Source organism: Cellvibrio sp. (assembly GCF_039207905.1).
Classification (GTDB): domain Bacteria; phylum Pseudomonadota; class Gammaproteobacteria; order Pseudomonadales; family Cellvibrionaceae; genus Cellvibrio.
The window spans coordinates 1-115,343 of sequence record NZ_JBCECX010000012.1; the positions used below are offsets into that span (position 1 = coordinate 1).

The window sequence follows — 115,343 nt, forward strand, 5'->3', positions numbered from 1 at the left end:
AAGACGCACGCATAACAATCAGATTCATCGATCAAATCGGATTAGCCAATGAAACATATCGTAAGAAATGCACTTTTATCACTGGGTTTAGTTGCTGTTGCCCAGGGCGCCATCGCTGCAGGAGATGCTGCTGCTGGTGCTACTAAAGCAGCCGTATGCGGCGCTTGTCATGGTGCTGACGGCAATAGCTTGATGGGAACCTTCCCTAAATTGGCCGGTTTGGGCGAGCGTTACCTGCTGAAGCAGATGACTGATATCCAGGAATGGGACCTCGAAAAAGACCCGGTGAAGAAAGCCGTTACCGGTCGTGAAGTTCCGGAAATGACTGGTCAGCTTGCAGCGCTGACCAAACAAGACCTGGCTGACATAGCGGCGCACTTTGCGGCGCAGACTACCCAGTTGTCTGGCTCCAAGAAAATTGAAGTGCAAGTGAACTCAGGTATCAAAGTTGATGGTCTGGAACTCGGTGAGCGTATTTTCCGCGCCGGTAATCCGACTACTGGTGTACCTGCTTGTACCGGTTGCCACGCACCGGATGGTAAAGGCAACATCCCGGCAGGCTTCCCGCGTTTGAGCGGCCAGCATCCTGAATACATCGAGAAGCAATTGCGTGCATTCCGTTCAGGCGACCGTACCAACGACGGCGACCAAATGATCATGCGTGCGGTAGCTGACAAGTTGAACGATGCGGAAATCGTTGCATTGGCTAACTTCATTGCCGGTTTGCACTGATAACATCATTAAACTTGATGTTAAACGAATAAGAAAAGGCGACCTCGGTCGCCTTTTTTGTATCCCTACTTTACAGAATCTGCTGCGCGCTGGAGAATCCGGCTCCAGATTGGGAACTTGGATGACATTTGCAGGACTAATCCCGCTGTAATCCAACACAATTCATGATTCACACACATTATCTTTTGACAATAAAAGCACTGAGGAGCGATTTATGCGTATTTTGGTAGCCCTGCTGGGTCTGGTTTTTTCCCTGAGCGCCTGTGCTCAGGAGGCGTCAAGCCAATATCTGGAAGGCCAGCACTACGTCCTGCTGGAGCAACCGGTTCGCACTGCCGATCCAAGTAAGATCGAAGTAGCGGAAGTATTCGCCTATTCTTGCCCACACTGCTTCGATTTCGAGCCACTGCTGCAAGCTTGGGAAAAGAAACAAGGTAAAGATGTATATCTCGCGCAAACCCATGCAATGTGGAATCCGCAAATGGAGCCACTGGTTCGCGGTTACTACACCTCGGTTGCATTGGGCATCAAAGAAAAAACCCACATGGCAGTTTTCAATGCCATGCATTTGGAGCACAAGCAAATCAATACTCCAGACCAATGGGCCGATTTCTTCGCCACTTATGGTGTTGATAAAGCGAAAGCTTTGAGCACTTATAACTCATTCGGCGTAACCAGCCAGATCAAACAAGCGGAAGCGCGCGCGCGCGGCTACAAAGTTACCGGCACTCCAGAAATGGTGGTAGAAGGTAAATACCGCGTGAGTTCACGTCTGGCCGGTGGTCATGCAGAAATGCTCAAAGTGGTAGATTTCCTGGTCGCCAAGTCACGCGCTGAGCGTGGCACCAAAGCGCCAGCTCAGTAAGTTTTATTGCTGATTGAAAGAGACCTGCCTCAGGAAACTGGCGCAGGTCTTTTTGTTCCTACAGATGTTTTGGTGTTGCTTAACCTGCAGTTATTTGGTGCAGATCATCTTATTTACAATAATGAACCAAGGAGTGTTTTATGCGTATTTTGATTGCCCTGCTGGGTTTGGCTTTCTCTTTATCTGTTGCCGCTCAGGGAGCGCCGGCTGCATTTGTGGAAGGTAAGCATTACGCGGTTCTGGAACAGCCAGTGCGCACCGCTGACACGGGCAAAATCGAAGTGGCCGAAGTCTTTGCCTATTCTTGTGGCTACTGCTTCAAGTTTGAGCCGCTGTTACAAGCATGGGAAAAGAAGCAGGGTAAAGATGTATACCTTGTACAAACTCATGCTGCCTGGAGTTCGCAGGTCGAGCCACTGGTTCGCGGTTACTACACCTCTGTTGCCTTGGGAATCAAAGACAAAACACATATGGCAATCTTCAACGCTATGCATTTGGAGCATAAGCAAATCAATACTCCAGACCAATGGGCCACTTTTTTCACCGTTTACGGTGTCGATAAAGCCAAAGCGCTGAGCACTTACAACTCGTTTGGTGTAACCAGTCAGATCAAACAAGCCGAAGCGCGCATCCGTGGCTATAAGGTTACCAGTACGCCCGAGATGGTCGTGCAAGGTAAATACCGCGTGAGTACAACCATGGCCGGTGGCCATGCAGAAATGCTCAAAGTGGTGGATTTCCTGGTGGCGAAAGCACGTGCCGAGCGCGGTACTAAAGCGCCAGCCCAGTAATCTACGGATATAGATCCAAACAAAACCCGCCGTGGGAAACCGCTGCGGGTTTTGTCGTTTTAGCGGTCGGGGTTTTATCGGTCTGGCCGTTAAGGATTTTTGCGCGACGGAACGGTGAATTGGCGATCACTGGCTATACTCTGGAATACCTCCCCCCTCAGGCACAATCCAGCAGGTTCCAACGTTGTTATGACAGTCAATTCCAGCGATAAAAATAACTGGCGAGAAAAGTATCTCAATGCTCTGGATGAGCAAGAGCAGTTAGAAAAGAAGTTTGCCAGCCAGCAGGAGTTGCTGCGTAGCGCGTTAGTCAGGGTCAGTATTGCCGCCGATGGGCAGGACGAATCACTCGACCAGATCATGTCCAAACTGCGTGAAAAACTGCGCGGTGATATCAGCTCAGTTGATATGAGTGGATTGTTATCGCAGTTGGAAAGCGCGGCTCTGGCTTTTGAACAGCATCGCGAAGAGGGCGCAAAAGAAGTCCATCAGGCATTGATGGATACCACCAAACCGCTGCATAACTTCCGCTTGTCACGCGGTGTTAAAAAAGAGCTGAGCGATTATTTGATGCAGCTGCCACAGCGCAGCAAAAAAGTGCGCCTGTATCCAGCGCTCTTGCAGCAGCTGGCGAGTATCCAGCAGCAAGCGCTGAGCGAAATCGAACAACCCAAGGCGGGCTTATTCGACAAAATTCTGGGTGGAAAAACGGCGGCAAAAGTAGAGCTGGAACAGGATGAAGTTGCGAGTACAGAAGATGAACACATCATCGCCGATTTGCCGCCAATCGCTGAAGCGAGCGCAGCTACACCGGGCAATCCGCCAACAACATTTTTAACAAGTGAGTACGCCACGCAATTACTGGCGGTGCTTAATCAATTTTTTAATAGCCTTGAAAGCGATGAAACCATTAAACCCAAAGCTGATGCTATGCGCCGCAAACTGGAGCAAGGCATCACTGCGGATACTCTCATCCCGTCGCTAAATGGTGTGCGCGATTTGGTGGTGGAAGCTTATCTCGCGGCGAATCAGGCGTTCGCGACTTATTTAAAAAATGTTAATCAGGAACTCGCCGAGATTTATATGTTGCTCGGCGGTGCAGTAAAAAATACGCAAGATGAACGTGCAGCATCACGCAAATTACAAGCGGATGTCATGCGTGAAATGAGCGATTTGGAAAATACCGCCGACAGCGCGACCGATATCAATCAGCTCAAAGATACGGTGAAATCCCAGCTGGGCAATATTCGCCAGGTTATCGATCACTATCAGCAAACGGATCATGCGCAACAGCATTTGGCCGAGCAGTTGGTAGCGCTGGGTGCAAAAATTAAAACCATGGAAGTGGAGGCGGAAAAAAATCGCACCAGCCTTGAGCGTCATCGCCAAAAAGCGCTGCATGATCCGCTCACGGAATTGCCGAATCGCGAAGCTTATAACGAGCGTGCCAGTGCTGAAGTGCAGCGCTGGCAACGCTACGGGAGGCCGTTAACCATTGCCATTTTTGATATCGACCACTTCAAACGTATTAACGATAGCTACGGCCATCAAGCGGGCGACCGTGTGATTAAAGTGATTGGTCGCTCGATTGCAAAACGTTTGCGCGAGGTGGATTTTTTCTGCCGTTACGGCGGCGAAGAATTTGTTGCGTTAATGCCGGAAACCGATAGCGATACCGCGCTGGGTGTGTTGGAAAAAGTGCGCGAGGCAATTGCAAACGCGGCATTCAATTACAAAGACCAGCCTATGTCGATCACCTTGTCGGTTGGCGTTACAGAATTTAAAGCTAACGATGTATTGGAGACAGCGTTTGAACGCGCCGATCAGGCGCTCTACAACGCAAAATCAAGCGGGAGAAATCGCTGTCATTTAGCCCGTTAGTCGTTTTTCAGATAGGTGTTTCGAAGGCATTCCGAATGGAGAGGTAGATGATGACCACCAGTAACAGGACTTCAATACTTACAACACTATCCAAAATTACCTGGCGACTTTTATTAACGTATTTTCTCTGTGTTGCACTGCCCGGTTATGCCGCGCAATTTGAATTGACGGTTGTTGATTCCCAAGGCAAGCCCATCAAGGATGCGGTGGCGGCATTGGTGCCTGCGCAAAAAATAAATTATGCAGCGCAGCCAACGGCGATTATGGATCAGCGCCAAAAAATGTTTGTTCCGAGCGTGTTGGCAATTCGCGTCAATACCCAGGTGCGTTTTCCCAATGGTGATGATATCCGCCATCATGTCTACTCCTTTTCACCCGCCAAAAAATTTGAATTGCGTTTGTATCACGGCCTGACGGCTGAACCCGTGTTATTTGATAAGCCGGGCATGGTGGTACTCGGTTGTAATATTCACGATTCGATGGTGGCTTACATTTTTGTAGTGGAAACAGATTATTTTGCTATTTCTAATGAACAAGGTGCGCTTGCTATTAGCGCGCCCGCAGGTGAGTATCAACTGCAAATTTTTCATCCGCAACTGAGCGGTAACTATCCCGAAGCCAGCCTCACTCTAGTAGAGACGGCTGCACAGAAAAAAACCGTCACGCTCAATAATTTATCGCCACCATCCTCCGCTAAACCAGACGACGAATTTTCTAATTTATTCTAATCAGGTAAAAGCATGCCGAAATTCAGCTACCTGCTCAAACTGCTCGCCTTTTTGATTGGTTTGGTGATTGTGCTTGAAACCATTTCCTATTTGGCGACACGTTTGGTCATCAGCAAAGCCGTTACCCAAAACGCGCGCGAGGAGCTGTTGGCGGGCGGCGAATTATTTACCCGCATCATGCAAAAAAATGTAGAACAGTTGGCGCTATCGGTAAAAATTCTGACTGAAGATTTTGGTTTTAAAGATGCTGTCGCAACGGGCGATGAAAAAACCATTGCTTCAGCGCTAATTAATCATTCCGCCCGGGTTAAAGCTGACATAGGTATATTGATTACTGCCGATGGAAAATTAATTGCGAGTGACCAGTCGTTTGGATTGCAAATTGCTGAGGAATTCAATTCTTTGAAAGAACAAGCACAAACCCGCGGCCAAGCCTACGACATCATCCTGATCGATGGACGCGCCTACCAATTTGTAATGTTTGCAGTTAAAGCGCCAGTGGTCATTGGCTTGGCTGGCATGGGCTTTGAGATCAAACAGGAGTTCAGTGCGGACCTACAACGTTTAACAGGCTTGGAAGTTTCTTTTGTCAGTCATGATGGCAACCAGTTTCATTATTTAAGCGGAACCCTGGATGAGCAGTTTATTAAACGTTTAACCCTGGAGCTGGAAGAAGAAAAAAAACAGGGTGAAGTTTTTGTTTACGATGATCTTATTTCACTCGCTGTTCCCGCTGCGCGACAAAACAATCACTTGCTTGCCGTTTTGCAAGTTCCACTGAGTAAAGTGCTAGCCCCTTTTTCACACTTAAATGTTCAGCTCTTTATTTTGGCATTGGTATTTTCTGCACTGGCGGGTGTGGCTGCGTTATTTCTCGCGCGCAGCGTTACGCGCCCGGTTAGTTTGCTGGCGGATATTGCACGCCGAATTGCTGGCGGTTTTTATACGACTCCGATTGCGGTCACCTCCAAAGATGAACTGGGTGATTTGGCGCGTGCATTTATCAGTATGCAAAAAGCCATTAGTGAGCGTGAACAACAAGTCATCCATCAGTCGGAACATGATCCGCTTACGGGGCTACCCAATCGTCTGCGTATTTTCCCGGAACTTGAAGGCGCGATATCGCGTTCGCGCCCCTTAAACCAACAGGTGTATTTGTTGGTAATCGATATAAAAAACTTCACGCAAATTAATGACGAGCTAAGTCAGGAGATTGGTGATGCAGTTCTGCGTGAAGTGGGGCAAAAAATCGGTCGGATTCTCACGCACGGTGATGTGCTGCGTTTAGGCAGCGATGAGTTTCTGGTTATTTTAATGGCAGAAAGTAATGAGACTATTGCAGAGCTTACGGATTTAATTCATACCTCATTTAAAACACCGCTAATGGTTAGCGGGTTGCAAGTCAGCATTGAAGTCAATATTGGTATCGCGACCTATCCAACGGATGCTGACTCCGCAGAGTCACTTTTCCGCCGCGCTAATCTTGCGTTGAATCAGGGACGAGCTACAGAAAAAAACAGCTGTTGGTATGAACAGGGGTGGGATGAGCAGCATCTACGCCGCCTACTGTTATTCCGTGAATTTGAAAGTTCGCTCAGTGCCGGTCATATCAGTTTGTATTACCAGCCGAAAATTAATCTTGAGCAACCAGACACCTTAGGTGCAGAGGCCCTGGTGCGTTGGCGTCATCCCGAACTCGGTTTTGTCAGCCCCGATGAATTTATTAGCGTAATCGAAAGCTCGGGCCAGATTACGATCCTAACGCGCTGGGTTTTAAAAACGGCTATAGCCCAATTGCGGAAGTTGTTGGATGAAAATATAAAAATTACCTGTTCGGTAAATTTATCGGCTTTGGATTTGTTGATCGATGATCTTCCGGCTTATGTGGCTGAATTGCTGCAATCACATAAAGTGCCAGCAGAAAATTTGTATTTGGAAATCACTGAAAGCGCGATTATGCGCGAGGCTGATAAGTGCTTGAATAATCTGCGCCGCTTGCGCGATTTGGGGTTGACCTTATCGATTGATGATTTTGGTACCGGTTATTCATCGTTATCGCAATTGAAAAAATTGCCAGTATCGGAATTAAAAATTGATAAGTCCTTTATTTTAAATTTAGCAACCAATGCAGATGATCAATTAATTGTGCGTTCAACTATCGATCTTGGTCACACTCTAGGGTTAAGTGTTACAGCTGAAGGTGTTGAGTCTGAGGCAATTAAGGATTTGTTAAAAAGCTATGGCTGCGATACGGCGCAAGGTTATCTGTATAGCAAACCTTTACCGGCAAAAGATTTTATCCAGTGGATTCACCAGTACTTAATGGAATTATGATCATGAAAATTAGCCGCTATTGTTTCGCAATTGTAAGCTTGTTCTCATCTGGTTTTGTTTTTGCTGCGACTCTGGATTTGGACAGCGATAGCACAATTTCACGCAGTCGATTATTGGCAACAGGCGGTGCCAGCACTATTGAAGGTGCAGCGGGAGGCGGCATAGTGCCTATGGCAGTGCTTTCCGGATATGGTGCGCAGGAGGAGCAGGGTGCTGTTGCTTTTGGCAGCTACGTGGATACGGGTGATTACCAATTGGAAGTGGTTGGGGCAAGTGTGAGTTGGCGCAATCGTGTGGAATTATCGTTTGCACAGCAGAAGTTAACGCACGATTCATTAACTGCCGCGTTAAGTTTGCCGACAGATTCCATTAGCCAGCGCATTATCTCTGCCAAAGTGCGCGTGCTTGGCGATTTAATTTATACACCTGTACCGCAAATCAGTATTGGCGTGCAGCATAAAAAGAATCTGGATTTTTTGGTACCGGGTGCGGTGGGCGCAAAAAAAGATTCAGGTACGGATATTAATCTAACTGCGACTAAATTAATTTTGGGTGGCTTTTTTAATCGCAACTTATTGCTCAACGCCAATCTGCGTTACACCAATGCCAATCAAACCGGTCTTGTCGGTTTTGGAGGCGATAAAAATGATGATAAAGAGGTGCTGCCGGAAGTATCTGCCGGTGTGTTATTAAATCGCCAGTGGCTGGTGGGAGCAGAGTATCGCCAGAAGCCAAATAATTTATCCTTTATTAAAGAGGATGATTGGCAAACCGTTTTTGTCGGCTGGTTTCCAACCAAACGAATTGCAGTAGTTGCAGCTTATGTTGACTTGGGTGAGGTCGCTACCTTTAAAGACCAGACGGGTTGGTACTTGTCATTACAGGGGAGTTTTTAATAATGATGAATGCAATTGTAAAATTAATGATTGGCATTTTTGTATGCGGATTTTTAATCTCTTGTGCAAACAAACAAAATCAACCATCCCTTTATGACGAGTTGGGCCAGTATGAGGGTATCGACAATATAGTGCGCGAGCTTATTTTTATCATCGCTAAAGATGAACGGATAAAGGTGCGATATAAAGGTGTGAATATGCAGCACTTTAAAAAAGGATTGAGCGATTATATTTGCCAGGTAGCTGATGGCCCTTGCCAGTACGCCAATGAAAATATGAAGCAGGTACATGCTGGGCACAATTACACAAATACGGAGTTCAATGCGATTGTGGACAATTTAATTCTGGCGATGGAGCAGCGTGGAATTCCGGTTGCCACTCAAAACAAGCTGCTCGCCAAATTGGCGCCCGCTTATAAAGATGTGGTTTATCAGTAATGCAGAGCAAATGCTTAACATTATTTAACCTATATCGACAAATTTAGTGTGACTCCTTCCTGCCACATAGGTTTATGCTTTTATCCGACCTGACTATAAGTGCTGCAATAACCTTGCAGCGGTTGGATAACAGCACATACCAATAACACTTTATTCCTATAACAATAGTGGCATTTACCTATGAATAAATCCGTCTATGCGGCGAGCTTGCTCGCGGCCTCAATTATGTTGGCAACCTCTGCTGTTGCCGATGAACTGGCATTAAACAATCAAGATTATTTCGAAATGCAGGGGCTTAACGTTACTGTGTTTAGCGATATTTATCCCGATGGACATCAAACTGGCGTGACGGTAATCCAGCACGGTAGCCGTGTCGCGGCCAACGGCGATTTGCGCCTGGAAATTTCTCCTGGGCAATGGTCGCCAATGCCGGTGGGTGGAAAGCAAATCGTCGATAAAAAAACGCAGACAATTAGTCAAACACTTTCTTATCCCGATCCCAGTAAGGATCGCAAAGGTTTTAATCCGATTATTTACCCCGACCTGAAATTTACCTATCAGGTCAACGTAACTGCACTGAAAGATAATCAATTCAAAATCAGTGTTGATTTGGAAAGTCCATTGCCTGCAGATTGGGTGGGAAAGATTGGTTTTAATTTTGAAATTTTCCCCGGTGAATTTTTTGGAAAATCCTGGTTGCTGGATGACAAGACCGGAATTTTCCCGCGTCAGCCAAATGGCCCACTGGTAAATCCGCACGGCGAGTTTTTAACTGCGGCGCTGGCAACCGGGAAAAAGTTAATCGTAGCACCCGATGCTGATAAGCAGCGCATGACGATTGAAAGCAAAACCGGTGAGTTGGAATTATGGGATGGCCGCGCTAATCACAACAACGGTTGGTACATTGTGCGCGGTGTTATTCCGGCCAATAAAACCAAAGCAGCGTTGGAATGGGTGGTAACGCCCCATGTGATTAAAAATTGGATTTACGAACCGGTGATTCAAGTATCACAAGTCGGTTACGGTACCGCACAACCCAAGCAAGTGGTGATTGAGCAAGACAAGCGTGATACCAAAGCATCGGAAATCAAAATTTATAAGTTATCGGAAAATGGAAAAACTGAAGTTAAAAAGGCCAAGGTAAAACCCTGGGGCAATTTCTTGCGCTATCAATACATGACTTACGATTTCTCGGATATTAAACAACCGGGTATGTATCAAATCAGCTACCGCGATAAAACCTCCCATGCGTTCAAGATCGGCGATGATGTGTTATCGCGCCATGCATGGCAGCCCACGCTCGAATATTTTTTGCCGGTGCAAATGTGCCACATGCGCGTGAATGAAAAATACCGCGTTTGGCATGGGCTGGATCACCAGGACGATGCCTTGATGATGCCGCTGAATTTCAATCACATCGACGGTTATATTTCCGATGGAAGCACGCGCACCAAATTCAAACCCGGTGAACGCGTTCCCGGTTTGGATGCCGGTGGCTGGCACGATGCGGGCGATTACGATTTGCGCGTTGAATCGCAGATGGGCACTGTGTGGTTGCTTGCGACTATGGTGGAAGAATTTAATTTGAATCACGACGCTACCTTGATTGATCAAGAGAAGAAACTGGTCGAGATTCATGTCGCCGATGGCAAAAATGATGCACTGCAACAAATCGAGCACGGTCTATTAAGTGTGCTCGGCGGCTACAAAGCCATGGGTCGTTTGTATCGCGGCATTATCGAGCCGACGATTCGCCAATATGTTTTATTGGGCGATGTCATGGTGCAAACCGATAATTTGCCCTATGACCCTTCCTTGAAAGACGGTGAAGTGAAGAACGGCAAATCCGGCACACCGGATGATCGCTGGGTATTTACTGAAGATAATCCCGAGCGCGAATTGGATGCCGCTGCCGGTTTGGCTGCTGCTGCACGGGTACTGAAAACCTACAACCCGCAAATGTCCAAAGAAGCGCTGGATGCGGCGCAGGCCTTGTACAAAATTGCTGCTCCTAAAACCAAAAAGCAGGATGTGCGTATTTTTGCCTTGGCAGAATTAATTCTCGCTACTGGCGATAGCACCTATCGCGATGAATTAATTAGTCTGCAACAGCACATTGTCGGTGATATCGAAAAAACCGGCTGGGCGATTGGACGTGTTATGCCATCCATCAAGGATGAGCAGTTTGTCAGTGCCGTTAACAGCGCGGTGGATGCCTATCAAAAAACTGTACGCGAGCGCGCTAAAACGGAATCACCTTATGGTGTTCCTTATAAGCCGAATATTTGGGGCGCAGGTTGGAGCGTGCAGGAGTTTGGCGTTAAGCAGTATTTCTTCCATAAATCCTGGCCGCAATTTACCGATACCGATTCTTATGTAAATGCACTCAACTTTGTGCTGGGTGTTCATCCGGGTGAAAACACGCAGAGCTTTGCGTCGGGCGTCGGTGCCAACTCGGCATTGGTTGCTTACGGTGTAAATCGCGCAGATTGGTCGTACATTCCCGGCGGCGTAATTTCCGGTACAGCACTTATTCGACCGGATTTACCCGAGCTAAAAATCTGGCCGTTCTTCTGGCAACAAACTGAATATGTGATGGGTGGTGGTGAAGCCAATTACATGTTTTTGGCCTTGGCTGTTGATAAGTTAAATACATCCCAACCCCAGTAACACTTATAACTAATTGAGCGCCAAAATACATTTTTATGACATTTTGGCACTTAAGCCTTTCTCATTTGATTGCGCTTTTCATTTCCTCATCCATATTTATTCCCGTGTCTCCAGTAGACAACTGTTTTTTTTTGTAACACGCGCCTGTTTTTTTACTAATAAATTCTTTATCTCATTGATAAGTAAAAGTTTTTATACGTTTGTTTCGAATCTACACACTGTTGACAACGTTGTCCAGTTGGCTCTATGTTAACAGCCGACAACGTTGTCCTTTTTTGGTTCCGCAGCGTTGTACGGGGCTTATCACATTAAAAATAGCAAGGGGATAGTCATGACGAATACACTAAGAGATGCAATTAGACGAGTGAATCGCAAGGTTGTGCTGTGCGGGTCAGCGGCAACTTTGGCGATGCTCGCATCCGGCGTGCAGGCGCAGGATGATATTGAAGAAGTAGTGGTGCAGGGTGTACGTGCTGCGCAAGAAAGTGCGATTAACACCAAACGTAATGCGGTATCAGTAGTGGACGGAATCTCGTCAGAAGATATCGGTAAGTTGCCAGACGTGACAATTGCAGACTCTTTGCAGCGTATCCCTGGTATTCAGGTTACCCGTACTGCAGGTGAAGGTGGTCCGGTTCAAATCCGTGGTTTGGGCAATGTAGGTTCATCGTTAAATGGTGAGACTTTCTTGAGCGCGACCACTATTGACCAGTCAGCAGCTGACTTCGGTGACTTGCCATCAACATTATTCTCTGGCGCTGATGTTTATAAATCGCCGTTGGCAACTAATACCGCTATTGGCATTTCAGGTACTGTTAATTTGAAAACCCGTCGTCCATTCGATATGGATGATGGTTGGACGTTTGTTGGTACTGGTGAGCTTGACCAAGGTTCAATCAGCAAAGAAGACGATCCAACTTTTACCGGTTTGGTTAACTGGAAAAATGATCGTATTGGCTTCTTGCTTGCTGGTGCTACCACTGAGAAGAATCTGGCTTCTGACTTTAATGGTTACTTCGATACCTCTGAGAATGGTGGTATCGGTGCTACCAACAACAGCCATACATGGGGTGAAACTCCTCTTGGTGATCCTAATATTCGCCACTTGGTTCCACAGGGCTTCGCTGCTTTCCATAAGGCAGAAGAGCGTCAACGTGATGGTTTGAATGCGTCATTCCAAGCTGATTTGGGCGATGGTTTTGAATTGGTTGCAGATTATTTTTACAGCGATCAAGAGCGTTGGAACCGCCGTGCAGGTTTCTCGCACAATAACCGTTGGCAAACATTTGCTAACTACGCTACTGCTACTGAATACGGTAAAGACAGCTTTACTTATGAAGGAAACGAGTGGCGTTCGGTAACTGCATTTAGTGCAGAACCTTATCGTCTACAATCATTCGCGCAAACAAACTATAACCACGAAAAATCGCAAAATTATAATTTTGAATTGAATTATGACAACGATGGTGCCTTGACTGGTCAAGTTCGTTTGACCCGTGCCGATGCTAACGCTGCGATGCGCCATGGTTACGGTGAAGGCGACATGCTCAGTATCGATACCGGTGAAAACGGTCCTGCTGGTAGCGGTAGAAACTGGGTAGATGGCCCTGGTGGTTTGGTTCCTGCGAGTCAGTGTGATACTTCGCGTGGTGATTTGGTTGTTGGTGCAAATGGCGGATGCTTTGCTGCTTATTCTCCAGGCGCCATTGAAAGCCGTTTCCGCATTGGTTATGACACTTCAGGTTCACACCCAACCTTTAGTGGTTTTGATCAAGTTGTTAATGGTGGCAAAGGTGCACGTACTGTTGCTGAGTACATGGCTGATATTGATACTTATCATATCGGCGCATTTTCTTCAGAAAACAACACTGATCGTGATGCAACTTTGGAAACGTTCAGCACTCGCTGGAATTATGAATTTGAAGATCAGCCTTTCTTAACTAGCGTTGACTTCGGTGCACGTAATAGCAGTCGTTCAGTAGACAGTAGCCAATTTTCTTACTTCGGTAAATTGAATGGCGGATGTTCTGCTCAGTGGAAAGCGGTAGATCAGTTTGCTGGTTCTGCTTCAGCTTGTGATCCTACTCTGGCTCAAGGTGAGTTGGTTACTGGCGTTGATCAAGATGGCAAGGCCTATAACAACGAATTCGTAAACTACACTTTGTTCAAACCAACTCGTTTGGATGAGCACAATAAGGTTATCTGGGTTGACGACTTTGGTGGTGTTAAAGGTATTCCTGGTGTATGGGTAATCGATCCGCATACATTCGACGACACTTTGGCATTCCAGGAAAAAGTATTTGGTCCACAATCCAAAATCATCAACCCTGGTCAATCGTTCAGTGTTGAATTGGAAGAGTTCAGTTACTTCCTGCAAGCTAACTTGGCTTACGGCATTGTCAGCGGTAACGTTGGTGTGAAAGTAATCGAAACTGACCTGACTATCGTGGCGAATGAGGTTGGTGCTCAGTTGCCTCACTCAGGCACTAACGTTGATACCGGTGATGTAGTGACCAAGCGTTCTTACACCGATTACTTACCTTCTCTGAACTTGGTTGCAGATGTCGCTGAAGATGTGAAGATCCGTTTTGCCTACGGTGAAAGCATGATGCCACTGAACTTGCTGCAATGGGGTGGTGGTAAATCAGTAGGTCGTGTGTTTAACAACGACTGTAACTGTATGCGTGTTGCTAACGGTAGCCTTTCTGGTAACCCTGATTTGGATCCAATCCGTTCCACCAACTATGATTTATCTGCCGAATGGTATGTTGGCAATGCATCTATGTTGAGTGCTGGTCTGTTTAAGATTGAAATTGATAGTTTCATCGAAGACGGTACTGTAATGGTTGATGAGCCTGATTCCGATGGTGTACGTCGTGGTCCATGGCAATTCACTTCCTTGGTACAAGGTAAAGGCGGTGAAGTTCAAGGTGTTGAACTGGCTGCAAAAGTTGCTCTTAGTGACGTAACTGATGCTCCAGTACTTAGCAACATGGGCTTCGACGTAAACTACACCTTGTCTGACAGTTCCCAGGAGCGTAAAGGTTTTGGTGGTAAAGAGTTGCCGTTTACTAACAACTCAAAAGACACTTACAACGTAGTAGCTTGGTATGAAAACGAATTGATTTCGGCGCGTGTTGCTTATAACTTCCGCTCTTCACGTTTGATTACTCCAGGTAACCCTGCGACTGCACAACAATCCTTGTACCAGGATGACTATGGCCAAATGGACGTTAACTTGACTTACAACGTTAATGATCAATGGGCTGTGTACTTGAATGGTTCTAACGTTCTGGAAGAGATCCAACAAACTTATGTAGAGTTTGAAGATCAAAAAGCCTTCCAAAACATTTATGAGGCTCGTTGGGCATTGGGTGCACGTTTCAAATTCTAAATCCTGATGTAAATCGGATTAGATGAACTTGTGTTAATCCAGATAAAGCCACGGTAAGCAATTACCGTGGCTTTATTGTTTTAGTCATAATAAAGTTAATAATCAGTGCATCATCCTGTGGAGCAATCCGTGAGCGAAAATCATCTCGTCAAATCAATCGTTATTGCTGGCGGTGGCACAGCTGGTTGGATGGCGGCTGCAAAATTAAGCCAGCATTTTTCTAAAACCGATATCAGCATCACCGTAGTTGAATCCAGTGTGATAGGGACCGTTGGTGTAGGTGAGGCGACAATTCCTACATTGCGTCGCTTTTATCAGTCGTTGGGTATGGACGACATGGATGTAATACGTAAAACCAGTGCCACTATAAAATTAGGTATTGAATTTCAAGACTGGCATAAACCGAATACCTCATTTATTCACCCCTTTGGTGTGTTTGGGCATGATGCTAATGGCATTCGTTTTCATCACTATTGGCTCAAGCTGCAACAGCTGGGTGATACCACCGAGTTGGAAAAATATTCACTCGGTATTGCGATGGCACGTGCCAACAAATTTACCTTCCCTGCAGAACAGCCATCGTCACCGCTGTCCATTTTTGATTGGGCATTGCACTTTGATGCAGCACTCTTTGCCAAGCTGATGCGCGAGCATTCTTTGCAAAAAGGTGTGGTCCATATAGATGCAAAAATTAGCGCCGTTAACCTGAACTCCGACAATGGTTTTATTGAAAGTCTGACGCTGGATGGTGAACGAAAAATTGCCGCCGATTTATTTATCGACTGCACAGGTTTTAATGGACTATTAATTTCCGACACTTTAAAAACACCCTATGTCGATTGGAGCAAGTGGCTGCTGTGTGATCGTGCTATGGCAGTGCAATCAGAGCTGGTGGGTGAGCCGGCAATAAGGACGGTTTCAAAAGCACATTCGGCTGGCTGGCAATGGCGAATTCCGTTGCAGCATCGCCAGGGAAATGGTCATGTCTATGCGAGCCAATTTATCGATGACGATAAAGCGGAAGAAACGCTACTGCAAAATATCGATGGAAAAACACTGCATTCACCGCGCAAGTTTAAATTTACCGCTGGCAGGCGTGCACAGGCCTGGAATAAAAACTGTATCGCTATTGGACTTTCATCCGGATTTTTAGAACCGCTGGAAAGTACCAGTATTGCCTTGATCGAAACGGGGATAGAAAAAATTTGCGGCTCTTTCCCTGCACCTTATTTTAGTCAGGTTGCGATTGATCACTTTAATCAAGTGACAGCAACTGAGTGGGAGCGAATACGGGATTTTATTATTTTGCATTACAAGGCCAGTCAGCGTGATGACAGTGAATTCTGGCGTTATTGCAGTGCTATGTCGGTACCTGAATCTTTGCAGCAAAAAATCGACGCCTATCGTGAGCGCGGTGATTTATTGCATTATCCTTGGGAGATATTCCACCCGGATTCCTGGTTGGCGATCTATAACGGATTCGAATTTTATCCCAAACAATATAATGAAAATGTGGATCGATTAAATGTCGATTATTTGAAAAAAAGTTTGGAGCAAATGCGAACATCAATTAGTAATGCGGTTGTTGATTTGCCAACCCATCAGGAATTTATCAACCAGCATTGCAAAATGTCTATGCAGTAGGGCATCCAAATTATGAAAAATACAGAAAAGCCGCTCGAATCAATTTGTATTGTTGGTGGTGGTTCTGCCGGGTGGATGGCTGCCAGTTTGCTCAGTAACGTTTTAAAAGGTAGCAATACTAAAATTACATTGATTGAATCGCCCGATATAGCCACTATCGGTGTTGGTGAAGCAACAGTGCCATCGTTTATGGCCTTTTTAAAAGATGCGCGCCTGCCTGTTAAAGAGTTTATGCAAGCGACTGCAGGCAGTATCAAATTGGGAATCCGGTTTGAAAATTGGTATCAGCAACAGCACCATTTTCTTCATCCGTTTGGAAAAATTGGCCGCAATATCGATGGCCATGATTTCTATCAAGTCTGGTTAAAAACCCTGGCTGATGGAAATGAGACACGTTGGATGGATCATTCACCGTCCGGTATTATGTCGGAAGAGCATCGCTTTACTGCTGACCCACAGCTGATTAATACCCCGTTGGCAACTTATGGTTATGCATTGCATCTTGATGCAGCCTATGCCGCCCGCCATATGCGGGAAATCACGCTTGCGCGCGGCGTGCAGCGAATTGAAGCTACTGTCGCTAGTGTGCAAACCGATGAGCGACAATTTATTAAATCGCTACAACTTACTAATGGTGAAACAGTAACGAGCGATTTTTTTATCGACTGCACCGGCTTTAGAGGCTTATTAATTTCCGAAACATTGAAGGTTGGTTACGAAGACTGGTCCAACTATTTACCTTGCAATCGCGCGGTGGCTGGGCAAACAGAAAATACTGGCGATCCATTACCCTACACTGTGGCGTCTGCGCGCGCTGCAGGTTGGACCTGGAAAATTCCTTTGCAGCATCGCGATGGTAATGGCTATGTATTTGCCAGCGATTTTTGTTCCGATGATGAAGCCATCCAAACATTAATAAATGTTGTCGACGGTAAGTTTATCCAGGAGCCGCGCATCATTCCGTTTGTGAGCGGTATGCGGAAAAAAATCTGGCATAACAATTGTTTGGCACTAGGTTTGGCGTCCGGTTTTATTGAGCCGCTCGAATCCACTGCAATTCATTTGGTGTATCGGAACTTGGTTCATTTTATCCGTAATTTCCCTGACCAGCAGTTTGATGAAAATTTGCAGCAGCAATTTAATAGTGAAATTGCACGGGATTATGTCGAGATTCGTGATTTTGTAATTTTGCATTATTGCACTACAAAACGGGATGACACAGAGTTTTGGCGTTGGTGCCAAAACATGGATATCCCTGATAGTTTGCGCGAAAAAATTGAACTCTTCGGCCATCGTGGCCAACTAAAGCACCATCCGGAAGATTTGTTCGGTGCAGATAGTTGGTATTCTATTTTGGAGGGGATGAATGTTCGCCCGAAAAAATACCATCCGCTGGTGGATGCATTGGATAGCCAAAAGCTTGCGCATTCTTTGAATCAGGGTGCAAAAGCGATTCGTGATACGGTGATGAAACTGCCATCTCACGGAGACTTTCTTCGTCAGCATTGTCCGGTCAAAAAGACGTAATATGCTAACTAATTTTTAGTGCTGATTCCGAATGCTCGCAGATGCATTCATGTATCTGTGATCATTCGGAATATATTTCGCAATATCCGCGAATTGTTTTTTCTGTTCTAGCTTTCAAAATCCGGCGCAACGCAATGTCTGCGAATAAACTCCGCATGACTGGTTGCGTTTTTCCCGGCTTGATCCAGCACTTGTTTGATCTTTGCTAATTGGTTGGCGATATCGGCATCTTTAAAGTGATCGATACGATTATCGGTGCGCTGCGGAATAATTCCAAAACCATTATAAATACTCAGCCAGCTGGATTTTTCAAAGGCTTCCGGTTCATGTTGCAAAATATGACCGCAACTTTTAAATAATTCCAGTTTATGCTCGAGGCTGGGTGGAATTTCCATTGCCTGGCAGTAGCGCCAGAATTCGGTATCGGTGCGCTCTGTGAGTTTGTAATGCAACACAATAAAATCGCGGATACGTTCCATTTCATGTTGATGGCGGCGATTTACTTCAGCAATCATCCCTGCATCAAAAGACATATCCGGGAAGAAGGTTAGTAGATGGGTGATGCCGGTTTGAATCAACGAAATGCTAGTACTTTCCAGCGGTTCAATAAAACCGGAAGCAAGCCCTAGTGCGTAACAATTTTTATTCCAGACTTTTTTGCGGCGACCGGCTTTGAATGCAAAAGGTTTTGGGGTGTTGATGGTTTTGCCGCTAATGCGTTGCAATAAGGTTTCTTCTGCTTTTGCTTTATCCAAAAACCGGCTGCAAAAAACATAACCATTACCGGTGCGATGTTGCAGTGGAATTTGCCACATCCAACCTGCATCCAGTGCAGTAACGCGAGTGAAAGGCGTTGGTTCGGTGGTGTTCAGTGATTGCACGGCAACTGCTGCGTCACACAACAACCATTGTTGCCAATCTTCATAACCGGTATGCAGGTTTTCTTCAATTAATAAACCTTTAAATCCGGTGCAGTCAATAAACAGGTCGCTTTCTATAACCTGCCCATTATCGAGTAGCACCGATTCAATAAATCCGTCCGGGTCGCGCAGGTTTACTTTTTCAATTTTTTGATCGATGTGTGCTACGCCGCGTGAGATGGAAAGTTCACGCAATACTTTCGCGTAGAGTGCAGCATCAAAATGGTAGGCGTAAGAATAGTCTGCCAGTGGATTTTCAGGATTTTCGCGTGGCTGTGCAAAATTATTGTGTTTGGCCAGCTGGCTGCCAATTGAATAATCGTGCAAATCTTCAGTCGGGTTATTTTTTTTCAGACGATAAAAATAATGTTGGAATTCAACACCACTGAAATTAATACCGTAATCAGCAAATGGATGGAAAAAACGGTCGCCCTGGGTGCGCCAGTTTTCAAATTGAATGCCGAGTTTAAAGCTGGCACGCGTAGCGCGGATAAATTCCAGCTCATCCAAACCAATAGAATTGTTGAAATCGACAATACTGGGAATAGTTGCTTCGCCTACGCCCACTGTACCTATGGCGGTGGATTCAATCAGGGTAATACTGATGGGCCTGTTGGCAACAAAACGTGACAAGCTGGCGGCGGCCATCCAGCCGGCAGTACCACCACCGACAATGACAATTTTTGAAATAGGTGGGTGTGACATGTGTGAAATCACCTGCTGTGTTTTTCGCTATCGTTATGCTGTGGCAGTTATCTTCAGATGCAGTTTTGATTGTTTTAATACAACTGCGTGATTGCCATCATAGCCGATTTTGTCACCAGCAGGTGGTGAGGCAGGGCGGTGCCTGATTGATTATGACTATCCAATAATATTACGCTGGATGAACTCCAAATGCGTCGGTGCTCCTTTAACCGTATTAGTAATACTTGCTGCAATATCGTTCAATTCTTTCTCAACCAGTTGCGCATCAAAATCGTCTACCACCGGGTGGTAGTAGTTAGGTTGGATATTGAAACCGGAAAACATGGCAAGCCAACTGTTGGTGCCGAAAAAATCCAGCTCATCAACTTGCGGTTGGCAGGTCTGTTTAAAATGTTCGATGCGCGCAGCGAGAGTATCCGGAATGCTCATGGTGCGGCATTCATCCCAAAATGTCTGACCCTGGCGCTGGTTGGCGTAGTAATGCAGGATCAGGAAATCGCGCAATTTTTCCTGGCGGATACGCAGATTGTTATTAACGGTATCAACCAATGTTTGGTTGTACTGATTGTTGGGAAAGTGGTTCAGCAATAGTGTCAGGCTCGACTGGATTAAATAAATGCTAGTGGATTCCAGTGGCTCCATAAAGCCGCTCGCCAACCCCAGACAAAATACATTTTTATTCCAGGCCTTTTTACGCATGCCCGTGGTGAAGCGGATAAATTTCGGATCGGCCAGCGCTTCACCCTCAAGGTTCTCGCGCAATTTTTCGGCAGCAGCCTCATCGGAAATAAAATCGCTGCAATAAACATAACCATTGCCGACACGGTGTTGCAACGGGATACGCCATTGCCAGCCAGCATCCATTGCCAATGAGCGGGTCGCTGAGGCAGGAGCGAGAGTACTCGCACAGGGCATGGCGACAGCGCGATCGCAGCGCAGCCATTGGTTCCAGGTTTCATAACCGGTATGCAGTGTTTTTTCGATTAACAGACCGTTAAAACCGGAGCAATCAAGAAAGAATTCACCTTCAATTTTTTCGCCAGTATCCAAGCCTAACGATTGGATAAAACCGCTATCGGGACATTGGTTGACCTGTTGGACATTTGCCTGGATGCGTTTTACGCCCAGCTTTTGCGCAATACCGCTTAAGTAATTGGCGAATAAACCAGCATCAAAATGAAATGCGTAATTAAAACTCGATAATTCAATATCATTATTCGCTTTTGGCAGCGCAAATTTATTGTGTCGCGCCATTTGCACTGCAAGACAGTAAGCATCCAATCCCTGCGCTTTATGTTGCGCGCGCATTTTTGCCCAATAATGATGGAAAGGGATGCGCGCAATACGTGCGCCGTAACCAGCAAATGGATGGATGAATTTTTCAGTGGGTTTAGACCAGCCATCAAAATCAATGCCGAGTTTATAGGTCGCTTTGGTCGCGCGCATAAAATCAACTTCATTGATATTCAAGTCTTGCAGAAATTCTTTGATGTAGGGAACCGTTGCTTCACCTACACCGATGATGCCTATATCGGCAGATTCGACCAGAGTAATTTTGGTAGTGCCCTGCTTGAACCGATTGGCCAATGCCGCTGCTGCCATCCAACCGGCGGTACCGCCGCCGAGAATTACAATTGAGCGAATGCGCGAATCAGTCATAAGTGCACCAGTTATTTCAAAGCAATTATTAGTCGGTAAAAACCAGTAAGTGTAGAGCAAAAAAAGGAGCAGATTTACATCTGCTCCTTTTCTCATACGCCAAGTGTAGATCTAGTTAAAACCAGATTAGAACTTGTAGTTAACACCGGCGGTAATACGACGTTCGAAGATGTTGTAGGAATCGATAAAATCTTCCCACTGGGTATAAGTGATGTTGTCTTCTTCAGTCAGGTTGTTAACTGCCAGAGTAATCTGCAAGTCTTCAGTAACATTGTAAGACGTGGTCACATCAACAAATAAGGTTTCTTTCAAGTAACGTGGCATACCTTTGTCAGTGTTAGATGGGTTCCACATCCAGCCAGAGGTTTTGCCTTGGTATTGGTCGCCAAGATAGTTGGCTGCAACACGCGCTTCGAATTTATCGTCTTGATACCACAATACCAGGTTCGCTTGGTCTTCAGCAGTGTTGTTGAATGGCGCTACGCTGCCATCCGGTAACAATTCGCTTGAAGGGCTCTCGGTTGGAGAGTAGGTATAGTTGAATGTAATACCGGTGTTGCCGAACAAACCAGGCAAGAAATCGAAACTTTGTTGGTAAGAGAATTCCCAACCTTTAACAGTTCCGCCTGAACCGTTGGTAACGGTTTGCTCTTCGCCACCGCGACGCACTACACCATCACTGTCAGCAAGGGTCGGGTTCTTTTCAATTTTGGTGTAGGTGAAACTGTCTACATCAATGTTGAAATAACCGAGCGATATAATCGCGCTGTCAGTTGGATACCATTCACCAGCAATGTTAAATACATTGGCAGACCATGGCTTGAGGTAAGGGTTACCATTATTTTGACGTGAGCTTACACGTTGGAATGGTTCTTTTACCGATTCGCCAGTCACTGGATCAGTAACCGTTTCTTCACCGCTCAGGTAAGTAATAGTACCTTGGCCCAAACGATCAAGATCTTGCAACGTCATGCGCTTATCAAATGCCAAGCGCACTTTGAAATCTTCTGCAATGCCGATGTTCAAGTTCAAACTTGGCAAGAAGTGATTGTAAGTAACGTTGGTAACTTTATCGCCCAGATCCATGTAAGTAGTGTGGTTTGGATCGGTACCCGCCAAAATCAGCGGATTCAATTTTTGCGGATCAGTAATATTTTGCGTTACGGTCAAATCAGTTTTTACGTAGCGCACACCGGTATTACCGCTGATGGTAAAAGTATCGTTCAGCGCTTTATCAAAGTTTGCCTGGAAGTGGAAACTTTGTTTGCTATCGCTAATAGCGTAAGAACGATCCGGATTGATAATGCTTTGGCCTTTGCCGTAGAGCATATCGTTGAACGCGATTGGGTTATTGATTTTGCCGGTGTCGATCATCGGGATGCTAACGTTCAGACCTTTCAGCGCATCACCAAAATTGCTCACATTGTTGATGTAACCGTTCAGGCGTGAATCGGTAATTTCAATAACCGGCAGCGGATCATAAGTTAAACCTGCAGCGGTACCGTTGCTACCAGCCTGGCCAGTTGCGTAACCTACTTCGTGATATTTGTTCAGCAGTTCTACGCCATCTTTAATTACACCGGATGGTGAGAAGAAAGATGAGTTGTTAAACTTGGTGGCGCGATCAGAGAAGCGATAACCGAAATCAACCGAGGTCAAACCTTCATCGGCAAATTTGAAATTACCATCAAAGCGCAATACATCTGAATCAGCTTCAGCGTAAGTACTGTCGATCCAACCTGAGTGCAAATACCAAGCTTCAGGGTTCGCCATTTTGGCGATCATGGTTGGATCCAATTCCGCCAACACGCTATTGCTGTTTAACTTAACGTGCATTGGATAAATCAAACCGTCGTTGATTGCACCAGGGTTAATGTTAATCGCATCAGTTGTTGGAGAGCGCTTTACCATCAATGCATTACTTACTTGCGCAAGGGTGAGAGTGTCATTGCCATTGTCGGCGCGACCAGATACCCAACGCACGCTACCAGTGAATGCATCACCGTTGTCGTATTTCAATTCAATGTTGGAATTGAGTGCAGAACTTTCGCGGTAATCACCCATCACACCAGCGCGGAAACCAGACACCATCATATTCATGTCGGTCGCGTAGAAAGGTTGGCCACCGAGGGTGCCATCACCTGGATTGATAATCGCAGGTTTGCCGGTTTCCAAGGTGTATTCATGGAAGCCAGCGCGGCCGCCAATTTGGTTGCCCAAATAAATAAATTGGCCAGCAGCTTTCTCATCCATTTCGGTGTAGAAAATATCTGTGTTTAAGGTAAGCGCATCGCTTACTGCCAAATTGAAGTTGTAGGCCAGACCCAAACGCTCACGCTCGATTTCACGCGCAGAAAATTCCGGGCTGTTCCAGCTCATCGGGTTGATGAAATCGCCATTGGTGTTGCCATTGCCATCGAGGTCAGCACAGCTGGTGCTGCAATCCCAGCTTTCCGCAACGCGGTCAGCACGCAGACGGCCCTGGTTTTCCGCGAGAGTAGAATCGCCGTAAGAGAATGCGAGCGACATAGCCGCTTTATCATCAAAATTGAAACCGACCAGACCACTCAATTCCGGATCGGTAGTTTCGGTGATGCTGCCGGTGCTGCCTTGTAAGCGCACTGAACCGCTAAAGCCTTCATCCAAATCCAACGAGCGACGGGTCAGGATATCGATGCTACCACCGATACCGCCTTCCAATTGTGCTGCTGATTGGGATTTGGAAACGTTCAAACCGGAAACCAGGCTTGCTGGTACATCGGTAAAGTTAACGCCGTTGGTGGTCATGCTCGCCGGCGTCAGGAAATATTCGCCGTTCATGGTGCTCAATACTTGGCCCATACCGCGAACACTTACTTGACTACCTTGGCCGCCGCTACGGGCGATCTGGATACCGGTAATACGTTGCAAGGAGTCGGAAATGGTGGTGTCAGGCAGTTTGCCGATGTCTTCGGCTGCAACCGAATCAACAATCTGGGCCGAGTTACGTTTGATATCGATCGCTCTCTCCTGAGCGCCGCGAACACCGCTAACAACGATTTCTTCAACCGCATTCTCTTCCTGCGCGTAAGCGCCGGTAGCGATGCAAGTTGCGATCATCGTCGACAGCAACGTCTTACTAAAACTTGCAGAACTTCTCATGTGTGCGTCCTCTAGTTTTGACTTTTTATGTGGGTAAAAACCCTGCGTAGTTCGGTTGGCAGGTTCTCAGTCAGAACAGCGGCGCTATATAAGCTATGCCTGACCATCCCGTGAGATGGGCGGAATCCTATGTGTAATCGTTTACATTTTCAAACTTTTTGTGAGACGAAAAAGTGCAAAGAAGGGTTTTTATCAGTTAAAAAATGAACATTTGTGCGCCAAATTGGTGCGCATTAAATTTAGATAAATGCACTATATTGATGATTAATATAGATTTTTTTGCATTCACTCAAAAATGGTCAATTTTTTCATGGGCGAGAGATGCTCATTTATTGTCCACTGGGGAAAGTGTAAAAAAATTGTAAACGGTTACAGTATGTTACTTAAGGTGACGAAAATATTTCAAAATTTTGATGTTTTTGCCCTGCGGATAGATGGGTAGGGCTGCCAATTAGCGATAGGTTTTTCTGATCTTGCTTTTATTTTGTTATGTTATAACATGTTTTGAGTGGCGAAAAATGAGCGAGGTTAACAATGAACTTATTGCCGGTAACTGTGCTGTCGGGTTTTTTAGGGGCGGGGAAAACGACTCTGCTCAATCACATTTTGAATAACCGCGAACATCGCCGGGTGGCGGTAATCGTGAATGATATGAGTGAGGTCAATATCGATGCGGCGCTGGTGCAAAACCAGGTCGAACTAAATCGCGCTGAGGAAAAACTGGTGGAGATGAGCAATGGCTGTATCTGCTGCACCTTGCGTGAAGATTTACTGATCGAAGTCACTCGTCTGGCGAAAGAAGGGCGATTTGATTATCTGGTTATCGAATCAACCGGTATTTCCGAGCCGCTACCGATTGCCGAGACATTCACCTTTGCTGATGAAGAAGGCCAGAGCCTGTCCCAAATTGCGCGTCTGGATACCATGGTGACAGTGGTCGATGCGGTCAATTTTTTAAATGATTATTACGATGCGTTATCGCTGCAGGAAACGGGTGAAAGCCTGGGCGAAGATGACGAGCGCAATGTGGCCGATTTGTTGGTTGACCAAATCGAATTCTGCAATGTGTTACTCATCAGCAAAACCGATTTAATCACGGCGCAACAGCTGGTCGAACTCAAGGCGATTTTGCATAGCTTGAATCCCAACGCGGAAATTATTCCGATGATGAACGGGCAAGTGCCGCTGGAAAAACTATTGGATACCAACCAGTTTGATTTTGAGCAAGCACAACAAGCGCCGGGTTGGCTCAAAGAAATGCGCGGCGAACATATTCCCGAAACAGAAGAATATGGCATCAGCAGTTTTGCGTATCACGCGCGCAAGCCGTTTCATCCGGAAAAAATTTATAACTTTTTTTCCAATCCGAATCTCAAAGGAAAATTGCTGCGTTCAAAAGGTTTTTTTTGGTTGGCGTCGCGCCCGCAGTGGGCGGGGCAGTGGAATCAAGCAGGTGGTATTGCGCAGCACGGTGCGGCGGGAATGTTTTGGAAGGCAATCCCGAAAGAGCGCTGGCCGGTTGAACAAGAATATCTCGATTCTATTATGGATAAGTGGCAAGAGCCCTTTGGTGATATGCGCCAGGAATTAGTCTTTATTGGCCAACATCTGGATAAAGAACTGGTTACTAATGCATTGGATAATTGTTTGCTGAGCGATGAAGAATTGTTGCGCGGGCAGGATTATTGGCAACAGTTGCCCGATCCATTTCCGTCGTGGACGGTGACTGACACTCATTAAAAACCGTGCGGAGGAAATAAAAAAACCGGCAATTTATTGTTAGTAAATTGCCGGTTTTTGTTTGGTTCAGATTCCAGAATTTATTTGTAAAGCTGAATCGCCTGTTTTGCTTGGGTGGTCAATTCAGTTTGCAGCTCTGGCTCCAATCGCAACTGTTTTGCCAGCTCTTGCAAATAAGCGCGCTCCATAAAGTTTTCATCATCAACAACTAAAATGCTTGCCAAATACATTTCGGCTGCCATTTCTTTTGTCGTGGCAACAGCGGCAATTGCGCTTGGATCAAGGGGCTTTTTCAATTCGAGATCAATCCAGGTCAGCAAGCTTGCATCCTGGGTTAATTTGCCAATTTCGCCATCAATTAATTGGCGCTCGCGATCATCAACATGGCCATCGGCTTTAGCGGCGGCGATCAATGCGATCAGGATCGCGCGGCTGTGTTGTTCAGCTTGCGCCGGTGGAATGCGATCAATTGTCTGGGGTTGTGGCGCGGAAGCTCCCGCTTGTTGCTGCGCTTGCCAGTTGCCGTAGGCTTTGTAGGCGATTGCGCCGAGTGCAGCCAAGCCGCCATAAGTCAGCACTTTTCCGCCCAATTTACGGCCTTGTTTGCTGCCGAGCAGTAAGCCAATCGCACCGCCACCCAAGGCCGCGCCGCCTTTGCCCGATAAAAATCCCGTCAGCGCACCGAGCGGAGAATTATCCGCTGCCTGCTGGTTGTTGGACGGTTGTTGCCAATTGCCGGACTGCTGCGTATTGCCGCCCTTATTTTGCAGTAAGTCGCCGCCTGCTTTGAGCAGCTGGTTAAGTAAATTGGTGGTGTTCATTCCTGCTTCCTCTGGGATTTTTCAATGTGTCTGTTCAGATTTTATTCATGGGGCTAACAGTGTGTGAAAACAAGCGGGTAGGAGTGTTAAGTTTTATCCTCGGATAGGTGTGCCTGCCGCTGTGGCGAGCGGTAGAATGCTGCTATTAATTGCCACAGTATCGAGTGCTTATGACATCTGCTTCATCTGAACCCACCAGCGAAATGAAACTAATTCCCACTAATATCATCACCGGTTTTTTGGGCGTTGGTAAAACGACAGCGATTACCCATTTGCTCAATAGCAAGCCGGCCGACGAGGTTTGGTCGGTACTGGTGAATGAGTTTGGTGAGATAGGAATTGATGGTGCACTGTTAAAAAATACTAACGCCCATATCCGCGAAGTGCCTGGTGGATGCATTTGCTGTGTGGCCGGATTGCCGATGAAAATCGCGTTGAATATGTTGATCGCAAAGACCAAACCGGATCGCATTATTATCGAACCAACCGGCCTCGGGCATCCGGAAGAAATCATCAATACCTTGACCGGCGAGTATTACGATACGGTGCTGGATTTGCGCGCGACTATTACTCTTATCGACCCGCGCAAATTAAGCGATGCACGCTATACCGACAATGCCAATTTCAAAGATCAGATTGCGGTTGCCGATGTGTTGGTCGCGAATAAATCGGATTTGAGCGCAGCGGAGGATCAAGCGAAGTTTGCTGATCTTGTCGCCACTTTTACTCCACCTAAACAAGCTGCATTTGCGGTGCAACAAGGGCAGCTTGAATTGAGCTGGCTGGATTATCCGCGCACAACTCATCAACTTGCGCATCCGCAACATCACACGGCGCAGCGCAACAATCGCTTGAATCCCCAGCGCGAACTTTACAACGCGGCGATCCAATTGCCTGAGGGCCAGGATTTTTTACGCCGTGAAAATCAGGGGCAGGGGTTTTATTCCTGCGGGTGGATGTTCCAGCCTTCTATCCAGTTTGACTTTAATCAACTCTTCGGTTGGATGACGGGTCTGCAGATGGTGCGCGCCAAGGCGGTGATGAATACTGACCAAGGTGTATATATGTTCAATGCGGAAGACGGTGTGTTGAGTGTGAAGCCGCTGCTACTGGGCGATGATTTTGACAATGAGTCTGACAGTGAACAAAAGTTGCTCGACAGTCGTATTGAATTGATTAACAACGCCGCTTTGATGATCGATGAGTTGGAAGTTGAACTCTTGCAATGCCGCATGCCTTAAGGAGTAAGTGAATACATATGGTGCATCGCATCAATAAAAGGATCATATAAGCACTAATGCGACGCAGGAATTCTCACCGACTTAACGGTATTGAGCTAAGGTTAAGGGTAGAGTTCACACCGAAACTCACAAAAACAAAACCTTTCAGGGGTCTATAAAATGATGTTACTGCTCTCTTTGTTGGCGATATGGGTGTTGGTCGCTGTACTAACCTACCATCAGGTAGCGCTTATTGCCTCGTCATGTCTGGTTCTCATCGCGTGGTTTGGACTGGGTCTGCTAGTCACTCCCCACATGTTTTCACTCTGGTTGGTGATCCCGTTAGCGGTCATTTTGGTCGTACTCAATGTGAGTGTGGTGCGCCGTGCACTGCTGACCAAGCCGGTGTTTTCGATGCTGAAAAAGTCCATGCCACCAATCAGCCCTACCGAGCGCGATGCATTGGAAGCAGGCACCACCTGGTGGGAAAAAGAATTGTTCAGTGGCAGCCCGGATTGGAGCGAGTTTGCGCAAATCAGCCTGCCGCAATTGACCGCCGAAGAGCAGTCATTTTTGGATAAAGAAGTTAACGAATTATGTGAATTGCTGGATGAGTGGGATATCCAGAATTCCCGCAAAGACCTCTCACCTGAGGCTTGGCAATATTTGAAAGACAAAAACTTCTTTGGTCTGATCATCCCTAAAGAATACGGCGGGCGCGATTTCAGCCCCCACGCGCAAAGCCGCATTATGAGCAAAATCGCCAGCCGTTCCGGTACCGCCGCGGTTACCGCAATGGTGCCAAACTCACTTGGCCCAGGCGAATTATTGGTTAAGTACGGCACCGAAGAGCAGCGCCAACGCTGGTTGCCGGGTCTTGCCAATGGTACTGAAATTCCCTGTTTTGGTTTGACTGGCCCAGAAGCGGGTTCCGATGCAGGCTCTATTCCCGATACCGGTATCGTCTGTAAGGGCATGCATGAAGGTAAAGAAGTCATCGGCCTCAAGCTCACCTTCAGCAAACGCTGGATTACGCTTGCTCCGGTCGCAACTGTAGTCGGTTTGGCATTTAAGGTTTATGACCCTGAAGGATTGCTCGGCGATGCAAGCAAAAAAGAATACGGCATTACCTGTGCGTTGATCCCTGCTAATCACCCAGGTGTAGAGATCGGCCAACGTCACAACCCCGGCTCACCATTTATGAATGGGCCGATTTTTGGTACCGATGTTTTCATCCCCGCTGATTGGATCATCGGTGGTCCAGCAATGGCCGGTAAAGGTTGGCGCATGCTGATCGAATGTCTCGGTGCTGGCCGTGGTGTTTCCCTGCCTGCTTTGTCCACCGCGAGTGGCGAAATGAATTACCGCATGGTGGGTGCTTACGCCAAAATCCGTCGTCAATTTAATATGGAGGTCGGTAAGTTTGAAGGTGTGCAAGAAGCGACGGCAGAAATTGCAGCGACGGGTTACACGCTGGAAGCGATGCGCCAGTTTGTAACTAAAGGTTTGGAAACCGGCGCGCCTTCAGTGATGACTGCGATGGCGAAATACCACGCAACTGAATTGATGCGTAAATCGGTTGAGCACTCAATGGATGTTGTTGGTGGCCGCGCAATCCAAAAAGGCCCGCGCAATTTCCTTGTGGCTTCTTATCACTCGGTTCCAGTAGCAATCACCGTAGAAGGCGCGAATATTTTAACCCGTTCCTTGATGATCTTTGGTCAGGGCGCAATGCGTTGCCATCCATTCCTGTTTGAAGAAATGCTGACCATGCAATTGGAGGATGGCAGCGAAGGTTTGAAAAAATTCGACAAATTATTTGCAATGCATCTCGGTCATATCTTTAGCAATTTGTTGCGTACCAAATTGTTAGGTGTGGTCGGTGGGCGTTTGAGCAGCATCCCGGCGAATGCGGATGATTTCAGTAAACGTTGGTATCAACGTATTAATTTGTTGAGCGCATCGCTTGCGTCTATGTCAGATATCGCCTTGGGTGTATTGGGCGGAAACTTGAAACGCCGCGAATTATTGTCGGCGCGTTTGGGGGATGTTCACAGCCAGCTATTTATCGCCAGTTCGATTTTGAAATTCCACTCAGCCCATGCGCGCACTCGTGCGGAAGATGCTCACGCCGAATATGCGCTGACGCGTGCACTGTATATTGCGCAAGAAGCGCTGCGTGACTTTGCTGATAACTTCCCGCAAAAATGGATCGCTAAGCTGGTGTGCTTTGCCACTATGCCGTTTGGTTCAATCGTCAACAAACCCGATGATGATTTGATCCGCGAGTTGGGCGATTTGATTATGGAAGAAAATCCGGTGCGTCAATTGCTCGGGCAATATCTGTATGTCACTCATGATCCACAAGATGCATTTGGTCGAGTAGAAAGCACCTATCAATTGTTATTGGCTTTAGGCCCGGTGTGGAATGCCTTCCTCAAAGCGAAAAACAGCGGAAAAATTTCTGGTGCTACAACAGAAGAGTTGGCAAAAGATGCAGCAGCGAAAAATATTATCCAGCCGCATGATGTTGCCCGCGTTGTGGAGTACGATGCACGCCGCTTCGACTGCTTGTTAACCGACGCGTTTGATAAACTCTAAGCCTCAGTTTGCAGTAAACAATCTTTTCAGTGAACAATAAAAAAACCCGCTACGGCGGGTTTTTTTATTGGGCGTTAATATTTAGTCTTGTTTATAAAACATCATCAGCGATGACCGAGCAGTTTCTTCCTTGCGCTTTGGCTTCATAAAGCGCTTTATCGGCGCGCTTAAATGCGCTGGCAAAATCTTCATTTGCTAATCTTTCGCTAATACCGAAACTGGCTGTAATTGACAGTGGATTTTCTGGTTCAAAAATAGTTTCGTAAATACACATGCGAATCTTTTCCGCAGTCTCTGCTGCAAGCTCTTTATCTGCATCCGGCATTATTACAATGAACTCTTCGCCGCCCCAACGCCCCAGGGAATCCTGATCGCGAATCCCTTTGGCTATAATCGCGGCAATATTTTTTAAGACGTGATCGCCCACATCGTGACCGCGCCTGTCGTTGATGCGTTTGAAGTGATCGACATCGATAATAATTAATGCAAAGTGAATCGCTGCTTGCGGTTGGTCGGATTCTTTATTGGTTGCAATCAAATTGGCAACAACTTGATCGATGCCGAAGCGGTTGTAAGTTTGGGTGAGTGAATCCACGGTTGAAAGGCGACGAAACTTTGCCGTCTCCTGTTTGAGTAGTGCGTTCTTATCACTCAATTGATTTATCACCTGCACATCGTGCCGGGTTTGTTGTTGTAGATGGGTTAGCCGGAAAATGGCGTAAGCAAAAATGCCCAGCATCCAGCATCCCAAAATACACAGGTACCATTTTTCAGCGGAAATCCATTCGCCCACAAATTCGATTTTTTCTATGGTTGCATCGTGGTTTCCTGGCTGATTGCCCTCCACATAATCCATTCCAAAGGTGACGACATTGCGCAAATCCGGGCGCGATAACTCGCGCGGTATATCGTATTGCCCCAGCCACCATTCGGACACAATAAATTCGTCCATCCCAATGCGTAGTTCTTTATTGAGATCCTTGGTGTGCAATATCAATGCATTAAATTTGGTGCTGTTGGTATCTTCAACCATTGAATAAGTGGGATCAAAGTTGCGCAGATAAATCCGCAGCTTTCGTGCATTACCGGTGTAGCGGATGGAGAGGTTTAAGTGGGAATAGCCGGAGAGATCTACACCCCGATCCGCTGCTTTTTCAAAGAGCACATTGAAACTGCAGGCAAAATATTCGCTGCCGTCATTTTTGGGATAGACGCAGCGCCATTGGTTTTGTTGCTGGTTTAGCCAAAAAGCGGCGGGAGCACTGCTGTCATCAGCGGATGAATAGAAATAGGAATCGAGTGCAGCATTCGGCCAGGCAAGAAAATGCTTTTGCGGAAAATATTTTTGCGCAACTATCGCCACCAGCGTTAATACAATCGCCAGCAGCAAGGCGGCGTTAAAACTCTTGTCATTCATAGTGGTGGTTCATGGTAGGGCGAATAACCCGCGGCGATGAAAGTGAATCTAAGTATTGATTATTTCGGGTGATTTTCCAGATTTATCTGGTGGGTGACCAACGCTCAGGAGCGGCGGACAAAACTGCGCAGCGCGATCAAGCCAAACCTTGCCCAAATCGCTGCAATCACCAGCCAGAGTGAGGGCAGGGAATAGGATTCGCGGAAAAATTTGCGGTAAAAACGGGTCATGCCTTTGTGTTTGTGCCACTCGACAAATAACGGGCGAGCTTTGCTGCAAGTGCCTTGGTCGTGGGTAAAGTGGGCACTGGGGACAAATAGAATATCCCAGCCAGCGCGCACAAAACGCATGCACCAGTCCAGGTCTTCGCAGTGGAGAAAATAGTGATCATCCCACAAACCCACGGTCGCAATGGCTTCCGGTTTGACCAGCATGCAAGCGCCGGATATTGCTTCCACCGCAACCGGTTTGGTAGGCAGTGGTTGTTGGTGCAAATTGAAATCGACCAGCAAATCCGGCCAGCGTTTGGCAAAACGCTGCAAACCAAAGGCGCGCACCAAGGTGCGTCCGGGTGTTGGCGTTAGGCGGCGTCCACCCGCTTGTTCAGTGCCATCAGGGTTGAGCAGCAATCCACCCACCATGCCTGCTTTGGGATTTCCCGTAAGTACGCGATACAACTCCGCCACATTGCCGTCAGCGCAGATGCAATCGGGATTGAGGAAAAACCAGTAGGGTTGTTGGGCTGCAGTTGCGCCGGTATTACACGCGGCGGCAAAACCGAGATTGGTGTCATTTCGGATAATGCGCAGGCGCACGTCGCCAGCAAAATGCGTCTCGACCAATTCAATACTGTTATCGCGCGAGGCGTTATCCACCAGAATCACCTCGCGCACCTGATCGATAACCGATTGGATGCAGCTAACCAAGCCGGGGCCGGCGTTGTAATTGACAATAATGGTGGAGATCAAAGCGGTTCCTGCTGTTCTGTTGTTCGGCATACATTTAGGCTAGAATCGCGCCTCTGCTGGGATGGGGAGTTATGACTCCAAAATGCTGTGGCAGTATTCTACAGTATCCCCTCTCGTTATGCGGTTGCCGGAAGGTCGGATCGCGTCAAATTTAAGGTATTCAGATTGAAGAATCCGCTGTTTGGAATGCTCCTAAGCCTTTGGAAAAATCGTAGTTTGATCAGGATTTTAACTGTTCGTGAATTGGCGGGGCGATTTACCGGGTCATTATTAGGGCGTTTTTGGTTGGTTTTATCGCCCTTGATCATGTTGGGGATTTACGCTTATTTTTTTGGCGAAATCCTACAAGCTAAATGGAGCATTAGTTCGCATGCTCAGGGGCTTACAGATTTTGCTTTGATCATTTTTTCGGGTTTAATTTTGCATCAGCTATTTGCAGATGCAATATCGCGAGCACCTGATCTGATAGTGGCTAATCCAAATTATGTCAGAAAAATTATATTCCCTCTCGAAATCCTACCAGCTGTAGCTTTAGCATCCGCAGTTTTGCAACTGTTGATAGGTATGGTTGTCTTGATGGTGGTAGTTGCGCTTTCGAGTGGTGACGTTAATTGGATCTGGCTGCTGATCCCGATTATCTATATCCCTTTTTTTTTAATGACTTTGGGGCTCATGTGGATACTTGCTGCACTCGGTGTGTTTTTGCGTGATTTGCGGCAGCTTACACAGTTTGTTGCCACTGCTGCACTGTTTCTTAGCCCAATATTTTATCCGATGGATCGCTTACCTGAGAGTCTTCAGATCCTGAAGTTTATCAATCCGTTAGTTATTGTTATTGAGCAATCACGGGTTGTTCTATTTGAAGGTGCTTTACCTGATTGGCTTGTTCTTGGAGCGTATTCAGTGGTGTCTTTTGTTGTCGCCAGTTTAGGGTTTTATTTCTTTACACGCAGTAAACCGGCTTTTGCCGATGTAATTTAGTTAGGAGCTTAGCTTGGCAAATGTCAATTCTCTTAATCCTGGCGATTCCCTCAATGATGAGGAGGATATGACGCTAATGCTGCTTGGGCAAATTCTGCTCAGGTTGAATTACATTCAGCAGCGTGATCTCGAAAAGGCGTTAGTTATACAGCAGCAAGTGGGGGGGCGTTTAGGGGCTGTTTTGATGCGCGCAGGTAGCGTATCAGAGATAAATCTGCTTGATGCGTTGGCGCAGCAATTAGGCTTTAAGCTTGTGGGCAGAGATATTGACCCTCCGACCGATGAGCAGTTATTTGTAGCGATAGATGAGCTAGGTATCAGCACTGATTGGTTGTTGCAGCACGAGGCGGTTGTATGGCGAAACGATGCCGGTTTTTTCTGCCTTGCCCGTGATCCGCTTTCCTCGCTACTTGATGAGGCGCTCTCTCGTAAAACATCGCAAGAGATTCAGTATTGTCTTTCTCGGGCTCAAGTGCTCGATGCTATGTTAAATGCGTTAAGGTCTCGCCAAAAAGAGTTGGGCTTGGATGTCAGCATTGACGCTGATATACAGCATTTGCGTGAAATGGCTGAAGAGGCGCCCGTTATCGAATTGGTTAATAACGTCATTTCGCAAGCGCTTGAAGAGCGAGCATCTGATATTCATATAGAGCCAGAGGCGGATACATTTGATATTCGCTATCGTATTGATGGTGTCATGTTTACTCGTCGTACGTTGCCTAAGCAACGTTATTACGCTGTAGCATCCCGATTAAAACTTGTTTCCGGGATTGATATCGCTGAGCGACGTTTGCCACAGGATGGTCGTATTGGCATGCGTATTAATGGGCAAGAATTGGATATCCGGGTTTCATCGTTGCCGGGTGTTAATGGTGAATCGATTGTAATGCGTCTTTTGCCAAAAGAGCGGCAAGACCTACAGCTCGAAAAGTTAGGTTTTTTATCTGACCATCTAATATTGTTGCGCAACTGGGTTCAGCACCCTCATGGTGTGATGTTGGTAACTGGTCCAACCGGATCGGGTAAGTCGACGACCTTGTATTCGGCTCTTGATGAGTCGAATGATGGGGTGCGTAAAATTATTACTGTTGAAGATCCTGTTGAGTTTCGGTTACCCCACATTACGCAGGTTCAAGTTCATAGCGATATTGGTCTTACGTTTGCGGCCGCATTGCGCTCCATTTTGCGACAAGACCCTGATGTTATTATGATTGGTGAAATCCGGGATCTCGAGACAGCGGAAATTGCTATTCAAGCTGCTTTAACTGGGCATTTGGTTTTATCGACCCTACATACGAATGATGCTATGAGCGCATTTACCCGGTTGATTGATATGGGTGTCGAACCTTTTCTTGCTGCTACACCAGTGATAGCCGTTCAGGCGCAGAGATTAGTGCGCAGGTTGTGTCAGTGCAGCCAGCCGGCCGCACCTATCGATATTGTTGAGGAGCGTGTAGCCCCGTTTGTTAAAAAACTTTTCCCGGAGGAAAAACCAAATTGGCGCAAGGCTGTCGGATGTTCGCAATGCCAATTTACTGGTTACAAAGGGCGTGTTGGGATCTATGAACTAGTGGGTGTGAGCGAAGCTATTCGAAACCTGGTATTGATTCGTGCTCCGTTGTCGGACTTACAAAAGCAGGCTCGTCAGGAAGGTTTTAGGGATTTAGCGACCGACGGACTTATCAAAGCTTGGCGGGGTCTCACTAGCGTTGAGGAAGTCCACAGAGTTACGAGCCTGCACACATGACACTTCAGTTCAGTTACACAGCAGTTGATCCCGAGGGAAAGGAGTTAGAGGGGCATATTTCAGCTCTTTCTGAGCGAGATGCATTGGCATCTTTGAGTCGCCAACAATTGACGGTGATTACCCTCACACCTCAAGAATCAAAGCCAGACCTCGACCAAAAAAGCCGGAAAAGGTTGACTACGCAGGAAATAATCACTGCGTTGTATGAGCTTGCTGCTATGTTGAACTCAGGTGTAAGTGCTGCCGAGGCCGTAGGGTCTCAGGCGCAATCTGCCGCTCATCCAAAGCTCAGGTGGGCATTCAAATTAGCATCTAAAACATTGAGACACGGCGGGAGTTTTGAGCAAGCGATAGTCGCATCTGAATTACCATTTCCCGCGTACGTTCATCATTTGATAAAAGCCGGTGAATTAACCGGCCAATTGGGTGGTGCGTTGAGTGATGCATGTGAGCAAATGCAATATGAGTTGAGTGTTCGTAGTGAAACCCGCAACGCATTAATTTACCCCTCTATTTTGGTCTTTTCAGGGGTCGCAGCTGTATTGATGATGTTTGTTTATGTGGTCCCAAGTTTTACAAATTTGTTGGATCAGGCAGATAAATTGCCATTTCTAGCGTGGGCGGTATTGAGTGCAGGGCGGTGGGCTAATGAACATTTTTTGCTTTTGTTGGCTTTAATTGTTTCACCTCCAGTGTTGATCGTTTGGGCTTGGTCTCAGCCTGTAATTCGAACCAGGATTTTGGAAAAGGTAGAAGTGGTTCCCGTAGTTGGTGATTGGATCGTGCAGGCTGACGTAGGTGCTTGGTCTAAAGTGCTGTCCTCTTTAGTTAAAAACCGTGTAGAACTCATACTTGCATTAGAGCTGGCCGCAGAAACTGTTCGAATGCCATCTAGAAAACGAAAATTGACGAAGGTAAAGAATGCAGTTAGAGCTGGTGAGGCATTATCAGTCGCGCTGGAAATCAATCAATGCCTCACGGCAACTGGTTATAACTTGATACGTGTAGGTGAGAGGGCAGGGAAACTCGAGGAAATGCTGAATGCATTGGCTAACCTCTATACGATTCAGGGGCAGCAGCGAATGAAGAAGGCGCTTATTTTGATTGAGCCGATTGCGATTCTCGTTATCGGTTTAGTCATGGGGACAATTATCATCGGTATTATTCTTGCCATCACCAGCGCGAATGATATACCGCTTTAAAAATCAGGATTTCATTATGTCAAATATTCATCGCACCCCTCTAGTAAGTCTGCCCTCCCAAAAAGGGTTTACGCTGCTGGAGATGATAGTAGTGTTAGTTATTATCGGCTTAATCGCTGGATTGGTTGGCCCAAATTTATTTCGCCAAGCGGATCGCGCGAAAGTCCAGACTGCTGAGACTCAGGTAAAAATGATTCGTGGTTCGTTGCAAACACTTCGTTTGGATATTGGTCGCTTGCCGACACAAGAAGAAGGGTTGAAGATTCTCACTCAAAGACCGGCGGATGAGCGCGTAGCCCAGTTTTGGGAGGGACCATACATTGATGGTGGCGTTCCATTGGATCCTTGGAACAGAGATTACGTTTATAAAGCTGTGCCTAGCGAGTTTGAGCCTTTCAGCCTTTATTCACTAGGTGCCGATGGTCAAGATGGTGGTGAAGGTGATGCAAAGGACATAGGTTACCTTCCTGCCAAGTGATGATTATGAAAAAAACAGGCGGGTTTACGCTGCTCGAAATGGTGGTTGTACTCGTTATGATGGGGATTGTCACCTCATTGGCATTGCCTGGATTGCAAAAAATGTACGATAGCATGGCTGCTTCTCTTGCCAGAAAAGATCTGGCCATGGCTATTAATAATTTGGCACTCGATGTTCGTCATGGTGGACACAGTATCCAGCTGAGTAATTATCCCGCGGATATTTCGGTGTTACCACCTGCTTCTGTGGAAAGGCTTGCCGATTTGGGTATGTCATTGCAGTTTGATGCTCCCTTATTCATCACCGCTGGTGGGTTTTGCCCATATGAGCGCACGGTGAAAGTTATTAAGGGTGTTCAAGAGTATCAGCTCAGATTACGCGCACCAGATTGTCGAGTAGTGTCTGAATGAAAAAGCAATTCGCTTTTACTCTTCTCGAGGCTGTTATTGCGTTGGCTATTTTTGCTATGGGCGCAACTGCGCTTTATGGATGGATTAATACCAATTTGATTACGTTAGCGAGAGTGGATCAAATTAATCAACGTTCTTCATCAGTTGAAAGTGCTATTGAGTTCATGAGTATGATTGATCCTGAAGTTCGAGCAGAGGGAAGTGATCAAATAGGGGATTTGCAAATCAGATGGCAGACATCCACACCGCTATACAAGGGGGATGTGCTTGATGAACAAAACCAAAAGACAATCAACCAAGCGACGATCTACCCTGCTACCGTCATTTTAATCCGTAATGGGAAAACGATTTATCAGTTCCAAATGTCATTGCTTGGTGTCAAAAAAGTGCGTGACCTCAATGACGTCATCTTTAACTAAAGCGCATCGTCAGGGGGGGGCTGGCTTCACACTGCTTGAAATGCTGGTTGTAGTTTTGCTCGTCTCTTTACTGGCCAGCTTATTAATGCAGGGGTTTATATACACCTCCGGAGTCTATAAATCAGTGGAGAGGCGGCAGGCTCTCGCACAGCGCGAAGAGCTGCTTAATGGATGGTTGCGCGACTCGATCCATGGCCTCATTAATGGTGCTGATGGTGAGATTGCGCAGAAAGTTTATTTTTCTGGCAATCAAGATAGTTTTAGTGGCTTGTCTCTGGGGGCACTATCCGGGCGTTTTCCGGGCTTACCTGTAGTAATCACCTGGTCGATAGAGCGCACCGCAAATACTAGTGCTCTTATTTATAGCGAAGCTCCTCTCTATGGGGGAAATGCCGAACGGTATGTGATTCGCGAATGGCCTGATTCCAAGATGGCAATATCTTGGCAATACATGCAAGACGGCGGTTGGCAGCAATCATTCCCAGCTAAAACATCGGTATTCAAGCGTGATGACAAAAACCTTCTTCCTCGTGCAATAGCTCTTCACGTCAGTTCTTTGGCCACTCCTTTTGAAATTATTATCAGTGTAAGGTCAAGCCCATTGCGCTATGCACCACCCGTGATTGAGGGGGTGATGTAATGCAACGGAATAATCGCGGTTTTGTTCTTGTATCCGTGCTTTGGGTCTTGGTAATTATGATCCTCGCAGCGACCGCTTTCTCTGTGTGGGTAGATCGAGTCAGGGAGAGTGCTGTAGTTCGACAGCAACGAGTAGAAAGTTATCGTGTCAGTGTGGATGCGCTTCATAAGATTGTGTACACATACATGACCGGATTCAAAAGCGCTGAAGGTGTTGCATGGCCAGGAGAGCATGGTGCTGCACAGCCGACAATAAATTTTGATAGTTTAGATGACTTTATGGCTGGCGCCGCCCCGACGGTAACCGCATCTTCATCTGGTTTTCTTCGGATGGACGGATCTGTGCTTGATCTGGGGGGCGGGGTAAGAGTGATGGTTCAGGATAGGGCCGGCTTGATTGGTTTATCCTTTCTCTCTGATATTCGGGTATTCAAAGCTATTGCTAGTCAAGGGGGCGGTGAGGTCTCAGCGGAAAGGCTCCGCGATACATTGAGGGACTACCAAGACCCAGATGGTATACGCAAACTGCAAGGTGCGGAACAGCAAGATTACTTACAGCAAGGTATGTCAGTTCCAGCTAATGGTTATTTGCGCTCACCACTACAGCTCCGGAATGTTTTAGCGTGGAATAGCGTATTAGCGGCTCGTGATGATGCCTGGATTCTTCAGGTCTTCAAGACAGAGGGCGCAAGCATCATTAACGCCAATACAGCGTCACATCAAGCATTAGCGCTGGTAGTAAAAAATCTGGAGACTGTGCCCCAGCTTATCGATAAGAGAGAGCAGAAGCGTTTTGATGGTGTCTCAAAATTGACCCCCTATGCAGGTATTGACGATGAAATACTATTGTCTATTTTACCGGCGAGCGGTGTTCGATTTTGGTGGTGGTATGAAGGTGGCTCCACAGCGTATGTTTATGATGTACAATTTTCGCCCCTGGAGTCAGGCGTCAGCGCTTGGTATTTCAATTGGTCTGCACGAGTAAATTTGCCTGATGAGTTGGCTTCAAGAACAGCTATCGCGATTGATCACCCGTTTTTCCATTAAGCAACAACTGCTTTCAGATGGGCATGCTCGCGATGTTGAACGGGTTTCATTTACACCTCAATATCTTGTTGGTAGGGATTTTTGCCAATTTGCCTGCATTGATTTAAGTAACGTTCAGAAAGCAAAGCGCCATCAAGCATTAATACAGAAAATAAAGTTACTAAGCTCATGGAGTGATCCTGCTTTTGCCGTAGCTTGGAAAGGAGGGGTGGCTCAAGTTTGGTTTTGGTCTACAAGCCATATAAACAGCTTATTAGAAAATCAGGGGCATGACGTCAGTGCAGTACTTTATCGCCCGGAGTTTTTTTCTGAAGTAATGTTTTGGCAAAAAGCTCACACAGATGGACTTCATCTTTACAAAGCTACTCTTGGCGTTGACGCTCAATATTGGAAACAAGGCCTGCTCACTGCGAGCCAGTGGTTTCCATCGATGCCTAGCCCTGCTCAATTGCAAAGGCTTGCACGTACTTTCGGGCTCAGCGGGGCGGTTAGCGATCTAACGTTGCAAGAGCCGGTATTTTTGGAAAAAGCATGGGATGGTGTTGCTTTTTCTTTCCTGGATCATTTATTTGATCGGCGATCTCAAATATTGGTTTATGCCACGGCGATTAGCCTTTTAGTGGCCAGCTTGCAGCTCACTAGTGTTGGAAAGTGGTCTTACCAATTGGTCGATTTGCAAGTGCAAACAGATGAGCTGGCGCGTTCGGCCGAACCCCTGCTAACGGCACGCAGTGCTGCACGAGCTGCAAAGCAAGATGCTGAAGAGATTGCCGGTTTGTTCGTGTTGCCTGATCCTCTATCTGTGCAGGCTGCAGTGTACCAAGCCTTTCCCAAACCGTTGAATCTTGAACTCCAGACATGGGAGCGTAATGTTGATCAAATAGACATTGGTGTTAAGGGTGATATCACCGATACCTTGAGTTTGGTTAGGGCATTTGAGCAGGCAGGGTTTAACAATGTGAGAGTCGAGCCCTTGCCTGAGAATAGGCAATATAGGATAAGGCTACGGTTAAACACTAATAAACCTATTCAGGTTGATGAAAAATGAGGCCAGCGATGACATCAATAAAGTTGCGTTGGATTCAGATCCAGACCGAATGGCAAGCTAATAAGCGCTTGCAAGTAATATCGGTTGCGGCGTTTATTCTTTTTATATTATGGGCTCATGTTCAATTAGATCATTGGCGAGTAGCTAAAAAGGAGGAAGTGGTATCTGCAGCTTCGCGTTATCAGGATACGCTAGCTGTAGCAAATGATGATGCTTGGGTTGCTCGCGCAAAAGAAGCGGATGAATATCGCCAGAATGTAAAAACAAAATTATGGGAGGCGACCTCAGAAGGTGAGGCTGAGGCCAAGTTACGCGATTGGCTGCAAAAACAAGCGGAAGTGGTTGGTTTATCTATCACCAGAATTACAGTCGAAGTTGGTGTGCCTCCTCGAGGCTTGCAGTACCGCCCGGTTCATGTCGATATTCAAGGAGTGTACAAGGCAGGGTCATGGCAGGTTTTTCTTCAGGCTTTAGGTAGCTCAACCCCACCTGTCGTTGTGGATCTTGAACAGTTAAATGTGGTCAATCCGCAAAATTTATTTTATCGACTGAACTTAACAGCTTGGTTCAACATCAATACCCCGTCCGAGAGTAAATGATGCCTAAGCACTATTTATATGCGTATCTTGTGGTTTTGCTGCTCGTCAATATTGCTTGGGCTGCACTTCCTGTAAGTAACGAGCAGTTGGAGCAAAAAACCAGCCACCAGGCTTGGGCTCTGAAACCTGCAGGTGATCAGTCCGCGCCAGACCTGCAATCATTAATGCAGAACGGGTTTTGGGGGCAGGGAGATATCAGTCTTGGTGCATCGGGGCAGTCAATTAAGGATGTTGAGCAGGCGGAAGCTAAAAAGCTCAGGGCAAAAGTTAAAGCGATCATTCACCGTAATCAACAAATACAGGTTCTATTTAGCGACGGAAAGAAAGTCCACCGAATTAGTAAAGGTGAAGCTTTAAAAGGATCTGACTGGATTTTGATCGATGCAGGTAGTGATTGGTTAATTCTGCAAAAGCAAGATAATGAAGGGGTTCAGGAGAGGCTCAAGCTCTTTTCTGCGCTTGAGGCGGATAAGGCCACCAACTAACGCTAAGATGACTCATTCAGTAAAAGTGATAGGTCTGTTAATTCGTTAAATTATTGTAAATTTTAATTGAAAGATGCATTTGCATCTGGAGCTTCTTTAAATGATCCGCAAGTCCGTCTACTCCGTGGTCAGCACCAGTTTGTTGGTATTGGTATTATCATCTATCACCTCATGTACCTTGATCCCCGATAGTGAAATGGCCCCACCAAAACCTTTGGTGGTACCACCCGCGAAACAAAAAAGTGCACAAGATGATGAGGTCACCCAAAGACGAGACGAAAAGGAGAATCGTTTCACGAGTGGACCTGTGGCAAATCCTGGTAATGCTAATGTGAAGGCGATGGAGAATGTTGCGCTATTCCCTGCAGATGAAAGTCCTGAAATCAGCTTATCGATTGATGCTTTACCGCTTCCCTCTTTTATTAATGAGGTCTTTGCAAACGAGCTAAAACTGGATTTTCAGATGGCTCCTGATGTGGCTAACAAAGAAGATCTGGTTACCCTGCGGGTTACTGACCCTCGTAATCGTCAGGAAATTTTTGAATTGGGGCGTCAGGTATTAGCGAGTTATGGCGTATTGATTATTCAGCAAGGCGATTTATTAAAATTTGTACTCGGAGGTGGAAAGAATAGTCCTTTTGAGCCACCGCTGATTGTTACCGGCAATGCATTACCAAGTGTTCCAGCAACTCATAGGCCAATATTTCTGGTGAGAACACTTAATGTTGTTAGTGCAAACGATGCAGCTAATATGCTGCAAACTGTTTTTCAAGGGCAATCTTTAAAGATAAATCAGGATGGGCGCAGAAACGCGGTGACGTTAAATGGCTCTCCCGACTTGGTACAAAGTGCAGCTGACGTACTGACAATGCTGGATCGACCTAACATGAAAGGGCGGTATTCTTTGCGTGTTGATCCTTTATATACGGATGCAGATACTCTTTCCAGAAGTATGCAAGCCACTATGTCAGCTCAAGGTTATGACGTTGGTGGTGTTACTAATAACATTACGTTGGTTCCGATTAAGGAGCTTAATGCCTTGTTTGCGTTCGCACCTGATTCGAGCAGTTTGTCATTGGTGCGTCAATGGGCAGAACAGTTGGATAAAGTTGCCATTCGCTCTAACCACAAAGACGGCTTTTACTGGTACAAGGTCAGAAACACCAGTGCGGCTGAACTGGCCTCCACATTAAATGCTGCTATGAATGGCGGATCAAGTAATTCAACTTTACCTAACAATGACGCAACTGCAACTTCTCGCCAGTCCCAATCTCAAACGCGTACTCCAGGTGGTGCTAGCACTCGTGCAGTTGGCGGTCAGGGTGGAGCAGTAGTAAGTGGTGCCTTTGTGGTAGATCAGGCAAGAAATATGCTGCTATTTCGTGGCGAAGCTGATCGTTGGCAAGAAATGCTTCCGCTCATCCGGGAGCTCGATCAGGCGCCAACACAAGTTTTGGTGGAAGTGATTGTGGCGGAAATAACCCTAACTGACGAATTTAAATTTGGCATGGAATGGGCGTTAAAAGAAGTTTCTGCTGGTGGTGCAAAGGGGGAATTAAAAAGTGTATTCGGTGAGGATGGTGTACCGGGAAGTGGTGTAGGTGGTACCGGTCTGGTTTGGTCTTCATTGAGTAACTCCGGTATGACTCGGCTCGCATTAAATGCTTTTGCCAGTAATAACAATGTATCAATATTACAAACTCCTAAAATATTGGTACGCAGTGGTCAGTCTGCCAGTGTATCTGTTGGCCAGCAAATCCCCTTATTAGTTTCTCAGACTGTGACTGATGAGCAGGTGGATGGTGATACCGGAACAAGACAAAGTGTTGAATATAGGGACACGGGTATTAGTTTAACTGTGATTCCAACAGTATATTCCGATGGCCGTATTGATCTTGATATACAACAGGAAGTGAGTGGTGCATCGGTCGATCAGTCAAAAGTGAATTTAACCCCTATTGTTTCCAGTCGTAGCATCAATACCAGTTTAAGTCTGCGTGATGGCGGTTCCGTATTGCTAGGCGGTCTTATTACCAAAGAGCAAACAAAAGGTAACTCTCGCATTCCGGTACTGGGTTCTTTACCTGTATTAGGGCATCTTTTTAGAACTGATAGTACGAGTGCAGGTACCACCGAATTAATGATGTTAGTGGTGCCTTATCTTGTGAGAGAGCCAGAGCAAGCTGAAGCGCTTACCAAATCGTTCCGCGAGCAGCTGCATATACCTCAGTAAGTTGAATATAGTGAATTAATTGCTAGAGTGTTAGATCCGAGACTGTTGGTTGTAGTAACCATTGGTCTTTGTTTAATGTTGAGCTGGTCTTATCAAGACTTAATATAATGGGAATATTTACAAATAATGAACCTTAACGCTTGCAATGTCTGGATCATGTCTCTTAGAATCCCTCACGGACGGCAGGCGGAGCGCTTCGCCTGACCCTCGTTATTGATGTAAAGTACCGTCGTAGACTGGCTTTAGTTGATAATTTAATAAACCTTACGTAAGTCAAAATGAAGGAAGTACGTAGCCATGAAAAATATTTTTCAAAAAACCGCTTTGGCTCTGACCATTGCAACCATGTCTGCTGGCGCATTTGCAGCGGTATTGGATCACACTGCAGGCGCTACTGAAGTAGTTCTTGCTAACGAAGTGTTCGGTACTGGTTCTGAAGAGACTCTGGTAGCTGTTCCTTCTACTACTTTTGAAGTTGCTGCTACTCCAGGTGCAATCCTTGCTGGCCAAGTTTATACCGTTAAGCTGACCCTGAACAAAGGTGCAGTTTTCGGTGAAGATCTGTCTTCTTTGGACAAGTGGGAAGATGCTGGCGTTGTGTTAAGCTTTGAAACTACCACTGGTGTTATTCAAGTTGGTGGTGTAGGTGCAGGCAATACTGCATTGAACGCTGATGTAACTTCAATCACTGTTGACCAAGGTGGTGCTATCGGTGATAACACTGTTACCTTCAAAATTACTGCAGCTGCTAACCACCAGTTCGATGAAGCTGTTGTTTCTCAGTTCCGCGTTAAGCGTTTGACTTCTGCTCTGGCTCGTGGTGTTGCAAACCCAACTGTTAGCCTTGGTGCTGAATTCCGTAACGTAACTACTGCTGCTACTGATACCGCTCCTGCTTTGATCGTATTCCGTTCACAAGACGGTGTTGAGTTGACAACTACTCAAGTTACCGACTACGACGATGGTGTTGTAGGTCTTCGTGCTCGTATCGACGTTGCTGATGTTGAGAAAAGCTTCACCGGTAATCTGTTAAGCAACACTGGTACTGGTGCTGCACAAGACTTCGACGAAACCAACAACGTTTCTTTCGTTAACTTGGGTAACATTTTTGTAAACCGCACTTCAGTTGATGCTGCTTGGGGTGGTGGTTTGGCTAAGAAAGAAAACGGCGATGACTTCGACTTCAACGGTTCGGACGAAATCTTCGTAACTATCAACTCAACTCAAGTACTTGATGCATATAGCACTGTATACCTGCGTCCAGGTGCAGCTTCAGTGTGTGATGCTACTGTTACTGGTGCTGACTTCGACGTGAACCCAGCAACTGGTGCTACCGGTGCAGAAATCGACCTGAGCGGTGAAACTACTGCTGAGTTGGAAGCTGGTTACCGTGTATGTGCTATCGCTTCTGGCGATATCGTAGTTCCAGAGTCAACTTTCTCTGCTGCTCTGAATGTTGAGTACTTCAACCCACGTTATACTAACTCTGAAGATACTCTGAACTACGGTCCAGTACTGCGTAACGGTTGCCAGATCACTCTGTTCAACCTGCCTAACGTAAACGCAGCTGATGATGCATTCCTGCGTATCACCAACGTATCTGAAAAACCAGGTGCTGTTCGTGTAAGCGTATGGCCAGAAACTGGTGGTGCTACTACTATCGACACCAACACTGTTGTTGTTGAGAACTTGGCAGCTCACGCTACCGCAGTTCTGCACACCGCTGCTGACCAAACCACTGGTGTATTCCTTGGTTCTAAGTTGCCAGCATACGGCGCTGTTACCTCTGGTCGTCACCGTATCGTGATCCAAGGTGCATTCCCTGCTTGTGAAGGCATGGGCTTGGTACGTACTCCATCAGGCGTATTGACCAACATGACCAGCACCACTTACTCAGGTGATGAATCTCGTCTGGGTCAACAAAACAACGGTACTTCTAACACCACTAACTAATTTTGGTGATGGAAGTTACTTACCTGTGCCGAAAGGCACAGTGTTTTGTATAAAAGGGCTCCTTCGGGAGCCCTTTTTTTTAATACGTTTGATAATGGCGAACTAGCTAAATTTGGCATTAATGCATTGTTTATTAAAAGGCGATAGAAAATGTTACGGCACATTTTGATGATGTTTGTGATGGTGTGTAGTTTTTCATGTGTTGCTGCAGATGCTACACAGAACTCAAAGCCGACCGAAAAGGTGGCAGTGAACAAAAATTTTATTGAAGGCAAGCATTATAAAAAACTGGAGAATCCGTTACCGGCATCAATGGGGCCAGTAGTGGAATTTATGTATTTTGGCTGCAAGTCGTGTTATCAGCTTGTTCCAGAGGTTGCCAACTGGAGCTACACCACAGGGATAGGGGTTACTGTAGTGCCCGCTCACTCAGATACTACTATGTTAGATGAAGCAAGAATGCTTCATACATTTGACCAACTTGGTGTAATGGACACTATGTATGAGCTCGGCTATGTAATCTTTCAGACAAAAGAAGTTAACCTGCAGGGAGAAGCGAGAGTTAATAGCTTTTTAGACCGTCATAAAATTGATAAAGAAAAATTTTGGGCAACTTGGAAAAGCGATTTGGTTAGCCAAAAATTAAAGCAATCAGCTGCTCTAACTAAGCAGGCACAAATATCCAAAACACCTACGTTCATTATTAATGGTGTGTATCGAGTAGATGTTGAGTCATTAAAAAGTGTAGAGGAGTTATTTGACCTTCTCTCTTACTTGGTTGCAAAAAAACCATCTACCGCTCCAGCTCTCCTTAAGAAAGCAGCTTGAGTGATCTTCTATAGAACGGATGGCAAAAAGTTGTCATCTGTTCTGGTGGGTTCAATTGAAAAATGACGCAGCTAAAGTATTTATTTAATGATTGAAGTAAACAAATTAAGCAAAGTCTACAAAATCTACGAAGATCCAACGGATAGGCTCAAGCAGTCAATTTTTCGCGGTCGAAAAAAATTCTATAAAGAGTTTTGGCCGATAAAAGAAATGAGCTTTACGGTAGAGCAGGGAGAGATAGTTGGTATTGTTGGTGCAAATGGTTCAGGTAAGTCAACTTTACTTCAATTAATTTGCGGCATTCTTCAGCCAACATGTGGAAATATTTATACGAAAGGGCGGATTGCTGCGCTGCTTGAGCTTGGAGCTGGATTCAACCCTGAGTTTACTGGACATGACAACTTATTTATGAATGCTGCGCTTCTTGGGTTGACTAAAGCGGAGATTGAAGCACGCTATAATGATATTGTCGAATTTGCAGGAATTGGCGATTTTCTTTACCAGCCAGTTAAAACTTATTCTAGCGGCATGGCTGTACGTCTTGCATTTGCGATAAGTAGTTTTGTAGACGCAGATATTTTAGTGGTGGACGAAGCTCTGTCGGTAGGTGATGCGGGGTTTCAGGCTAAATGTTTAGAGCGTATGGAGCGCTTAATGAAACAGGGCACAACAGTTTTGTTAGTGACCCACGATGTACAATTAATAAAACGTTATTGCAACCGCGTTTTATACATCAAGCACGGAAAGCTGGTGTACGATGGATCTCCAGAAGAGGGAACCGAAATATATCTCGCCGAAACAAAAGAAAGTAACTCCGCCTCCCATCAAATTACACGCTCGATTTCAAGCTCCGCGCTAGGCTTTTCTAGCCAGCTGGGCTCAATTACATCAGCATCATTAATCGTTCAGGGGGCAGCAGGAAAATCTGTTGTTGTCCGGCAGGGAGACAGAATGGTGCTTGAGGTCCATGCAAAAATTAGTACAGATTTAATACATCCAAGAATTCAAATGACAGTTCGTGATGGGCGTGGCTACAATTTATTTGGCTTTAATAATTACTATGCGAATAAAAAATTAATAGCAGATGCTGACGGTAATGTATTGGTTCGTTATGCATTTGACGTAAATCTTCAGGCTGGTGATTATGCAATCACTTTGCGTTTAGACAATGTTGATAATGTTGATCACGTAAATCTTGTAGATAAACAGGTTGGAGTCGTGGATTTTACTGTTGTTGTAGAGTCTAAACGTTTTGATGCCGTTATTGATTTAAACGGAAGCTGTGAGGTTATTTCTTGAATATTGTGTTTGTCTGCCAGAAAGGAGAGTTGGAGCTAAAATCGATTTTGCTTGCTTGGTCTTTGCGTAAAACTCACGGAAGTGATGTCTGTTTAATTGCTGCAGTTCCAAATTATAAAGACTGGGGGTTTATTGCAGAAGAAACTATGTCGCTCCTAAAAGCGCTTAATGTTGAATTAAAATATTTTAATCCAATTTTTGGAGATACCTATCCGATAGGTAACAAAATATCAGCGATTAAATTGTTGCCACCAAATGAGCATGGTTGCTTCTGTGATTCTGACATGCTTTCGCTCTCTCATTGGCGAATCGAAAATGTATTACAGGAAAATTTAAATGCGGCTAAACCCGCAGATCTTTCTACTTGGGGTGGGGAACAGCAATGGGAAAAAGTGTATGCATTAACCTCAATGGAGTTGCCAACAAGAAGGGTTAGATTGACTGTAAGTCAAACGCTTTCTTTTCCATACTTTAATGCTGGATTCATTGCGTCGAAAAATCCCACTCAGTTGGCATCTTATTGGAGTGATTATGCGCTTCAGTTGCACGATAAATCTGCAGAAATTGAAAATAAATATCCTTGGCTAGATCAAATTTCTCTTCCAATTGCTATGCAAAAACTCGGTTCGTGGAGGGCTGTATCAGAATTTTATAATTATCCGGCCCATTTGAAGTCTCTAGGCGATCAAGAGTTAGCAATGTGCCATTATCATGGCCCAAATATCATCCTGCGTGAACCGAGGTTGCGTGTCATATTTGATATGGCAGTTGAAGATTACCCTGCAATAAAAAGTTTAGTTAAAAGGCATGCCGAGTGGATGCCCCTGCTGGAGAATAAGAAAAGGCGGGCGCATTACATGGAATCCAAAAGAAATTTTATAATAACTGGAATTCCTCGGAGCGGAACAAGCTATATAACAAGCTTGCTCGATTCGCAAATGGATTGGTTGGTAATAAATGAGCCTGGAGAAATATTTAACCAGTTACAATCTAGAACAGATGCTTCTGGGATTGCCCAGTACTATGCAGAGTGCAGGGAACGAGTGTTATCTGGAAAACAAGTTACAAACAAATTAAAAGATGGCAAAGTAATTGAGGATACCGCCATACTCGACAAACGAGAGCTTTATCATCCCAATATTCAGCGTGAAGATTTCTGGCTTGGTTCTAAAAACACCTTGGCCTATATTGCGTCCTTGGAATACCTCGTTAAATTACAATGGCCAATTATTGCAATGGTCAGAAATCCACTTGATACGCTAGCGTCATGGCGTAAAACTTTTGGGCATCTTGCCGAAGCTCGTGTGTCAAATTTACCAGTTGCCAATCCGGACTTTCCTGCTTGGGCAACTTGGCAAAGACAAGCCTTGTTAGAAATTGATAGCCAGATAGAAGCATCGTTGAGGCGTGTTCTGCTTTGGCGGCTTTTAGCTAGAACCATACTTCACTATGAAAAACATCTACTTGTTTGGCGATATGAAGACCTAATGAAAGATCCGCGTAAGCATCTAAATGCAATCAATGCATGCTTGAACTATGAACAATATTCGGATTCGATTTCCTCCAATGCAAAGAATAGAAGTGATCAGCACGACAGCTTGGAGCGTGAGCTGTTGAATGACCTATGTGCGCCTGAATTGGCGGAATTAAAATACACGATTTAAAATTTTATATATTTAATAGGATAAGAAATGATTCTGGTTACAGGTGGCGCAGGGTTTATTGGTGCAAACTTTATTTTGGATTGGTTAAGGCTAAATGATGAGCCCGTTATCAATCTTGATAAGTTAACTTATGCTGGAAATCTTAATACACTGAAAGAGTTGGAATCCGACACGCGGCATATTTTTATAAAAGGTGATATTGGCGATAGCCAATTAGTCGAAAACATATTGGATAAATATAAGCCTCGAGCAGTGATAAATTTTGCTGCTGAAAGCCACGTTGATAGATCAATTCTTGAGCCTCATGCTTTTTTGCAAACAAACGTAATAGGCACATTTAATTTACTCGAATCGGTAAAAAAGTATTGGACCAATTTACCTAATAGTAATGAATTTCGATTTTTGCATGTGTCAACCGATGAGGTTTATGGATCCTTGGAACGCACGGAGCCCGCATTTACAGAGGGGCATAAATACGAGCCAAATAGTCCTTATTCTGCTAGCAAAGCGGCCAGTGATCACTTTGTAAGAGCATATCATCACACTTATGGTTTGCCAGTATTAACGACAAATTGTTCAAATAACTATGGTCCATTCCATTTCCCGGAAAAACTTATCCCTCTCATGATTATTAATGCGTTGTCTGGGAAGGGCCTCCCTGTATACGGTGATGGGCAACAAATCCGTGATTGGCTATATGTTAAGGATCACTGCGCCGCAATAAGATGCGTGCTTGCTGGCGGTAAGGTTGGAGAGACTTACAATATTGGTGGATGGAATGAAAAACCAAATATTGAGATTGTAAATACTATCTGTGAATTACTAGATGAATTGCGACCGCGTGCTGATGGAAAACCTTATGCAAAGCAAATTCAGTATGTGGCTGATCGTCCTGGACATGATAGGCGCTATGCGGTTGATGCCAACAAAATTGAGTGTCAATTAGACTGGCGTCCTGCAGAAACATTTGAAACCGGAATTAGAAAAACTGTTCAATGGTATTTAGATAATCAAGTTTGGGTCGAGAACGTTCAATCTGGAGCGTATCGTACGTGGATAAGTAAAAATTATGCGGAACGATAGCGATGAAAATACTTTTATTAGGAAAGAATGGTCAAGTCGGTTGGGAGTTACATCGCAGTCTGTCTTCATTAGGAGAGGTAATTGCACTTGATCGGCATTCGGAAGTTTTTTGTGGTGACTTAAAAAATTTAGCTGGATTAGAAAAAAGTATTCTAGAAATACAGCCGGATATTATTGTGAATGCAGCTGCATATACTGCTGTAGATAAAGCTGAGTCAGATTCTTCAATGGCAGATCTTGTTAATCACAAAGCTCTGCAAGTAATTGCTTCATCTGCAAAAAAAATGGATGCAATGTTGGTGCACTATTCAACAGATTATGTGTTCAACGGAAAGGGAGTGACACCTTGGAAAGAGAGTGACCCTGTCGAGCCCTTGAATATTTATGGAAAGACAAAATTATTAGGGGAATCTGCAGTGATTGCCTCTGGTTGCAAGCATCTAATCTTTCGTACAAGTTGGGTTTATGCATCAAGAGGAAGCAACTTTGTCAAAACAATGATGCGTCTGGCAAGAGAAAGAGAAGAGTTAAGCATTGTCGCCGATCAATTTGGTGCTCCCACAGGCGCTGAGCTAATTGCAGATGTTACTGCGCTAGCTATTAGTCGACCGCAAATATTGTCAAATGGCATATATCATTTGACGGCAAGTGGTGTAACCACGTGGTATGAATATGCAAATTTCATATTCGAGCTTATGAAGGCAAATGGGTGCAGCATAAAAATTAGTTCAGATAGAGTGTTTCCTATAAATTCTGAGCAATTTATTACACCCGCAATGCGTCCATTAAATTCGAGATTGAACTGCAAAAAAATAGAAGAACAGTTATTGCTTAATTTGCCAGATTGGAAAATTGGCGTTGAAAGAGCAGTGTCAGAGATATTGGAGCAATTTAATGCATAACCGAAAAGGTATCATTCTTGCGGGTGGTTCGGGCACTAGGCTCTATCCAGTCACTAAAGTTGTCTCGAAACAGCTTTTGCCTGTATATGATAAGCCCATGATTTACTACCCTCTAAGCACGTTAATGCTTGCTGGGATTAGAGATATTCTTATTATATCAACGCCGCAGGATCTTCCTCGTTTTGAAGCGCTGCTGGGGGATGGCTGTGATTGGGGGCTAAATTTGCACTACGAAGTGCAGCCTTCGCCTGATGGTCTTGCTCAAGCATTCATTATTGGAGAGAAGTTTCTAGGAGATAGTGATTGTGCGCTAGTGTTGGGTGACAATATTTTTTATGGACATAATTTTGAGAATGAACTAGCAGCTGCATCTGCTCGAACTAAAGGCGCTACCGTGTTTGCTTATCAGGTACGTGATCCAGAACGCTACGGTGTGGTGGCATTTGATAAAAACGGTAAGGCAACCTCACTTGTTGAAAAACCATCAGTTCCTGAAAGCAACTTTGCTGTAACAGGTCTCTACTTTTACGACAATAAAGTAATCGATATTGCAAAAAGCCTCTCACCCTCGGCACGTGGTGAGCTTGAAATTACGGATGTTAATAAGATTTATCTTGATCGTGGTGAGTTGAATGTTGAGATAATGGGAAGAGGATATGCGTGGTTAGATACTGGAACTCATGAAAGTCTTATTGAAGCTAGCAATTTTATAGAAACTATTGAACATCGTCAGGGGCTAAAAGTCAGCTGTCCAGAAGAGATCGCCTATCGTGCGGGATTTATATCAGCTGAAGAGTTAGAGAGGCTGGCAAAACGACTTGAGAAAAACGAGTATGGGCAATATTTATTTAGGCTTCTGAAAGATGGCCAGTTTAATTCATGATCTTTTTAGAGTGCTGAAATATGAATGTTCAACCAACAAAAATCCCTGAAGTATTTATCGTTGAACCGCAAGTGTTTGGCGACGATAGAGGCTTTTTCTACGAGAGTTTTAATCATAAGAAATTTGAAAGCAGTGTTGGGCGTCCTGTTAATTTTGTTCAAGATAATCATAGTCGCTCTGTTAAAGGTGTTTTACGCGGTCTGCATTATCAAATTGGAAAGCCTCAGGGAAAATTAGTCCGTGTTGTTTCTGGTAGTGTACTGGATGTGGCTGTTGATATACGGAGAAGCTCCCCTTTTTTTGGGCAATGGGTGAGCGTGGAGTTGAGTGCTGAAAATAAGCGTCAACTGTGGGTGCCGGAAGGATTTGCACACGGATTTTTAGTGTTAAGTGAGGCTGCGGAGTTTCTTTACAAAACTACAGATTATTATGATCAACCGTCTGAGAGATGCATTTTGTGGAGTGATGCAGATCTGATGATAGATTGGAATTGTGTCGAGTCTCCTATTTTGTCTGCAAAAGATGCTAGTGGCACAAGCCTATCTAATGCCGAACTTTTTGAATAGTTTCCCAAGGATCGCATGAATGAGTGAAATTATGGCAGATCAATTTCAAATGAAGATTGTTTGGTCTTCATTGAGACCTTTGGTGGCTGGGCGAAGTTATCTGCTGTGTTACGGAAAAGAAAGGTTATTGTTTAACGTAACAGCTATAAAGTTTTTGAAGGACGAAAAAACAGGCAGCCAGCTGTCAGCTAAAAAAATTGATAATGGCAATGTGGGTGTCGTTAACATTAGTTTAGCTAAGCCGATTCAATTTTGTGATGGTGTTAAAGAAAAATATGATGTTTTAGATTTAAAAAATCATCAGATTGTTGGGGAGGGTTTTTTGGATTTCCCTCTTTATCGAGCAACTAATATTCGTTGGCAGCAACTTAGCATAGATAAAAATGCACGAGCGAACCAGAAAAGCCAAATACCAAAATGCATCTGGTTTACAGGATTGTCTGGCTCTGGCAAGTCGACTATAGCGAATTTATTAGAAAGGAAGCTGTTCGATCGAGGCTTGCATACTTATTTGCTTGATGGGGATAATTTGCGCCATGGATTAAATCGTGATCTTGGATTTACTGAGGCTGATCGCGCGGAGAACATTCGCCGGGTAGCTGAGGTGGCTAAATTAATGGTTGATGCTGGCCTGGTAGTAATTGCCTCATTTATTTCTCCATATCAATCAGAGCGCCAGATGGCGCGCCTCTTATTTGCAGACGGCGAATTTGTTGAAATTTTTGTTGATACGCCGATCGAGGAATGTGAAAAGAGGGATGTTAAGGGGTTGTACGCAAAAGCTAGACGCGGAGATTTAAAGAATTTCACAGGAATTGATAGTGCGTACGAGCGACCTGAATATCCGGAGCTTATTTTAGATACATGTGTTTTTTCTGCGGAAGAATGCGTTGAAAAAGTATTTGATTTCCTTTCACATTAAACTTAGGGAAAGTTTTTTGACTAATACTAAAAAATTAATAGTTGTGCTTGGCATGCATCGTAGCGGTACTAGTACTGTTATGAATGCTTTAGCTTGTCTTGGTGTTGATTTGGGTGAGGACCTATTGCCCGCTGGTGCCGATAATCCAAAAGGCTTTTTTGAAGATAAAGCAATCAATGAATTAAATATCGAAATGCTGAATGTGATTGATCAGCATTGGTTTAGTTTATCCCTTGTAACTGAAAGTGACGTAGAGAAGTTGCTTGATTTAGGGTATCTAGAGAAAGCGACGAAAATGCTGCGCGATAAAATGGGCAGCAGTCATATATTTGGATTTAAAGATCCTCGCGTATCTAAACTATTAAAATTTTGGATAAAAGTTTTCTCTCTTCTGGACTGCGAAGTTGATTATGTTTTGTGTCTCCGCCATCCATCAAGTGTTGCCAGTTCGTTGTTGAAACGAAATAAAACTCCAATGCGAAAGGGATATTTGCTGTGGCTAAGTTACAACTTAACAATCGCTAATGAGCTTAAAGGGCGGGATGTTGTTGCGTTGGATTACGATAACTTGATGTTATCTCCAATTACACAAGTAAATTATTTGGCTAAACAATTAAATCTGGATTTAAATACTAAACTGGTTGATGAATTTGTGAATGAGTTTCTGGACGAGAATTTGCGTCACACGAATTTTATTTCTACTGATTTGAAGTCTGATCAGCATTGCCCTAAAGAGGTGATTGATGCTCATATTTTGATGCAGCAACTGCTGATTCCCAATAATGAAAAAGTGATCAATCAATTAGCGCTATTATATTTTGATAATAAATTTCAATTAGATAATGAATTTTTATTGCTAGATGAAATTGAGAAGTCTGTTGTTGAATATGTGTATGCTAAAGAAGATATAAAAACTTTAAAAAAGCAGGTTGTCGAGCGTACTAATTGGGCGAGATCGCTTGAGCAGCAAGTTATCGAGCGTACTGATTGGGCGATGTCGCTAGAGCTGCAAGTGGAAGCGCGTACTAAATGGGCCCAATCTCTGGAGCAGCAAGTAGAAGAGCGAACCAGGTGGGCTTTAGATTTGGAAAGCTCACTTAATGTTTCAGCGGAAAAAATTGAAATTGCGGAAAAAAAAATTACGACATTGAATAATAGATTGGCTGAATTGGATGTGAGGATGGCTGATCAAGCCAGGGATTTGGATATTCAGGTAAATGTGAATAACAGTTTGCAATATCAGCTTAATGAGCGAAATACTGAATATGCGAAAGTCATCAATTCTCACTCATGGAAGATTACTATGCCGATGCGTGTTATTGGTCGAATCTTGCGTGGTGAAAAACAGGTGCTTGCTATGGCGCTTAGACCAAAAGCACAGCGTTTAGCACGAGCAGCATATAAGCACTTGCCTCTTAGTCCCCGATTTAAAAATGCAATTGCTGCAGGGGTTTATCGTATTGCCGGCCCTCTATTTGAAGGTGTTGTACATTATGAGATGTGGCGTCGAAGTGGTAGGCCTGATGCCCCCGCATTAGCTACACAGGGTACTGTCGCGCGTGACGATATTCAGTCAGTTTTAGATACGCTTATTATCCCTTCTGCTGAAAAACCATTGGTATCTGTGATTATCCCAAGTTACGGAAATCTCCCGGTGACGTTAACTTGTTTAATGTCAATTGCGCGTCACATTCCTAAAGTGCCAATTGAAGTTATTGTGATGGAGGATCATTCTCCCGACCATGAAATACATCGCTTGCAGCAAGTAAAAGGGCTTCGCTACGAAGTTAACCCGGTAAATCTAGGTTTCTTGCGCTCTTGTAACCGCTCCGTTTCGTTGGCAAATGGCCAATATATCTATCTGCTTAATAATGATACCGAAGTGACCGAGGGTTGGTTGGATGCACTACTGGATGTGTTTTCCAATCACGATGACTGCGGCATGGTTGGCTCAAAATTGGTTTACCCGGATGGACGATTGCAAGAGGCCGGTGGAATTTTATGGAAAGATGGCTCTGCCTGGAATTTTGGCCGATTACAGAATCCGCAATTACCTGAATTTAATTATGTTAAGGAAGCTGATTATTGTTCGGGAGCATCCCTGCTGATTGAAAGAAATTTTTTCATCGAGCTGGGATTATTTGATGAGATCTATGTTCCTGCATACTACGAAGATACCGATCTTGCTTTTAAGGTAAGGGCTACCGGTAAAAAGGTATTTTACCAGCCAGCTTCAGTAATCGTGCATTATGAAGGTGTTTCGAATGGCACCGATACCGGCGGAGGAATCAAGGCTTATCAAGTTACTAATCAAAAGAAATTTTTTGATAAGTGGGCTGATGTACTTGCGCATCATTTTAATAATGGAGAACATGTATTCAAAGCGAAAGATCGTAGTTGGAATAAACCATGTGTTCTTGTCGTTGATCACTATGTATTACAACCCGACCGCGATGCGGGGTCACGCTCCACATTAGCAATTATGACTGGCCTATTGAAAATGGGCTTCACTGTAAAATTTTGGCCGGATAATTTATGGTTTGATCCTGAGTACACTCCGAAATTACAGCAACTCGGTGTAGAGGTTATCTATGGGGCTGAGTATGGTGGAAAATTTAAAGAGTGGTTATTAGCATCTGAAGGGAATGTAGATTATGTATTGCTTAATCGCCCACATGTTGCAGCAAATTATGTGGATGTATTAAAAGCGTTTCCAAAAGTTCGCAAGGTTTTTTACGGCCATGATCTGCATTTTGAGCGGTTGCAACGTGAGTATGAATTGAATCCTGGTGCATCTTTAAAGAAAGAGATAGATCATTTTTACGCTTTGGAAACATCTATTTGGAAAGAGATGGATGTTGTATTTTACCCCTCCGAAGAGGAGGCTAACGTGGTGAGAAAAATTGCACCGGAAGTGAATGCATCTGCAGTTAGTCCTTATGTTTACGAAAATCTTGAGCAATACGAAAATCGGAAAGCTGTTCAGGGAAACAAAATCCTATTCGTAGCGGGTTTTGGTCATCCACCTAATACTGATGCGGCAGTATGGTTTGTTAATAACATTTTCCCTCAAGTTAAATTACAGCACCCGGATTGCAAGTTGTACCTTATTGGTTCACGCCCAACGGAACAGGTGTTAAGCCTTAACTCGAACTCGGTTATTGTGACTGGATATGTAAGCGATGAACAGTTGGCAGAGCATTATGCTTCCGCTCGTGTGGCTGTAGTGCCCTTACGATTTGGTGCAGGAGTTAAGAATAAGGTTGTAGAGGCAATGGCTTACGGTGTGCCACTGATTACCACTGAGGTTGGTGCCCAGGGATTGGTTGGCCTGGATAAAATTATCCCTGTTACCTCAGATGAAGAAATATTTGCCGCTCAGGTTTTAGCTGTAATGGATAATGATGAGCAATGGCAGAAATTATCTTTTGCAGGTAACCGCTACGTAAATCAGCACTTTTCGCTTGCGGCGATGCAAAGTACCTTGTCTCCAGTATTTTCCCGAGCCCATTAAACAGGAATTTATGTACCTACAGCATTTGTTGAATCCGAAAAACAACAATCTGGATGTGTTTCGGCTTTTGGCTGCACTATTAGTCATTTATGGTCACGCTCCAGCATTTATTCCCAATGCTGTGAGCTCTGATGTTGTTGCTCGTCTGCTTGGTTTTGACTACTCAGGTTCCTTAGCTGTGAAGTTTTTTTTCATGCTGAGTGGTTTGTTGGTTACTATGAGTATTATGTCTCGACCCCAAGCTGGGGCGTTTATCATAAAACGGGTGGCGCGTATATTTCCTGGTTTGTTTGTGTGCCTGGGTGTGACTGTTTTTGTTGTTGGGCCGATATTTACCCAGCTAGGTATAAAGGATTACTTTTTTCGCGCAGAGACTTGGAATTATTTATTTCACAATTTATTGCTCTATCAGCTGGAGTGGAATCTTCCTGGTGTTTTTTCAGAAGGAAAAACCAGTGTTGTAAATGGTTCTTTATGGACCCTTCCTCACGAAATGGAATGCTATCTGTTTCTCGTTGCTTTTTACACGTTAGGTGCTTGGAAACACCGATGGTTTGCGAGTGTTTTTCTAGTAGTAATTGTCGCAGTATCCTTTTTTTCGCCACACATTTTGCCTCCGTCATTTGCTGATAACAAAGATGCAAATCAGCTAGCGGGCTGTTTTGCTCTGGGGGCTTTGTTTGCAACTCACAAGGAGTCTATTAAAGTCAGTTGGCAAGGTTTATTTGCATTGCTGATTCTAACGCTATTGTTATGGTCTTCACCGTTAAAAATATTGTTGTTTTATATTTGTTTCTTTTATGCCTGCCTTTATTTAAGTGCATTGCCTGTTGTTCTGGAAAAATTAAGGCTGCCAGGAGATGCCTCTTACGGTGTTTATATTTACGGTTTTGTAATCCAACAATCAGTTGCGCATTTGTTTCCTCTGCAAGGGGTACTTTTTAATCAGGTTATGTCGGCTGCAGCTGCGCTTTTAGTTGGATTTGCTTCGTGGTTTTGGATTGAAAAGCCAGCGATGAATGTGGCAAAAAATTGTTTAGCTTCAAATTTTTCAGTTTTTAATTTAAGGGCATATGGTATGGATCAACTGCAGAAAGCTCGCCAACTTTCTCTTGGAAGTGTGTTATTTCGTGTTGTCGGCTTGATGGCGATAGCTTGGTTAATGCACTTTTTAGCCCTTTATTTTATTTTTCCTGGTCATTACAGTCCATTAGCTTTTCATCACTCTGACTTTTATATTCCCGCATCTTTTGCGTATGCTCCTGGAGATGGGTATAGCTTTGCTAATTTGCTTAACTGGCCTCGTCCTTTGTTTATGTGGGTCTATAAATTTACAGGTTACTTTGGGCATCCAGGAAGTGTTGCTTGGGTTGTCGCTGTAGTTTTTTTGAATTGTGCTTTAACTGCACTGATAGCGAAAGATTTTCTGCGCTTGGAATTTGATCGGAAGTTTATCCTATTTTTTGCGCTCTATTGTTTCTTGCTGTTTACCCAGCCTTACTTCTATACTTTTTACTCACAAGACATTGGATCGCAAGTTTCGTACTTGGTGTTGTTGTTAGGTTTTTACAGTTTTCTAAAACTGTTTAGTAATCATTTATATTGGGGAGCTGCTTCCCTGTTGGTTTTTTCTGCCTGTGCATTTTTAGTTAAAGAAACTTACATACTGTCATTTGGTTTTTTAACATTTTGTTGGTTTGTTTATTATGTGAAGTCTGATTGGCAAAAAGCGCTTGCACCAGGCGTAGCTATTTTTATCGCAGGTATCATTTCGGCGCTGATAAATTTTAAAACCAAGTCGGTATTTGTTAATCTTGATGCTGAGCAGGGCTCTGATTATCACATAGATATAAGCCCACTTAGTTTGTTCAAAGAGCTTGCCCGCTATTCAAACGAAGCAATTACACCAATATTGGTTCTGGTTTTATTGCTCATAATTTTTCAAGTTTATAAACAATATCAAACCCGAGTGTGGTTGTGGGGATTGCTGTCGTGTATGGCTTTTGCCTTACTCGCTTGGTTGCCTAATGCACTTTTGCCATATCATCATTATGAGGGTTATTCTTTCAACGGTTTGTATGTATGCTTTATTGCATTGTTTTTTGTTCTAAAACTGATTCAGGAATATGTAGGGTCGAAAAAAATTCTTTGGGCTACAGTTATTCTGTCCTTAATTAGCCCATTGACGAGCATCAAGAAGTATCAGAGCGCTCGCAATACATGGGTTCTTTCGATGGAGCAGGTACAAAAGAATATGTTAGCTGGTTTTAATACAGCAACGGCCCAATTGGCCAGCAAGCAAAAGTCGTTGAATGTACTGGTGACAGGGATTTCCTCACCGTTCCATCCGTTTGCTTTTCCTCAGGCTATACGTTCATTTTCGGGCGGCGAAAATGCTACTTATTATTTTGTTGTTCCAAAAGATTTTCCGGCGAACCTTGGTAATAAAATTGATTTAATACAATTTATTTCTGATACCGATAAAGATAAGTTTGTTTATGATCAGGAATGGCAATTTGATGATCAAGGAAATTTAATTAACATAAAAGAGTTTTAGGTTGATTATCATGATTCTGGTGGGCACGTTTCCAGAATCATGATGCAGAGAATAAGCTGCTTGTGAATTGCTGAAGCTTGCGATGAAAGTGTGGATGGCGCACCCGACAGGATTCGAACCTGTGACCAACGGCTTCGGAAGCCGCTACTCTATCCAGCTGAGCTACGGGTGCTGGAAGGAAACATTTCAAAGAATCAATTCATGCGTTGAGGGCGGCGATTCTACTTCCCTTAGCTGCTCTCGTCTACGGTAAATCAACTTCCTTATTTATGATTGAAATCTATTGCTAGATCGTGAATATTCAATTCTTTGGTGACTTGGATTGATCCTATACTTTGACTCATGGTGCCAAATTGGAAGTCACCAATCATGCGCTCCAAGCGCGGTAAGCAGCGCTTTAAGTTGGTGTAGTGGCGGAAATTACTGAACCAGCTTGCATTGGGGATTCGGGGTTGTTCGGGATCTATCTCCCAAGGGTGAAGATAGAAAATTTGGGGTTTGGTTTGGTTGAGGCTCGCGCGTTCAAATAACCATTTGGACATTGCATAGGGATATTGTCGGAAGTAACCACCGCCCGCCGCAGGTACTGATTGTCCGAGCACTTTTGCCGTAGTTAGGGGAAATTCCAAAAGACTTGCACCGTTACTGGTGATAATACGATAGGGCTCTTCGGGGCTTCCTGGAATCCCGTAATTGTCATGGCGTGTTGGGAAGATACTGGAGTCCCAAGTGAATCCGAGTTCAGCCAATATATCCAGCGCCCATAACGATCTGCGAGTAATGGAATAGCTGGCTGCACGATAGCCGGTGATCGGTGTTTGCGCGAGATCTTCCAATATCGTTTTGGATTTGGCGGTCTCTACCCGAAAAACATCTTGTGTTTGTTTGTAAATAAGTTGATGGCTATAGCCATGCGAGGCGATCTCGTGGCCTTGAGCGCGAATGGTTTTTACCAATTCTGGATAATGTTCTGCCACCCAGCCCAATATGAAAAAAGTGATCTTGATGTTGGCGTCATCAAATAATTGCAGCAGGCGATTGGTGTTTGCCTCCACACGTGATGGCCATTTTTCCCACTCACCCGGTTTAATTACGTTCGCGAATGCGGCAACGTGATAATAATCTTCAACGTCAACCGTCATGGCGTGGGTGATATTAGAGGTGTGTGTCGGTGACATGAGTGATCTGCTCAAAAATTGTGATTCAGGGAGTCTTATAATAGTGGCGATACCACTCTATAAATTTTGCCACACCCTCTTCGATAGTTGTCAGTGGTTTGTAATCTACAGCATTGGCAAGTGAATCGACATTGGCGTAGGTATCGGGCACGTCGCCTGGTTGTATGGGCAGGAGATTCTTGATTGCTTTTTTCCCCAGCTCTGCTTCCATTAGCTCAATAAAGTGCAGTAGCTCGACGGGATTGTTAGAGCCGATATTGTATATACGGTAGGGGGCAGAAGAGCTAGATGGGGCTGGTGCGCTACCATTCCATTTGATGTTAGGTTGAGCCGGGTTGTCCAAGCTATTAATAATACCCGCAACAATATCATCTATATAGGTAAAGTCGCGCCGATGCTGTCCGAAGTTGAAAACATCAATAGGCTCCCCGCGCACAATTTTGTTGGCAAACAAGATGGGAGCCATATCGGGACGTCCCCAAGGACCATAGACTGTAAAAAAGCGTAGCCCAGTGGTGGGGATTCTGAATAAATGGCTGTAAGTATGTGCCATCAGCTCGTTGGATTTTTTGGTTGCAGCATAAAGGCTTACTGGGTGATCCACATTGTCGTCTTCTGCAAAAGGCATCCGGGTATTTGCGCCGTATACTGAGCTGCTTGATGCGTAGACCAAGTGCTCGGTACCGAAATAACGGCAGGCTTCCAGAATATTCAGGAAACCTGAGATATTGGAGTCGATGTAGGCTTGCGGATTGCTCAGCGAGTAGCGCACACCTGCTTGTGCTGCAAGATTAACTACTCGCTGTGGGCGGTGAGTTTTGAATATTTTATCGAGTGCCGCTTTGTCTTCCAGTCCTATTCTCGACTCTAAAAAGCCGTGGTGAGATGTTAAAAGGTTCAATCGAGCTTGTTTGAGCTTCACATCGTAATAGTCGTTGAGGTTGTCTATCCCAATGACTTCATCGCCGCGCGCGAGCAATTTATGAGCTAGTGCTGCACCGATAAATCCCGCTGTCCCTGTGACTAAAATCTTCATGTTACAGGCGAGCATCCACAGCTTCTTTGGGAAGGATGTGTTTTACGTCGAATAGTACGTGGTTGGGCGCTCCCAGCGCACGAATGCCATCAGCTCCCAATTCTCGAAATGCGTCGTGTGCTACACAAATAATAATTGCTTGATAGTTGCCCGGAACCGGCTTGTCGATCAGTTCTAGTCCATACTCGTGTTTTGCTTCATCGGCATTCGCCCAGGGATCATAAATTTGGACGTTGGTATTGTAGTTGCGCATTTCCTCAATGATGTCGATAACGCCCGTGTTGCGAAGGTCGGGGCAGTTTTCTTTAAAAGTTAATCCCATAATTAACACGTTGGAATCGACAACATGGGCTTTGCGCTTAGTCATCATTTTCACGACTGAGTCGGCAACAAATGATCCCATGCGATTATTGATTCTGCGACCCGATAGAATAACTTCGGGGTAGTAGCCAACTTGCTGCGCTTTGTGGGTGAGGTAGTAGGGGTCGACACTGATGCAGTGTCCGCCGACCAAGCCTGGGCGGAAGGGGAGAAAGTTCCACTTTGTTCCTGCTGCCTCAAGGACTTCAAGTGTGTCGATACCAAGCCGATGAAAAATCAAGGCTAGTTCATTTACAAGGGCGATGTTCAGGTCGCGCTGGGTGTTTTCTATCACTTTAGCGGCCTCGGCAACTTTGATGCTGCTTGCTTTGTGGGTGCCTACCACCACAATTTTGCGATAAAGGTCGTCGATATAGTCTGCGACAGCGGGTGTCGAACCTGAGGTGATTTTTACGATATTGTGTATACGGCGCTGTTTGTCACCAGGGTTAATTCGCTCTGGGCTGTAGCCTGCAAAAAAGTCCCGATTAAAAATAAGTTTGGATGTTTGTTCGATTATTGGGATGCATATTTCTTCGGTGCACCCGGGGTAAACCGTTGATTCAAAAATAACAATTGAGTCTTTCTTGATGACCCGGCCAAGTAATTCTGAAGCTTTTTCCAGAGGGATAAGATCGGGTTGATAGCTGTTATTAATCGGGGTTGGCACGGTGACTATGTAAATGTCGGCGCCTTTTATATCGGCTTCATTGGTTGTGAAGCTAAGCAAGTCGGATTCTTGTAGATCTTCAGCGGTCAATTCCAGAGTATGGTCAATCCCTTCGCGCAATGCATTCACCCTGGTTTGGTTGATGTCGAAGCCGAGCGTGGTAATTTTTTTTCCGAATTCGACTGCCAGTGGTAGACCAACATAACCTAGACCTATCACACAGAGCTTTGGGTTGGATGCAAACATGATTATTCCTTAGCGGGAGGTATCCTCAAACGGGTGCCTAAAATACCATATTCGCTTTAAGTTTGAATGGTATGCGAGTGGGTAAATACAAATTGACTATGTCGGTGGTGGGCTCGGGCTGCGGTTGGAATAAATCGAAATATTGTCATAAATCTTGATATAATCCGGTGCTCTCAACTTTTTATCATGTCAACTTGAAGGAATCGGGTTTGTCCTATATTCGCTTGAATAAACACTACATTCATTTACCCTACCTTTATTTGGGGCTGGTGGATGCGTTCATCGTTGCTGGTGTTGCTTGGTCTGTCCAGTATTTTGGCTTTCATACTGATACCCTTGAGCCATATGGTGTCGTATCTTACCAATGGTCACCTATTGTTACGCTCTCTTTGGTGTTAAGTTGTTGCACTCTCTCTATGGGAGTTTATACAGCGCTGATTCGAGAGGGTTTTTCCAGCATGGTACTGCGTACCATGGTTAGCTTTTTTCTGCTGGGTAGCCTCTCTCTCTATTTTATAAATTTATTGCTTGATGGCTCTTTTATAGAGCAATCTTTAATATTTTGGAGTGTTTTGCTATCGACGCTCATGGTATGTGTATCTCGTTGGATTTTTGTAAAAATTGTCGACGTTGATCAGTTAAAGCGGAGAGTGGTTGTATATGGTGCGGGTAGTCGCGCTAGCAAGTTGCTTGCAGATTTGGCTCCTGACGTAAATGTGCTGGGTGTTAATATTGTAGGGTGCATACCAAGTGCAGATGAGCCCATAAAAGTCGAACCATCTTTAGTTATTCCTGAGCCATCAGACTGGTTGATGTTTGCCAGAAAGTTTCAAATTTCTGAAATCGTTATTTCTCCTGATGAGCGTCGTCGCACAAGTGGCGACGCTTTTCCTTTGAGCCAGTTTCTGGATTGTAAGCTTGCCGGTATTCCTGCCAGTGATTCCTTGAGTTTCTGTGAGCGTGAGTTGGGTAAGATTGATATCTCCCTTTTGCAGCCGGGGTGGATGCTGTTTTCTGATGGTTTCAAATACTCGAAGCGCCGCATGTTTGCAAAGAGGTTGTTTGATCTGGCTTTGGCTTCAGTATTTTTGATTCTGCTATGGCCATTTATGTTGTTGACCGCTTTAGCGGTAAAACTGGAAAGCCCTGGGGCAGTGCTATATCACCAGATTCGTGTTGGTCTTAACGGAAGAACATTTAGGATTTATAAATTTCGAAGCATGCGTCAAGACGCCGAAAAAAATGGCGCTGTCTGGGCTAAAAAAAATGATTCTCGAGTGACGCGCGTAGGTTCATTTATTCGTAATACCAGGCTGGATGAGCTTCCGCAGCTTTATAATGTGTTTGCTGGGCATATGAGTTTTATCGGCCCGCGCCCTGAGCGCCCCGAATTTGTTATCGAGCTAGCTCAAAAAATACCTTTCTATGAAATGCGGCATAAAGTGAAGCCAGGTTTGATGGGCTGGGCACAACTAAAATATCCATATGGTGCCTCAGTTGAGGATGCCAAGAATAAATTGCAATACGATTTGTATTACACCAAGAATCACAGCTTTTTCATGGATATGTTAATCATGATCCAAACAGTGGAAATTGTTTTGCTGGGAAAAGGTGTTCATTAAGCTTGAATATTTATATTTTTTGCATGTGTTTAGTGTGTTCGCGACCAAGATAAACTATCGAGGGATCTTTTAATGAAAAATCGCCATTTTATTGCTTCATTTTTTTTGATGTTGTTAACCCTTTCTGGTTGTAGTAGTAACAACGTTATTCAAGCACCTGCAGCAGCTGACGCTGCTGTATTGTCAGAGTATAAAATAGGTGTAGGTGACGCGTTGGCAGTAAATGTGTGGCGCAATCCCGAGTTGTCTATCAATGTCCCCGTGCGTCCGGATGGGAAAATATCTATGCCGTTGATTGGGGATGTTATGGCCTCTGATCTGACGACAGAGCAGCTTTCTAAAAACATAACTGAAAATTTAACTACGTTTATTAGAAGCCCACAAGTTACCGTTATTGTAGTTAATCCGAGTAGTTCTGACTTTCAGCGTCGTGTAAGAATTACTGGTGCTGTAGCCAATCCCCAATCTATTCCCTATCGCGAAGGTATGACGGTATTGGATTTGGTTTTATTGGCTGGCGGTCCAAATCAGTTTGCTTCAGCAAATAAAGCAAAGTTGTATCGCAAAGTAAATGACGAGTTGAAAGTTTATCCAATCAGATTGGATGATCTAATTAGTGATGGTGATGTTAGGACGAATTATTCGCTACAGCCATCAGACATAGTTACAGTGCCTGAGAGAAGCTTTTAATTAGTACAGGTCAAATACACTTTGGATCACCAATTGAGATAGTTCATGGATAAAGCATACCTTAGAGATTTACTGGCTGCATTGCGCGCAGAGTTAATTCGTTTTAGATTCTGGTGTGCTTTGTTATTTCTGGCGGTAACTTTTTTGTGCTTGGTTGTTGGTCTTGTCTGGCCAAAAAGCTATACGACAAAAGTTGTATTGTTTGCTGATGTGACCAATATTATCGAACCCTTGTTAAAGGGACGTGCAGAGATAACCAAAATAGATAGGTCTGAGCAAGCCAGTGAAGTGATTTACACACGAAGGATTATGCTTGAAACAGCAAGACAAGCTGGTCTGATTAAAGGAGCTATTTCTGAAGATCAACAAGATATTCTTGTTAAGCAGTTACGAGAAGGGGTTATCGTAGCGCGGGAGCGAAATGAAAACTATGTCCAGCTTAGCTATACCACTACTAATCCAGACCGATCATTTGAAATATTGAATGCTGTAGTAAATGTATTTATTGAAGATACAGCAAAGCGCAAACGTGACGAAAGTGTAGGTGCATATAATTTTATTGATGCGCAAGTTCAAACTTATAAAAAACAACTTGAAGCTGCTGAAGAAAAGTTAAAAGAATTTAAATCAAAAAATACTGATGGAAGTGAGGATGCAGTTAGTTCTCGTATTGCTGCTCTAAGGCAGGAAATCGAGAGTCTCAAGATTAGTATCGAGGAGACGCAATCGCGTATTAATACAATACAGCAGCAATTGAATTCAGAAGGCCAATACTTGCAAGCTAAAGGGCAAGTAGATGAAATGAAGCAGCGCCGCCAAACCTTAACCGCACAGCTAGAGCAGATGTTGTTAAGCTATCAAGAAAACTATCCTGATGTGGTTTCGCTTAGGACACAGATTAACGAGTTGGATGTTGCAATTGGTAAGATTCAGGCGACAGGTGATGTTTACGGAAGTTCTGATAAAGTCCAAAACCCACTTTACGAGGAGTTACGTAAGCAACTTGCAGATGCAGATGTAAGTCTTCGCTCGCAAAAAAGAAGGATGCAGTCACTGCTATCGTTGCAAGAAGATGAGTTTGCAAGACAACAGCGAATTGCAGCAAACCAGGCAAATCTTTCTGATTTAACTCGCGATTATGATGTTACCAAAAAGGTATATGAGGAAATGTTGCAGCGTAAGGAAACCGCTCGTGTTTCCATGACGCTTGATATTGAAGGGCAAGGGGTCTCTTATCGAATTCAGGAGCCGGCTGCTTTTCCTCTTAAGCCATCTGGATTGCATTTCATACATTTTGCAATTGCCGGTCCTTTTTTAGGTTTGCTGTGTCCTTTGGGATTACTTGTTATTTTTATCTTGGTAGATCCTCATGTGCGTTCTGCTCGTGCTTTACAAAAGCAGTTGCCGGTGGATATTGAAGTTGTGGGAGTTGTTCCACACTACAAGTCGCCAATCGGGGAGCGGTTACTCAAAAAGGACGTCCTACTGATTGCATCAATCGCTGCTGTTGGAATGATTTGCTATATCGCAATTGTCATCTATTGGCTAATTGTCAAAGGCTGAACAAACAATTTGTCGGGGTAAGACAATGGATAAGCTAAAAGAAAAAAATCTAACTCAACTAATGGAAGATGTCGACGCTCTTGTTGAGGCTAGCGACCACTTGGTAAAAAGTGCAGTGTTGGAGCATCGTAAGCGCGAAAAAATTAAAAATATGGAAATGCCGCAGCTTTGGACGCAAGACGAACTTTACGAGAAAAAGATAGTTTTCACCGGTATGCGTCAGCGTGATGTGCTTAACGCTTTTCGTGAAGTGCGTATTAAGTTATTAGGCCGGCATCGGTCTGACAATATGGTGGTCTTGGTGTCTTCCGTTGCTGTGGATGTTCCTTCAAGCTATTTTAGCTTCAATCTAGCAGCCACTTTTGCATTGGATCAACACAAAACAGCATTATTTGTCGATTGTAATCCGTATAACTCCGATGTAAATAAATATGTGACATCGGATTTTGAAGCCGGTTTGTCCAATTACCTAACTGATTATACAGTCCCACTTAAAAATATAATTTATCCAAGTGGTGTTGAACGGCTGCGAGTCATTCCATCTGGTGGTGCCAGTGAGTCAGCAGCTGAATTTTTTAATTCAAAAAGAATGGAAGTGTTAGTCGCAGAAATAAAGTCACGGTATCCCGATAGATTTATTGTGCTTGATGCCCCCTCAATCCAACAGTCAACCGAAGCAAGAATCTTGGCAAAATACTGTGATCATGCACTGCTTGTTGTGCCGTTTGGAAAAGTAGTTACAGATGAAGTCTTATCTGCTGTAGATGCAGTTGGTAAAGAAAAATTTGCCGGTCTTGTTTTCAATCATTGATGAAAAGGACGAGTCATGAGTGTAAAAAGATTCTACACCAAGCGCTTTCTTTCAATACCTATATTCTTGGTTTGTTTGAATCCAGCAAATGCTAATGAGATTAAAGGATCGTTGACGGCTACAAGTTTGGTATCAGACAACACCTTAAAAAAACCAGTAGATCCGATAGAAGAGCGACAAAATTTATATCAAGCTGGCCTGATGGCTGATTATTCGAATTGGCTTGTAGATGCAGATGCAAGTTATCAGTGGAATGCACAAGAGTTTACTGAAAACTCTCAAGATGATGAGCGATATGTAGATGGGCGTTCACGAGTCAATTTTGGGAAAAAGGACGATCCGGCTGCTCTGGAGCTGAGTCATTCTCGGCGTATGTTATTGGTTACTCCCGATGCAGTCGGATTAACTTCAAATCAACAAGAAAGGGAAATTATTTCTGTGCTTCCTGAGCTTCGCAAAAGGATATTTAATGCGGATGTGGTAACTTTAGGTGCGCAGCTTGTGCAGGTTAATTTTCCGGATAACGACCTACAAGATTCGGAGCGCGAAGGTTTTTCATTGGGTTGGGTTCATCCGTTATCAAGAACAAGTTTACTGCAAGCATTCGTCCAGCAACAAAATATAAAATTTGAAAACTACCCTCTCGCCGATTACAGGCTCAGCGCATCGATGCTTGCTTATGCGGTTGAACTCCGCAAATTGAGATACCGTATCGAGCTTGGCTACAACGAAAGCGGCCCTGATGATGGCATAAAACAAACGGCGCCAGCATACAAAGTCATAGCAACATATGAATCTGGTTACAATCAGGTCGATATAACTTTGGGGCGCGAATTAACGGATACATCATTTGGTAATGGTAATTTGGATAATAACGTTACGTTGCCTGGCAGTGATGGTATGTCATTGGATATAAATAGAATTGATAGGGTAGATGCTGAACTTAAATGGGAGACGAGTGGCATATGTATGCGCTGCGCTTTTGCATTATCAGTGTCTGCAAATCAAGATGAGTATCTTGAGAAAGATGAAAAATCAGTGAGCATATATACAAATGGGCGTTTTGTATATTCGTTTTCAAGTGCAGCTAAAGTATCGCTGAGTGGTGCAAGGTCAGAACAAGATTTCAAAAATGAAATAGTTGCAAAGGATTACACACTTAATTACGTTTCTTTGGAATACTCCTATCAGTTTTTAAATGGGTTGAGTATTCGCTTGGTGGGCCGCAACGAGGACAGAAAAACAACATCTGAACGTGCGGAAGGTACCTACCAGGAAAATATTTATAGCATTGGTTTGGGGTACAAGTTTTAACAGCGATACTAGATGTGCGGTACTTACTGTGTGATTAGGAATAATACGGAAAAATTGGTGGAAAAATGAATAGTATTGCAAAAAGTATATCTCTTTTTTTGCTCTGTGTATGTATTGCATCATGCAGTGATAAACAGCAAAAAAATCAGGAAGATGCGCAGCGTCATGTCAACTCTGCAAAGGTGTACCAAGATCAGGGCCAATATAGAGCTGCGATTATAGAGGCAAAAAATGCAGTACAGCTATTGCCAGCGTCCGCAGATGGATATATCGCGCTAGCTCGTATATACAATGACATAGGTGCTTATTCTGCAACACAAAGTATGTTAGATCCAATTGTTGAACAGATACCTGCTGTTTCAACGGAGCTGGCAAATTCACATTTTTTAAACAAAAAATATCTTACAGCAATAAACACGGTGACAACCTATCCGGCTGATGAGCCAAAATCTGCAGATGGCCAGCGTCAAGCCTGGTTGAGCGCAATGTCTAATATCTATCTGGGTAACAAGGATGGTTATGAGTTAGCATTGCAAGAATTTTCTGCTAAAGGTGGATCTGATTCAGATGCCAAGTATGTTCGCGCAAATTATCTTCTCTCTTTGGGTGATATAGAAAATGCAAGGTCCATATTAAACGAAGCGATTGTCGACGCCCCGAATAATATTGATGTGCTACTTCTTGCAGCGAATATAAGTGTTATTTTGAAGGACCTGGATGGAGCAGAGCAGTACCTAAGCAAGGCTCTCGGATTGCTTAAAAATACCGACATAATGAGCAGCCGCAAGGGGCAGGTGATAAGCCTATTAACCGATACTTTAATTCAGCAGGGCCGCACCAGCGAAGCTTATACATACCAGAAGCTGCTTGCCGACTCCAATCCAGAAGGAAGTGCTGCACAGCAGCGTTTCAATGATGCAATGGAACTTTATCAGCAAGGAAAGTATCCAGAGGCTGAATCTATATTGCGCGAACTGCGAGAGCAATTTCCTGCTGATAAAAATACCGCAACCTTACTTGGTTTAATTGAGTATCAACAGGGTTCAAATCAACAGGCCAATGATTTGTTTGACCAATTTGTTGATCCTGAAACGGCAACCCCGTCAATTCTGCAAGCAGCCGCCTTGGTTAAATATCGCAATAACCAAATTGATGATGCTATCGCATTGTTGAAGAAGGCAGCGGAAAGCCAACCGAATAATTCAACCGTATTAGCAACTTATGGTTTGGCGCTTCTTGATAAGGACACTAAGAGTGCGGAAGGTGCAACCATTTTGGAGAAGAGCCTTGCAATTGATCCAAGGCAGCAGCGCATACGAATTGCTTTAGCAAACAGGCATTTGGCGCTAGGTCAAAATGAGCAAGCTGTAGCCCAGTTGCAAAAGGCTTATCAAGAACAACCTGCTGATTTTTATATACAACAAGCTTACTTTAAGGCTCTGTTAAATAATGAGCAAGGTGAGAGGCTGGAGGATGAAATAGCCTCATTGATTACTGCAAACCCTCAAAGTTCAAGAGGTTACTTTTTCTCCGGTTGGTATCAGCTGCAAAAAAAGAACTATAAAGTTGCTGAGCAGCAATTTGAAAAAGCGATTTCAGCAAAAGAAAGTAGCGAGAAAAATTTAGCGTATGCTGGTTTGGCTCAATTATATGAAGCTCAAGATCTTGCTCAAAAGGCGGTAACTGCTTGGCAGTTTGCATTGAAGGAAGAGCCGGGTATGGTTGTGGGATACAATCGTTGGTTTACGCAAATGCGCAAGTTAAACCGAGATCAGGAAGCAGTAGATTTTGTTTTAGAGTTAGAGGCTAGCTCACAGCGTTGGGAGCCTTCGATTGTTCTTGCTCAAATTTATGCTTCTAAAAATGATTTGGCGACTGGCATTAAGCACATTGAGATTGCACTAGAGCGGAGCAAGCAAGGAGCTAATGTAAAACAATTGGCTGCAAATCTCTATCGTCTCCATGGGGTTCAATTAAGAAGCCAGAATAAGCTACCAGAAGCTCGTGAAAGCCTTATGCGAGCAGTGAAATTAATGCCTGAAAACGCCAGCTTTTTAGGTAATCTCATCGAAGTAGAAATCGCCGCTAAAAATATTCCGGAAGCACAAAAGCTGCTCGATCAATTTATAAAGACCGAGGATAACGAAGGTGAAAGATTATTTTTGCAGGGGTTAATAAGATTCGCCGAGGGTAATAACGAAGAGGGGATTCGTTTATATTTAGCTTCATGGAATGCTAAGCCGTTGGAGTCTGTTGCTGAGCAAATATTTGGTTACTATCAAAAAACGGCAGACCAGACGAAGGCAGAGGATTTTGTTCGCTTGTGGATGGAGAAGCTACCCGCAAGTAAGGCTGCCCCGTTGATGATGGCTGTTGCTGCACAAAATAAAAACGATTCTGATAGTGCAGTGCATTGGTATGAAAAATCGGTAGAGATCAATCCGAATATGCCTGTTGCGTTAAATAATCTTGCATGGCTGTACTATGAGCGTGAAGATAAGCGAGCGATCGAGTATGCAAAAAAAGCGTACGAAATGGCTCCTAATTCAGCTCCTATAGCGGACACATATGGGTGGATATTAGTTGAGACAGGTGAGGTGGCTAAAGGTATTGAGCTTTTAACTAGGGCCGCTCAATTGGATCCCGCGAACAAAGAAATTCTTGATCATCTAAAGGAGGCAAAAAGTAGACAGTAGCTCCTGATGAATCACGGGGTATGCAAAGTTCGCAACCCCCGTGATTCGTTTTCAGCAATAAATAAATAGATCATTATGTCTAATTTTTTTCCCCCCTCAAATTACCCCAGCTTTTTTTCAACATGTCATTGGATTGATGCATGGCAAGAAGCTTGGGCGGATCAGGATGAAATAAGCGTTCTCAATGGCAGTGTTGATGCTAAATATTGCCGAAGAAATTTTTACCAGTATAGACAGCGTAAATTTCTAGGAAAAAGTTTTATCACCTCATTTCCTGCTGGAATATCCACTACGGTTAGTTCAAGTTTGAGGAGTGAATATTTTCAGCTAGGTAATCTATTGCCTGATGATTTTTTTGATTCAATAGGTAATTCTAATTGGGATCAGTTGTTTATCCCCGATATTTTGCTGGATTCGTGTGAATATTCAAATATATGTGCTGCTGCCCGTGTGCGCAATTTAACGGTTCTTCATCGTGAAAACTCAATTGCTTATGCGGTAAATCTGCGAGAACTTAACTTTACAAGCTATTTAAATTCATTAAGTGGCAGTACACGCTTAAAGCTGTTTAACAAACGAAAAAAATTATATGAAGCTGGGAGTGTTAGGGTACAAAATTTGTGGCCAAATTTGGATGAGTTTATAAGTATAATTAACCAATTTCACTGCGCGCGATGGGGAGTGCCTTGCTATAAAGGAAGAAATCTGAAGCAAATTGTTCGCTTTCTTCAAAAAATATCTGGTGATGGTGGTGAGCCTGATTTGTCTGTAGTCTACTGCAATAATAAGGCTGTTTCAGCCGTATTGGATTTATCATACCGCAAAAGAATTTATAATATTCAGTCTGGATATATTGAGGATTTTCAAAAAGGAACCTCGCTCGGAACATTGCATTTCGGGCTTCAGCTTGAGAAGGCATTTAATTCTGATGCAGAATATTATGACTTTATGGCGGGTAACGGGAAAAATTCTAATTATAAAAAGTCGCTTGCAACTCATAGCGCCGAGTTGGTTAGCCTAATGATTGTTCAAAGCCCGATTCTAAAAGCGCTTTATTTTGCAAAAAATAAGATGGACTCTATTCTTTAAGGAATACCCTTTATTATTTGTGGGCCAATTATATTGGCTATCCATATTGGAAGCCATTTCCACAATGCGATAAAAATTCTTAGTCTTGGGTTGTCCGGGTTAATTTCTGGTTTTCGATCGCTTTGTGATAAAAAATGATACCAATAATTTTGATGCGGCTCTGCTCCCCATTGCTTTTTGAATTTATAAGTTCCCGCATTAACGGTCGAACGACCAAAATCAAAATATTTACATTCTTGTTCAATCGAAAATGAAAGTATTTTTCGATACATCCACATATTAGTATTGTACTTGTTGGCTGATTTAATAGTTGAAGCCCATGGAATCTCCATCAGTGATTCGTGCCTCACTAAAAAGCCGCATGAAACTGGTTTGTTTTTTACATATACAACAATAATATTCGAATCTAGTCGAGGATCTTTTAGAATATTTCCAAACCAGCTTTTTGAATACACCGGTGTTCCCAAATCACGCATATTGCGCGCGAATACTGAGTAAAAGTCCTCAAGGAGATCTTGTTTACCAATTTTAAAACTGGGATTAAATTCCTCCGCCTTTTTATATTGTGCTCGCAATTTGCTTCCGAGAGTTTTCTCAAGCTGGTTGTCATCAGTAGGTAGTTGCAAAATCATAGACACTTTTTTAGTTGAAAAGCTGTCGCCAAGCCCTTCATATATGCTTCGTACCTCAACGTGTTTCAAATCCAATTCTTTGCGCACACTTTCAACTGAATTCATCAGCTTTTTAGAAACATCTTTATAGTAACTGACCATTCCGCCGTAGTTTAGGAATGGTATGGACACAGCGAATTTTCCGAATAATGGTGAAGAAAAAACAACAAGAGGTATTCCGCCAATTAACTCACCGGATGCAGAGCGGGCACAAATGATTAAAGAGTTATGGCCGAAACTTTTTTCAATCACATCTATCCATGCTGCATCATGGCTTGGTAAAGATATTTTGCTATTTTGTATTAATCTTGGCCATTCGCTTACTGAACGAAATGCTTCGGTTGTTATGGTGATTTCATTGTTCCAATCTGGTAGATCACCAAGGTGCCCAAATGGGGTCTTTCTTGGTAGAGGGGAAGGATTGTCTGTGTTTTTACCTTCGGTTACTGTATCTTTGATATTTGCTTCGAGTAACTTAATTTTTAATGAAATTTGCTTCATCAATTCTAATTGTTGCAAATGTTCACTTGAGTCTTTAAGTAATGTTTTAAATTTTCCAGAGATAATACCTTTTTGTATTCTCAGTGATTTGAGCTCATTAGTCATTTGCTCTGGTGTGGATTTCATAAGAAGGTGAACCTATTAAATATTGCTGCGAATATATTCAAGCCAGGATGAGTAGCGAACAAATTTTTCAAAGCTACTGGGAAAGCTATGCCGTCTAATAAGGAATGGTGACTTTCGGATATTTTGGTGTGTAGTGTTACCGGATATTGATGTAACTGCGCCAATGAAAAAGCCGGTTTTTTGTATCAGCTCAGTATGATGAGGCGAGAAATCACTAAGTGTCCCTGATGGGTAGCAAAATGTTTGAGAAGGACTGACTAGCTCACATTTCAGTCTTTCGTGCGCACGTTGTAATTCATCGAGAATCTGTGCATCAGTTAGTGCTGAAAATACACGATGACTGCACGCATGTGAACCAACTCGTAAGCCTGCTTTTTCTGCATCACGTAATGCGGACCAAGTTATTGGTCTATATGCGGCGGGAGCTTCTTGTGTAGGAGAGAAATCCAGTAGTGTAAGCAACAATTGCATGTAGTTAACGAGGGCATCAGAAGACAACTTTTTTCCAAAGTGAGTCAAGGTGCGTCTTGCTGCGCGCCGGGAATAAGGTTGGCTAAGATCTAAATTGAATTCGGCATTCTCAAACATAAAATTGAGCTTGCTCTTCCCGGTGTTCCAAATGGCAAAGCTTAGTATCGAATCCCAAGGCCAGTTTGTACCATCAATCATATCTACAATTGCAAAAAGTGTCGGTTTGCAATTATGTTTTAACAAAACTGGAACGAGTTGCTCTAGCTGATCCTTGTATCCGTCATCTAGCGTAAAACACAAAGTAGGACGCTTGCGCTTTTTTCCGCTAAGAGCATCAGTTATTACTTCATCTATTGAAGCAAATTCATAGCCTGCGCTGTTGGCATATGTAAGGCACTTTTCGAGTAGTTCTGGCGATACTCCTTCATATGCATCATCAGTTGGCTTGGGCCGATGGATCATGTAGATAGTCACATAGTGCCCCACAATAGCATTCATCAGGGAGGAAATTTGCGGGGATGTGAGTATCTTATTAAATAGGCCGTTCATTTGTTGTTAGATCCAACCAGAAAGCCGCGCACCCAATAAGCGCGGGGTATGGCTCATATTTTCGTGAAGACCTATGCGGCACAACTGATGTGTTGGTGTGGTGAGAGCATTAACAATACCGCGCCGTGTTGTTACAGCAGCATTGTATGTTTTAGCCACTAAATTTAACGCCAATGGATTGTAATCCCCGTTGGGAAAGCAAAATATGTCGATAGCGTCTGGAATTTTCTCTTTTAGTAATTGTTTGCTGGTTTCTATCTCATGGCAGAGTTCAGTATTGGATATATCTGCATCAAGCCGTATGTGATTGCATGTGTGGGAGCCAATTTTTACCAAACCTGACGAGATCATTGTTTGTATCTCATCCCAATTCATTAGGCCTCTCGGCAAATCAAATGTTAGGTATTTTTGCCAGTTTATTTTTTCCAGCGCGTTAAAAATTTCGATATCGGAGAACTGCTTCAATAGTTTAATTACTGCAGCTATGTATTCTCTGTCGTTGGTATTTGGTGGTGGAGTGATTTCGCTAAAGATTTTGGCAAAAATAGGATGCTCTTGCATCGCTTTAGAAGCGTTACTGACTAAAAGTGCACTTATCAGATTGGGCCAAAATTGAAAATTGGTACCCATTTTATCCACTACAGCGAATAACGTTACAGGTACATTAGCCTGTTTGATAATTGGCAGGGCAAACTCATAATTGTCATGCCATCCATCATCAAAAGTAATTGCGCAGGCGCGCTCAGGTAGGTGTTGTCCTGTTGCGCGTAAATTAATCCATTCCTCTAAATCTATTACATCAAAGTAGCGTTTTATTTCCCGTAAATGCATAGAGAATGTTTCAGGTGTAACTATCATTCCTGGTTCTTCCAGTCGATAGCGTAAATCGTTTGAAGGTAAAATCCTGTGGTACATCATGATCCACAGTTGAGCAGGCCTGCCAGGTATGGCAAAACGATGCGGGCCGAATTGATTGGCTGCACTAATTGCACATTGCTTAACAAGTTGCTTCATAATAATCCTAACTAGGTTTCAGACGTTTTTTAATTATGGTTAAACAGCTGACGTATGTAGCTTTTAAATTCGTAAATTCCTGGGCCGATATCATTGAGGCGGTTTGTTTCGTGTCTGGTTTTGGTGAATGATGGTGTAAAAAAAGCTAGAATTTTGGCAAGTTTTTGTATGGGGGAATAGGGGCCTTTTAAGAATATATAAAGGCTGTCCAGATCGCCCAGCAACCAACGTAATCTTATCCCGACAGTGTAATTTGTTGGTGGGGCAGTTGGAATATTTAGCTCGGATTGTACTAATAGTGCAGGAAAGTCGATGCCTGCATCTATTGCTAATTGTAGGGAGCCCCAGAATCGGGTATTAACCTCCATAAGATAGGGTTTTCCCTCGGGCGTCACTCTAAACTCAACCATTGCAACACCGTGCCAACCTACTTGATCAAGTATTTTTTGTGCATAGTTTTTTAGTGTTGGATCTACAGCGGCGCTTTCGCTTAAGACGCTTACTCCACCTTGTGGTGGCTTTTCTCGAAGGCGTTTATGAGCAAAAAAAGTGATTGCCTTTCCTTTGTGATATAAACAAAACACTCCCGCTCCGCTACCTGGAATAAACTCCTGAATCATAAATGGATAGCTGGCAAGGTAAGGGTTGGCTATGACCTCATCGTGAAGATCCTTTTCGCAATGTAACAGCTTTACGGTGGTAGATAACCATCCTTTAGTTGTATAGATGCGAGATAGGCAGGGTTTCAATATGCATGGAAATGATAGCTTGGTGTTGGCTAGTTCCGCACTTGATCGAAATAGTTTGAATTCTGGTGCGGGAATTCCAGATGTTTTGGCTTGCTCAAGTAAACGATATTTGTCTGCCAGGGACATTACTGTGTCATAACTTGCAAAAGGGATATGAACATCTGGCAATTGCTCTCGATGTAAAAGCAGTAATTGGCTGGTAATCTCTGTTATTGGCATTACCAGTGCGTAGCGGTTTTCCGTGCATATTTTTCTGAGCCAATTCAAGTATAGCAATGGATCTTCTGCAGGATTGGGTGATTGTATATAGTTGCTTGAGTATTTTGAGGCTCCGGCAAGAGCAGAGGGGGTGGCATCTGCTGTGACAACGGTGATGTTGCCCAGTTTTCCCAAGGAGCGAGTAACAGCTAATGCACTTCGCTGTGCTGCATCAAGAACAAGGATAATATATGTCATGTAGCGTTAACCGATCCTAGTCAGAAAGCCGAAGAAAACAACAATGATAAGGTGGCGAATCCTGAGGCTCATTTCATAATGAGTGTCTTTTCAATATATGAATGATACGGATTGCCTAACAAATCTACAAGCTTGCAACAAGATGATGTTAGAATGTGATTGTTTATGAAAAAATAAATCTGCTGATCGGAAGGATGAATGACCGATAAAAACTCTAATTTATTCCCGCAATCAAATAATTGATTCTAAATTCGTTTTCTAGTCTTTGGCTGAAAGAGTGTTAGTCAAATATGACAGATTTCGTTTTTCCAATGTGTATCCGTACTTAAATGAATCGTTTTCAATAGGATGGCTTGTGGGTCACGATATTGGTGATGACAATTAAAAGGTATCATTGTTTTGTTAGTATTTAGAGCCATCAAAAATCAATATGGATCGAAACAGGGCTTGATGTGGCATTGTATTTTTTTTGCTTTGCACCAAGTGGGTTTTTATAACAGATTCAAAAAAATTGATTTTTCCCGAGTCGCAAGGCTTGTATTTGTTTGTCAGGGGAATATTTGTCGTAGCCCACTTGGTGAAGCGGTTGCTAGAAGCTCAGGGGTGCGGACATGTTCTTTTGGTCTGAATACTCGGAGTCATGATCCAGCAGACCCTCGAGCTGTTGCTTGGGGGGCAACTCGTGGTTATGACTTGCATAGTCACTTAACGACTTCAATTGAGGATTACGTCCCAGAGCAGGGAGATCTTTTGATTGGTATGGAGCCAAAGCACGCTAAGCAATTACTTCTTCACTTTTCCGACGCACCTGTTCAAATAACAATTGCGGGCTTATGGCTGGATACTAGGCGTGTTTATTTGCATGACCCTTACAATACAAACTCCTTATATTTTGATTTGTGTGAGAAAAAAGTCGAATTAGCAACACTGGCTATTCTCAAAAAATATAGTAAAAAAGTGATCTCTAACAGTAGAGATAATGTTTATGAGTGATGAGGCGATTAAGCAAAGTGGAAGAGTTGCATTGCTGGACTTGCTTCGTTTCGTGGCTGCTTTTTTAGTGGTGCTCTATCATTATCAACCTTTTATGTCCAATCATACCGATAGCGAAATTTTAGAGGTTTTCAAGTTTGGTTATCTCGGAGTAAATTTCTTTTTTATGCTGAGTGGTTTTGTCATCATGAGCTCAGCTAAAAATAGAACAGCATTTAAGTTTGCGATCTTGAGAGCTGTAAGGCTTTATCCGGCCTTCATTTGTTGCCTGATAATTACTGTGTTTATTTTGTATTACCTAGATGGTCGAGTTCCATCAATGAGTCAAATGATACTGAATGGATTGATAATTAATGATTATTTCGGAGTGGAAAATATTGATGGAGTCTATTGGACTTTACAGGCTGAACTAAAGTTTTATGGATGTATTTTTTTGCTTATTCTTTTTTCCATGATTTCACACTATCGTATTTGGATTTCATTATGGTTGCTTTGTGCCGTAACTTTTTATTTCTACACACAACCATTTTTTTTAGGGTGGTTTATTAGTCCATCATATTCTTTTTTTTTTATTGGTGGTGTTTCTGCATATTATTTGTATGAAAACTCAAAAAATGCTTTTGCGTTTGTAGTCATGTTTTTGGCAATGCTGTTTGCTGTATTGAGCGCATGGAATCAAATTGATGGTTTTTATATCACCCCATCTTATTCTGATAGATGGATTGCTTCTCTTATTGTAATAATCTTTTTTTTATTTTTTCTCTTTTTGCGAGATTTGGAAAAATGTATTTCTGGTACCGTATGGTTATCGATTCTTGGTGGTGTAAGTTATCCCTTATATTTGCTCCATAATCGGGCAGGCAGGACACTATTGGAGTACTATGCAGCAGAAGTATGGTGGTTGAGTTCTGTATGCTTGGCAATTGTTAGCGTTATCGTTATATCTTTATTAGTTCATGTTTTAATTGAAAGGCCAATATTCCGGTTGGTCCGCAAGTATGTTTGATGTTCTTAAAGTCATTTGAGTGATAAGTGCTTTGAGCTCGTTCGCTATTATTTCATATTTCTTTTCCGTGAATATGTTTCTATTTTGTAGAAAATTATGAAAAAAAAATTCAACACAGAAGAATTTTATGCATTTAAAGTGAAGTATATGTGGGATTTTTTCCGATCCCAACATTTTTCATTTTGGATGATATGTGGGTACTTATTTGTTGAATTTGTCAAACCCCAGTTGATTTTTGGATGGATAGATTTTTTACCTTGGGCGCAATTGCTGCTCATGGGAGCTTTGGCCGGCGCATTTACAGATGCGACTATAAAATGGGTAGCATCATCTGCAAATATATTAATAATTTTATTCTTAATTACTATATTGTTATCCGTGTTAAATGCCATATACCCTGAAGTTGCAAGGATGCAATTTATGTTGTTTTTTAGTTGGGTAATTATTTATTTTCTAACTATCAATATTATTAATAGTTGGGAGAGATTCTATATATTTTTAATGATATATATTGTTGCTGCTGGAAAAATAGCTGTTGGATCATCTAAAAATTGGGCTGGGCGCGGCTTCTCATTTGAGGGGTGGGGATTGATGGGGCCTCCAGGGCACTTTCAAAACTCAGGTGAGCTTGCTGTCCTAATGGTGATGTTGTTTCCCTTGGCATTCTATTTGTATCAATCCCTAAAAAGTAAAATTGCTTTATGGGAGCGTATTATTTTAATTATTTTTTGGATGTGTCCAATTTTAGTTGTTGTCGGCGCAAGTAGCCGAGGATCGCAAGTGGCCTTGGCTGTTGTTATGTTGTTGATGTTCAGAAAGAGTATTTTTCGACTCAAGCAACTTATTGGGGTTTTAGCATTGGTCTCGGTTATTTTTTATATGTTACCGGATCAGCAAAAAGAACGCTTTTTACAAGCAGGTGATGACAAAACATCTCAGCAGCGATTGCTTTATTGGGAGCATGGTTGGGAAATGATGAAAGATCATCCGTTGTCGGGAGTTGGTTTTTTCAATTTCATTCCTTACTACGAAGCTCATTATTCGTATGACATGTTGTATCCAACTGCACAATTACCGCATAACATTTTTATCCAGGTGGGTACTGACGCAGGATTTATTGCATTGTTCTTCTTTATCTTGCTAATTTTTTATTGTTTGTTTGTTCCCATACGTATCTCTAAATCTTATCGATACTCGGATATACAAAAAGCAGTTGCCATTGGGCTTGGTTATGGTGTGTTAGGATTTTTAATTGCAGGTCAGTTTGTAACTATATCGTACTATCCTTTTTTGTGGATTCACTTGGCTATGATAGTTGCATTGTCTAGCTTCGGTAAAACCAAACGTTATAATAATGGTCCATCAGATGCATAGATACTGGCTTCGCAGTTGGTTTAATGATTTTTGGCAAAAAAAGTTCCGCCATTTTTTTGGGCTTTTATTATACCTTCTTTCCATCTGTGCTCATTCTATTCGTGCTGATCGCTTAGCGCTTTCATGGTGCATGAAGGCATTGCGTTATAGTTTTATTTCTGGCGCTGCTTCTCTCTTGAAAGATATTCTGAATAAAAATTTTCATCTGCTGGATGCTGCCGTCAGTGACGGTGTAACGTTGAAGGAAGCGGCGGATCGGACGATAGTGCTTAAGTGGCCTGATGTCCAGCATGGTGAAGTAGTGTGTAAAGGGATGTTATTGATCAAGTTTACTAAAACTTTTTCTTATGCATTGCGCAATCTTGATATAGAACGTTTGAGTTCATATTTTTATGTAGTCTTGGAGCCGAGTTGGTCTGGATATGCTGACCCTGATATTTTGGCTTGGATTGGAAAGAGTAAGGATATAGTGATTCAATCGAGTGAGGTACAGGACAGGGCTTTAATGAATTGTTTTCCAGAAACGTTTAGGGCAGTGAGCTTTGGCTCGGGTAGTTGGGTACCTGATTACGATTTTGCTCCACTTGTTGGCGACAAAGAATTTGATTCGATTTATATAGCTAACACTAATCCTATCAAAAGAGTTGGTCGATACATTGATGCCATAAAAAAAATTGTGTTGGCAGGGCATGTAAATTACAAAGGTTGCTTGGTGTGTGCTTCGTGGGGTGAAAGTGCTCATTTGATTCAACTGCTTGTTAAAAATGCAGGCATTGAGAAAAATCTAATATTGAAATTTTCTTTATCGAAAGAAGATGTAATTCTTTTTTTAAATAAAAGTAAATGCAATTTACTACTTTCTTTAAAAGAAGGGAGTAATAGAAGTTTGTTCGAAGCCATGATGTGCAATGTTCCTGTGATTTCGTTAGTCGAAAATATAGGTGTTAATAAGGAATATATTGGAGAACAAAGTGGATTGTTAATTCCTGACGAGATGTTGGAATCGTCTATGCTTTGGTTGTCAAAAAATTACCAATCTTTTTCACCGAGGATCTGGGCCTTGGAAAATATTAGCTATAAAAAATCTATGGACAGATTACTAGATATTCTCTATCGAGAGAGTGTGTCTGATAGCTTAAAAGTTTACAAAAAAGTTAATGCTCCAGAAGCTTTTTATGAGAACACCCATACAAATTTTCCTGACTTGATGAAGTCTCTGTTGATGTTATTCGCCTTGGCTGGTGAACGGTTAGATGAGTATGATTTAAGGGCTCAGCTGGTTGTTTTGGAAAACAACCTTGATGAAGGTATCAATAAGTTGGTTTCAGGGCATGGTTGATCAAGCATCAGTCTAGCTTACAAAGGCTGACTGATATCGCATAGTCAAAACATTGATTTCCATGCTTTTTGTTAGAATTATTTTTTCAGCATCCTAAGTGAGTAATTTCCTGCGCGGATCCTCTGGCCTTTGCTATGCTTTAGGGGGTCAATGTATCTGCTTTGGTCGGCGGATGTTATATCTCAAATTCTCCATAAAAAGGGCTTTTTTATGAACGCAAAATTAATTATCAGCTATGGGAGGTATCTCTGCACCGTGTTGCTTTTGGCATTGCTGCCTTCTGCTCTGTATGCGCAACCAAAAGAGCCGGCCTACTTTGATATGGAGATTATCCAGCCTCGTGCTGGGCTGGATAAAAACAACCGTTTTTATCGGGCATATCCTGGCCTTGTTTATGAGGTTCGGGTGGCGGTTGCCGGCGGTGCTTACCCGTTTACGCACGAATTGGTAAAGGCTCCTGTAGGAATGAGCATAAATAAGTTAACTGGGGTAATCACTTGGAATAACCCTGTCTCACAAGTGGCTACTTACCCAGTATCAGTTAAGGTAATTGATAGCAAAGGGGCCGTCAAAACAGTCGATTGGAATATTTTGGTGACGACAGAAAAGTTCATGTTCGTTGACCAAGTCAATGGAAAGGTGGGGGCTACTGGAACTATTAGTGATCCGGTAAAGGGTTTTGCTGATGTGTATGGTGGAACTGCGTATGCAGATAAATATTCTACAAAAAATCAAGGCAAGTTTGTTTATTTTAAAAATGGCCGTTATTCGCTGGAAGGCTTTACCTCTGGTGGACCAAAAGTGCAATGGACAAATCGCCAGCCGTTGGTTTTTTTGGCATATCCAGGCCAAACTCCAATTATTGAAATGAGTAAGGTTGCATTTTCGGTTGTTGATACAGATGCAAATAATCTATATGTCGATGGATTTGATATCGACACAATTGATACGCCAGCTGCCTCGGAAAACAGAATGGGGTTTCGTATTGGATCATTGTCAAACAATGTTACCTTTAGGAAAAATAAATTCCATAATATGAGTTACACAGAGGGATCTTATAACCAAAGCGCAATCATGATTTCTCGCGACAAACTTGGTAAGTATTGGGCTTTTCAAGATAATGAGTTTTATGATTTACATGGGGGGTATGGAATAATCGGTTACGTAGCGCAGATGGTTGTAGTAGAAGATAATTACTTGCACGATATTACACGTGGTATACCTATTGGTCCTAAAGCAGATACCGCGTATTGGTTTATAAGAAATAACAGATTGATTGATGTTGGAAGTAATGGAATTTGGTTGAGTGGATTAGGTGCTGCATATGGAAATATTGAGGTATGTAATAATTTGGTTAAATCTAATGATTTGGCTTTGAGTGTCAATTTAGAGCAGAATTCTGCACTTAGTGGAATATCAATATTCCGTAATACTTTTATAGGTAGAGTGGCCTATTTTGGAATGAAAGATGGAGTTGCTGGTTTCAATCAGGCGGGGCATTTTTTTGACGGCAATGTGGTTGTAAATCGAATTACTAATGGAGTGATTTGCAACGCATGCAATGCATCAGGCTTGTATTTTATGGGACAAAATGTACTTGAAACACCCGATAGCACGGCAGTAGACAGCCAAGGAAAGTTACAAGGCGTGAGAGCAAAGGTAATGGGCTATGAAGCAAGTATGCCTACTCGTCCAAGTAAAGTGGATGCAAAATTGGATTTTACTCCTGCTCCTTAGCCTTAACTGTGCATAAATATAGGGGTATGTCTCTCTGTAATTAGATCCCCCTGCACAGCTGAAATGATTGTGTATTGTTTTGGATAAATTGATTCGCTTATGAATGTTAGCCCTGATTTACACAATTCCATTTGTATTGGCAGTCTGGCTTTGGGGCTGCAATATCGATTGCATGCCAAGCTACTAGCTTTCGATTTACTTTTTTTTCATCCAGAAATTAAGCTTGTACTACTGACAGATAGTCCAGACTTTTTTCGAGACTTGCCTAATGTAATTGCAATGAAACACAAGTCAACAGGTATTCGCTTTTGTTATCACGATAAGCGGTTTGTTTTTGAAAAGGCCTTCCAACTTTACAGTTTATGCTTATTCGTTGATGCGGACAGTCGATTAGTTGATCCTATTGATTTTGACGAGCTATTAGACTGTGATGCTTTTATTGTTGCTCCTATCGCGGAGTCGCTGCAAAAAAAAATTGAGCGAGAAGCATTGCATGAAAAATCGGGTATTCGTTTTAACGGTGCATTTAAAAAGGCACGCATTTTTAATGCGCTTTCAGAAAAAATGGGTGTGAAATTTGACGAGTTGACTTTTGTTCAAGAGTCTATTTTTTTGATTAATAAAACAAAAGGCGATTACCAAAAATTTCTAAACACTTGGGATTGTTGCGCTATTTATACGACAGGTAGATTGCTCGAGTTTTCGGAGGGAAGTTCTATTGGGCTTTCAGCTAAAGTTGCGGGTGGAAAAATAAGTTCTATTAACAAATGCCCAGCATGGTATTTTAAAGATCAATATACTGATCATCGTTGGAAAGATGAGCGACAAGCTTTGCTGAGCAAAAATTTGATGCTTCTTCGTGCTGCAATCTCTAATGATGATTGGTGCCCTTCAAGAGGGTACGTGCGCCTAGCGGCGCTCGGCTGGGCTGCGTTTACTTTTTACCTTAAGAATGCAAGACGATTGCTATTCTCCTTTTAAGGCTTTTTGTTGGTGTGGCTTTAATAATTGAATTTATAATTAAATATCTTTTAACTGTTTAAATATTCTTCTAGCTTCTGCCTTTGCATTTTTCATGCTTGCCAATAATTTTTCGCTATCTTGCTCGGCAAATTGAATAAAGTTAATTGCTCTGCTCTTATAGATACCAGAAAGAAAATCCTCCATCGTGACTTTTCGATCATTAAGTTTGGCTAAGCTAAGAACACCGTCAACTTTTGGCATGTAGGCTATACTTGCAAATGGCGTGCCCGTATTTATCGCCATAATTGAGCCGTGAAGTCTTTCTGCTAATATGAAATGAGAGCGACTTAAAACACCTTGTATTTCATTGGCTGCATATGTACCTTGCAAAACAAATGTATGCTTTTGTGACTCCAAATCCAAACTGTTGAAAATGTCTAGCGCTGCCTCATGGTCGTTATGAGTGCCATTTCGCTGCATAGGAATCAGGACTATATTGGCTCCGAGTTCTTTTATTGCACTCTGGCAAAATGAAACATATTGATCAATCCAACCCTGTTTGTTTTTGTTGTAACAGCATGGGGTCAATGAAATTGTTTTTTTTACGTTGAAATTTAAATTTTCTTGCAGAAGGATACTTTCTACGCGTGATGCAGGGCAAGATTCTAATGTGAAAACCAGATCAGGAATTATGTGTACTTTTTCGGGGTCAATATAGTATTTGTTGAGTAATTCTTTTGACTTGCAATCGCGCACCGATATTAAATCCACTAATCTAAATGCATCGGTTATTGCTTTTTCTGACTCGGTATTGTGTACGGGCCCTATGCTGACACCAACGATAGCCACTTTTTTATTAAATTTCTTGGCGGTTTTAATCAGGTTGGTGTAACCAAACAGCCACCTGCTCTCTTGTGGTGTATCAAAGAAAATTCCACCACCACCAATAATCACAATATCTGTTTTGATGAAATTAATTAATGAACTGATATAGTTTTTTCTACTTCGGCCAATTACTCCCTTGATAAAGGATATTGGATCAAGCGAAAAAAATTTATAGGATTCAATTTCGTGGGTTAATCTCGTCTCTTGGGGATCTGCAGAGTACGCAACAATTTTAGCATCTGTGATATTTTTTTTTATCCCATTTATCAGTGCTGAGAGAATGGCTTCATCACCAGCATTTCCGTGGCCGTAGTATCCAAATATTGAGTATCGAGACATTATTGTTCCAGTAGTGTAAATATCTAATTTAAAAGAGTATTTTTTAAGCTCTTGTATATTGCAGGCCATGCATAATTTTGATTAATAAATTGTTTTGCATTAACTGCTAGCCTATTGGCTTCTTTTTCACTTTTAAGTAGGCTCAATATTGCATTGCCAATGTCATTATCATTATTGGCCTCTAGTAGTTCATGGGCATGTTTGGCTCCGATTCCTGAGTTACCTAAGGAAGAGCTAACCACTGGAATACCTGCTCCCATGGCCTCCAGTAACTTGTTTTGTTGACCGCTGCCAATTTCCATAGGAAATGCAAAGACAGTTATTCCTTTTACGTAAGGCCAAATATTATCGACGGTTCCAGTTACTATTACCGCTGGATCTAGCGCTAAATCTTTAATAGCTTGGGCAGGGTCTCGCCCGATAATTACTAGCTTACTATTGTTTGCTTGCGGTTGAATTTCTTTAAATATTCTGTAAAGTCTAAGTGCTGCGCGGATGTTGGGTGCATAACCCATGTGGCCTAAATAACCAATAGTTTGGCAGCCATAATCTAGTGTCTCGTTTAAAAAATCATTGACGTAAAGCCCATTCGGTATAACGCCAACTTTGTTATGGTCGATATTTTTTCCTGCACCAATTTTTAGATCTAACGGTGACACATAGCATGCATAATCAGCTGACTTTAAAGCCTTCCTTTCCCATATTTTTATTAACCAATTATCTATGGAAGTTATAATTGATCCGCTTTGTTTGCGGCATGCGGTTGCATAAGGCGAATCAATAAGATCTAGGGTGAATCGATTTGCTTTGACATTTTTTTGGACAAGGTGTTGATAAGTTGCAAGTACACATAGTGCAACATCGTATTTGATGTTGCGTGTTTCCTGCTTAATGAAGTTGGAAATGTAGTCCTCGTCATAACATAAAAATGGAAATGGTGTGTTGCCTGGCACAAATGATTTAATTCGGTTGAATATTTTTTTTCCAATATTTGTATGAGCGGGTTTTCTAATATACAGTGACACTTTTTTGCACAACTTTTGTGCTTCAGCTATATCAGAGGTAGATATTTCATGGTCGGACACTACAAGCATGTGAACATCAAATAATGTTGAAGCGTATTCGATTATTGGCTGATATCGAATAGAGATGCCATTCTTTCTTGCGGGAAATGGGTGATCAGGAATGCACAAAAATAGGGTAGGCTTGTTCATTTAATTCATGAACCCTTTTTCAATCATTGAGCGGAAATAACTGTTTTCGTTATATAGTTTTGCAAAACTGCCATCTGCAATTATGGTGCCGTCTGAAACTAACACAATCTTATCTGAAAGTTTTATTGCTGCTGGACGGTGGGAAATCACAATGATGAGTACACTGGTTTTCAAGTTATTTAACAAGAGCATTAAGTCATGCTCTGAGTCTATATCTAGGGCGCTAGTTGGCTCATCTAATATCAATACTTTATTGAGCCTATAAAGAGCTCGTGCAATTCCCAGTCTTTGCCTTTGTCCGCCGCTAAGTAGCTTTCCATCTTGTCCAAGTTGTGTGTGAATACCATTTGATAGTTGTTCAACAAATTCCATTGCATTTGCTTCTTCGAGCGCGCGCGTTACTCTCTCATGGTCAATTTCATCTGGTGCAACGCCAAAAGCAATATTTGCAGTTACCGTGTCATCTAGAATAAAAATATTTTGAGGTACATAACCAATACTGTGTTGATAGGATGCTAGTCGGTCATCCTGAATTGGCAGATTGTCGACAGTAATTGAACCTTCCGTGGGTTTAAGCAATCCCAGAATAATATCTGCTAATGTTGACTTTCCTGAGCCTGATGGTCCGGCGATGGTATTCAGTTCACCTTTGGTGAATTGAAGTGAGATGTTGTTAAGAGTGCCTTTTTCTGTGTTTGGATATTTGTACTGAATGTTATTTAAATTGATTTTTTTAACCTCCTCAAAGGGAGATATTTTTGTATTCGGTTTGTTATCTACTTCAATGTCTAGGCTTCGCTTCAACTCTATCGATACCGCACCATTGGCACTCATACTTGATATCGATTTGTATATCTGCTGCATTGTCGGTAGCAATTTGTAACCGGCAATAGCATAAAAACTTAATATGGATACTATGCTCTCGCTGCTAGAGTTTTGAGTTAGCAACAGTATTGCAAATAGAAGAATTGCTCCAAAAGATATTGTTTCAATTGCAAAGCGCGGAAGCTCTCCTGAAAGTGCTATATAAGCACCGGAATCTAGTCCTTTTTTATTAACTGACACGTATCTGTTAGCGTACTGAGACTCCATTGAATTTAGTTTGATGTCCTTTATTCCTATGAATGACTCAGACAGCAAGGCTTGAATAGTTCTATTGCGATAAGTGACGATATCTCCATGCTTTTTAAGCGATTTCTTTATTATCCAATATGTGCCTAGAGACGCACCGCCCATAAGAAGAGCGGAACCAATTGCTATCATTGGATCGATCAATATCAATCCGATCAAAATAATAGTGGCGATAAAGAGTTGGCTGCATAGAGTTAGGTAGGGTTGCAATACCATGTAAATGAAGCGCGGAGCATCAGCAGAAATGATCGAGATTGGCTGATTGTAATTAGTTGATTTATGAAAAAGGTAGTCTCGATTGATAAATTTTTCATACAGTTGAAATTGTATGTTGCTGCCCAAATACACCGAAAACTTAAGCTGAATCCATAATGTGATTGCGCTCATTGCATTAGATATTACTATCATTGCGATTGAGAGTAGTGCAAAACCTACAATAAAGTCCTGATTGGACTTAAATTGACCTATACGATATATGGCGGCCAAGAGGTCATTTTTTTGAATTGAATCAGGGTTTGATATTATTCCAATAAACGGCGCTATACTCGCCACTCCAATTACTTGCACTAAAGCCGAAAAGGCAAAGAATATCTGTATTAATAGCATCTTGGTTTTTTGTTCCCGATTAAGGATTTGATAGATGCTTTGTATGACTTTTAAAATGTACATAGTTGACAAGTGCTCAATGGCTGTTTAGTTGCCGAGCGTTTCCTTTTGTGCGGCTGGCCGGTTGTGTGAATACGAAATTTGGTTTGCTTTTGGGGTTGCTAGTGATGATGATTTTACTGCCTAATTCTTCGTTAGGCATTAGGGCGTGGCATTATCGCATAAGTTGATTTATTCACTAGCTCTGTTTTTGCATTGATGTGCTGGCGTTGCAGCATTGCTGTGAGGGGCTTCATACACATTACACAGTAATTCCTTCATTTTTTCTGGGTTCCATTGATCAAGAGCCCTTTTTTTTCCTTTTTCGGCTAAAGCTCGCGCCTTCTCATTATCGTTAAGGACGTGTTCAATAATCGCTCCCAAGGTTTTAAAGTCACCTGGTGGAAATAGGAATCCGCTTACCCCATCTGTAATTACTTCATTGGCTCCGCCGATATCTGAGCTTATGGTCGGAGTCCCTAGTTGCACAGACTCAACTAGCGATCCGCTTAGTGCCTCAAAGTAAGTAGGAGCTTGTATTGCAATATCTGCATATTTTGTCAGCTGTAGTACATCTTTGCGAAATCCGAGAAAACAAACATTGTTCGATAATTTCTTTTCCCTGATGAGTGAATTCAGCTCATCAAGGTAGGTTGTACACAGCGCATTGTTGTCAGCCTCTCCAACGAAATACAGCATAGTATCTGGATGGCTTTTGGCGATTAAATCATAGGCTTTTAGTATAACTGCTTGCCCTTTTGCGGGAGAGATTCTGCTGGAGCAGATGATGACTTTTTTACCGCTTTCTTTTGCTGCTTTTATTGGATTTTCTTCATAAAGAGGTTCTTTTTGTATTCTTTCTTCGACATTGAATGGGGAGTGAATAACGATGCATTTCGTTTTTGATAAGCCAAGTTGTTTGATGTATTGCTCCATAAGGTTTTTGCCAACAAATACATATTGATTGGCTGCGGCAATTATTTTTTTGGGATGCTGTGTGAAGTCGCGTAGATCGCGAAAATAGAAGAATAAGTTGGCTCCTTTTAATTTTGCAACCCAGTAAGGGAGGTAATGTACCCCGTTGTTTCCTTGCACAACATCTACTTTTGATGATGACAAAGCCAGCATGGCTTGAAAAACTATTAAGAGTTTACTAAATGAGAGTGTTGCTTCTATCAATTGCCGAAATGCATATCTGAGTATTTTATTTTTAAATACTGACTCAAACTTTTCTATGTGGCTGGAGGCGTGGTAGTCAAAATAAAGTGAATATATTCGCTTGGTTTTCAGGCGAGAGGGAATTTCATCCCGATAGATTTTGTTGAGGGGCATAAAGGTTAAAAATATAAATTTATGCTCGGTGATTCGCGCTGCCATTTCAACAGCCCGATATGTCGAGCCACCTGAATTTTGAGCAGATTCAAAGATAACTATTGTTTTCATTAAGTGCTAAGTAAGCCTTTGGTTATTCAGTGACTGTCACTTATTTTGTTAGTGATGATTATAGGTGTTTCTTGGGGATTGTTTTGGGAGATACTAACATAGTGATAGGTGTTATTTTATTTCGTTAGCTTTTAAATAAAAAAGGCGCCGCAAGGGCGCCTTTTTTTGTTTCATTCTAGATTATGACTTTTGAGCCTGACGACGACGTGACAAGCCAAGACCCATCAGACCTAAACCAAGAAGAGCAAAAATGCCTGGCTCTGGTACGGTAACTGATTTGATTGAGTATTCGTTGTAGGCTCCGCCCGCAGAAAACACAATCTTATCTGCATACAGGCCAGCTCCTGGAACGTTAAAAGCTTGTTCGCCATTCGCACCAACAGAATTCAGTCCGTAAATCTGAAGTGAAGTGACCAGATTGCCTGCCAGATAAAAGGAGAGTGAAGCAACTTCACCATTTACTGGGTCATTCCCATCGGTTGGCTGGCCATCAGATGCATGATTACGCGGGAACAAGTCTGTGAGCTTGATGCCAACAACGTTTAGTGCATTTTGAAATGTCAGTGTGATTGACTCTGCCAAATCGATTTCATCGCCTTCGCCACCCTTTACTCCAAGACCATCAACTGGATCATTGGCGAATAATTTTGCATTACCGGGGCCAGCAGTTGCTGTTACGTTGCCGAAGCTGTAGCTAACAGTGTGGGAGTTTTGTCCATCAGCTGCAGGTGTCCAGGCAGCAGAACCAAAATCAATTATTGCCGCGTTTGTGTTTACTGCAGCGAGTAGTGCGCCAGCAGCAACTAACTTAGTTACTAGTTTCATTTTATATCTCCATGATAAGTGAGTGATTGGCGACCAACCTGGGTCGTTGGCGTATCAATATGCATTTGTTATGCCATGCGAAAAAGATCATTTTATTCAATAGGTTATGCATCTCAATCGCTATTTCATGTAAGTTTATTCGACACTTTTCAGCAGTTGCTGGTAAAGATTGCGGGTGCTTGTTGCATTGCTGCTGCTTGAATAGTCATTGTTAAGAGAGGGGATAATTGGGTTGTTGATGAGTTCAATTATCTTTGAGCTATAGCCATCTGCTGAATGGTTGTTGACTAGCAATTGAGGGTATTCGCTCAAAATTTCTCGTAATCCACCCACGGCGTGAGCCACTAAAGGCTTGCCTAGGGCTAGGGTTTCGAGGGCAGTCATTGGTGTCCCTTCATGGTCTGAGCACATCACTATTACATCTAAAGATGCAATAACTCTTGTTGAGTCAGATCTATGCCCATGAAATTGGATATGTGAGCTCATGCCAAGCTCCTGGGTGAGGGTAATGAGCTCCTGTTTAAGTTTTCCATCTCCAACGATATGAAAGATTATTTTGAGTGTTGGTTGTCGCTGAACTATTTGTTGGGCAGCATGGATAAATAGATCGATTCGTTTTACTGGTTCAAGTCTACCGACTATGCCAACATGGTAATAGTCGTCCATGTTGGCGCGGATATCTGGTGCGGGTGTTGTCTTTTGTAGCTCGTCAAGGTCGGCGCCATTCGGAATGATGTGTATGAGGTTTTCCGGAAATGTGTGCTTGAGTTGTTCTTTGAGGTTGCTAGAGACTGATATCACTGCATCTTGTAGATGTTTTCCGCAAAAGTTATCTAACCAGTTGATAATTTTTTTTAATCCGGTCGTTTTATATTCGGGTGCTCCATGTGTTGTTCGCACTGATTTTGCTTGTCGAGATATGCCTTTATGGGCAATAAAATTTGCGAAAGAGCCTAAGATATTTTCCTTTTGCCGGTGAGTGTGGATGATATCTGGTTTAAGTCTTTTGATGAGCTGGATAAGTTGGTGCGTTATTTTGAGGCTGGACAGGCTTCGTTCGTTAATAACAATCGTGTTTATTCCTGCTTTTATTAGCCTTGTCTCAAGCTCACCATGATTCATAAGTGCAACGGTAATATCACAATCTTCAATAGTAGTAATGAGCGTTAAAGCTTGAGCCTCTGCACCTGCCCACAGGTCACCAGAAATGATGTGTAAAACCCTTATGTGAGAGGGTAGAATCATATTTTTATGGTGGACCGTTGGAGTTGAAGCGGTGACTTGCATAATGTCGAATTGTTCACTTGATATGTTAGGGACAGGTAGGAATCAGAATGTTAACATTTTTGTTTTGGTTGTTTGGTATTGCGGCTGTATACAGCTACTTTATTTATCCTTTTATTTTGCGAATTTTGGTAATTCGAGCGGAGGCAAGGCGAGTTTCCTCAGTCATTGCTGTGGCAGAGCAGGAGAAAAGCGTTTCACTTATTGTCACTGCTTACAATGAAGAGGCAAGAATTAGGGAAAAAATAGAAAATTGCCTTCAGTTGGTGGTGAATGATGGAAAATTTGAAATAATTATCGCCTCCGATTGTTCTGAGGATGCAACTGATGAGATCGTGCGTGAATATTCTGCTCGCGGAGTCAGATTGGTACGTGCGCCTGAGCGTTTGGGCAAGGAGCATGCTCAGCAATGCGCCATCAAAGAGGCGAGTGGGGAAATATTAGTGTTCAGTGATGTTGCAACACAAATCCCTCATGATGGTATTCAAAAATTGATGGTTTATTTTGATGATCCTGAAGTTGGTGCTGTTTCGAGTGAAGATCGTTTTATCGGTCAAGATGGTGTTGTGGCGGGAGAGGGGGCATACGTTAAATATGAAATGTGGTTACGCCGTCAGGAGTCCAAGCTTGCTGGGCTGGTGGGGTTAAGCGGTTCATTTTTTGCTGTGCGTAAATCTCTATGCAATGAATGGGATATTCATTCACCAAGTGACTTCAACACCGCATTGAATACTGCCAAGGCAGGGTTGCGTGCGGTAACTGCGCCTGATGTTTTAGGTTTTTATCAGGATCTAAAAGATCCGTCCAAGGAATATCAGCGAAAAATCAGAACGGTGATTCGTGGCATGACGGGGCTATCTCGTCACGCTGAAGTATTGGGATTTGGGCGTTTTGGTTTCTTCTCGTTTCAGGTGATTTCGCACAAGTTAATGCGTTGGATGACCCCATGGTTTTTGTTGGCATTCTTCTTGATTAATTCGCTAATCGCATCTAATGGAGGATTTTATTTATTGTTGTTCATTGGGCAATTAGCTTTTTATGGAGTGGCGGTTGTGGCTCATTTTTTACCAAATTTACAGTCAATCTCCATAATTAAATTGGTGTATTTTTTTGTGCAGGTAAATATTGCTTTGCTGGATGCATCTATTAAATTTATCGCCGGTCAGCGAATGACAATATGGAAGCCTTCAGCCAGATGATGCCACATGGTGATCTACCTCCGGTGGGGAGAAAAATTTCGCTGTTGCAATCTTCAGAAAATCTATTAGAAGATATTCTTCCCTATAATAAGTATTGGGTTGATTCAGGGACATCCGCCTTGGCGTTGGCACTTTTGGATGCTAAAGCACACTTTTCCGATTTACCTGCTCCTCGCGCAATTATTCCTGGATATTGTTGCCCTGATCTCGTTGCTGCATGTGTATTTGCAGGTATTGAGCCTGTGGTCGTAGATGTAGCTTTTAATGATCCTTCGTACAATTTGGATGAGCTCAGTACTCAATTGGATCATCGAGTTGTGGCAGTAATCGCAATTAATTTTTTAGGGATTGCGGAGCGATTGGAGCAATTGCGAGATCTTATTATCCATAAGGGGTTGGCGACTCGCTTAATTGAAGATAATGCGCAGTGGTTTCCGTCCTCTACTAATGAGATGCATTTTTTTTCCGACTATGTAACTTTTTCATTCGGTCGAGGAAAGCCTTTAAGCTTATTGGGGGGCGGATTATTGTTGTCAAGGGGGTCGCTTTCATGCGCGGCTTCGCAGCATATAGCTTCCTCTCAAACCTCCACGGCGCTGCTAAAAATAAAAATTAGTGCTTATAATATTTTGCTTATTCCTTTCTTCTACATGTTTCTAAATCGCAATCCTTTTTTGCGCTTGGGGGAGACCAAGTATATTCCGCTCCAAAAAATTGAGGCATTGGATGCTTTTCGTGTGAGTTTATTAACCTCGAATTTTAACAGCTATTCGAGTTGCAAAACTGATTTGCGACAAATGTATGATGATGCCACTGATAATTTGCAGCAACTGCTGCCCTTGGCATCATTGAGAGCAGCACGCTTATTGCGATACCCATTGTTGTGTAAAGATGGAGAGATAAGAGATAAATTGCTTGCATACATGCGTGATGAGGGGCTTGGCGCGTCGGCTATGTATTGCGTGGCGATTGATAAAGTAGATGGAGTTGGTGGTTTAGTGACAATAGCGTCATCGCTTGAAAATGCTAATTCATTTGCTTGCCGTTTTGTTACTTTACCGGTAAATGACAGCATCTCTAAAGCTTTACGAAAAAAATTGTGCGGCTTGTTTGCTGCACATAACCATTAGCCCACAATTATTGTGGGCTAATGGTTATTAGTGATTGGCTTATCTGCTGAATTTCTTCAGTGCAATCGTTTTTGCAATTTGCTTGCGCTGTTAGTAGACCAAAGTAACTCTTGTTGCTGGCCTTTGCGATAATCTGCATAAGTTTCGCCTTCCAGTAACTGTCTGTTTTCATTGCGCCAACGATATATTGTTTGGCGATAATAACTCTAGTCACTCCTCCAACTTTTTTATGGATATCCAGTTTGAAATTATTGCTGCTGCTTATTGATTGATCTAGCTGCCATTCTGAGCCATCAGTCAGCCCGCCAATAAATGGGACAATTTTGTCTCTACCTGATTGTGGGGTGTTGATGAATAAATCAACCCGAATTGATAATTGATTAAGCGTAATAAATTTTTCTTCTTTTAGGGGAATGCCTGGTTGTAGTTTGGTCCCTATGAGTTGGCTTGTCGCCGATTGGTGTGCAGTAAGGTGGTTCAGGTTGAGCGGATTCTCTTTGGTGGTGTTGTCATTATTAAAATACAGAAGTAATGGCCCAATGGCGAGTGGAACAAGTGGAAAAAAACGGAAGCGTTTAGGGATAGTTATTGTAGAGGTATTGCCTCTGAGTACGGGAGAAAAATAGATGGCGGGAATTAAAATGCTGGCGAATACTATCCATCCAAAGGTTTCATGGTCTCGCATTAAACTACTTTGCATTTCTGTGTGATAGCCAATAAGTACAAGAAGGTAAATTCTTAGCCAATTCGCGAGCAAACCTAATGTGGCTGCGATAATTATTGTGGCTAGTGCCATTCTCCATTTATATTGATTGAGCAGGATGAGTATATAACCCATTAGTAGGGCTATTATGAAATAGCGTATGCCTGAACAACCATCGGCGATGTAAATTGTTCCACTTGGCAGAAAAAGGCTGCTGCCGTCTAACAAGACAGTAATTTGGCTCATCTTTACTGTGTATCCAACTACAGTGCTGGCCAGTTTTACTAACAAGCCGCTTAGATCCGACCAGATAGGAATAGTAAAGAGTAAGAGTCCCAAGCAGGGAAGTGCAGACCACATCACTGATGGTGATGTACTTGCGCTAATAAATAGACCCAATGTGGCCATTAACGCGAAGTATGCGGGAAGGCTAATGCTTAAACTTTCGAAAAGGTACCAAGATAAAGAGCAGGCGGCGAGTCCTAGGATCTGAAGCCAATAATAGTTAGCGTGTGTTGTTGGTTCGGTTTGTCGATAGTTTTTTCTTGCCAGTAACGCAAGCATTACCGCAATAGTAGGGATTGAGTGGGCAAGATCTTGGTCCCACAAAGTCCATTTATCCCACAAGGTCGCGATACTGGGGTTATAGAGAAAAACCACAACTGCGATTGCTGAGAAAAGTGGAAGTGCTACACGTAGCTGCTGAAAGTTCCTGCTTAAATCCATAGGGAATGCGCTATTAAGTCCAATTATTTGTGATGTGGTTCATAATAGCGCGGTCTTATAAAAAAAGCCCTAGTTCAATTTTTGTCTCTTATTATTAATAACTTATTTTCGTGAAATGGCCGTAAACCCCGTTGGTGTCGAAGGCTGCGATTTCAAATTCTGTATTTTTATCGCCTTTATGTGTGTATGCATTCGCCCTGTTACCGTTCAGAATGATATAGGTGTAGCGGCTATCAGATGCTTTGCGATAGCGAATTTCGTAACCGCCAATCTCATCTGGGTCGAGAAATGCGCCATCCTCCCTTGTTGTTGGGTGATTCCAGGTAATAGTAAAGATTTGCTGTGTTCCACTGCTGGATTGTGAGCTGGCGTTTGCGCTATTGGAGCTTGAGCTGGGTGTTGAGCTTGAACTTGATTTGCTCATACTTGATGCGGAGCTTGCTCCATTAAATGTTGCCAGGGTTCGTACAGTGAGGGGTGGGGATGCTGTGGCGTTACCCGAAAAGTCAACTGCGGTAATAACATAGTTATATTCCGTATCCGCCGCTAGATTTTGGTCTACAAGAATGTGTGAAGAAATATCTGCTGTCGCAATAACCACTCCGTTACGAGTAATTTTGTAGTGATTAATTCCTGCATTATCAATCGCATCGTCCCAAATAACAGTGATGCTGGTTTCCGATAATCGATAAAGTTGCAAAGAGGTGGCCTCAGGGGGGGTTGTATCTCGGCTACCATCATCCACTGCCACTGAGGAGTTACTTGAGCGCGAGATGCGCGTATAGCTCTGTGTTGAGCTCGACTCTTTGCTGCTTAATGAAGAAGAGTTTGAAGAGGTTGAAGATGCAACTGATGACGGCGTTATCGAACTTAGTGCGTTCGAGCTGGTCGCAATACTGCTGACATCAGGTTTATTTGCTGTGCTACTGGGAGTGGTTGGTGAGCCTTCATCGGATGATGCGCCACCACATCCAGTGAGCACAATGGATGAGAACAGCAGGAATAGGCTGATTGCTGCCAGTTTCTTCGTTTGCACGTACATCTGTTAACACCTGCGTCGTAAATTTGTTTGCTTTTGGTAATAAAGGGCTAAATGCTCCAATGAGTGCTTATATTTAGCATCTACAGGAGTAAGCAGCGGGTTTGTGATGAATATTTGTGATTTTCGAGATTTGCTAACCAATTATTGTGATATGTGTGTCACCGCACATATGGATTTTTTATAGCTTTTAATCATATGTGCAAAATTACTGGAAGCATTTACTCATCAGGGTCATGCACAGTCGAGGGGTATTCCTGTGTCATATCGTATTTTTTGATGAGGTCATAGAATGTTGGGCGGGTGACTCCCAACAGTTTTGCTGCGGCTGAAATATTGTTATCCGTCATGCTTAGTGCGCGTAATATGGCGCCACGCTCTGCTTCTTGTCTCACGTGTCGTAGGTTAAGTGATAGCTCGCCTGCTTCTGCTAGCCCCAAGTCCTCACGGGTGACGTGTTTGCCATCGGCCATGATCACCGCGCGTTTTATCTTGTTTTCCATTTCCCGAATATTGCCTGGCCAACCGTAGTTTTCAATTGCGGCGATTGCGTCGGGGGTAAAGCCGGTGACATTCTGGCCGTGTTCTTTGGCGAATTTGAGTTTGAAATGACGTGCCAGTAAAACTTTGTCGCCGAGACGGTTACGCAGTGGCGGAATGACTACCGTCATCTCGCAAATTCGGTAGAACAAGTCCTCGCGGAAGCTGCCGGCTTTTACCATTTCTTCGAGATTTTTGTTGGTTGCGCAGATCACGCGAACGTCCACAGGAATCTCTGATCTTCCACCCACACGCTCAATAACCCGTTCTTGCAGAAAGCGCAAAAGTTTGGCTTGCAGATTGAGCGGCATGTCGCCAATTTCGTCGAGAAACAGGGTGCCTTCGTTGGCGGTTTCTACTTTTCCGATGGTGGTTTTATTGGCGCCGGTGAAGGCGCCTTTCTCATAGCCGAAGAGTTCGCTCTCGATCAAATTCTCTGGCACTGCGGCGCAGTTGATAGCGACAAAACGTTTGGTTTTGCGCGGGCTCAATTGATGGATTGCGCGTGCCATTACTTCTTTACCCGTGCCGCTTTCGCCGAGCAGGGTGCAGGTGACCGTGGTGGGGGATATTTTTTCGAGTTGACGACAGATTTTGAGCAGTTGCGGATCGTTGGTGATCAGGCCTTCCAGCGGTTCTTGTTGCGAGAGGCTCAAGCGGCGATTGTAGTCTTCCAATTCGTGGATGTGGAAAGCGCGCTGCACAATCAAATCCAGTGTGTTTGGATCAACCGGTTTTTGATAGAAATCGTAAGCGCCCATGGCGACAGCGCGCAGGGCGTTATCGCGATCGGTTTTGCCGGTCATTACGATAACTTTGCTATTGGGGGATATGCGCAAAATATCCTGGATACATTTGAAACCTTCGTCTACACCATCTTCGTCAGGTGGTAAACCCAAATCCTGAATAATGACGGATGCTTCGTGTAGGCGGAGTGCAGCTATGGCGTCCTGACGGTTGTCAGCGACGATGGTTTCGTATTGGTCAAAGTGCCAGCGCAATTGGCTTTGCAGGCCTGCATCGTCTTCAACGATGAGCAAAATAGGTTTGGAGATGGTCGTTTTACTCATGCGATTGCGCTAATCCTTGTTCAATGGGAGGGTGATGGTAATTGTGGTGCCCTCACCCAATTCGCTGGCGACGTTCAAGGTGCCGCTCAGCTCACTAATATATTCACGCGATAAATAAACACCAATACCCATGCCTTTGCCGGATTTGGTTGTTTCAAACGGTTTGAATAAGCGGTTGTGGATAAAATCCCAATCCATACCGGAACCGGTGTCTTCGATAGTGATGACTGCCCAGTTGTTGTGAATTTGCAGTGTAACATGAACAAGACCGTTGTCTGGCGTGGCTTCTTGCGCATTTTTAATGAAGTTGGTGATGGTCATCACCAATCTGACTTGATCTGCATTGATCGTGCGATTGGTGGTTTGTATTTCGGCAGTGAGTTTGGGGCTACTGCGATGACATTCGCTGATGGCTTGCTGGATGACTTCCATAATCGACAAGCGTTTCACCAAATCGGAATCGTCGCGGCGCAATTTTTTCAGCAGGTTGTTCATGCGGTCAACCGAGTTGCTAATGGTCTTGATTGCATCTTCAAAAAAGGCCGGATTGTCTTTGTGTTTCTCGGCGTTGCGCACCACCAGCGCCTGTTGCGCAATCAGGTTGTTCAGGTCGTGGATAATAAATGCGACCAGTTTGTTATAGGTATCGAATTGGCGGCCCTCTACTAATTGCTCGGCCTGTTGATGGCGTTTGAGGTAACTGGCGATCTGGCGGCCCATGGTTTTCAATAAATCCAGATCTTCCCAGGTCAGGGTTTCGTCCCCGCCCGGTTTGGTGAGCGCCATAAACCCTACCAGTTCTTCACCCACAATCAGTGGGAACATCAACCAGAGATCGGGAATATTGTGCGCCCAATGTGGTAGCAATTCATTGTGTTGGCTGAGTGCTTCGTTATCGCCGCTGTCAGGAATGAAAACCCATTCGGATTCAATAAACGCACGGCAAAAGGCGCTGTCGACCGGCTCTTCTTGCAGGTCGACAAAACTCGGCAGGTTGGCCCGATATACGGGCTCATAAAAACCTTGCTTGCGCAGCCAGATGGCGCCGCTCGGTGCTTTGGTGGTTGAGGCAACCGCAAAAAATGCGCGTTGGTTTACTTCGCTGGCCTCGGCGGGCTGGGCGAGATAATTGATCAGGCGCAGCCACTCGTTGCGATAATCGTATTTGTAGCGGAATAAATGTTTGTTGATCAGCACCGAAAGCTTCATGCGAATGCGGCTGGAGATAAAGACGGTCGCAATCAGCAATACCGCGCCCACCAGCAACAGGCTGTAAAAGACTGTGCCCCAGTTGCCGCCGTACAAACGCACGTAATAACCTCCGAGCGAGAGCACGGTAATCAATACGCCGACGCCGACTAATGAGGTGGTGTAAAACGCAATGGGGCGGGATAAGTTGAAGTTGGCGGGGCGTTCGGTGCGCTGCAATAGCAGGATGCCGCCCAATGCCATAAACAAACAGGTGGCCATGGATACCGCTGCGCGCGATTGCCAGAGCATGGGGTCGAGGCCTTTGAAGATGAGTGCGTGGGTAAATAGATAGATGTCGTAGAGGAAAATCGCCGCGAGGTTCATACACAGCAGCTTGATCTGGCGGTCATTCTCACCGGCGTAACGATAAAGCTGTTCGACGCTGACTAATGCGATGACTGCCAACCCTAATGCGAACCAGACAGATAATCCCGCTTGGTTGGCGTTGGGAATAAACATCATGCCGATTGCGAGCGCGGTGATCGGCCAGCCGCCGCTGAACAGCAATTGCAGACTGGTGGGTAGCTGTTTACGCTGGGAATTGCGTTTAAGGCTGAGACCGATGCAGAAAACCCAGGCATTAAAGTGCAAATACTCAAAAATGATCAGCAAATACAGCGGAATAGAATATTCTGAAAAGGAGAGGGCGATAGCGCCGAGGTGCAAAGTATGGACAGTCGCTGCGCCAGCAAACAGCCAGGTCTTTTGTTTGCGCGTCAATTGGTACAGATAGGTCATGGTCAGCAGGGCAGAAACGACCGCCGCGCTAAAGTAGGCAACAAAGGTGACGCTGTTATATTCCATACCTGCCAAAATCCTGCGATGGGTATAAGTCTTGGCAATAAGCATATCAGTTGAATGAGGCAGATCAAATTGCGCCACTATTCTTAGCGAGACAATTAAATACTGCCATCGCCTGTGTGGGTATTTGCCGCTATAATGCGCCGCCCCGATCCATGCCAGATCGAATGAATTTACAATAGGTGTGCTGAAGCAGGGTTTCAGCAGCCTGATACAAATGAGGAAAACACCGTGAGCCACATGAAAAAATTGTTCGGAATTCTGTTAGTTGCCGGTCTGGTTGCCGGATCTGCTGTCGCCAAAGAAGCTAAAGAAGATGATGTGCAGGCGCGTATCGCTCCTGTGGGCACTACCTGTATGCAAGGTGATGAATGTGCTGCTGCACCTGCACCAGCCGCTGCGGCAGGCCCAAAATCAGGTAAGGATGTTTTTTCCGGTTTCTGCACCACCTGTCACGGTGCTGGTGTAATGGGCGCGCCCAAGTACGGTACTGCCGCTGATTGGGCGCCGCGTATCGCCAAGGGTAAAGACACTCTCTACACCCATGCGATCAACGGTTTCAACGCCATGCCACCTAAGGGTATGTGTGCAGCTTGTACTGATGACGAACTGAAAGCAGCGGTGGATTACATGATCGATCACAGCAAATAAGCTGCTGATTGGCCAATTTCCGCTTAAAAAATTCCTGCTCCAAAAAATAAACCCTCGCCATTGTGAAATGGCGAGGGTTTATTTTTTTACTGCGCTAAATCCCGTCCGTGGGATTTGCTCATTGCCGATATTAGAAGGTCGCTTTCAAGATCAGCGCTGCACGGCGGTCATTCACAAACCATGAGCGTCCAGCTTCTGCACCTTCGCCATCGAGGATCATGATGGTTTTGGTTTGGGTGTTGGCGATGTTGGTCAATTGCAAGCCGACGGTCACGTTGTCGTTGATGTTGTAAAAGGCCGAGCCGTCGAGGAAGCCGGAAGCATCATTCCACAGCGGATACTTACTGATCACGTCGCGTGTGGTCAGCAGGTACTTGGAGCGCCAGTTGTAAGCCAGACGCAATGACCAGTCGTTCTTGTCGTACATGGCGACTACGTTGAAGGTGTCTTTGGATTGACCTTGCAGCGGTACATTAGCCAAATCAACGCGCGCACCGGTATCCGTTGCGGTGCCAGCGAAGCCGTCAGCACTTTCATCGCCACCATTAGGCACACCGTTGGCGTCGATGTAGGTGTAGTTCACCTGCAAACCTAAACCATCCCAAGGTGCTGGCAGCATGTCGTAGAACTGCTGATAGGCAACTTCAAAGCCCTGCATGGTGCCATCGCCACCGTTGCGGGTGCCTTCCACCTCAACTGTTTGGGTAACACCGGAAACCGGGTTGGTGAAATTGCGCGCGAAGGTGCCGTAGACAAAGAAGTTGGAGAGATCTTTGTAAAACACCGTCGTGGTAAGGGAGCCAACGCTGGCGAAGTACCATTCCAAGGAGGCATCGAATTGGGTCGATTCCATTGGCTTGAGGCCAGGGTTGCCCGAGCTGCCTCTCCAACCGGCAACTTCGGCGCCGAGAATACCGCCACCAGCTGATGGATTTAATGGATCGCGCTCTGGTTGCTCAATATTCAACGCCAGCGAGCTGAGGTTGGCCTGGTTTTTCACCGCTTCCATATCCGGCAGGGCGATAGCTTTGGCGACCGCGAAGCGGGAGATCAAATCATCGCTCAGCTCCACTTTGAGGTTGAGGCTGGGCAGGGTTGCGGAATAGGTCGAGTTGGCGTTTTGCACGGTGAAGGCATTGTTGCCAAAGCCGCGCTCATCGTTGCTCAGGAAGTTGTTCGGGTCGCTCGTCCATTTTGATGAAGGCATTGCCAGTAATGCAGTGCGTGCAGCGGCCAGATCAGCGTAACCGCCTTGCTCATAAAGCGCCTGACTGGCTTGTACTGTCCAGGCTTCTACTGCTGCGCTGGTCAATGGCAGGCTGATACCGGCCGGAGCCGCTGAGTCGGGAACCAAATCCGGGTACTGTACCGAGCCGAGTGCATCGCGCTCCAAACGTACATAACGCAAACCGAGGTTACCGCTAAAGCGCAGCGCGTAATCATCGGAACCGAAATCCACTTTTACATAAGCAGCTTCGTTGGTTTCTTTGGTGACATAGACTTCTGAGGGCGTGAAGAAATCCGTGGTGCCTGCGCGCTTGTTGGCAGGGATAAATGAACCCGCTGCGGCTAATAGCTCGCGCCCGTTAATCACGTCTTTTACCAATGAAGGTGATGCGTGCAACATGCCGTCGCCGGGAATAGTCAGCACACCGCCGCGATGGAAATCACTCCAGTCGACTTGGGTATATTCCTGACCGGATACTTTTTCCAGATCCGCCCAGTAGATATCTTGTTGCCAGCGTGGCCCCAGCGCACCCCAGTTATAAATGGATGAGCGCACAGTTTGCTCGCGCTCGGCCAGGCGCAAGCCGCCGCTGATGCTGGTGATAAAGTTGTCGTCCAAGGTGTGTTTGATATCGATGCGGCTTGCCAGTGAGTCGCCTTCAGAGCGCTCGTAGTGATCCATTGCCGCCTGCCAGAAGTAGGAAGTCGGGTCCTGGAAGTAGTTGCTATCGCCCGCTGGATCACCGGAAAAACCGGGGAAGCCGGTGGCGTATATATCCGGATTCTTGGTGCGGAAGCCGTTCCAGGGCTCGATCAGGGTCAGCGACGGCGTACTGCCACGGGTGTCGTAGTCCTGCATCGCATGGGTGGCGAGCATTACGGTTACGTCGTCATCGTCGGTGCTTGCGTCGATGTATTGCAGATCGAGCGAGTATTCCCAGTTGTCATTGGGGGTGAATTTCAGGTTGAACGAGTAATCATCCACCAGTGTGCGCGTGCTTTTGTAGCGGGTATCGGTGGAGAAGATGTGGCCCCATTGCGGGATATTCACCGGATCATCACCCCAGGCACGCGGGATGCGATTAGTGTTGCCATCAGCCGAGCGCCAGCCATCGGAATCGGTAAGGGTACCGGCGGTAAAAATACCTTCATCGGTGAAGCTGAATTCAGTGCCTTCCAGCGGACGGGTACGGCGTACGTCTGTTTTTGAGCCTTCGTCGTAGTAGCCGCCCTGATATTTAATGGCGTATTCAGTCCAGTTTAACTCAGCGTCAGAACGCATATATTGGAAAGTCCCGAGAATGGTTTCATCGGTGTTTTTCCATTGCAGCGCGGCTGCGAAGCCTTGGCGGTCGCGCTCGTCAGTCTTCATCAAGGCGTTGGAGCCGTTTGGCATCCACACAGTGCCTTTGCCATCTGCACCGACAAAACGTTCAGCACCCGCAAGTACCGAAGCGTCGTATTTTACATAGGCATCACTCTGGATACCGTTGGACATACCGGTCAGCGATGAGTCGGCAACATTGAGCAATAGGCCGAATTCACCCGCATCTGTATCCCAGCGGTCGCTGTAGAGTGCAGATACAGTGGGTGTCCAATCTTCGGCCATATCGCCGTAGGAGTAGTCGGCAGAGATGGCGACTACACGACCGTCGGAATCGAATGGTTTACGGGTGCGCAGGCTTACGGTGCCGCCAATTCCGCCTTCGATCATATCGGCAGTCTGGTTTTTGTAGATGTCCACACCGCCCATCAATTCAGGCGGTACATCCTGAAAGCTCAAGCCGCGGCCGGAGTTGGCGGTGAAGGAATCGCGCCCGTTGAACTCCGAGCGGGTGGCGTTCATACCGCGAATCACCGCGCCGGAACCTTCGGTGCTGAAGTGGTCCGGATCATTGGCTGAAGCAAAGCGTTCGATGGATACACCGGGCACCCGCTGCATAGCTTCAAGTACGCTGCGGTCGGGCAGGGAGCCTATGTCTTCGGCGGAAATGGAATCGACTACCGTGTCCGCATTGCGTTTAATTTCTTGCGCGCTTTGCAGGTTGGCGCGTACGCCGGTGACCACGACTTCGTCGACACTGCCGTCAGTTTGCGCAACAACTGGCGCTGCCAACGCCATGATGCAAAGTGCCAAGAGTGAGCGATGGAAAACGGGGGCTGCGGTGGTTGAGCGATGGGATTGTTTATTGTTGTGGGGATGCATAGCAAAGCCTCTCTGTAATGTTTTTTTATCAAGAATGCTCCTCGTGCGAGAGCATGGGGCGTCATACTCAACATCTTGCGCTATGGTGTCGCACCAGTTTGGGAAGGAAGCGCAAACTGGTGACTGTTTGGGTGCGGATCAGGCGCGGATTGCAGGCGAAATGCATCCGGCTGGTGCAGTAAGCGATTGGAAAACAAGGGGGTTATTGCAGATGAGGACGGGGGTACAGGTTGAAGGCAGGAAATGGTAGTTCAGGTGGCAGTTTGAGCAAATGCGCAAACTGGTGATAGGTAATCGGCGCTGTAAACCAGCGGATTAATCAAACAGGTTGAGCAGATTGGAGAGCGTCTCTGCACCCTTGGCGACATTCTTTTCTGCGCTCTGTTCGCCAAAACCTTCCCACTCGACATCCTCCGGTGGCAGTTCATCCAAAAAGCGGCTGGGGGTGGTTTCGCTCATTTCGCCGAATTGTTTGCGCTTGCCCGCAAGGGTCATCGACAGGGTTTTTTGCGCGCGCGTAATACCCACGTACGTCAGGCGGCGCTCTTCTTCGATATTGTTGTCTTCGATACTGTTGCGATGTGGCAGCAGTTCCTCTTCCAGTCCGACCATAAAGACGTGGGGGAACTCCAGCCCCTTGGACGCGTGCAAGGTCATCAATTGCACCTGGTCGCTCAGGTCTTCCTCTTCCTGCCGCTCCATCAAATCGCGCAGCACCAGTTTGGCGATGGCATCTTCTATGCGCGATTCCTCTTCTTCATCGTCGTTAGCGGTTTTATCGAGGGTTTTTTGTAGTGATTCGACCAGATAAAACACGTTTTCCAAGCGCTTTTCGGCGGCCTTGGGGGTGTTGGAGTTCTGGTAGAGCCAGCCTTCGTAGTCGATGTCACTGAGCATTTCGCGAATCGCATTGACCGGATTTTCGCTCCGGCAATTTTGGCCGACCTGTTTAATCCAGTGGCCAAAGCGCTGTAACCGCTCAAGGTTTTTCTCGGGGATACGACTCTGCAAGCCTATCTCATCCAGCGCAGCAAATAGACTGATCTCACGTTCGCTTGCGTAACCGCCCAGCGCTTCGAGGGTGCTGGTGCCGATCTGGCGGCGCGGGGTGTTGATAACGCGCAAAAAAGCGTTGTCATCATCGGGGTTTACGATCAGGCGCAGGTAGGCCATCACGTCTTTGATTTCGGTTTTGCCAAAAAACGACGAGCCACCGCTCATCTTGTAGGGAATCTGGTGGTGCTGCAGTTTCATTTCCAGCAGCCGCGCCTGATGGTTGCCGCGATAAAGCACGGCAAAATCGCGGAATTTATATTGTTTCTGCAAACGCTGGGTGATGATTTCCGTCGCCACCCGCTCGGCTTCGGCCTCTTCATTTTTGCAGCGCAGCACGCGGATAGGGTCACCCAGACCCATCTCACTCCACAGGGCTTTATCGAATTCGTGTGGGTTGTTGGCAATGAGATGGTTGGCCACGCGCAGGATGCGGCTGGTGGAGCGATAATTTTGCTCCAGTTTGATCACCCGCAAGGTCGGATAATCCTGCTTGAGTAAACTCATGTTTTCCGGCCGCGCACCGCGCCAGGCATAGATCGACTGGTCGTCATCGCCCACCACCGTTAACTTGCCGCGATCGCCGACAATCAGTTGTACCAGCAGATACTGGCTGGAGTTGGTGTCTTGGTACTCATCTACCAGCAGATAGCGGATTTTGCGCTGCCAGCGCCCCAAAACTTCGGCGTTGCTTTGGAACAATTCCACCGGAATCAGGATCAAATCGTCAAAGTCGACCGCGTTGTAAGCGCGTAACGCCTGATTGTAGCGCTGGTAAATCAGTGCGATTGTCTGCTCACCGGGGCTTTGCGCCTTGCTTAATGCATGGCCGGGGTTGATCAGGTCATTCTTCCAGTTGGAAATCTGGCTCTGCACCACATCGAGATGGTCGCTATCGAGATCGCCATCTTTGAGCATCAATTCTTTCAGGAGTGAGCGGGCATCTTCGGAGTCGAAAATGGAAAAGCCGGGTTTAAAGCCCAGGCTTTTGTGCTCGCGGCGGATGATATTGAGGCCGAGATTGTGGAAGGTTGATACCGTCAGGCCTCTTGAAGCGCTGCCTTTCACCAGTTTGCTGGCGCGTTCTTTCATCTCGCGCGCCGCTTTGTTAGTAAAAGTGAGCGCGGCTATGTGGCGCGCAGGCATGTCGCACTGCTCGATCAAATAGGCGATCTTGCGCGTAATTACACTGGTTTTGCCGCTGCCCGCACCGGCCAATACCAGGCAGGGGCCATCGATATACAGAACGGCTTCTTTTTGGCGCGGGTTGAGTTGGGTCACAGTGTGCAATGCCTGAGCAGTAGGCGCTGCGAGTAAATGGCGCCAAACAAATGGGCGAGCATTCTAACAAGCTCGACTATGCTTGCAATGGCGTTTTCACTGCTATAACTACAAGGCAAGTGTGAAGGGTTTGTAGGGGTTATTTGTTATATAACAGGCCGTTTAGTTTGGCTGGGGCGGCTGCTACCATTAGTTCTTGAATGGCAGATTGAGCTAGCGCCCACTAAGTGGGTTTAAGGGACAGTGATCTATGGATAACAAGGTAAAAATTTTATTTATCGACCGTGAGCAGGGCGAGTACCTGCTTATCGCCGAGATTTTGTCGCACATTCGCCATGTTGAATATGAGCTGGTGTGGTGCGACCAGCTTGATCTCGCCCTGAATAAAATTTTGACCCAGCAATTTGATGTCGCTCTGCTCGATTATTATTGGGGCGATTCGAATGCGCGCGACTTGTTAAACGCTGCGCGCGTCCAAGCATGCCAAACCCCCATAGTCGTGATGACCGACGAAATGGAAACCGAAGTTGATCGCGAAGCCATTCGCGCCGGTGCCGCCGATTATTTGATTAAAGGTCAAATCGATCATCTGCTATTGGAACGCGCAATACGCTATGCGATTGAACGCAAGCGCACCGAGCAACACCTCACCCGTCTCGCCCATTACGACCCGCTTACCGACGTTCCCAACCGGATTTTATTTCGTGATCGCCTCGAGCACGCCATCCATTTGGCTGAACGCGATAACGCCAGCTTTACCCTGATGTTTATCGACCTCAACGGCTTCAAACAAGTAAACGATAATTTTGGTCACGATGCCGGCGATGCAATTATCCGCATTTGCGCCGAGCGCTTGAATGCCTGCTTGCGTCGCAGCGATTCAGTTGCGCGCATGGGCGGCGATGAATTTACCCTGCTGCTGCAAAAAATTGCGGTCAATACCGATGTCGCGCACATCGCGGAAAAAGTGATTAAGGCCATCGAACAACCGGCCGAAATTAACGGCCACGAAGTGGTGGTAGGTTGCAGTATCGGCATTGCCATTTATCCGCAAGCCGGACGCGATGCCGACACACTGCTGAAACACGCCGACATGGCGATGTACAAAGCCAAGCAAGATGACGGCAGCAATTATCGTTTCTTCACCGAGATGATGAACCAGGATGTGCGCCGCCAATTGCGGCTCGAATCCGATTTGCGCATGGCGTTAAAAAAACAGCAATTTTTATTGCACTATATTCCGCGTGTCGATGTGAGCACCGGAAAAGTTATCGCGCTTGAAGCACTGTTGCGTTGGGATAAACCCGACGTCGGCATTTTGAATGCCAGCGATTTTATTGCTACCGCTGAAGAAACCGGCATCATCACCGCCTTAGGTTATTGGGCGATTCGCCAAGCCTGTAACGATTTAAAATTGTTGCAGGAATTTTGGGATGGCCCGTTGATGATGGCGATTAATTTATCCATGCGGCAATTTAAAGACGATAATTTGGTGCACGAAGTTGCGCGCATTTTTGCCGACAACGATATCCAACCGGGCGATATTGAATTTGAAATTACCGAAACCGTTTTTGCCGACAATATCGAACTGGTGTCGCTGTGCATGCGGCCGCTGTCATTTTTCGGTATTAATTTTTTACTCGACAGTTTTGGTGCGGGCAACTCATCGCTGCTGCATTTACAGCGGTTGCCGATCAGCACGGTAAAAATCGATTTGGGTTTCTTGCAAGAATTAAATCGCAGTCTCAGCGATAAACGTTTGGTGTCGGCGATGATTATGCTGGCGCACAACCTTGGCAAACTAGTTGTTGCTGAAGGTGTGGAAACCAAAGAGCAAAAAGAGTGGCTAAAAGAAATGGGCTGCGATTTGATGCAAGGCTATTATTTTTCTGCGCCCAAATCCTATCTTGAAATTTTGAATTGGTTGCAGATGTCGACTGAGCATCAACATCTGAATCTCAATTAAATTTTTCTCGCTTATGATCAATTTAATTGCCGCTTTGGCGATCAAGTGTGCGGTAACTTAAAGCCTCGCTAATATCCACTGTATTGACCTGTTCGCGCCCGGCCATATCGGCAAGGGTGCGCGCCAATTTCAGCACGCGGTGATAAGCACGGGTTGATAATCCCAATTTGGTAATCGCCTGCTCAAGTAACGCCTTATCACTCGCGCTCAATTCGCAATGCACTTCCAATTCCGGCGCACTTAATTGATGGTTTGCTTTTCCCTGCCGCGCAAGTTGCCGCGCACGCGCCTGCTCAACACGCGCACGGATAATTTCACTGTTATCACCCTGGCTTTTATTTTGTAATTCGCCTTGGCGTAAGCCTCTTACGGGTACGTGCATATCAATACGATCAAGAAGTGGCCCGGAAATTTTATCGCGATAGCGTTTCACTTGATCTGGCGTGCAGCGACAGCGATTTGCATCGCTACCGTGATATCCACAGGGGCAGGGATTCATTGCAGCGACCAGCTGAAACCTCGCAGGAAAGCATGCCTGACTGCGCGCCCGCGAAATGCGTACTTCGCCGCTTTCGAGTGGCTCGCGCAATACTTCCAATACTTTTCTTGAAAACTCGGGTAATTCATCAAGGAACAAAACACCTGCGTGCGACAACGAAATTTCTCCTGGCTTGGGATTGCTTCCTCCCCCCACCAACGCGATTGCCGAGGCTGTATGGTGCGGCGCGCGAAATGGGCGGCGACGCCAGTGATAATCCTGCGATTGCGCCGCGACTGAATAAATCGCCGCGACATCCAGCATCTCCCGCTCACTTAAACCCGGCAGGATTCCCGGTAAGCGGCTTGCGAGCATGGTTTTTCCAGTTCCCGGTGGGCCATAAAACAACAGGTTGTGGCCGCCACTGGCGGCGATTTCCAAGGCGCGTTTGGCTTGTGATTGGCCTTTTACGTCGAGGATATCCAAGGGATCTTGCGCAACTTCGCTGTTATCTTGCTTTGCCACGGCCAGCGGCAGCTGTTCGCGTTGGTGCAAGTGGGCGCACACCTGCAATAGGTTAGCTGCACCAAATACGCGCGTGATACTGCTAAAGGCGGCTTCGTTGGCGTTGTCGGTGCTAATAATCAAGTCACGTTTGGCGTCGCCGCAGGCAAGTGCAGCGGGAAGCGCCGCACTAATTGAGCGCAATTCGCCAGAGAGCGCGAGTTCGCCCAGAAATTCGTAGCGTTCCAATTGTTCGAGCGGGATCTGCCCCGAGGCGGCGAGTATGCCGAGCGCGATGGGTAAATCGTAGCGGCCGCCTTCTTTTGGCAAATCGGCTGGTGCGAGATTGACGGTAATTCGCTGGGCGGGAAATTCCAGGTGGCTGTTGATCAAGGCGCTGCGCACCCGATCCTTACTTTCTTTTACCGCCGTTTCGGGCAAGCCGACGATGGAGAGACTGGGTAAGCCGTTGGAGATGTGGACTTCAACAGTGACTTGCGGGGCATTGATGCCAAGTTTGGCGCGCGAGTTTACGATGGCGAGTGACATTGACGATCCTTGTGTTTGTTTTTGAACGATTTTTTTGGGTTTCGCGGTTCCTGCCGCTGATTGCGCCCCGACTATAAAGCAATCGGGCGGACGAACACAATTGTCCGTCCCGCCTTAATTTACTGTTCCAGACGCGCCAATGCTTGTTCCAGCGCTTCCAGTTTTTGGCGGGTGCGCTGCAGTACCGCCGCTTGGGCATCAAACTCCTCCCGGGTAACCAAATCCAGTTTTGCCAGCGCGGCTTGCAGGGCGATGTGCAGCTCGCGTTTCGGCAGTATTTGGTCGGCATTCGGGAATTGGGTTTGCAGTTCATCCAACAGGCGCTGGGCCAGGTCTTTAATCATTTTTCATTCTCGTGATCGATAGGGCGCGCTCTGTGCGTGCGATACCGGAGTGTACCTTTTCCCCCGCGTTGCTGCACCCGCAGTGAACTGGCGGCGGGGCATCTCAATTTACTCAATATGTGGTTTCAGGTGTCGATGTGCACTATTGGTGCTTGTTGTTTAACCGGTTGATCGAAAATGGTGCATGGCTTGTATGCGAACTTAGATATTTGCTGTTTTGAGGCCACGGAATATAGCTATCTATATGATTTTAATGAATTTAATGAAATTGGCCTGCTCTGTGCAAAATCGCTATTGAGTAGTTAATGCCGGCTTTTCAGCGACAACTTCCTATTCAAGCAGTATTTCCGGTGTTTCCCGCACCTTCCGGTTCGGGATTTTTTCAGGAGTGCAATCGATGAAATTGGTAACAGCGATCATCAAGCCGTTCAAGCTGGATGTGGTGCGTGAAGCCCTCTCCGACATAGGCGTGCACGGTATGACCGTCACAGAAGTAAAAGGCTTTGGCCGTCAGAAAGGCCACTCTGAACTCTACCGCGGGGCAGAGTACGTGGTGGATTTTTTGCCGAAAACCAAAGTTGAGATTGCCGTCTCTGATGCTGAAGCCGACACAGTAGTGGAAGCGATCAGTAAAGCTGCCAACAGCAGCAAGATTGGTGACGGGAAAATATTTGTTTCCGATTTGGAGCAAGTGGTGCGTATTCGCACCGGCGAAACCGGTAACGATGCTCTTTAGATCAATAACAAGCGGGCAGGTCAGTACAGCTTGCTAGCATCAGTAAATCACTCAGGAGAATTTATTCGTGAATAAACTAATTCGTATGGGCGCCAAGCTCGCACCGCTGGCCTTACTGGCCGCGCTAATGCTGCCCGCCGGCAGCCTCTGGGCACAGGATGATGTTGCACCTGCTGCTGACGCTGTTTCATCTGTTGCTGCTGAAGCCGTAGTCGAACCCGCTGCTGAAGCTGCAGCGCCGGTAGAAGCTGCCGCTGCACCTGCTGAAGAGGAAGCTGCACCGGTTGCCGCTACTTTTGAGAAGGGCGATATCGCCTGGATGCTGACCGCAACCTTGCTGGTTATCTTCATGGTATTGCCGGGCCTCGCGCTGTTTTACGGCGGTATGGTTCGCGCCAAAAACATTCTGTCATTGTCCATGCAAGTGTTCGTGACCTTCTGTTTGATCGCCGTTCTCTGGTCGATCTACGGATACTCACTCGCCTTTACCCAAGGCAGCACGGCATTCTTCGGTGGTTTCGACCGCTTGTTCCTGAAAGATATGCTCGACGCAGCCGGTAACTTGCTGCCAGCAGCGACTTTCTCTAAAGGCATTTATATCCCTGAATATATGTACGCTGCGTTCCAAATGACCTTCGCTGCATTGACTCCTTGCTTGATCGTAGGTGCGTTCGCTGAGCGTATGAAGTTCTCTGCGGTACTGATCTTCGCAGTGATCTGGTTCACCTTCGCCTACTTACCAGTGGCACACATGGTGTGGTTCTGGGCCGGTCCTGACGCTTACACCACTGCTGATGCTGCCGCTGCTGCAACCGCTGGTGCAGGTTATATCTTCCAACTGGGTGCGCTGGACTTTGCCGGTGGTACCGTAGTTCACATCAACGCCGGTATCGCAGGTTTGGTAGGTTGTATCCTGATCGGTAAGCGTAAAGGTTTCGGTAATTCTTCTCTTGCTCCACACAATGTGCCATTCACTATGGTGGGTGCTGCGATCCTGTGGGTGGGTTGGTTCGGCTTCAACGTGGGTTCAAACCTGGAAGCTAACGCCTTCGCTGCGCAAGTATTCATCAACACCTTCCTTGCAACTGCTGCTGCAGTATTGGCCTGGACCTTCGGTGAGTGGGTAATCCGCGGTAAACCAACCATGCTGGGCGCTGCTTCAGGTGCGATTGCTGGTCTGGTTGCAATCACTCCAGCTTGTGGTTGGGTTGGCCCGATGGGCGCGCTGGTAATCGGTATCGCTGGTGGCTTCATCTGTATGGTTGCCGTAATCAAACTGAAAGCTTGGTTGGGTTATGACGATTCACTCGACGTATTCGGCGTTCACTGCGTAGGCGGTATCGTTGGTGCGATCCTGACTGGCGTGTTTAACAGCCCAGACCTCGGTGGTACCGGTGTGTACGACTACGTTGCTGGCACTTGGGGCTTCGCGGGTATAGGCGCACAAACCTGGATCCAAACCAAAGGTGTATTGATCACCATCCTCTGGTCCGGTGTAGTGTCTTTCATCGCGTTCAAACTGATCGATATCGTAATCGGTCTGCGTGTAACTGAAGAAGTTGAGACCGAAGGTCTTGATACTGCAGAACACGGTGAGCGTGGCTACCACATGTAATTGTTAGCAGAAGGCTCCTTGCGCAGGTAAGGAGCCTTTTTTGATTGAGCTTATCGCTGACGAGGAAGACTAATGGAAGACAATATTTACCATATCCAGTATGCCCTTGATACCTTCTATTTTTTGATTTGCGGTGCCTTGGTCATGTGGATGGCAGCTGGCTTCGCGATGTTGGAATCCGGTTTGGTCCGCGCTAAAAACACAACGGAAATCTTGACCAAAAACGTTGTGCTCTACGCAACCGCCAGCATCATGTATCTCGCCTGTGGTTACGCCATTATGTACGGCGGCAACTTTTTCCTGAGTGGTATTGGTGTTGTTGATGTCACTGAAACACTGAAGAGTTTTTCCGAGCGTGAAGATGGTATTAGCGGCGGTGCAATTTATTCAGGTGCGTCTGACTTTTTCTTTCAAGTGGTATTTGCCGCAACCTGTATGTCGATTGTCTCCGGTGCTGTTGCCGAGCGGATGAAACTCTGGGCGTTTTTGCTGTTCTCTCTGTTTATGGTTGGCTTTATTTATCCAATGCAAGGTTCATGGACCTGGGGAGCAGAAGGCGTATTTGGCTTGAATCTGGACGACCAGTTTGGCTTTAAGGATTTCGCCGGTTCAGGTGTTGTCCATTTAGCCGGTGCGTCTGCCGCCTTGGCCGGTGTGATACTGCTTGGTGCGCGCAGAGGTAAATACGGTCCAAATGGTGAGATTAATGCAATTACCGGCGCTAATTTGCCATT

85 protein-coding genes and 1 tRNA gene (1 of these 86 running past the window's edge) are annotated in these 115,343 nt (G+C 44.7%); 58 read left to right on the forward strand and 28 right to left on the reverse strand.

The features are described 5' to 3' along the window. The first annotated feature begins 48 nt into the window (after window positions 1-48). From AAGC78_RS09005 to AAGC78_RS09060, 12 genes are all read left to right on the forward strand, one after another. Window positions 49-732 (forward strand): c-type cytochrome, encoded by a 684-nt coding sequence (locus tag AAGC78_RS09005; protein ID WP_435783735.1) that lies wholly within the window; start codon window positions 49-51, stop codon window positions 730-732. 214 nt (window positions 733-946) lie between these two features. After that, entirely contained in the window at window positions 947-1,597 is a 651-nt protein-coding gene (locus AAGC78_RS09010; RefSeq protein ID WP_435783736.1) for a thiol:disulfide interchange protein DsbA/DsbL, read from the forward strand. Window positions 1,598-1,737: 140 nt separating this feature from the next. Next, complete coding sequence (locus AAGC78_RS09015) at window positions 1,738-2,388, forward strand: thiol:disulfide interchange protein DsbA/DsbL (protein WP_435783737.1); 651 nt, start codon at window positions 1,738-1,740, stop codon at window positions 2,386-2,388. 189 nt (window positions 2,389-2,577) lie between these two features. Beyond that, complete coding sequence (locus AAGC78_RS09020) at window positions 2,578-4,269, forward strand: GGDEF domain-containing protein (protein ID WP_435783738.1); 1,692 nt, start codon at window positions 2,578-2,580, stop codon at window positions 4,267-4,269. A 47-nt stretch (window positions 4,270-4,316) separates the two neighbouring features. Next, window positions 4,317-4,997, forward strand: a complete 681-nt coding sequence (locus AAGC78_RS09025) for a methylamine utilization protein (protein WP_435783739.1) — start codon at window positions 4,317-4,319, stop codon at window positions 4,995-4,997. A gap of 12 nt (window positions 4,998-5,009) precedes the next feature. After that, window positions 5,010-7,331, forward strand: coding sequence for an EAL domain-containing protein (locus tag AAGC78_RS09030; protein ID WP_435783740.1), 2,322 nt, complete (start codon window positions 5,010-5,012; stop codon window positions 7,329-7,331). Between the two features lie 2 nt (window positions 7,332-7,333). Then, window positions 7,334-8,227: a DUF3034 family protein gene (locus tag AAGC78_RS09035; protein WP_435783741.1), complete on the forward strand. Its 894-nt coding sequence runs from the start codon at window positions 7,334-7,336 to the stop codon at window positions 8,225-8,227. Between the two features lie 2 nt (window positions 8,228-8,229). Further along, complete coding sequence (locus AAGC78_RS09040) at window positions 8,230-8,664, forward strand: group I truncated hemoglobin (protein WP_435783742.1); 435 nt, start codon at window positions 8,230-8,232, stop codon at window positions 8,662-8,664. Window positions 8,665-8,844: 180 nt separating this feature from the next. Further along, on the forward strand, window positions 8,845-11,334 hold the full coding sequence (locus tag AAGC78_RS09045) for a glycoside hydrolase family 9 protein (protein WP_435783743.1): 2,490 nt from the start codon (window positions 8,845-8,847) through the stop codon (window positions 11,332-11,334). A gap of 331 nt (window positions 11,335-11,665) precedes the next feature. Further along, entirely contained in the window at window positions 11,666-14,728 is a 3,063-nt protein-coding gene (locus AAGC78_RS09050; protein WP_435783744.1) for a TonB-dependent receptor, read from the forward strand. A gap of 129 nt (window positions 14,729-14,857) precedes the next feature. Then, window positions 14,858-16,372, forward strand: a complete 1,515-nt coding sequence (locus AAGC78_RS09055) for a tryptophan halogenase family protein (protein ID WP_435783745.1) — start codon at window positions 14,858-14,860, stop codon at window positions 16,370-16,372. Between the two features lie 12 nt (window positions 16,373-16,384). Further along, complete coding sequence (locus AAGC78_RS09060; protein ID WP_435783746.1) at window positions 16,385-17,899, forward strand: tryptophan halogenase family protein; 1,515 nt, start codon at window positions 16,385-16,387, stop codon at window positions 17,897-17,899. A 107-nt stretch (window positions 17,900-18,006) separates the two neighbouring features. On the opposite strand, the gene AAGC78_RS09065 is transcribed toward AAGC78_RS09060, so the two are convergent. The 3 genes from AAGC78_RS09065 to AAGC78_RS09075 form a co-directional block, all read right to left on the reverse strand. Beyond that, window positions 18,007-19,524, reverse strand: a complete 1,518-nt coding sequence (locus AAGC78_RS09065; protein WP_435783747.1) for a tryptophan halogenase family protein — start codon at window positions 19,522-19,524, stop codon at window positions 18,007-18,009. A gap of 156 nt (window positions 19,525-19,680) precedes the next feature. Continuing rightward, window positions 19,681-21,183: a tryptophan halogenase family protein gene (locus AAGC78_RS09070; RefSeq protein ID WP_435783748.1), complete on the reverse strand. Its 1,503-nt coding sequence runs from the start codon at window positions 21,181-21,183 to the stop codon at window positions 19,681-19,683. A 126-nt stretch (window positions 21,184-21,309) separates the two neighbouring features. Then, a complete protein-coding gene (locus AAGC78_RS09075) occupies window positions 21,310-24,324 on the reverse strand; it encodes a TonB-dependent receptor (protein WP_435783749.1) in 3,015 nt (1,004 codons plus the stop codon). Between the two features lie 534 nt (window positions 24,325-24,858). Here AAGC78_RS09075 and zigA point away from each other — a divergent pair. After that, a complete protein-coding gene (gene zigA / locus AAGC78_RS09080) occupies window positions 24,859-26,064 on the forward strand; it encodes a zinc metallochaperone GTPase ZigA (protein ID WP_435783750.1) in 1,206 nt (401 codons plus the stop codon). A gap of 80 nt (window positions 26,065-26,144) precedes the next feature. Here the strand turns inward: zigA and AAGC78_RS09085 are convergent, their stop codons facing one another. After that, window positions 26,145-26,885 carry a tellurite resistance TerB family protein gene (locus tag AAGC78_RS09085; RefSeq protein ID WP_435783751.1) on the reverse strand — a complete coding sequence of 247 codons (741 nt, stop codon included), beginning with the start codon at window positions 26,883-26,885 and terminating at the stop codon, window positions 26,145-26,147. 170 nt (window positions 26,886-27,055) lie between these two features. Here AAGC78_RS09085 and AAGC78_RS09090 point away from each other — a divergent pair, with 170 nt between their 5' ends. Beyond that, entirely contained in the window at window positions 27,056-28,126 is a 1,071-nt protein-coding gene (locus AAGC78_RS09090) for a CobW family GTP-binding protein (RefSeq protein WP_435783752.1), read from the forward strand. A 159-nt stretch (window positions 28,127-28,285) separates the two neighbouring features. Next, entirely contained in the window at window positions 28,286-30,706 is a 2,421-nt protein-coding gene (locus AAGC78_RS09095) for an acyl-CoA dehydrogenase (protein ID WP_435783753.1), read from the forward strand. 91 nt (window positions 30,707-30,797) lie between these two features. Here AAGC78_RS09095 and AAGC78_RS09100 read toward each other — a convergent pair whose 3' ends face one another. Together AAGC78_RS09100 and AAGC78_RS09105 are read right to left on the reverse strand one after the other, a co-directional pair. Continuing rightward, the gene (locus AAGC78_RS09100) at window positions 30,798-32,123 is read right to left on the reverse strand and encodes a GGDEF domain-containing protein (RefSeq protein ID WP_435783754.1); all 1,326 of its coding nucleotides are present in this window, start codon (window positions 32,121-32,123) and stop codon (window positions 30,798-30,800) included. Window positions 32,124-32,227: 104 nt separating this feature from the next. Beyond that, window positions 32,228-33,091: a glycosyltransferase family 2 protein gene (locus AAGC78_RS09105; RefSeq protein WP_435783755.1), complete on the reverse strand. Its 864-nt coding sequence runs from the start codon at window positions 33,089-33,091 to the stop codon at window positions 32,228-32,230. A 165-nt stretch (window positions 33,092-33,256) separates the two neighbouring features. Between AAGC78_RS09105 and AAGC78_RS09110 the strand changes: the two genes are divergently transcribed. The 23 genes from AAGC78_RS09110 to AAGC78_RS09220 all read left to right on the forward strand — a co-directional run bounded on the left by AAGC78_RS09110 (window position 33,257) and on the right by AAGC78_RS09220 (window position 60,550). After that, window positions 33,257-34,072, forward strand: a complete 816-nt coding sequence (locus tag AAGC78_RS09110; protein ID WP_435783756.1) for an ABC transporter permease — start codon at window positions 33,257-33,259, stop codon at window positions 34,070-34,072. A 13-nt stretch (window positions 34,073-34,085) separates the two neighbouring features. Further along, window positions 34,086-35,819 (forward strand): GspE/PulE family protein, encoded by a 1,734-nt coding sequence (locus AAGC78_RS09115; protein WP_435783757.1) that lies wholly within the window; start codon window positions 34,086-34,088, stop codon window positions 35,817-35,819. After that, window positions 35,816-37,021 carry a type II secretion system F family protein gene (locus AAGC78_RS09120; RefSeq protein ID WP_435783758.1) on the forward strand — a complete coding sequence of 402 codons (1,206 nt, stop codon included), beginning with the start codon at window positions 35,816-35,818 and terminating at the stop codon, window positions 37,019-37,021. Before AAGC78_RS09115 ends, AAGC78_RS09120 begins: the two co-directional genes overlap by 4 nt. Before the next feature lie 16 nt (window positions 37,022-37,037). Then, window positions 37,038-37,499: a type II secretion system major pseudopilin GspG gene (gene gspG, locus AAGC78_RS09125; RefSeq protein ID WP_435783759.1), complete on the forward strand. Its 462-nt coding sequence runs from the start codon at window positions 37,038-37,040 to the stop codon at window positions 37,497-37,499. Window positions 37,500-37,504: 5 nt separating this feature from the next. Then, on the forward strand, window positions 37,505-37,909 hold the full coding sequence (locus AAGC78_RS09130) for a type II secretion system protein (protein WP_435783760.1): 405 nt from the start codon (window positions 37,505-37,507) through the stop codon (window positions 37,907-37,909). Further along, window positions 37,906-38,328 carry a PulJ/GspJ family protein gene (locus AAGC78_RS09135; protein WP_435783761.1) on the forward strand — a complete coding sequence of 141 codons (423 nt, stop codon included), beginning with the start codon at window positions 37,906-37,908 and terminating at the stop codon, window positions 38,326-38,328. The genes AAGC78_RS09130 and AAGC78_RS09135 overlap by 4 nt, the downstream gene beginning before the upstream one ends. Further along, complete coding sequence (locus tag AAGC78_RS09140; protein WP_435783762.1) at window positions 38,309-38,968, forward strand: prepilin-type N-terminal cleavage/methylation domain-containing protein; 660 nt, start codon at window positions 38,309-38,311, stop codon at window positions 38,966-38,968. Before AAGC78_RS09135 ends, AAGC78_RS09140 begins: the two co-directional genes overlap by 20 nt. After that, window positions 38,968-40,014, forward strand: a complete 1,047-nt coding sequence (locus AAGC78_RS09145; protein ID WP_435783763.1) for a hypothetical protein — start codon at window positions 38,968-38,970, stop codon at window positions 40,012-40,014. Before AAGC78_RS09140 ends, AAGC78_RS09145 begins: the two co-directional genes overlap by 1 nt. Further along, window positions 39,992-41,062 (forward strand): hypothetical protein, encoded by a 1,071-nt coding sequence (locus tag AAGC78_RS09150; RefSeq protein ID WP_435783764.1) that lies wholly within the window; start codon window positions 39,992-39,994, stop codon window positions 41,060-41,062. Before AAGC78_RS09145 ends, AAGC78_RS09150 begins: the two co-directional genes overlap by 23 nt. Window positions 41,063-41,070: 8 nt before the next feature. Continuing rightward, window positions 41,071-41,661: a hypothetical protein gene (locus tag AAGC78_RS09155; protein ID WP_435783765.1), complete on the forward strand. Its 591-nt coding sequence runs from the start codon at window positions 41,071-41,073 to the stop codon at window positions 41,659-41,661. Next, the gene (locus AAGC78_RS09160; protein WP_435783766.1) at window positions 41,658-42,146 is read left to right on the forward strand and encodes a hypothetical protein; all 489 of its coding nucleotides are present in this window, start codon (window positions 41,658-41,660) and stop codon (window positions 42,144-42,146) included. The genes AAGC78_RS09155 and AAGC78_RS09160 overlap by 4 nt, the downstream gene beginning before the upstream one ends. Before the next feature lie 100 nt (window positions 42,147-42,246). Beyond that, the gene (locus AAGC78_RS09165; protein WP_435783767.1) at window positions 42,247-44,379 is read left to right on the forward strand and encodes a secretin N-terminal domain-containing protein; all 2,133 of its coding nucleotides are present in this window, start codon (window positions 42,247-42,249) and stop codon (window positions 44,377-44,379) included. A 297-nt stretch (window positions 44,380-44,676) separates the two neighbouring features. After that, a complete protein-coding gene (locus tag AAGC78_RS09170) occupies window positions 44,677-46,332 on the forward strand; it encodes a hypothetical protein (RefSeq protein ID WP_435783768.1) in 1,656 nt (551 codons plus the stop codon). A 150-nt stretch (window positions 46,333-46,482) separates the two neighbouring features. Beyond that, window positions 46,483-47,160, forward strand: coding sequence for a DsbA family protein (locus tag AAGC78_RS09175; RefSeq protein WP_435783769.1), 678 nt, complete (start codon window positions 46,483-46,485; stop codon window positions 47,158-47,160). A gap of 87 nt (window positions 47,161-47,247) precedes the next feature. After that, a complete protein-coding gene (locus tag AAGC78_RS09180; RefSeq protein ID WP_435783770.1) occupies window positions 47,248-48,459 on the forward strand; it encodes an ABC transporter ATP-binding protein in 1,212 nt (403 codons plus the stop codon). A gap of 5 nt (window positions 48,460-48,464) precedes the next feature. Then, window positions 48,465-50,123 (forward strand): sulfotransferase, encoded by a 1,659-nt coding sequence (locus AAGC78_RS09185; RefSeq protein WP_435783848.1) that lies wholly within the window; start codon window positions 48,465-48,467, stop codon window positions 50,121-50,123. Window positions 50,124-50,150: 27 nt separating this feature from the next. Then, complete coding sequence (rfbB, locus tag AAGC78_RS09190; RefSeq protein WP_435783771.1) at window positions 50,151-51,206, forward strand: dTDP-glucose 4,6-dehydratase; 1,056 nt, start codon at window positions 50,151-50,153, stop codon at window positions 51,204-51,206. Between the two features lie 2 nt (window positions 51,207-51,208). Beyond that, window positions 51,209-52,108 (forward strand): dTDP-4-dehydrorhamnose reductase, encoded by a 900-nt coding sequence (gene rfbD, locus AAGC78_RS09195; protein WP_435783772.1) that lies wholly within the window; start codon window positions 51,209-51,211, stop codon window positions 52,106-52,108. After that, window positions 52,101-52,991: a glucose-1-phosphate thymidylyltransferase RfbA gene (gene rfbA / locus AAGC78_RS09200; protein WP_435783773.1), complete on the forward strand. Its 891-nt coding sequence runs from the start codon at window positions 52,101-52,103 to the stop codon at window positions 52,989-52,991. The genes rfbD and rfbA overlap by 8 nt, the downstream gene beginning before the upstream one ends. A gap of 20 nt (window positions 52,992-53,011) precedes the next feature. Beyond that, on the forward strand, window positions 53,012-53,557 hold the full coding sequence (gene rfbC / locus AAGC78_RS09205; RefSeq protein WP_435783774.1) for a dTDP-4-dehydrorhamnose 3,5-epimerase: 546 nt from the start codon (window positions 53,012-53,014) through the stop codon (window positions 53,555-53,557). A gap of 19 nt (window positions 53,558-53,576) precedes the next feature. After that, entirely contained in the window at window positions 53,577-54,479 is a 903-nt protein-coding gene (gene cysC, locus AAGC78_RS09210) for an adenylyl-sulfate kinase (protein ID WP_435783775.1), read from the forward strand. Between the two features lie 16 nt (window positions 54,480-54,495). After that, on the forward strand, window positions 54,496-57,993 hold the full coding sequence (locus tag AAGC78_RS09215) for a glycosyltransferase (RefSeq protein ID WP_435783776.1): 3,498 nt from the start codon (window positions 54,496-54,498) through the stop codon (window positions 57,991-57,993). A gap of 10 nt (window positions 57,994-58,003) precedes the next feature. Continuing rightward, window positions 58,004-60,550 carry an acyltransferase family protein gene (locus AAGC78_RS09220; RefSeq protein ID WP_435783777.1) on the forward strand — a complete coding sequence of 849 codons (2,547 nt, stop codon included), beginning with the start codon at window positions 58,004-58,006 and terminating at the stop codon, window positions 60,548-60,550. Between the two features lie 95 nt (window positions 60,551-60,645). Here AAGC78_RS09220 and AAGC78_RS09225 read toward each other — a convergent pair. From AAGC78_RS09225 to AAGC78_RS09240, 4 genes are all read right to left on the reverse strand, one after another. Next, window positions 60,646-60,722 (reverse strand) — tRNA-Arg (locus AAGC78_RS09225). Between the two features lie 91 nt (window positions 60,723-60,813). Then, the gene (locus AAGC78_RS09230) at window positions 60,814-61,728 is read right to left on the reverse strand and encodes an XrtA system polysaccharide deacetylase (RefSeq protein WP_435783778.1); all 915 of its coding nucleotides are present in this window, start codon (window positions 61,726-61,728) and stop codon (window positions 60,814-60,816) included. Between the two features lie 25 nt (window positions 61,729-61,753). Further along, the gene (locus tag AAGC78_RS09235) at window positions 61,754-62,764 is read right to left on the reverse strand and encodes an NAD-dependent epimerase (protein WP_435783779.1); all 1,011 of its coding nucleotides are present in this window, start codon (window positions 62,762-62,764) and stop codon (window positions 61,754-61,756) included. Window position 62,765: 1 nt separating this feature from the next. Next, on the reverse strand, window positions 62,766-64,040 hold the full coding sequence (locus AAGC78_RS09240) for a nucleotide sugar dehydrogenase (protein ID WP_435783780.1): 1,275 nt from the start codon (window positions 64,038-64,040) through the stop codon (window positions 62,766-62,768). Between the two features lie 209 nt (window positions 64,041-64,249). On the opposite strand from AAGC78_RS09240, the gene AAGC78_RS09245 reads away from it, so the two are divergent. The 7 genes from AAGC78_RS09245 to AAGC78_RS09275 all read left to right on the forward strand — a co-directional run bounded on the left by AAGC78_RS09245 (window position 64,250) and on the right by AAGC78_RS09275 (window position 73,825). Next, complete coding sequence (locus tag AAGC78_RS09245; protein WP_435783781.1) at window positions 64,250-65,662, forward strand: TIGR03013 family XrtA/PEP-CTERM system glycosyltransferase; 1,413 nt, start codon at window positions 64,250-64,252, stop codon at window positions 65,660-65,662. A gap of 72 nt (window positions 65,663-65,734) precedes the next feature. Then, the gene (locus tag AAGC78_RS09250; protein WP_435783782.1) at window positions 65,735-66,352 is read left to right on the forward strand and encodes an XrtA/PEP-CTERM system exopolysaccharide export protein; all 618 of its coding nucleotides are present in this window, start codon (window positions 65,735-65,737) and stop codon (window positions 66,350-66,352) included. Between the two features lie 45 nt (window positions 66,353-66,397). Then, complete coding sequence (locus tag AAGC78_RS09255; protein WP_435783783.1) at window positions 66,398-67,915, forward strand: XrtA system polysaccharide chain length determinant; 1,518 nt, start codon at window positions 66,398-66,400, stop codon at window positions 67,913-67,915. A 25-nt stretch (window positions 67,916-67,940) separates the two neighbouring features. Then, a complete protein-coding gene (locus AAGC78_RS09260; protein ID WP_435783784.1) occupies window positions 67,941-68,726 on the forward strand; it encodes a tyrosine-protein kinase family protein in 786 nt (261 codons plus the stop codon). A gap of 15 nt (window positions 68,727-68,741) precedes the next feature. Then, window positions 68,742-70,040, forward strand: coding sequence for a hypothetical protein (locus AAGC78_RS09265; RefSeq protein WP_435783785.1), 1,299 nt, complete (start codon window positions 68,742-68,744; stop codon window positions 70,038-70,040). Window positions 70,041-70,105: 65 nt separating this feature from the next. After that, window positions 70,106-72,736, forward strand: a complete 2,631-nt coding sequence (locus AAGC78_RS09270) for a tetratricopeptide repeat protein (RefSeq protein WP_435783786.1) — start codon at window positions 70,106-70,108, stop codon at window positions 72,734-72,736. 75 nt (window positions 72,737-72,811) lie between these two features. Then, window positions 72,812-73,825, forward strand: coding sequence for a GNAT family N-acetyltransferase (locus tag AAGC78_RS09275; RefSeq protein WP_435783787.1), 1,014 nt, complete (start codon window positions 72,812-72,814; stop codon window positions 73,823-73,825). Here the strand turns inward: AAGC78_RS09275 and AAGC78_RS09280 are convergent. The 4 genes from AAGC78_RS09280 to AAGC78_RS09295 all read right to left on the reverse strand — a co-directional run bounded on the left by AAGC78_RS09280 (window position 73,822) and on the right by AAGC78_RS09295 (window position 78,125). Further along, the gene (locus AAGC78_RS09280) at window positions 73,822-75,123 is read right to left on the reverse strand and encodes a FemAB family XrtA/PEP-CTERM system-associated protein (RefSeq protein ID WP_435783788.1); all 1,302 of its coding nucleotides are present in this window, start codon (window positions 75,121-75,123) and stop codon (window positions 73,822-73,824) included. The genes AAGC78_RS09275 and AAGC78_RS09280 overlap by 4 nt on opposite strands. Window positions 75,124-75,138: 15 nt before the next feature. Continuing rightward, on the reverse strand, window positions 75,139-76,068 hold the full coding sequence (locus AAGC78_RS09285) for a polysaccharide deacetylase family protein (protein WP_435783789.1): 930 nt from the start codon (window positions 76,066-76,068) through the stop codon (window positions 75,139-75,141). Between the two features lie 81 nt (window positions 76,069-76,149). Beyond that, the gene (locus tag AAGC78_RS09290; RefSeq protein ID WP_435783790.1) at window positions 76,150-77,157 is read right to left on the reverse strand and encodes a polysaccharide deacetylase family protein; all 1,008 of its coding nucleotides are present in this window, start codon (window positions 77,155-77,157) and stop codon (window positions 76,150-76,152) included. A 29-nt stretch (window positions 77,158-77,186) separates the two neighbouring features. After that, a complete protein-coding gene (locus AAGC78_RS09295; RefSeq protein ID WP_435783791.1) occupies window positions 77,187-78,125 on the reverse strand; it encodes an ATP-grasp domain-containing protein in 939 nt (312 codons plus the stop codon). Between the two features lie 636 nt (window positions 78,126-78,761). On the opposite strand from AAGC78_RS09295, the gene AAGC78_RS09300 reads away from it, so the two are divergent. The 6 genes from AAGC78_RS09300 to AAGC78_RS09325 all read left to right on the forward strand — a co-directional run bounded on the left by AAGC78_RS09300 (window position 78,762) and on the right by AAGC78_RS09325 (window position 85,792). Then, window positions 78,762-79,355 (forward strand): low molecular weight phosphatase family protein, encoded by a 594-nt coding sequence (locus tag AAGC78_RS09300; RefSeq protein WP_435783792.1) that lies wholly within the window; start codon window positions 78,762-78,764, stop codon window positions 79,353-79,355. Next, a complete protein-coding gene (locus AAGC78_RS09305) occupies window positions 79,348-80,361 on the forward strand; it encodes an acyltransferase family protein (RefSeq protein ID WP_435783793.1) in 1,014 nt (337 codons plus the stop codon). Before AAGC78_RS09300 ends, AAGC78_RS09305 begins: the two co-directional genes overlap by 8 nt. Before the next feature lie 96 nt (window positions 80,362-80,457). Beyond that, window positions 80,458-81,735, forward strand: a complete 1,278-nt coding sequence (locus AAGC78_RS09310; RefSeq protein ID WP_435783794.1) for an O-antigen ligase family protein — start codon at window positions 80,458-80,460, stop codon at window positions 81,733-81,735. Beyond that, entirely contained in the window at window positions 81,728-83,074 is a 1,347-nt protein-coding gene (locus tag AAGC78_RS09315; RefSeq protein ID WP_435783795.1) for a glycosyltransferase, read from the forward strand. Before AAGC78_RS09310 ends, AAGC78_RS09315 begins: the two co-directional genes overlap by 8 nt. 210 nt (window positions 83,075-83,284) lie before the next feature. Further along, the gene (locus AAGC78_RS09320; protein WP_435783796.1) at window positions 83,285-84,811 is read left to right on the forward strand and encodes a putative Ig domain-containing protein; all 1,527 of its coding nucleotides are present in this window, start codon (window positions 83,285-83,287) and stop codon (window positions 84,809-84,811) included. 99 nt (window positions 84,812-84,910) lie between these two features. Then, window positions 84,911-85,792 (forward strand): hypothetical protein, encoded by an 882-nt coding sequence (locus tag AAGC78_RS09325; protein WP_435783797.1) that lies wholly within the window; start codon window positions 84,911-84,913, stop codon window positions 85,790-85,792. Window positions 85,793-85,831: 39 nt separating this feature from the next. Here the strand turns inward: AAGC78_RS09325 and AAGC78_RS09330 are convergent, their stop codons facing one another. The 6 genes from AAGC78_RS09330 to AAGC78_RS09355 form a co-directional block, all read right to left on the reverse strand. Continuing rightward, window positions 85,832-86,998 carry a polysaccharide pyruvyl transferase family protein gene (locus tag AAGC78_RS09330; RefSeq protein ID WP_435783798.1) on the reverse strand — a complete coding sequence of 389 codons (1,167 nt, stop codon included), beginning with the start codon at window positions 86,996-86,998 and terminating at the stop codon, window positions 85,832-85,834. A 23-nt stretch (window positions 86,999-87,021) separates the two neighbouring features. Further along, window positions 87,022-88,212, reverse strand: a complete 1,191-nt coding sequence (locus AAGC78_RS09335) for a glycosyltransferase (protein ID WP_435783799.1) — start codon at window positions 88,210-88,212, stop codon at window positions 87,022-87,024. Continuing rightward, window positions 88,213-90,012 (reverse strand): ABC transporter ATP-binding protein, encoded by a 1,800-nt coding sequence (locus AAGC78_RS09340; RefSeq protein ID WP_435783800.1) that lies wholly within the window; start codon window positions 90,010-90,012, stop codon window positions 88,213-88,215. 168 nt (window positions 90,013-90,180) lie between these two features. Then, entirely contained in the window at window positions 90,181-91,431 is a 1,251-nt protein-coding gene (locus AAGC78_RS09345) for a glycosyltransferase family 4 protein (protein WP_435783801.1), read from the reverse strand. A gap of 180 nt (window positions 91,432-91,611) precedes the next feature. Then, complete coding sequence (locus tag AAGC78_RS09350; RefSeq protein ID WP_435783802.1) at window positions 91,612-92,256, reverse strand: PEP-CTERM sorting domain-containing protein; 645 nt, start codon at window positions 92,254-92,256, stop codon at window positions 91,612-91,614. Window positions 92,257-92,391: 135 nt separating this feature from the next. Beyond that, window positions 92,392-93,543, reverse strand: coding sequence for a glycosyltransferase (locus AAGC78_RS09355; protein ID WP_435783803.1), 1,152 nt, complete (start codon window positions 93,541-93,543; stop codon window positions 92,392-92,394). 47 nt (window positions 93,544-93,590) lie between these two features. Between AAGC78_RS09355 and AAGC78_RS09360 the strand changes: the two genes are divergently transcribed. Together AAGC78_RS09360 and AAGC78_RS09365 are read left to right on the forward strand one after the other, a co-directional pair. Next, window positions 93,591-94,739: a glycosyltransferase family 2 protein gene (locus AAGC78_RS09360; protein ID WP_435783804.1), complete on the forward strand. Its 1,149-nt coding sequence runs from the start codon at window positions 93,591-93,593 to the stop codon at window positions 94,737-94,739. Beyond that, window positions 94,718-95,869, forward strand: a complete 1,152-nt coding sequence (locus AAGC78_RS09365; RefSeq protein WP_435783805.1) for a DegT/DnrJ/EryC1/StrS family aminotransferase — start codon at window positions 94,718-94,720, stop codon at window positions 95,867-95,869. Before AAGC78_RS09360 ends, AAGC78_RS09365 begins: the two co-directional genes overlap by 22 nt. A 7-nt stretch (window positions 95,870-95,876) precedes the next feature. On the opposite strand, the gene AAGC78_RS09370 is transcribed toward AAGC78_RS09365, so the two are convergent. From AAGC78_RS09370 to prsK, 4 genes are all read right to left on the reverse strand, one after another. Continuing rightward, window positions 95,877-97,298, reverse strand: coding sequence for an archaeosortase/exosortase family protein (locus tag AAGC78_RS09370; RefSeq protein ID WP_435783806.1), 1,422 nt, complete (start codon window positions 97,296-97,298; stop codon window positions 95,877-95,879). A 94-nt stretch (window positions 97,299-97,392) separates the two neighbouring features. Beyond that, a complete protein-coding gene (locus tag AAGC78_RS09375) occupies window positions 97,393-98,340 on the reverse strand; it encodes a fibronectin type III domain-containing protein (RefSeq protein ID WP_435783807.1) in 948 nt (315 codons plus the stop codon). Window positions 98,341-98,558: 218 nt separating this feature from the next. Further along, window positions 98,559-99,947 (reverse strand): PEP-CTERM-box response regulator transcription factor, encoded by a 1,389-nt coding sequence (gene prsR / locus AAGC78_RS09380; RefSeq protein WP_435783808.1) that lies wholly within the window; start codon window positions 99,945-99,947, stop codon window positions 98,559-98,561. A 9-nt stretch (window positions 99,948-99,956) separates the two neighbouring features. Next, window positions 99,957-102,002, reverse strand: a complete 2,046-nt coding sequence (gene prsK / locus AAGC78_RS09385) for an XrtA/PEP-CTERM system histidine kinase PrsK (RefSeq protein ID WP_435783809.1) — start codon at window positions 102,000-102,002, stop codon at window positions 99,957-99,959. A 237-nt stretch (window positions 102,003-102,239) separates the two neighbouring features. Here prsK and AAGC78_RS09390 point away from each other — a divergent pair, with 237 nt between their 5' ends. After that, the gene (locus AAGC78_RS09390; protein WP_435783849.1) at window positions 102,240-102,650 is read left to right on the forward strand and encodes a c-type cytochrome; all 411 of its coding nucleotides are present in this window, start codon (window positions 102,240-102,242) and stop codon (window positions 102,648-102,650) included. A gap of 130 nt (window positions 102,651-102,780) precedes the next feature. On the opposite strand, the gene AAGC78_RS09395 is transcribed toward AAGC78_RS09390, so the two are convergent. Further along, window positions 102,781-106,083, reverse strand: coding sequence for a TonB-dependent receptor (locus tag AAGC78_RS09395; RefSeq protein WP_435783810.1), 3,303 nt, complete (start codon window positions 106,081-106,083; stop codon window positions 102,781-102,783). 315 nt (window positions 106,084-106,398) lie between these two features. After that, on the reverse strand, window positions 106,399-108,417 hold the full coding sequence (gene rep, locus AAGC78_RS09400; protein WP_435783811.1) for a DNA helicase Rep: 2,019 nt from the start codon (window positions 108,415-108,417) through the stop codon (window positions 106,399-106,401). Between the two features lie 250 nt (window positions 108,418-108,667). Between rep and AAGC78_RS09405 the strand changes: the two genes are divergently transcribed. Next, window positions 108,668-110,383 (forward strand): putative bifunctional diguanylate cyclase/phosphodiesterase, encoded by a 1,716-nt coding sequence (locus AAGC78_RS09405; RefSeq protein WP_435783812.1) that lies wholly within the window; start codon window positions 108,668-108,670, stop codon window positions 110,381-110,383. Window positions 110,384-110,405: 22 nt separating this feature from the next. Here the strand turns inward: AAGC78_RS09405 and AAGC78_RS09410 are convergent, their stop codons facing one another. Both AAGC78_RS09410 and AAGC78_RS09415 read right to left on the reverse strand, forming a co-directional pair. Further along, window positions 110,406-111,914, reverse strand: a complete 1,509-nt coding sequence (locus tag AAGC78_RS09410; protein WP_435783813.1) for a YifB family Mg chelatase-like AAA ATPase — start codon at window positions 111,912-111,914, stop codon at window positions 110,406-110,408. A 119-nt stretch (window positions 111,915-112,033) separates the two neighbouring features. Beyond that, window positions 112,034-112,258 (reverse strand): accessory factor UbiK family protein, encoded by a 225-nt coding sequence (locus AAGC78_RS09415; RefSeq protein ID WP_435783814.1) that lies wholly within the window; start codon window positions 112,256-112,258, stop codon window positions 112,034-112,036. Between the two features lie 397 nt (window positions 112,259-112,655). On the opposite strand from AAGC78_RS09415, the gene AAGC78_RS09420 reads away from it, so the two are divergent. From AAGC78_RS09420 to AAGC78_RS09430, 3 genes are all read left to right on the forward strand, one after another. Then, window positions 112,656-112,994: a P-II family nitrogen regulator gene (locus AAGC78_RS09420; RefSeq protein WP_435783815.1), complete on the forward strand. Its 339-nt coding sequence runs from the start codon at window positions 112,656-112,658 to the stop codon at window positions 112,992-112,994. Window positions 112,995-113,061: 67 nt separating this feature from the next. Beyond that, window positions 113,062-114,609, forward strand: a complete 1,548-nt coding sequence (locus AAGC78_RS09425) for an ammonium transporter (protein WP_435783816.1) — start codon at window positions 113,062-113,064, stop codon at window positions 114,607-114,609. A 72-nt stretch (window positions 114,610-114,681) separates the two neighbouring features. Then, on the forward strand, window positions 114,682-115,343 hold the 5' portion of the coding sequence (locus tag AAGC78_RS09430; RefSeq protein WP_435783817.1) for an ammonium transporter. Its footprint extends 604 nt past the window's final position; 662 of the gene's 1,266 nt are visible here — the first part of the coding sequence; its start codon is at window positions 114,682-114,684; the stop codon falls past the right edge of the window.

What these genes read in the sequence shown, in the direction of transcription:
- AAGC78_RS09005 (WP_435783735.1), top strand. Translation starts at nt 49, where the DNA reads ATGAAACATATCGTAAGAAATGCACTTTTATCACTGGGTTTAGTTGCT.
- AAGC78_RS09010 (WP_435783736.1), top strand. Translation starts at nt 947, where the DNA reads ATGCGTATTTTGGTAGCCCTGCTGGGTCTGGTTTTTTCCCTGAGCGCC.
- AAGC78_RS09015 (WP_435783737.1), top strand. Translation starts at nt 1,738, where the DNA reads ATGCGTATTTTGATTGCCCTGCTGGGTTTGGCTTTCTCTTTATCTGTT.
- AAGC78_RS09020 (WP_435783738.1), top strand. Translation starts at nt 2,578, where the DNA reads ATGACAGTCAATTCCAGCGATAAAAATAACTGGCGAGAAAAGTATCTC.
- AAGC78_RS09025 (WP_435783739.1), top strand. Translation starts at nt 4,317, where the DNA reads ATGATGACCACCAGTAACAGGACTTCAATACTTACAACACTATCCAAA.
- AAGC78_RS09030 (WP_435783740.1), top strand. Translation starts at nt 5,010, where the DNA reads ATGCCGAAATTCAGCTACCTGCTCAAACTGCTCGCCTTTTTGATTGGT.
- AAGC78_RS09035 (WP_435783741.1), top strand. Translation starts at nt 7,334, where the DNA reads ATGAAAATTAGCCGCTATTGTTTCGCAATTGTAAGCTTGTTCTCATCT.
- AAGC78_RS09040 (WP_435783742.1), top strand. Translation starts at nt 8,230, where the DNA reads ATGATGAATGCAATTGTAAAATTAATGATTGGCATTTTTGTATGCGGA.
- AAGC78_RS09045 (WP_435783743.1), top strand. Translation starts at nt 8,845, where the DNA reads ATGAATAAATCCGTCTATGCGGCGAGCTTGCTCGCGGCCTCAATTATG.
- AAGC78_RS09050 (WP_435783744.1), top strand. Translation starts at nt 11,666, where the DNA reads ATGACGAATACACTAAGAGATGCAATTAGACGAGTGAATCGCAAGGTT.
- AAGC78_RS09060 (WP_435783746.1), top strand. Translation starts at nt 16,385, where the DNA reads ATGAAAAATACAGAAAAGCCGCTCGAATCAATTTGTATTGTTGGTGGT.
- AAGC78_RS09065 (WP_435783747.1), bottom strand. Translation starts at nt 19,524, where the DNA reads ATGTCACACCCACCTATTTCAAAAATTGTCATTGTCGGTGGTGGTACT.
- AAGC78_RS09070 (WP_435783748.1), bottom strand. Translation starts at nt 21,183, where the DNA reads ATGACTGATTCGCGCATTCGCTCAATTGTAATTCTCGGCGGCGGTACC.
- AAGC78_RS09075 (WP_435783749.1), bottom strand. Translation starts at nt 24,324, where the DNA reads ATGAGAAGTTCTGCAAGTTTTAGTAAGACGTTGCTGTCGACGATGATC.
- zigA (WP_435783750.1), top strand. Translation starts at nt 24,859, where the DNA reads ATGAACTTATTGCCGGTAACTGTGCTGTCGGGTTTTTTAGGGGCGGGG.
- AAGC78_RS09085 (WP_435783751.1), bottom strand. Translation starts at nt 26,885, where the DNA reads ATGAACACCACCAATTTACTTAACCAGCTGCTCAAAGCAGGCGGCGAC.
- AAGC78_RS09090 (WP_435783752.1), top strand. Translation starts at nt 27,056, where the DNA reads ATGACATCTGCTTCATCTGAACCCACCAGCGAAATGAAACTAATTCCC.
- AAGC78_RS09095 (WP_435783753.1), top strand. Translation starts at nt 28,286, where the DNA reads ATGATGTTACTGCTCTCTTTGTTGGCGATATGGGTGTTGGTCGCTGTA.
- AAGC78_RS09100 (WP_435783754.1), bottom strand. Translation starts at nt 32,123, where the DNA reads ATGAATGACAAGAGTTTTAACGCCGCCTTGCTGCTGGCGATTGTATTA.
- AAGC78_RS09120 (WP_435783758.1), top strand. Translation starts at nt 35,816, where the DNA reads ATGACACTTCAGTTCAGTTACACAGCAGTTGATCCCGAGGGAAAGGAG.
- gspG (WP_435783759.1), top strand. Translation starts at nt 37,038, where the DNA reads ATGTCAAATATTCATCGCACCCCTCTAGTAAGTCTGCCCTCCCAAAAA.
- AAGC78_RS09130 (WP_435783760.1), top strand. Translation starts at nt 37,505, where the DNA reads ATGAAAAAAACAGGCGGGTTTACGCTGCTCGAAATGGTGGTTGTACTC.
- AAGC78_RS09135 (WP_435783761.1), top strand. Translation starts at nt 37,906, where the DNA reads ATGAAAAAGCAATTCGCTTTTACTCTTCTCGAGGCTGTTATTGCGTTG.
- AAGC78_RS09140 (WP_435783762.1), top strand. Translation starts at nt 38,309, where the DNA reads ATGACGTCATCTTTAACTAAAGCGCATCGTCAGGGGGGGGCTGGCTTC.
- AAGC78_RS09145 (WP_435783763.1), top strand. Translation starts at nt 38,968, where the DNA reads ATGCAACGGAATAATCGCGGTTTTGTTCTTGTATCCGTGCTTTGGGTC.
- AAGC78_RS09155 (WP_435783765.1), top strand. Translation starts at nt 41,071, where the DNA reads ATGACATCAATAAAGTTGCGTTGGATTCAGATCCAGACCGAATGGCAA.
- AAGC78_RS09160 (WP_435783766.1), top strand. Translation starts at nt 41,658, where the DNA reads ATGATGCCTAAGCACTATTTATATGCGTATCTTGTGGTTTTGCTGCTC.
- AAGC78_RS09165 (WP_435783767.1), top strand. Translation starts at nt 42,247, where the DNA reads ATGATCCGCAAGTCCGTCTACTCCGTGGTCAGCACCAGTTTGTTGGTA.
- AAGC78_RS09170 (WP_435783768.1), top strand. Translation starts at nt 44,677, where the DNA reads ATGAAAAATATTTTTCAAAAAACCGCTTTGGCTCTGACCATTGCAACC.
- AAGC78_RS09175 (WP_435783769.1), top strand. Translation starts at nt 46,483, where the DNA reads ATGTTACGGCACATTTTGATGATGTTTGTGATGGTGTGTAGTTTTTCA.
- AAGC78_RS09180 (WP_435783770.1), top strand. Translation starts at nt 47,248, where the DNA reads ATGATTGAAGTAAACAAATTAAGCAAAGTCTACAAAATCTACGAAGAT.
- rfbB (WP_435783771.1), top strand. Translation starts at nt 50,151, where the DNA reads ATGATTCTGGTTACAGGTGGCGCAGGGTTTATTGGTGCAAACTTTATT.
- rfbD (WP_435783772.1), top strand. Translation starts at nt 51,209, where the DNA reads ATGAAAATACTTTTATTAGGAAAGAATGGTCAAGTCGGTTGGGAGTTA.
- rfbA (WP_435783773.1), top strand. Translation starts at nt 52,101, where the DNA reads ATGCATAACCGAAAAGGTATCATTCTTGCGGGTGGTTCGGGCACTAGG.
- rfbC (WP_435783774.1), top strand. Translation starts at nt 53,012, where the DNA reads ATGAATGTTCAACCAACAAAAATCCCTGAAGTATTTATCGTTGAACCG.
- cysC (WP_435783775.1), top strand. Translation starts at nt 53,577, where the DNA reads ATGAGTGAAATTATGGCAGATCAATTTCAAATGAAGATTGTTTGGTCT.
- AAGC78_RS09220 (WP_435783777.1), top strand. Translation starts at nt 58,004, where the DNA reads ATGTACCTACAGCATTTGTTGAATCCGAAAAACAACAATCTGGATGTG.
- AAGC78_RS09230 (WP_435783778.1), bottom strand. Translation starts at nt 61,728, where the DNA reads ATGTCACCGACACACACCTCTAATATCACCCACGCCATGACGGTTGAC.
- AAGC78_RS09235 (WP_435783779.1), bottom strand. Translation starts at nt 62,764, where the DNA reads ATGAAGATTTTAGTCACAGGGACAGCGGGATTTATCGGTGCAGCACTA.
- AAGC78_RS09240 (WP_435783780.1), bottom strand. Translation starts at nt 64,040, where the DNA reads ATGTTTGCATCCAACCCAAAGCTCTGTGTGATAGGTCTAGGTTATGTT.
- AAGC78_RS09250 (WP_435783782.1), top strand. Translation starts at nt 65,735, where the DNA reads ATGAAAAATCGCCATTTTATTGCTTCATTTTTTTTGATGTTGTTAACC.
- AAGC78_RS09255 (WP_435783783.1), top strand. Translation starts at nt 66,398, where the DNA reads ATGGATAAAGCATACCTTAGAGATTTACTGGCTGCATTGCGCGCAGAG.
- AAGC78_RS09260 (WP_435783784.1), top strand. Translation starts at nt 67,941, where the DNA reads ATGGATAAGCTAAAAGAAAAAAATCTAACTCAACTAATGGAAGATGTC.
- AAGC78_RS09265 (WP_435783785.1), top strand. Translation starts at nt 68,742, where the DNA reads ATGAGTGTAAAAAGATTCTACACCAAGCGCTTTCTTTCAATACCTATA.
- AAGC78_RS09270 (WP_435783786.1), top strand. Translation starts at nt 70,106, where the DNA reads ATGAATAGTATTGCAAAAAGTATATCTCTTTTTTTGCTCTGTGTATGT.
- AAGC78_RS09275 (WP_435783787.1), top strand. Translation starts at nt 72,812, where the DNA reads ATGTCTAATTTTTTTCCCCCCTCAAATTACCCCAGCTTTTTTTCAACA.
- AAGC78_RS09280 (WP_435783788.1), bottom strand. Translation starts at nt 75,123, where the DNA reads ATGAAATCCACACCAGAGCAAATGACTAATGAGCTCAAATCACTGAGA.
- AAGC78_RS09290 (WP_435783790.1), bottom strand. Translation starts at nt 77,157, where the DNA reads ATGAAGCAACTTGTTAAGCAATGTGCAATTAGTGCAGCCAATCAATTC.
- AAGC78_RS09295 (WP_435783791.1), bottom strand. Translation starts at nt 78,125, where the DNA reads ATGCCAATAACAGAGATTACCAGCCAATTACTGCTTTTACATCGAGAG.
- AAGC78_RS09305 (WP_435783793.1), top strand. Translation starts at nt 79,348, where the DNA reads ATGAGTGATGAGGCGATTAAGCAAAGTGGAAGAGTTGCATTGCTGGAC.
- AAGC78_RS09310 (WP_435783794.1), top strand. Translation starts at nt 80,458, where the DNA reads ATGAAAAAAAAATTCAACACAGAAGAATTTTATGCATTTAAAGTGAAG.
- AAGC78_RS09315 (WP_435783795.1), top strand. Translation starts at nt 81,728, where the DNA reads ATGCATAGATACTGGCTTCGCAGTTGGTTTAATGATTTTTGGCAAAAA.
- AAGC78_RS09320 (WP_435783796.1), top strand. Translation starts at nt 83,285, where the DNA reads ATGAACGCAAAATTAATTATCAGCTATGGGAGGTATCTCTGCACCGTG.
- AAGC78_RS09325 (WP_435783797.1), top strand. Translation starts at nt 84,911, where the DNA reads ATGAATGTTAGCCCTGATTTACACAATTCCATTTGTATTGGCAGTCTG.
- AAGC78_RS09330 (WP_435783798.1), bottom strand. Translation starts at nt 86,998, where the DNA reads ATGTCTCGATACTCAATATTTGGATACTACGGCCACGGAAATGCTGGT.
- AAGC78_RS09335 (WP_435783799.1), bottom strand. Translation starts at nt 88,212, where the DNA reads ATGAACAAGCCTACCCTATTTTTGTGCATTCCTGATCACCCATTTCCC.
- AAGC78_RS09340 (WP_435783800.1), bottom strand. Translation starts at nt 90,012, where the DNA reads ATGTACATTTTAAAAGTCATACAAAGCATCTATCAAATCCTTAATCGG.
- AAGC78_RS09345 (WP_435783801.1), bottom strand. Translation starts at nt 91,431, where the DNA reads ATGAAAACAATAGTTATCTTTGAATCTGCTCAAAATTCAGGTGGCTCG.
- AAGC78_RS09350 (WP_435783802.1), bottom strand. Translation starts at nt 92,256, where the DNA reads ATGAAACTAGTAACTAAGTTAGTTGCTGCTGGCGCACTACTCGCTGCA.
- AAGC78_RS09355 (WP_435783803.1), bottom strand. Translation starts at nt 93,543, where the DNA reads ATGCAAGTCACCGCTTCAACTCCAACGGTCCACCATAAAAATATGATT.
- AAGC78_RS09360 (WP_435783804.1), top strand. Translation starts at nt 93,591, where the DNA reads ATGTTAACATTTTTGTTTTGGTTGTTTGGTATTGCGGCTGTATACAGC.
- AAGC78_RS09365 (WP_435783805.1), top strand. Translation starts at nt 94,718, where the DNA reads ATGGAAGCCTTCAGCCAGATGATGCCACATGGTGATCTACCTCCGGTG.
- AAGC78_RS09370 (WP_435783806.1), bottom strand. Translation starts at nt 97,298, where the DNA reads ATGGATTTAAGCAGGAACTTTCAGCAGCTACGTGTAGCACTTCCACTT.
- AAGC78_RS09375 (WP_435783807.1), bottom strand. Translation starts at nt 98,340, where the DNA reads ATGTACGTGCAAACGAAGAAACTGGCAGCAATCAGCCTATTCCTGCTG.
- prsR (WP_435783808.1), bottom strand. Translation starts at nt 99,947, where the DNA reads ATGAGTAAAACGACCATCTCCAAACCTATTTTGCTCATCGTTGAAGAC.
- prsK (WP_435783809.1), bottom strand. Translation starts at nt 102,002, where the DNA reads ATGGAATATAACAGCGTCACCTTTGTTGCCTACTTTAGCGCGGCGGTC.
- AAGC78_RS09390 (WP_435783849.1), top strand. Translation starts at nt 102,240, where the DNA reads ATGAAAAAATTGTTCGGAATTCTGTTAGTTGCCGGTCTGGTTGCCGGA.
- AAGC78_RS09395 (WP_435783810.1), bottom strand. Translation starts at nt 106,083, where the DNA reads ATGCATCCCCACAACAATAAACAATCCCATCGCTCAACCACCGCAGCC.
- AAGC78_RS09405 (WP_435783812.1), top strand. Translation starts at nt 108,668, where the DNA reads ATGGATAACAAGGTAAAAATTTTATTTATCGACCGTGAGCAGGGCGAG.
- AAGC78_RS09410 (WP_435783813.1), bottom strand. Translation starts at nt 111,914, where the DNA reads ATGTCACTCGCCATCGTAAACTCGCGCGCCAAACTTGGCATCAATGCC.
- AAGC78_RS09415 (WP_435783814.1), bottom strand. Translation starts at nt 112,258, where the DNA reads ATGATTAAAGACCTGGCCCAGCGCCTGTTGGATGAACTGCAAACCCAA.
- AAGC78_RS09420 (WP_435783815.1), top strand. Translation starts at nt 112,656, where the DNA reads ATGAAATTGGTAACAGCGATCATCAAGCCGTTCAAGCTGGATGTGGTG.